The 115343-nt window shown below is 66.9% G+C and carries 90 protein-coding genes, 1 tRNA gene and 2 pseudogenes (2 of these 93 only partly in view); 48 read left to right on the top strand and 45 right to left on the bottom strand.

The window, feature by feature from the left end; all coding sequences use genetic code 11:
- The 4 genes from KY501_RS02385 to KY501_RS02370 all read right to left on the bottom strand — a co-directional run.
- Nucleotides 1-530, bottom strand: the start of a protein-coding gene (locus tag KY501_RS02385; RefSeq protein WP_224360760.1) for a GH1 family beta-glucosidase. 814 nt of this gene lie to the left of the window's left edge; only the first 530 of its 1344 coding nucleotides appear in the window; the start codon lies at nt 528-530; its stop codon lies beyond the left edge, outside the window.
- Between the two features lie 99 nt (nt 531-629).
- Nucleotides 630-1649: a LacI family DNA-binding transcriptional regulator gene (locus KY501_RS02380; RefSeq protein WP_224360758.1), complete on the bottom strand. Its 1020-nt coding sequence runs from the start codon at nt 1647-1649 to the stop codon at nt 630-632.
- Between the two features lie 90 nt (nt 1650-1739).
- The gene (locus KY501_RS02375; protein WP_224360756.1) at nt 1740-2225 is read right to left on the bottom strand and encodes an FBP domain-containing protein; all 486 of its coding nucleotides are present in this window, start codon (nt 2223-2225) and stop codon (nt 1740-1742) included.
- A gap of 99 nt (nt 2226-2324) precedes the next feature.
- Nucleotides 2325-3506, bottom strand: a complete 1182-nt coding sequence (locus tag KY501_RS02370; RefSeq protein ID WP_224360754.1) for an SRPBCC family protein — start codon at nt 3504-3506, stop codon at nt 2325-2327.
- 211 nt (nt 3507-3717) lie between these two features.
- Here KY501_RS02370 and KY501_RS02365 point away from each other — a divergent pair, with 211 nt between their 5' ends.
- Both KY501_RS02365 and KY501_RS02360 read left to right on the top strand, forming a co-directional pair.
- A complete protein-coding gene (locus KY501_RS02365; protein WP_224360752.1) occupies nt 3718-3963 on the top strand; it encodes a ribbon-helix-helix domain-containing protein in 246 nt (81 codons plus the stop codon).
- Nucleotides 3960-4118 carry a hypothetical protein gene (locus KY501_RS02360; protein WP_224360750.1) on the top strand — a complete coding sequence of 53 codons (159 nt, stop codon included), beginning with the start codon at nt 3960-3962 and terminating at the stop codon, nt 4116-4118. Before KY501_RS02365 ends, KY501_RS02360 begins: the two co-directional genes overlap by 4 nt.
- A 21-nt stretch (nt 4119-4139) precedes the next feature.
- Here the strand turns inward: KY501_RS02360 and KY501_RS02355 are convergent, their stop codons facing one another.
- From KY501_RS02355 to KY501_RS02345, 3 genes are read right to left on the bottom strand one after another with little or no spacing between them, the layout of a single operon-like run.
- On the bottom strand, nt 4140-5198 hold the full coding sequence (locus KY501_RS02355) for a lysylphosphatidylglycerol synthase transmembrane domain-containing protein (protein WP_309242943.1): 1059 nt from the start codon (nt 5196-5198) through the stop codon (nt 4140-4142).
- Nucleotides 5199-5215: 17 nt separating this feature from the next.
- Nucleotides 5216-5947, bottom strand: a complete 732-nt coding sequence (locus tag KY501_RS02350) for a tyrosine-protein phosphatase (protein WP_224360747.1) — start codon at nt 5945-5947, stop codon at nt 5216-5218.
- Nucleotides 5944-6147: a DNA gyrase inhibitor YacG gene (locus KY501_RS02345; RefSeq protein ID WP_224360746.1), complete on the bottom strand. Its 204-nt coding sequence runs from the start codon at nt 6145-6147 to the stop codon at nt 5944-5946. The genes KY501_RS02350 and KY501_RS02345 overlap by 4 nt, the downstream gene beginning before the upstream one ends.
- Nucleotides 6148-6277: 130 nt before the next feature.
- Here KY501_RS02345 and KY501_RS02340 point away from each other — a divergent pair, with 130 nt between their 5' ends.
- The 10 genes from KY501_RS02340 (at nt 6278) to KY501_RS02295 (ending at nt 19551) form a co-directional block, all read left to right on the top strand.
- Nucleotides 6278-8506, top strand: a complete 2229-nt coding sequence (locus tag KY501_RS02340) for a COG1361 family protein (RefSeq protein ID WP_224360744.1) — start codon at nt 6278-6280, stop codon at nt 8504-8506.
- A 5-nt stretch (nt 8507-8511) separates the two neighbouring features.
- Nucleotides 8512-9954 (top strand): hypothetical protein, encoded by a 1443-nt coding sequence (locus tag KY501_RS02335; protein WP_224360742.1) that lies wholly within the window; start codon nt 8512-8514, stop codon nt 9952-9954.
- Entirely contained in the window at nt 9951-10778 is an 828-nt protein-coding gene (locus tag KY501_RS02330) for a carboxypeptidase regulatory-like domain-containing protein (protein ID WP_224360740.1), read from the top strand. Before KY501_RS02335 ends, KY501_RS02330 begins: the two co-directional genes overlap by 4 nt.
- A 3-nt stretch (nt 10779-10781) precedes the next feature.
- Nucleotides 10782-12719, top strand: a complete 1938-nt coding sequence (locus tag KY501_RS02325) for a FecR family protein (protein WP_224360738.1) — start codon at nt 10782-10784, stop codon at nt 12717-12719.
- Nucleotides 12720-12742: 23 nt separating this feature from the next.
- Nucleotides 12743-14515, top strand: a complete 1773-nt coding sequence (locus KY501_RS02320) for a serine/threonine protein kinase (RefSeq protein ID WP_224360737.1) — start codon at nt 12743-12745, stop codon at nt 14513-14515.
- 283 nt (nt 14516-14798) lie between these two features.
- Complete coding sequence (locus KY501_RS02315; RefSeq protein WP_224361069.1) at nt 14799-15365, top strand: acyltransferase; 567 nt, start codon at nt 14799-14801, stop codon at nt 15363-15365.
- A 23-nt stretch (nt 15366-15388) separates the two neighbouring features.
- On the top strand, nt 15389-16321 hold the full coding sequence (locus KY501_RS02310) for a fatty acid desaturase family protein (protein ID WP_224360736.1): 933 nt from the start codon (nt 15389-15391) through the stop codon (nt 16319-16321).
- Complete coding sequence (locus tag KY501_RS02305; protein ID WP_224360735.1) at nt 16318-17445, top strand: ATP-grasp domain-containing protein; 1128 nt, start codon at nt 16318-16320, stop codon at nt 17443-17445. The genes KY501_RS02310 and KY501_RS02305 overlap by 4 nt, the downstream gene beginning before the upstream one ends.
- 23 nt (nt 17446-17468) lie before the next feature.
- Nucleotides 17469-18458 (top strand): NAD(P)H-quinone oxidoreductase, encoded by a 990-nt coding sequence (locus tag KY501_RS02300; RefSeq protein ID WP_224360734.1) that lies wholly within the window; start codon nt 17469-17471, stop codon nt 18456-18458.
- Between the two features lie 55 nt (nt 18459-18513).
- Complete coding sequence (locus KY501_RS02295; RefSeq protein WP_224360733.1) at nt 18514-19551, top strand: agmatinase family protein; 1038 nt, start codon at nt 18514-18516, stop codon at nt 19549-19551.
- Here the strand turns inward: KY501_RS02295 and KY501_RS02290 are convergent, their stop codons facing one another.
- Nucleotides 19552-20574, bottom strand: a complete 1023-nt coding sequence (locus tag KY501_RS02290) for an ATP-binding response regulator (protein ID WP_224360732.1) — start codon at nt 20572-20574, stop codon at nt 19552-19554.
- A gap of 191 nt (nt 20575-20765) precedes the next feature.
- Between KY501_RS02290 and KY501_RS02285 the strand changes: the two genes are divergently transcribed.
- Nucleotides 20766-22082: a trypsin-like peptidase domain-containing protein gene (locus KY501_RS02285; protein ID WP_373691540.1), complete on the top strand. Its 1317-nt coding sequence runs from the start codon at nt 20766-20768 to the stop codon at nt 22080-22082.
- 12 nt (nt 22083-22094) lie between these two features.
- On the top strand, nt 22095-24131 hold the full coding sequence (locus tag KY501_RS02280; RefSeq protein ID WP_224360729.1) for a protein kinase domain-containing protein: 2037 nt from the start codon (nt 22095-22097) through the stop codon (nt 24129-24131).
- A gap of 4 nt (nt 24132-24135) precedes the next feature.
- Here KY501_RS02280 and KY501_RS53600 read toward each other — a convergent pair whose 3' ends face one another.
- Together KY501_RS53600 and KY501_RS02270 are read right to left on the bottom strand one after the other, a co-directional pair.
- Nucleotides 24136-26247, bottom strand: coding sequence for a cyclic di-GMP-binding domain-containing protein, MshE-related (locus tag KY501_RS53600; RefSeq protein ID WP_304608589.1), 2112 nt, complete (start codon nt 26245-26247; stop codon nt 24136-24138).
- A 63-nt stretch (nt 26248-26310) separates the two neighbouring features.
- On the bottom strand, nt 26311-26697 hold the full coding sequence (locus KY501_RS02270) for a VOC family protein (protein WP_224360728.1): 387 nt from the start codon (nt 26695-26697) through the stop codon (nt 26311-26313).
- A gap of 28 nt (nt 26698-26725) precedes the next feature.
- On the opposite strand from KY501_RS02270, the gene KY501_RS02265 reads away from it, so the two are divergent.
- On the top strand, nt 26726-28369 hold the full coding sequence (locus KY501_RS02265; protein ID WP_224360727.1) for a response regulator: 1644 nt from the start codon (nt 26726-26728) through the stop codon (nt 28367-28369).
- Nucleotides 28370-28384: 15 nt separating this feature from the next.
- On the opposite strand, the gene KY501_RS02260 is transcribed toward KY501_RS02265, so the two are convergent.
- From KY501_RS02260 to KY501_RS02235, 6 genes are all read right to left on the bottom strand, one after another.
- Nucleotides 28385-31405 (bottom strand): MYXO-CTERM sorting domain-containing protein, encoded by a 3021-nt coding sequence (locus KY501_RS02260; RefSeq protein ID WP_224360726.1) that lies wholly within the window; start codon nt 31403-31405, stop codon nt 28385-28387.
- 52 nt (nt 31406-31457) lie between these two features.
- On the bottom strand, nt 31458-35141 hold the full coding sequence (locus KY501_RS02255) for a flagellar motor protein (protein WP_224360725.1): 3684 nt from the start codon (nt 35139-35141) through the stop codon (nt 31458-31460).
- Nucleotides 35138-37069, bottom strand: coding sequence for a hypothetical protein (locus KY501_RS02250; protein WP_224361068.1), 1932 nt, complete (start codon nt 37067-37069; stop codon nt 35138-35140). Before KY501_RS02250 ends, KY501_RS02255 begins: the two co-directional genes overlap by 4 nt.
- Before the next feature lie 88 nt (nt 37070-37157).
- A complete protein-coding gene (locus tag KY501_RS02245; protein WP_224360724.1) occupies nt 37158-38048 on the bottom strand; it encodes a FecR domain-containing protein in 891 nt (296 codons plus the stop codon).
- A gap of 128 nt (nt 38049-38176) precedes the next feature.
- The gene (locus tag KY501_RS02240; RefSeq protein ID WP_224360723.1) at nt 38177-40015 is read right to left on the bottom strand and encodes a sensor histidine kinase; all 1839 of its coding nucleotides are present in this window, start codon (nt 40013-40015) and stop codon (nt 38177-38179) included.
- Nucleotides 40012-43353, bottom strand: coding sequence for a response regulator (locus KY501_RS02235; RefSeq protein WP_224360722.1), 3342 nt, complete (start codon nt 43351-43353; stop codon nt 40012-40014). The genes KY501_RS02240 and KY501_RS02235 overlap by 4 nt, the downstream gene beginning before the upstream one ends.
- 206 nt (nt 43354-43559) lie before the next feature.
- Between KY501_RS02235 and lexA the strand changes: the two genes are divergently transcribed.
- Nucleotides 43560-44222 (top strand): transcriptional repressor LexA, encoded by a 663-nt coding sequence (lexA, locus tag KY501_RS02230; RefSeq protein ID WP_224360720.1) that lies wholly within the window; start codon nt 43560-43562, stop codon nt 44220-44222.
- Between the two features lie 13 nt (nt 44223-44235).
- Here the strand turns inward: lexA and KY501_RS02225 are convergent, their stop codons facing one another.
- The 7 genes from KY501_RS02225 to eno form a co-directional block, all read right to left on the bottom strand.
- On the bottom strand, nt 44236-44901 hold the full coding sequence (locus KY501_RS02225; protein ID WP_224360718.1) for a hypothetical protein: 666 nt from the start codon (nt 44899-44901) through the stop codon (nt 44236-44238).
- A gap of 104 nt (nt 44902-45005) precedes the next feature.
- On the bottom strand, nt 45006-46043 hold the full coding sequence (locus KY501_RS54615; protein ID WP_507236544.1) for an ATP-binding protein: 1038 nt from the start codon (nt 46041-46043) through the stop codon (nt 45006-45008).
- Between the two features lie 104 nt (nt 46044-46147).
- Entirely contained in the window at nt 46148-47287 is a 1140-nt protein-coding gene (locus KY501_RS02210) for a tetratricopeptide repeat protein (RefSeq protein ID WP_224360716.1), read from the bottom strand.
- 20 nt (nt 47288-47307) lie between these two features.
- Nucleotides 47308-48459, bottom strand: coding sequence for a hypothetical protein (locus KY501_RS02205; protein ID WP_224360715.1), 1152 nt, complete (start codon nt 48457-48459; stop codon nt 47308-47310).
- Between the two features lie 57 nt (nt 48460-48516).
- Nucleotides 48517-49509: a peptidoglycan DD-metalloendopeptidase family protein gene (locus KY501_RS02200; RefSeq protein ID WP_373691545.1), complete on the bottom strand. Its 993-nt coding sequence runs from the start codon at nt 49507-49509 to the stop codon at nt 48517-48519.
- A 2-nt stretch (nt 49510-49511) separates the two neighbouring features.
- Nucleotides 49512-50300: a 5'/3'-nucleotidase SurE gene (surE, locus tag KY501_RS02195; protein ID WP_224360714.1), complete on the bottom strand. Its 789-nt coding sequence runs from the start codon at nt 50298-50300 to the stop codon at nt 49512-49514.
- A gap of 6 nt (nt 50301-50306) precedes the next feature.
- The gene (eno, locus tag KY501_RS02190; RefSeq protein ID WP_224360712.1) at nt 50307-51602 is read right to left on the bottom strand and encodes a phosphopyruvate hydratase; all 1296 of its coding nucleotides are present in this window, start codon (nt 51600-51602) and stop codon (nt 50307-50309) included.
- A 99-nt stretch (nt 51603-51701) separates the two neighbouring features.
- On the opposite strand from eno, the gene KY501_RS02185 reads away from it, so the two are divergent.
- Nucleotides 51702-52871 (top strand): ADP-ribosylglycohydrolase family protein, encoded by a 1170-nt coding sequence (locus KY501_RS02185; protein WP_224360710.1) that lies wholly within the window; start codon nt 51702-51704, stop codon nt 52869-52871.
- A gap of 109 nt (nt 52872-52980) precedes the next feature.
- On the opposite strand, the gene KY501_RS02180 is transcribed toward KY501_RS02185, so the two are convergent.
- The 4 genes from KY501_RS02180 to KY501_RS02165 all read right to left on the bottom strand — a co-directional run bounded on the left by KY501_RS02180 (nt 52981) and on the right by KY501_RS02165 (nt 55395).
- Nucleotides 52981-53157 carry a hypothetical protein gene (locus tag KY501_RS02180; RefSeq protein WP_224360709.1) on the bottom strand — a complete coding sequence of 59 codons (177 nt, stop codon included), beginning with the start codon at nt 53155-53157 and terminating at the stop codon, nt 52981-52983.
- 373 nt (nt 53158-53530) lie between these two features.
- Nucleotides 53531-53956 (bottom strand): type II toxin-antitoxin system RatA family toxin, encoded by a 426-nt coding sequence (locus tag KY501_RS02175; RefSeq protein ID WP_224360708.1) that lies wholly within the window; start codon nt 53954-53956, stop codon nt 53531-53533.
- A 40-nt stretch (nt 53957-53996) separates the two neighbouring features.
- Nucleotides 53997-54962, bottom strand: coding sequence for a class II fructose-bisphosphatase (glpX, locus tag KY501_RS02170; protein ID WP_224360706.1), 966 nt, complete (start codon nt 54960-54962; stop codon nt 53997-53999).
- A gap of 31 nt (nt 54963-54993) precedes the next feature.
- A complete protein-coding gene (locus KY501_RS02165; RefSeq protein WP_224360704.1) occupies nt 54994-55395 on the bottom strand; it encodes an acyl-CoA thioesterase in 402 nt (133 codons plus the stop codon).
- Nucleotides 55396-55492: 97 nt separating this feature from the next.
- On the opposite strand from KY501_RS02165, the gene KY501_RS02160 reads away from it, so the two are divergent.
- On the top strand, nt 55493-57121 hold the full coding sequence (locus KY501_RS02160) for an alkaline phosphatase family protein (protein ID WP_224360703.1): 1629 nt from the start codon (nt 55493-55495) through the stop codon (nt 57119-57121).
- A 99-nt stretch (nt 57122-57220) separates the two neighbouring features.
- Here KY501_RS02160 and nadC read toward each other — a convergent pair whose 3' ends face one another.
- From nadC to KY501_RS02140, 4 genes are all read right to left on the bottom strand, one after another.
- Nucleotides 57221-58102 (bottom strand): carboxylating nicotinate-nucleotide diphosphorylase, encoded by an 882-nt coding sequence (gene nadC / locus KY501_RS02155; protein ID WP_224360702.1) that lies wholly within the window; start codon nt 58100-58102, stop codon nt 57221-57223.
- A gap of 12 nt (nt 58103-58114) precedes the next feature.
- Nucleotides 58115-61672: a valine--tRNA ligase gene (locus KY501_RS02150; RefSeq protein WP_224360700.1), complete on the bottom strand. Its 3558-nt coding sequence runs from the start codon at nt 61670-61672 to the stop codon at nt 58115-58117.
- A gap of 47 nt (nt 61673-61719) precedes the next feature.
- Complete coding sequence (locus KY501_RS02145; protein WP_224360699.1) at nt 61720-63066, bottom strand: response regulator; 1347 nt, start codon at nt 63064-63066, stop codon at nt 61720-61722.
- A gap of 114 nt (nt 63067-63180) precedes the next feature.
- Nucleotides 63181-63993 (bottom strand): chemotaxis protein CheW, encoded by an 813-nt coding sequence (locus tag KY501_RS02140; RefSeq protein ID WP_224360698.1) that lies wholly within the window; start codon nt 63991-63993, stop codon nt 63181-63183.
- A gap of 48 nt (nt 63994-64041) precedes the next feature.
- On the opposite strand from KY501_RS02140, the gene KY501_RS02135 reads away from it, so the two are divergent.
- Nucleotides 64042-65403, top strand: a complete 1362-nt coding sequence (locus tag KY501_RS02135) for a GGDEF domain-containing protein (RefSeq protein ID WP_224360697.1) — start codon at nt 64042-64044, stop codon at nt 65401-65403.
- A 15-nt stretch (nt 65404-65418) separates the two neighbouring features.
- Here the strand turns inward: KY501_RS02135 and KY501_RS02130 are convergent, their stop codons facing one another.
- A complete protein-coding gene (locus tag KY501_RS02130; protein ID WP_224360696.1) occupies nt 65419-65817 on the bottom strand; it encodes a demethoxyubiquinone hydroxylase family protein in 399 nt (132 codons plus the stop codon).
- A gap of 129 nt (nt 65818-65946) precedes the next feature.
- On the opposite strand from KY501_RS02130, the gene sinK reads away from it, so the two are divergent.
- Entirely contained in the window at nt 65947-67458 is a 1512-nt protein-coding gene (gene sinK, locus KY501_RS02125) for a hybrid histidine protein kinase/response regulator SinK (RefSeq protein WP_224360695.1), read from the top strand.
- Nucleotides 67459-67549: 91 nt separating this feature from the next.
- On the opposite strand, the gene groL is transcribed toward sinK, so the two are convergent.
- Nucleotides 67550-69199 (bottom strand): chaperonin GroEL, encoded by a 1650-nt coding sequence (groL, locus tag KY501_RS02120; protein WP_224360694.1) that lies wholly within the window; start codon nt 69197-69199, stop codon nt 67550-67552.
- Nucleotides 69200-69344: 145 nt separating this feature from the next.
- A complete protein-coding gene (locus tag KY501_RS02115) occupies nt 69345-69701 on the bottom strand; it encodes a response regulator (protein WP_224360692.1) in 357 nt (118 codons plus the stop codon).
- Between the two features lie 102 nt (nt 69702-69803).
- Here KY501_RS02115 and KY501_RS02110 point away from each other — a divergent pair, with 102 nt between their 5' ends.
- The gene (locus KY501_RS02110) at nt 69804-70877 is read left to right on the top strand and encodes a metallopeptidase family protein (RefSeq protein WP_224361065.1); all 1074 of its coding nucleotides are present in this window, start codon (nt 69804-69806) and stop codon (nt 70875-70877) included.
- 12 nt (nt 70878-70889) lie between these two features.
- Here the strand turns inward: KY501_RS02110 and KY501_RS02105 are convergent, their stop codons facing one another.
- Both KY501_RS02105 and KY501_RS02100 read right to left on the bottom strand, forming a co-directional pair.
- Entirely contained in the window at nt 70890-71483 is a 594-nt protein-coding gene (locus tag KY501_RS02105; RefSeq protein WP_224360690.1) for a hypothetical protein, read from the bottom strand.
- Complete coding sequence (locus KY501_RS02100; RefSeq protein WP_224360689.1) at nt 71480-72247, bottom strand: hypothetical protein; 768 nt, start codon at nt 72245-72247, stop codon at nt 71480-71482. The genes KY501_RS02105 and KY501_RS02100 overlap by 4 nt, the downstream gene beginning before the upstream one ends.
- 240 nt (nt 72248-72487) lie before the next feature.
- On the opposite strand from KY501_RS02100, the gene KY501_RS02095 reads away from it, so the two are divergent.
- Nucleotides 72488-72586: transfer RNA gene (locus KY501_RS02095), tRNA-Sec, on the top strand.
- Nucleotides 72587-73039: 453 nt separating this feature from the next.
- Nucleotides 73040-73807: a hypothetical protein gene (locus tag KY501_RS02090; protein WP_224360687.1), complete on the top strand. Its 768-nt coding sequence runs from the start codon at nt 73040-73042 to the stop codon at nt 73805-73807.
- Between the two features lie 264 nt (nt 73808-74071).
- Here KY501_RS02090 and KY501_RS02085 read toward each other — a convergent pair whose 3' ends face one another.
- From KY501_RS02085 to KY501_RS02075, 3 genes are all read right to left on the bottom strand, one after another.
- Nucleotides 74072-75691, bottom strand: coding sequence for a hypothetical protein (locus KY501_RS02085; RefSeq protein ID WP_224360686.1), 1620 nt, complete (start codon nt 75689-75691; stop codon nt 74072-74074).
- Nucleotides 75692-75913: 222 nt separating this feature from the next.
- Nucleotides 75914-78256, bottom strand: coding sequence for a hypothetical protein (locus tag KY501_RS02080; protein WP_224360685.1), 2343 nt, complete (start codon nt 78254-78256; stop codon nt 75914-75916).
- An 11-nt stretch (nt 78257-78267) separates the two neighbouring features.
- Nucleotides 78268-79119 (bottom strand): S1 family peptidase, encoded by an 852-nt coding sequence (locus KY501_RS02075; RefSeq protein WP_224360684.1) that lies wholly within the window; start codon nt 79117-79119, stop codon nt 78268-78270.
- Nucleotides 79120-79756: 637 nt separating this feature from the next.
- On the opposite strand from KY501_RS02075, the gene tnpB reads away from it, so the two are divergent.
- Entirely contained in the window at nt 79757-80104 is a 348-nt protein-coding gene (gene tnpB / locus KY501_RS02070; protein WP_224360683.1) for an IS66 family insertion sequence element accessory protein TnpB, read from the top strand.
- A 68-nt stretch (nt 80105-80172) separates the two neighbouring features.
- Complete coding sequence (locus KY501_RS02065) at nt 80173-80502, top strand: hypothetical protein (RefSeq protein ID WP_224360682.1); 330 nt, start codon at nt 80173-80175, stop codon at nt 80500-80502.
- Between the two features lie 21 nt (nt 80503-80523).
- On the opposite strand, the pseudogene KY501_RS54545 reads toward KY501_RS02065, so the two are convergent.
- The 4 genes and pseudogenes from KY501_RS54545 to sitA5 form a co-directional block, all read right to left on the bottom strand.
- Nucleotides 80524-80718: pseudogene (locus KY501_RS54545) on the bottom strand (AHH domain-containing protein); the annotation flags it as partial.
- A 705-nt stretch (nt 80719-81423) separates the two neighbouring features.
- The gene (locus KY501_RS02060) at nt 81424-82122 is read right to left on the bottom strand and encodes a hypothetical protein (protein WP_224360681.1); all 699 of its coding nucleotides are present in this window, start codon (nt 82120-82122) and stop codon (nt 81424-81426) included.
- Between the two features lie 240 nt (nt 82123-82362).
- On the bottom strand, nt 82363-82989 hold the full coding sequence (locus KY501_RS02055; RefSeq protein WP_224360680.1) for a pentapeptide repeat-containing protein: 627 nt from the start codon (nt 82987-82989) through the stop codon (nt 82363-82365).
- Between the two features lie 12 nt (nt 82990-83001).
- Nucleotides 83002-84240 (bottom strand): annotated as a pseudogene (gene sitA5 / locus KY501_RS02045) (SitA5 family polymorphic toxin); the annotation flags it as partial.
- A 337-nt stretch (nt 84241-84577) separates the two neighbouring features.
- Between sitA5 and KY501_RS02040 the strand changes: the two are divergent.
- From KY501_RS02040 to KY501_RS01960, 17 genes are all read left to right on the top strand, one after another.
- The gene (locus KY501_RS02040; protein WP_224360676.1) at nt 84578-85321 is read left to right on the top strand and encodes an ABC transporter ATP-binding protein; all 744 of its coding nucleotides are present in this window, start codon (nt 84578-84580) and stop codon (nt 85319-85321) included.
- A complete protein-coding gene (locus KY501_RS02035; protein ID WP_224360675.1) occupies nt 85318-86706 on the top strand; it encodes an ABC transporter permease in 1389 nt (462 codons plus the stop codon). Before KY501_RS02040 ends, KY501_RS02035 begins: the two co-directional genes overlap by 4 nt.
- Entirely contained in the window at nt 86699-87535 is an 837-nt protein-coding gene (locus KY501_RS02030) for an outer membrane lipoprotein-sorting protein (protein ID WP_224360673.1), read from the top strand. The genes KY501_RS02035 and KY501_RS02030 overlap by 8 nt, the downstream gene beginning before the upstream one ends.
- Before the next feature lie 11 nt (nt 87536-87546).
- On the top strand, nt 87547-88983 hold the full coding sequence (locus KY501_RS02025) for a hypothetical protein (RefSeq protein ID WP_224360672.1): 1437 nt from the start codon (nt 87547-87549) through the stop codon (nt 88981-88983).
- A gap of 33 nt (nt 88984-89016) precedes the next feature.
- Entirely contained in the window at nt 89017-89967 is a 951-nt protein-coding gene (locus KY501_RS02020) for a 3-oxoacyl-[acyl-carrier-protein] synthase III C-terminal domain-containing protein (RefSeq protein ID WP_224360670.1), read from the top strand.
- The gene (locus tag KY501_RS02015; protein ID WP_224360669.1) at nt 89964-90614 is read left to right on the top strand and encodes a GNAT family N-acetyltransferase; all 651 of its coding nucleotides are present in this window, start codon (nt 89964-89966) and stop codon (nt 90612-90614) included. The genes KY501_RS02020 and KY501_RS02015 overlap by 4 nt, the downstream gene beginning before the upstream one ends.
- A complete protein-coding gene (locus KY501_RS02010; protein ID WP_224360668.1) occupies nt 90607-91620 on the top strand; it encodes a beta-ketoacyl-[acyl-carrier-protein] synthase family protein in 1014 nt (337 codons plus the stop codon). Before KY501_RS02015 ends, KY501_RS02010 begins: the two co-directional genes overlap by 8 nt.
- Nucleotides 91611-92699: a hypothetical protein gene (locus KY501_RS02005; protein ID WP_224360667.1), complete on the top strand. Its 1089-nt coding sequence runs from the start codon at nt 91611-91613 to the stop codon at nt 92697-92699. Before KY501_RS02010 ends, KY501_RS02005 begins: the two co-directional genes overlap by 10 nt.
- Nucleotides 92692-93906 (top strand): ATP-grasp domain-containing protein, encoded by a 1215-nt coding sequence (locus tag KY501_RS02000; protein ID WP_224360665.1) that lies wholly within the window; start codon nt 92692-92694, stop codon nt 93904-93906. Before KY501_RS02005 ends, KY501_RS02000 begins: the two co-directional genes overlap by 8 nt.
- 60 nt (nt 93907-93966) lie before the next feature.
- Nucleotides 93967-94254 carry a phosphopantetheine-binding protein gene (locus KY501_RS01995; RefSeq protein ID WP_224360664.1) on the top strand — a complete coding sequence of 96 codons (288 nt, stop codon included), beginning with the start codon at nt 93967-93969 and terminating at the stop codon, nt 94252-94254.
- Entirely contained in the window at nt 94241-95392 is a 1152-nt protein-coding gene (locus KY501_RS01990; protein WP_224360662.1) for a hypothetical protein, read from the top strand. Before KY501_RS01995 ends, KY501_RS01990 begins: the two co-directional genes overlap by 14 nt.
- Nucleotides 95389-96825 carry an MATE family efflux transporter gene (locus tag KY501_RS01985; RefSeq protein WP_224360661.1) on the top strand — a complete coding sequence of 479 codons (1437 nt, stop codon included), beginning with the start codon at nt 95389-95391 and terminating at the stop codon, nt 96823-96825. The genes KY501_RS01990 and KY501_RS01985 overlap by 4 nt, the downstream gene beginning before the upstream one ends.
- Nucleotide 96826: 1 nt before the next feature.
- Complete coding sequence (locus tag KY501_RS01980) at nt 96827-97129, top strand: pentapeptide repeat-containing protein (protein ID WP_224360660.1); 303 nt, start codon at nt 96827-96829, stop codon at nt 97127-97129.
- Nucleotides 97126-98307, top strand: a complete 1182-nt coding sequence (locus KY501_RS01975; RefSeq protein ID WP_224360658.1) for an acyl-CoA dehydrogenase family protein — start codon at nt 97126-97128, stop codon at nt 98305-98307. Before KY501_RS01980 ends, KY501_RS01975 begins: the two co-directional genes overlap by 4 nt.
- A 77-nt stretch (nt 98308-98384) precedes the next feature.
- On the top strand, nt 98385-99404 hold the full coding sequence (locus tag KY501_RS01970) for an acyl-CoA dehydrogenase family protein (RefSeq protein WP_224360657.1): 1020 nt from the start codon (nt 98385-98387) through the stop codon (nt 99402-99404).
- A 24-nt stretch (nt 99405-99428) separates the two neighbouring features.
- A complete protein-coding gene (locus KY501_RS01965; RefSeq protein ID WP_224360655.1) occupies nt 99429-101018 on the top strand; it encodes an acyl-CoA ligase (AMP-forming), exosortase A system-associated in 1590 nt (529 codons plus the stop codon).
- Nucleotides 101019-101040: 22 nt separating this feature from the next.
- Nucleotides 101041-102291: a pyridoxal-dependent decarboxylase, exosortase A system-associated gene (locus KY501_RS01960; protein ID WP_224360653.1), complete on the top strand. Its 1251-nt coding sequence runs from the start codon at nt 101041-101043 to the stop codon at nt 102289-102291.
- A 4-nt stretch (nt 102292-102295) separates the two neighbouring features.
- Here the strand turns inward: KY501_RS01960 and KY501_RS01955 are convergent, their stop codons facing one another.
- Nucleotides 102296-103093, bottom strand: a complete 798-nt coding sequence (locus KY501_RS01955) for a thioesterase II family protein (protein ID WP_224360651.1) — start codon at nt 103091-103093, stop codon at nt 102296-102298.
- Nucleotides 103090-103308: an MbtH family protein gene (locus KY501_RS01950; protein ID WP_224360649.1), complete on the bottom strand. Its 219-nt coding sequence runs from the start codon at nt 103306-103308 to the stop codon at nt 103090-103092. The genes KY501_RS01955 and KY501_RS01950 overlap by 4 nt, the downstream gene beginning before the upstream one ends.
- Before the next feature lie 187 nt (nt 103309-103495).
- On the opposite strand from KY501_RS01950, the gene KY501_RS01945 reads away from it, so the two are divergent.
- The 6 genes from KY501_RS01945 to KY501_RS01920 form a co-directional block, all read left to right on the top strand.
- A complete protein-coding gene (locus KY501_RS01945; RefSeq protein ID WP_224360647.1) occupies nt 103496-104698 on the top strand; it encodes an ArsA family ATPase in 1203 nt (400 codons plus the stop codon).
- Between the two features lie 98 nt (nt 104699-104796).
- A complete protein-coding gene (locus KY501_RS01940; RefSeq protein WP_224360645.1) occupies nt 104797-105000 on the top strand; it encodes a hypothetical protein in 204 nt (67 codons plus the stop codon).
- A 36-nt stretch (nt 105001-105036) separates the two neighbouring features.
- Nucleotides 105037-106305, top strand: coding sequence for a crotonyl-CoA carboxylase/reductase (gene ccrA / locus KY501_RS01935; RefSeq protein WP_224360643.1), 1269 nt, complete (start codon nt 105037-105039; stop codon nt 106303-106305).
- A 41-nt stretch (nt 106306-106346) separates the two neighbouring features.
- Nucleotides 106347-107693, top strand: coding sequence for a 2-oxo acid dehydrogenase subunit E2 (locus KY501_RS01930; RefSeq protein WP_224360641.1), 1347 nt, complete (start codon nt 106347-106349; stop codon nt 107691-107693).
- Nucleotides 107690-113248: a type I polyketide synthase gene (locus KY501_RS01925; protein ID WP_224360639.1), complete on the top strand. Its 5559-nt coding sequence runs from the start codon at nt 107690-107692 to the stop codon at nt 113246-113248. The genes KY501_RS01930 and KY501_RS01925 overlap by 4 nt, the downstream gene beginning before the upstream one ends.
- Nucleotides 113245-115343: the 5' portion of a non-ribosomal peptide synthetase gene (locus tag KY501_RS01920; RefSeq protein WP_224360638.1), read on the top strand. The gene runs 4405 nt beyond the window's last position; the window shows 2099 of its 6504 coding nt (coding positions 1-2099); it begins with the start codon at nt 113245-113247; its stop codon lies beyond the right edge, outside the window. Before KY501_RS01925 ends, KY501_RS01920 begins: the two co-directional genes overlap by 4 nt.

The raw sequence follows: 115343 nt of genomic DNA, 5'->3' as shown, positions 1-115343 counted from the left end.
TTCTCATGGCCTAGCGTCGCCACCACCCAGGGCTCATTGAACGTGCAGAGGCTCTCGACGCGATCCCCCAGCCGGCGAGCCACCACCTCCGAGAAGTCGGCGAAGCGCCGGGCCGTGTCCGGGTTCCCCCACCCGCCCTCGTCCTGCAGCGCCTGCGGCAGATCCCAGTGGTACAGCGTCAGGTGCGGCTTGATGCCTCGCGCCCGAAGGCCATCCACCATCCGATCGTAGAAGTCGAGTCCCTTGGGATTCGTCGCCCCTCGTCCCGTGGGCTGGATCCGCGGCCAGGCCACCGAGAACCGGTAGGCGTTGACTCCCAACGTCACCAGCAGATCGAGGTCCTCCTCCAGGCGATGGTAGTGATCACACGCCACATCGCCCGTGTCCCCGTCTGCGGTGTTCCCGGGCACGCGACTGAAGGTGTCCCAGATGGACGGGCCGCGCCCATCCTCGAAGGCCGCGCCCTCAATCTGATAGGCGCTTGCAGCAACACCCCACTGAAACTCACCGGGAAGCAGATTCGTCGGCATCGTAACTCCTTGTCCCCTCCAGGGGTTTTCCAAGGATGTCACGTTTGTCGCAAATTGAAAGCGCTTTCCCTTCCTCGGGCCCGACGAAGGCCGGGCGCCTCAGGGCCCGCGCCGACGCAGGGTCGACTCGCGAACAATCACCTGCAGCGGGATGTGAGGAATGGAGACGGGCTCGCCCTGGATCAATCCCAGCATCGCGTCCCCGGCGATCTTCCCGAGATCGTACGCCGGCTGGCGCACGGTGGTGAGCGGCGGCGTGGTGTAGAGCGAGGACGGCAGATCATCGAAGCCGATGATGGACACATCCTCCGGCACGCGGATGCCCTTGCGGTACAGCGCGAGCCGAGCGCCGTAGGCCATTTGATCATTGGCCACGAACAGCGCCGTGAAGTTGAGGCGGCTCTCCAACAGCTGGTTCACCGCCAGCAGGCCGCTGGTCTCATGGAAGTCGCCATAGGTGATCAGCCGCTCTTCCACCGGCAGCCCGGCTTCCGTCAGCGCCCGGCGGTAGCCCGCGAGCCGATCCTGAGCATCGACGTTCACCTCGGGGCCGGAGATATGGGCGATGCGGGTGTGCCCCAGATCCAGCAGGTGGCGGGTGGCATCGTAGCCAGCCTGCTCGTTGTTGGCCTGGATGCTGACCACGTTGGTCCCCTGCAGGTTGCGCCCGGTGATCACCAGCGGCAGCCGCGCCGCGTAGCTCAGCAGCGCGGCGTCGTCGATCATGCCCGTCAGCACGATCACCCCGTCCACGCGGCGCGCCGCCAGCAGCGACATGCACTCGGTTTCCTTCTCCTTCTTCCAGTGGCCGCTCACGAACAGAGGCGCGTAGCCCGCCTTGGCCAGGCTGTCCTCGATGCCCTTGAGGGATTCGTTGAAGAAGGGGCTGGCGATGTCCTGGGTGATCACCCCCACGGACATCGAGCTGCCGCGCGCCAGGCCCTGGGCCATGACGTTCGGGCGATAGTCGAGATCCGCGATGGCCCGCTCCACGGCCTGACGCTTGCTCTCCCGCACCCGGGCGGTCCCATTGAGAATCCGCGACACCGTACTCGGGGAGACTCCGGCACGACGTGCAACTTCCTCCAACGTCACAGGCGATGAACCACGGCCATCCATGGGCAGACTCCATAACACAACGTGAGCGTGAGAGCGCTCTCAAAGCAGGACAGCCCGGAGGCTAACCTGACAGGTGAAGGCTCTGCCAGCCTACCCGCTCACCTGGGCCGCGGGCTGGGCCTCGATCCCCAGCGCCTCGTGCGCGAAGCGGAACATGCGCTCCTTGAGCTGCTCGAGGGCCTCGCGAGGCTGGCGCCCTGCACGGTCCGCCGCGTCCTCCAGCTTCTCTTTACAGCGCAGGTCCACACAGAGGCACACCCCCACCCGGCGCTTGTTGTTCACGTCCGTGGTGAGCAGGCCCACTTCGCTCGCCGAGCCGTAACTGTGGCACCAGTCGCAGATCCGAGAGGACATCGCCCCGCTGTCCGTGGTGTCGCGACGGAAGATGATTCCAATGGGCTTGCGGCTGCCCGGCGCGGTGAACACCAGGTACACCCGCGCCCCAGACGTCTCCGTCCACGCCAGGTAATCGCGCACGAAGAGCGGGAAGGTCACCTCCGCAGGCATCTCGATGACCCTGCGGTCACGCGGCCGGAAGGACTCGATCAGCACGCGGTCGGTTTCGAGTCGGAACACAGCGGCTCCTTGGCAGTAGAGACTGTCCCTAACAGGCGGACCGGCTCGATTCCACCTCGGCATCCAGGAAGCCGAGCCCTCGTCGGCTCACTCACTCCCTCAGTAAACCCAGGTCTCCACTCCGCGCCCGGGTACCAGCTCGTCCCGCTTCACGTGCTCGTGCCCCGTCGCCTTGCCCAGCTCCAGCAGCGACTTGAGGCGCAGCAGATCGTCGTCCATCTGCTTCTTGGGATCGGCGCCCAGCAGCTTCGCGAACGCGTGCCCGATGACGCCCGCGGGCGGGTTGTACGAGAGCCGGATGTCCAGCCGCGTCCGCCCCTCCCCCGCGTCCTCGAAGCGGATGATGCCCTCGTTCTCCACCATCGCGCCCTCCACGCTCCTCCATGCCAACAGGCGCCCGGACTCGATGCGGGTGATGACCGCGTCCCACTCGAAGATGATCCCCGCCGGGCCGCGCACCTTCCAGTGCGAGTGGCCATCCTTGAACATCCGCACGTCCTCCACGTGGCTCATGAAGCGCGGGAAGTTGTGCATCGCCTGCCAGAAGGCGAACACCTCGTTCACCGGCGCGTTCACGCAGATGTCCTTCTGGAACGACAGCGCCATGGGCCCCACTCCCACGCCCATGAGACGCTTGAGCTCCAGGTTCATCACGCCGCGCAACCCCAGCAGCAGCCCCGCCCCTGCCAGCAGCGGCCTCAGACCCCCTCGCCGTGACAGCCCATAGCCCAGCAGCCCCACCCCACCGAGCCCCGCGATGAACCGCGCCGTCGGTGACCAATGGTGCTGCAGCAACTCCGGGCGATCGCCCAGCCGGCTCACCCCGCCTTGAAGATCCGGATGACTCCCCGCCTCGGTATGGGCCTCCAGGGCGTCATCGATCTCCAGCACACCCCGCACCTTCCGGATGCGCGCGAGCACCAGCTTCACCTCGCTGGCCAGGATGGGCCCCGCCATCGCTACCGTCCCATGGTCGCAAGCCACCCGGATGGCACCGGGATGCGAGCAGACACGCCCCAGCGCGGATCGAACCCGCGCCTCCAGCGTCACGTCGTCCACGTCCTCCGCTTGCAGCCGGCCCCGGAGCTCGAAGAACAAGCCTCGCGAGCGGTGCGCCATGTCCCGCGCCACCACCTCCAGCCCATCCCCCACCCCACAGAGAACGTGCCAGGCCTTCTCCCGAACCAGGGCCCGGCGCCACCTGCCGTTCCTCGGATCCGCCCAGTACATCAGCCCTGCCCCAAGCCCCACGCCACCGAGTGCCCACGCTGCCCTGGTCATCGCCTGGCCTCCTTTGTGTCCGCCTACTCAACGTGAAGGCGACATGGCCCCCGAGCAGCAGCCGAGGGAGGAACGCCTCCAACGCCCGCTTCTGTCCGAAGGCCTGGTTGCCCACCAGCCAACTGTTTTTTTGACGGGACGCCGGGTCGACCTCCTAATGCCAGCCCACAGGCCAGTAGCGGTCTGTAGCAGCTCGCCCAGGAGGCCCCTGATGCAGGATGGCAACATGAGCCCGCTGAGCAGCGCCGACACCACTTCGGCGGCTCCGCTCGATTCCGGTGAACGCCGCGCTGGCCCCGAGGCCGACGTCGTCTCCACCCACGTCCTCGTCTCAGAGGAGCAGGTGCACAAGCTGCGCGAGCTGTCCCGCCGCAGCCGCATCGCGCAGAGCGAGTACCTGCGCGAGGCCGTGGAGGATCTGCTCGCCAAGTACGGCCGCAACGGGACCGAGCCGTGAACACCGTCCCGGACACGCGCCCCGCCCGCGAGATGCTGCCTCCCGGGCTCTTCCGGGAGCTGCCGGGCATGAGCGCCACGCTGCCCCCGGCGCCCGCCGAGCCGCCCTCGTCCATCCGAGCCGCGATCGTCCGCTGGCTCAACGAGGAGCTGTAGTTCCGCGAGTCACGGCTCCCCTCACGCGGTGGGAGCCGAGGCCTCGCCTTCCTTGTCCAGCTTCGTGGCGATGTCCTTGAAGGACATGTGCCCGATGGACAGGAGGATGAGGCCGAACGCAATCTGCTGCACCGTCTGGCACAGCCACAGCACGTTGGCGTAGGCCAGCCCGCTCTGGTCGACGACCGCCGCGGGCAGGAAGAGGCCCAGACCCACCTTCATCGCCGCCTGGAAGGTGCCCATCATCCCAGGCGCCGCCGGGATCATCAGCCCCACCACCAGCACGGTCATCACCACATAGGCCTGGAACAGGCTGAGGCTCATGGGCTGGCAGCTCGCATCCGCGCCCACGCAGCCGAAGGCCCGCGTGAGCAGCGCCATGCCCGCGCCATTCAGCCCCCAGTACAGCAGCGTGAGCAGGAAGAAGAACGTGAGCTGCTTCGCGTCCGGGAGCTGGCGCATCGCGCCCACGAAGCCATCCACGACGTCCGCCATCTTGTGGGCCAGCCCCGGCGAGATGCGGCCCACCGTGACTCGCACCAGCCCTACCGCCTGATCATGCCGCCAGCGCGCGAAGAGCAGGAAGGCCAGGCCGCCTCCGAAGATGGCGAACATCAGCGTGGAGCCCAGCTTCACGTACCGGAGCCCAGCGGACTCCCCGGGGATGAAGAAGAGCAACACCCGCAACAGTGTCGCCACCAGGAGCCCATCGGTGATGCGCTCCAGCACCACGGAGGTCATCGCCGCGCTCCGACGGATGGAGCTGCGCTGGGCGATGAGGAAGGGGCGCGCGAACTCGCCCAACCGGAACGGCAGCACCAGCAGCATCATGAAGCCGATGCCCGAGGCCTCGTTGAGCGGCTTGAACGGCACCCGCTCCAGGCCTGACAGCAGGCAGCCCCACCTCAGCGTCCGGCAGATGTGGATGAGGGTCAGGACCCCCAAGTACGGCAGCACGTAGGAGTAGTCCGCCGAACGCAGGCTGGCCCATTGGGCCTTGAGATCCGTGTTCCGGAACGTCCACCACGTGAACAGGAGGGTGACCAGCAGGCTGGCCACGAGCTTGAGGGCACGCTTCACAGCGGGTGGGTATACCGTCACTCCCCCTCGGACTCCAGCGCCTCTCCCACCAGCAGACGTGTCGGGTTGCCTCGCATGAGCCGCTCGAACGCCTGCTCGCCTGCCCGGCTTCTCAGCTCGGCCAGCGCCCGCCCTACCCAGTCCCTCGCCCCCACGGGGGCGTGCAGATCCGTGGCCCCCAGCGCGTACAGCCCGTCCTCCAGGAAGGCCCGCGCCAGCTTCTTCGCCGTGCCCCCGTAGCGCCCGGTGAGTGCGCCCACGTCCAACTGCAGCAAGGCCCCGGACCGAACCGCCTCCGCCGCGCGCCCCTTGCGCTCGAACTCCAGGCATCGCTCCGGGTGGGCGATGACGGGCCTCACGCCCTTGGTGCGGATGCGGAAGAGCACATCCAGCAACGCCGGCACGGGCGTCGTGTACGGCAGCTCCACGAGTACATACGGGCCCGTGCCCAGCATCCGTGCCGCAGGCGTGCCCAGGCTCCGCAGGAAGACGTCATCCAGCACGTTCTCCGCGTTGCGCCCGAGCGTCAGCGGGATGCGCTCGCGCTCCAAGGCCTCGCGCAACTCCATGAGCCGGGACTCGACGAGCTCCGGCGCCGCGTACTCGGGGCGAGCATGCGGACTGGGCGCCACCGTGGCGAAGCCCAGGTCGACCAGCGCCCGCGCCATCTCCAGGCTGTCCTCCAGCGTCTTCGCCCCATCATCCACGCCCGGCAGCAAGTGGCAGTGCAGATCCACCCAACCGCTCACGCGTCGCTCCGGCGCTCCGGGTGATCGGAGGGGAGCTCGTCCTCCCGCTCATCCCCCTGAGGCTCGGGCACGCGGTACTCCTCTCCCAACCACCGGCCGAGATCCACCGCCCGGCAGCGACGAGAGCAGAAGGGATACGAGACGTTCTCGGCGCGAGGCGCCACGGGCTTCTGGCAAATCGGGCACATGGGGAGAGGCATGGTATCTCCACTTGTCACACCCACACCGCATTATTGCAACATCCATGCAGCTCTCCCTACGATGGTCGAGAACTGCCCCAGCAGCCCCCATGCTGTTCGGCCAGCCCCGGAGCGAACGATGAACCAGGCAATGAGCCGTCGCCTCCGCCCCTGTGGCCTGCTGCTGCTCCTCCCCGTGCTGATGGCGAACACGCCCCCGAGCCTCGCTGGCGCCAGCAGCCCGCTCGCGGCGACAACCGCGCCCGATCACATCGTTCTCGAGGGCCTCCCGAATGAGCTGTTGCTGTACCAGTGCGTGAAGCTCACGGCGGCCCTGCGCGATAGCAGTGGGAACCCCGCAACGACTTCGGGAGCAGTCCAGGTCCAGCTCTACTCGACCCTCATGGGAGGCGCCTTCTACCCCTCGGAGTACTGCTCCGCGGGCACGGAGATCGCGGGCGTGACCATCGCCGCCGGCACCTCGAGCCAGTTCTTCTGGTACCGGGCCACGGTGCCCGGAGCCGTGACGATCTCGGCGTCGGATGGAGCGGGCGGCCTGAGCGACGCCCTCTCCCGGCTGCTCTCCGTGGTGGCACTGCCCACGCTCGAGTTCCGGCTCGAGATGTCGGCCGCCCCGCAAGTGGGCGTTCCCATCGAACTCACTGTGAGCGCGAAGAACGCGTCCGGTGTCGCCACGGGGTACTCCGGCACCATCCAGTTCTACACCAAGGCCACGGGTGTGACGCTCCCGGCGAACTACACGTTCACCCCCAACGACGCAGGCGTGAAGAAGTTCACCCTCACGTTCATGAAGAAGGGCGTCTACGAGCTGACGGTCACGGACACCGCCAACACCCAACTCCTGGGAAGGATCTCCAGCTTCGAGGTACTGACCGGTCCCGCAGTGGCCTTCACGATGAACCTGCCCACCGACGTGACGGCCGGAGAGCCCGTCGAGTTCAAGGTGGTCCCGGTGGACGCGGACAACAACCCGACCACCTATCTCGGCGCGGTGCACTTCACGACGACGGTGCCCAAGGCGGAACTCCCGATCGATACACCCAACGATGCTCCGCTGCCGGTAGAGCTCACCGTGACGTTCTTCACCGCCAGCTCCATGCCCCAGGAATTCCGGATCACGGATCTCTCCTCGGGCCGCGGCAGCACGGGGACGTCTCAAGTCGTGGTCCATCCCGCCGCGCTCAAGAAGGTGGAGCTGACCCCATCCCCTGATGACGAAGTGCCGGCCTGCGGCCCCGTGACGATCACCCTGACGCCCAAGGACGAGTACGACAACGTCGTGGACGAGACCCTCTCTGGGGCCAGCCTCTGCAAGGCCCAGGACAGCTCGGCGACCTTCGACAGCACCACCCTCAAGGCCCACGTGGTCTCGGGTGACTGCGTCACCGGTGTGCTCACGGGCAGCGCGCAGGTGGTCTGGAAGGACATGAAGGAGGAAAACGTAGAGTTCAAGTTCTCCGGCGCCAACGTGGACGGGCCGCTGGTGATCCACTGGAAGGCGGGGCTGCCCAGCATCGAGACCTCGACCTTCCGGTTCCTTCAGACCTCTGAGCTCCGCCCCGAGCTGCGGACCTACACGGGAGAGCTCAAGCTGGAGCTCGCCCGGAGGGATCTGTGTGGAACCCTCGTGCCGCTGGCCGCGGGAAGCCGCCTCTCGTTCGCAGGCGACGAGCCTCTGGCCCTGGGCAATCCTGCCACGGAGGTAGAGCCGGGCCGGTGGCTGCTCCCTGTCCGGCTGCCCCAGTGTCCGGCGGACCCGTCGGTCCCCCTGGCCATCTGGCCGCTCATCAACGACCACGAGCTATACCTGCCTGACGGCAAGCGGGCGGAGCGATTCGTCACGCCGCTGTGCCTCCCCCCTCTCGTGCAGCTCCAATTGCTGAATGAGGGGGCGAAGCGGTTCGCGGCGCCCGGCACGGTGGTGGAGTTCGAGGTGACGGTGTCGAACTCGGGCGACGCCCCCATCACCGATGGCGTGCTGATGCTTTCGGGCAATGGCCTGATGTCCCTCGAGCCGATCATCGATGACAAGCCCCTGACTCCGAGCGGAGAGGGCTTCACTCTCCCAGAGCTGAGCAAGGGCTCACCCGTGACGGTGAAGATCACCGCCCAGGCCTCCACGCAGTCCCGCGAAACACTGGAGGCGCTCGTCTGGTGCGTCAACGCGAGCGGGGACAGGCTCACCGAGCAACAGACCGTGAGCTTCGCTCCGGACGACTCCAAAGTGGACGTGGGGTGTGGCTGCCATGCTGCTGCGCTGCCGAGCCAGCTGTTCCCCTGGCTCGCCCTGCTCATGGCGGCATCGCGCCCCTGGAAGCGATTGCGTAGACTGCGCCGAGGCGAAAGGAACGGCCTCTAGGCACCATGGCAGCAGCGACTCTCACTCTCATGGTCCTGACCCTCACGGGTCAGACGGTCGCGCTGCGCTCCGACAAGCCCTTCGTCACCACCGAGGACAGCGCGAGGATCGAGCTCACGGTGCTCGATGACGCAGGCCGTCCCGTGCGAGACGCCCAGGTTTCGCTCACCGCCAACGTCGGCTCCGTCACCGAGCCCACTCCTGCCCAGGAGGGCACGTTCAGCGCCACCTACCGGCCTGCCTCTCAGGACGGCGCGCAGGTGGCCCTGCTCCATGCCACGGTGAAGCGAGGCGCTTCGAGTTCCGGGGCCTGGCTCGCGCTGCCCGTCCATGGACCCTACCGGCTGCGCGTCCAGGCGCCTGCCCGCTCGCGGGTGCAGGTGTCGATAGGTGCCGCCTCGTATGGGCCGGTGACGGCCACGGCCAGCAAAGAAGCCCTGGTTCCCGTGAACCTCCCCCCGGGTGCCGAGAGCGCCCAGGTGACGATCATCGAGCGCTCGGGCAAGCGCCGCACGCAGGCCGTGCCCCTACCCCCTCCCCGGTTCGCCCGCGTCCAGCTCGTGGCCCTGGAGTCTCCCATCCAGGGCAGGGCCGTCCGGCTGCAGGGGTTCGTCGTGGACGACAGCGGCAACCCCGCCGTGGCGCTCCCGGCCCTCACCGTGAGCGCGGAACAAGGGGCGCTCGGGCCCATTGAACCGAAGGAGGGCGGCGTCTTCGAGGTCCCCTACACTGCCTCAGCGGCAGGCGGAGCGCCGGTGAGCCTCTCTGCCTCAACTGCCGAGGAGCCCGAGCGCGCCTCCACGCTCCAAGTCGAGCCCCTATCAGCCCCTCCGGGTTCTCAGGCAGGCCCAGGCCAGACAGGCCCCGGTAACTCGGTGGCGAACACGGCCCCGCTCTCCACGCACTCGCAGCGGCCCGTGTGGCAACCCACGCTCGGACTCCTCTTGTTCGTGCACTCCAACACCGCCTCGGCGAACGGGCTCGGTTTGCAGCTGGAGGGTTCTTTGCGGCTCGGCCAGCTGCCGCTGGAGTTGCTGGGAGTGCTCGAGGCTCGGGGGAACGGCGAGGTCGAGGACACCATCGATGGACCCATCCAGGTGAAACGGAAGTTCACCCTCACCGGTGGAGGCGCCCGGATCGGGGCGCGCTGGCTCCATCTCTTCCTGAGCCGAGGCACCCTCTTCGCGAGCGCGAGCGCCGGCATCCTGTCCATGGGCGGGAAGCTGAAGCTGGAGAGCACCGAGGGCAAGTTCGACAGGGATGTGCGCTCGAACGGGCCCGCAGCCTCCCTGGGCGCGGGGCTCGCGTGGCCGTTGGGCCCGGGCCGCGTGTGCGGGCAGCTCCAGTGGACCTTTGCTCCAGGACGCGGACAGGTGAGCGGGAACCTCGGCGGTATGTCGCTGGGCGCCGGATATCAGCTCAGCTTCGGCGGAGGGCAGACGCCATGAGCCGGTGCGCGGTGATGCTCGTGCTCGGGCTCCTGGGCTTCAGTGCCCTGGCCCAACCCGCGGCTCCCACGCCATCCGGGACGGTGTGGATCACGCTGCGGCCCCAGGCCTCGCTTCCGCTGAAGAGCCCTCGGGTCCAGGCCGGCGGCAAGGACGCCGTCGCCACGGGTGGGGCGTTCCGTGTGGACGGACTGGGCTCCGGGCCCGTGATCATCACCGCCTCGGCCGAGGGCTATCAGGCCGTGGAGAAGAAAGTGCTCCTGCCCGCAGGCGGACAGGCCAGCGTCTTCCTACCGCTCGAGCGCATTCCCGGTCCTGGCACAGTGAAGGGCCGCGTCCTCCGCGAGGAGGGCCGTGAGGGCAAGAAGGTGCCACTCGCCGACATCGAGGTGCAGCTCGGCGGGAAGGTGGTGGCTCGAAGCGATGCGGAGGGCCTCTTCGTGGTGCCCGAAGCGGGCCCGGGGCCCGTCACGCTGAAGCTCGCCGGCTCGGGAGTCCGGCCCCAAGAGGAGGTAGTCGTAGTCCCCCCCCATGGCGAGGCCTCCGTCGAGGTCGTCCTGCAGAAGGGCGAGGAGATCCGGGCCTGGATGCGTGGGCGCGTCCGCTCGACGCAGGGACGCCCCGTGGTGGCCACCCTGAAGATCGAGGAGGCCCGGATCAAGGCGCGAACCCGCGCCGCGGGGGACTTCGAGTTCCGCCTGCCAGCGGGGCGCTACCACGTGACCTTCGAGGCGCGAGGCTTTGTCTCGCAAACCAAGGTCGTCGACGTGGCCGCCGGAGACCAGGCGCTGTTCTACGTGGATCTTTCACCTCTGGAGAATTGAGTCTTGCGCGTCCTGTCCCTCACGCTCCCTCTGTTCCTGCTCCTTTGGGGATGCGAGGGGTGTGACCCGAAGACTCCCACCCCGACCGCCGCGGCCACCGTGGCGCAGCTGGCGAAGCTCACCCAGGTCCAGGGCCAGGTCACCGTGCTGCACGAGACCACCTCTCGTCCCGCCCGCACGGACGACCCCCTCTACCCCGGCGAGACGGTGGTGACTGGCGCTGGGAGTTCGGCGCGCGTGCAGTACGTCAACGGCGCCGAGGTGGAGGTGGCCGAGAACAGCCGCTTCCGCGTCAACGGCGCTCCCGGTGCGCTCACTCTCGAGCTGGAGGAGGGGCGGATCATCTCGACCTCGGCCAAGACTTCGGGCGGCGGACTCACAGTGACGGGCCGCTTCGGCAAGGCGGAGCTGGTGACGGCCGCGGAGATGGTGTTCGACCTGCGCGACAAGGAGCCCAAGCTGACGCTCGAGTACGGAGAGATCCGCGTGATCGACTCGGCCGGGCAAGCGGTCCCCGTCGTGGAGGGCAAGGAGATGGTGCTCTCCCTTGGCAAGCCGGGGCAGCCGGCCTCGCCCATGCCGGTGGTGGTCGCGGAGGAGATCGTCTTCACCCTCAAGCCGCAGGGGGGCAAGGCCCGCGTGCGCGGAGCCCAGGACACCGCCTTCACGGACGTGACTCCGGATCAGACGCGCGAGCTCGGCCGTGGTGCGGCATTCGAGATCCCCGCCAACGCCAGCGCTCGCCTCTCCTCCCCCGGGCTGCAGGTGAACCTCTCCGGCGACACCGCTGGAACGCTCACTTCGGCTTCCCGACAGGGACAACAGAGTTCCTATGCACTGCAGCTCAGCCGCGGGAAGGCGCGGCTCCAGTTCGCCTCCGGGCAACACTCCTTGAAGCTGACGGATGCCCAAGGCGAGGTCGAACTCAAGGTCTCCGAGCAGAGCACGCTCGCCGTGAGCAATCCCCAGACAGGCGCCACCGTGACCGTCCTCACCGGACAGGCCGAGTTGGTCGCCGATGGCAAGACCACCGTCCTCAAGGCGGGCGAGGAGGTGCAGCATGCCTCGACTTCGCCCCAGGCCGCGCGGGACACCGCACCAGCGCTCGTGCTGCCTCCGGATGCGAAGGCGGCACGGGTGTTTACCGACGGGCTGACGAAAGCGGGCATCCAGGTGCCCTCCGAGTCTGGAGGTCCGCTCCGGGTGGAGGTGGCCGATGAGCCCTCCTTCCGCGAGCCCCTGCTTGCTGGCCGTCCCGGAACAGACTGGGTGCGCGTCGATCCTCCCAGCCGAGGCGAGCTGCACTGGCGCTTCCTGGGCGAGGACGGGAGCGTGCGCACGCAGGGCTCGGCCCGCTTCCAGCCGGATCGGGGCCGCTCCTCGCTGGCCAGCACAAGCCCCAAGGCCGAGGTGCTCGAGACCGGCCTCAAGGCCACCGTCTATTTCCAGAGTGCCGTGCCCTCGCTGCACTTCAGCTTCGATCCCCGGCCGGGCGCCCGCTCGTACCAGGTGCGGATCTACCGTGCCTCGGACGTGAAGAAGCCCCTCCTCCAGCGCGTGACGAAGGAGAACCAGTACAGCCTGGAGCCCGGTGCGCTCGCCGAGGGCAGCTACCTCTGGTACGTGGCGGCGCTGGGCGCGGGTGGCGATGAGCTCGCCGGAGGCCGGATGAACAAGCTGGATCTGGTTTACGACAATGAGCGCCGGGGCCTTGCGCTCAGCCGCCCGCGTCCCGGTGAGCGCATCGGCAAGGGCAACGTGCCGGTGGAGGGCGTGGTCCCGCTCGGCTCCCGGCTCTTCATCAATGGCCAGGCCGTGGCGCTGGATGCCAAGGGCCGCTTCTCCCAGCGCCTGCCCTCCACCGAGGTGTTGGTGTTCCGTCTCGTCTCGGGTCAGGGCGAGGCATACTGGGTCCGCACGCTCCGGAGCGACCGGCCATGACGTCCTCACCCTCAGTGATCCCCTTGACCCGGTCTCTCACGACGCCCCGCCGCTTCGGCAAGTACATCCTCATCCGCAAGCTCGCCGAGGGCGGCATGGCGGAGATCTACCTCGCCAAGCAGGTCGGCGCGGAGGGCTTCGAACGAGACGTCGTGATCAAGTGCATGCTCGATCACTTCACCCAGTACCGGGAGTTCATCGCGATGTTCCTGGATGAGGCGCGGCTCGCGGCGCGCCTGCACCATCCGAACATCGTGCAGATCACCGACCTGGGCGTGGCGGACAACCGGTACTTCATCTGCATGGAGTACCTGGCGGGAGAGGATCTGGACGCGGTGATCGCCGCCGCCCACTACAAGGGCCAGGCCGTCCCCATCCCCATCGCCGCTCGCATCATGCTCTCGGCACTCGAGGGTCTCGAGTTCGCCCACAAGTACGAGGAAGAGGGCCAGCCCACGGGCCTCGTCCACCGGGACATCTCTCCGTCGAACATCTTCGTCACCTACCAGGGCACGGTGAAGGTGCTCGACTTCGGGATCGCCAAGGCGTCCTCGCGGATGACGCAGACGCAGCCCGGGCTGTTGAAGGGCAAGTGGGGCTACATGTCCCCCGAGCAGGCCCGAGGCGAGCCGATCGATGCGCGCAGCGATCTGTTCTCCCTGGGCGTCACCTTCCATGAGCTGCTCACCGCGCGCCGCGTCTTCCAGCGGGATACGGAGATCGGCGTGCTGTTGGCGCTGATGGCACAGCCCATCCCCACGCCCAGCAGCCTGCGCCCGGAGATCCCTCCGGCCCTCGATCAAATCGTGATGAGAGCCCTCTCCCAAAATCGGGATGACCGCTACGCGAGCGCCGCCGAGATGCGGGCCGAGTTGGAGGAGTTCCTGCGCGAGACACCGTCCATGCCCGGCGTGAGCCAGCTCGCCCAGTACATGCAGGGCCTTTTCGGCGCGGCCGACGTGGAGCGGAAGACGAAGATCCCTTCCCTCTCCCAGATTGAAGTCCCGCCCCAGGTCCAGCTGCAAGAGGACCCCGTCGCGTACGAGAAGACGTTCATCCGCCCGTCGGATCCCAACGGGGTTCCCGCAGTGTCTCCGCAGGGGACTGCTGTGACTACCGGCGTGGCTCCCGGGCCTGCACCGATCGTCACGCCGGTGGCAGTGCCGGCCAGTGCGCCTCCCGCGAGGAGCGCGGGGCTGTCCATGGCCATCGGAGCCCTGGGAGCGGTAGCGCTGCTGGCGTTGGGAGGCGGCGCGGTCTGGTACTTCATGCGTTCGGAGACACCTCAGCCGGTCGTGGTGGCTCCCCCCGTAGTCGTCACCCCGGCGCCTGTCGTGGTGCCCGCGCCTGTGCCGACGCCCACGCCCCCTGCACCGTCAGTCACGCCCACGCCGACCCCGGCGCCCACGCCAGCTCCGACCGAGACCGCGGAACAGCAGCCCGAGGTCCCGTCGCCTCCTGCTTCCACGACGACGAAGCCCCGCCCCGGGAAGAAGCCGAAGCCAGCGACTGTGTCGTCTGGAGGCGCGGACGCGGACACGCAGAAGGTCATGGAGTCGTACAAGCCCAAGCTCCTCGCTTGCGCCGAGAAGTTTCGCGACGTGGTGCCTCCTCGGATCGTCCTCCTGATCACGGTGGCCGCCTCGGGGAAGGTGGACGATGTCACCATCTCCACGCCGCCCTCGGTGGCTCCCGGGCTGGCCAGCTGCATGACCGGTATCGTCCGCGGCGTCGTCTTCCCGAACAAGAAGCAGGCCCCGTTCCAGCTGCAGCAACCCCTGCGGTTCGGCAGCTGACGTGCGGCCCCAGAGGCCCGGCTCGGGCGCGGAGCTGGAGCGAACTGGTATGACAGGCATACCACCTGGCTCGAACCGCCCCCGGGAGGGACTCCTCTTGGAGAGGCGCGGCCCGGCTCGGGCGCGGAGTTGAGCCGAACCTGTCCAACAAGCACACAAGTTGGAGCGAAGCGCGCCCAGAGGGGCCTCCTCCTGGCATGCCAAGCCCGAGCCGGGTAAGTCACGGCCCGTGGATGACCTCGACGCGCGCCGCCGTGAGCAACACAAGCAGCGGCTCTCCTGGATGCCCTGGCTCTACTTCTCGCTCAAGCCTCGCCACCGGAAGTGGGCCGAGGAGTGGCAGCGCGAAGTGCAGGCGAGATTCATGGAGTTGGAGACTGTCCAGATCGCCGAGGGCTGCTTCGTGGCCCCTGAAGCCCGCCTGTTCGCCGAGCCCGGGCGCACCATCGTCATCGGTCCGGGTTCGAGCATCGCGGCGGACGCCTTCGTTCACGGGCCGGTCGTCCTCGGCCGCGAGGTCAGCATCAACGCGCGCGCCAGCCTCGATGGAGGGGCGGCAGGCATCCACATCGGGGACGGCACGCGCATCGCCACGGGTGCCACGCTCTACGCCTTCAACCACGGCCTGGATCCGGACCGCACGTTGCGCGACCAGCCGGTGACGTCGCGAGGCATCCGGGTGGGCGCTGACGTGTGGATCGGAGCCAACGCGGGCGTCACCGACGGCGTCACCATCGGAGCCCATGCCGTCATCGCCATGGGCGCGGTCGTCACCCGAGACATCCCCGAGTGGGCCATCGTCGGCGGAGTGCCCGCGAAGATCATCGGGGACCGGCGCGAGCGGCGCTGATTTGAAGGATACTGGGGCTGTCCATGAGCCGCACGCCGCGCGACTTCCGCAGCATCCCTCACCGCCTGAACACGCTCCTGACGCTGGGCATCGTCTCGGCGCTGGTGGGCCTGCTGTTCCTCGGGGCGCGCGTGGAGAGCCGCCCGGCGCTGGCCCTGTGCGTGATCGCGTTCGCCCTGCTCTTCCAGACCCAGTTCGCCCTGCTCCATGAGGCCTCGCACCTCAAGCTCCACCCGGATCCGGCGTGGAATCGCTGGCTGGGCGTGCTGTGCGGACTGCTGTTCCCCATGTCCGCGTCGATGCTCTCCATCACGCACTGGAGCCACCACCTGAAGAACCGCAGCGACCACGAGATGTTCGACCTCTACTACCCGCACCAGTCTCGGGTGGGCCGCACGGTGGCGTGGTACCTGATGCTCGTGGGCTTCTGGTACTGGATCATCCCTCCGTTCCTGCTGCTGCTGCTCGTGGCGCCAGGCCTGTTCCGCCGCATGTCCGAGCGGCTCCACATCGCCGAGGCCATCTTCCGCCACCCGACGATCTCGCTCGGGCGCATCCGGCTGGAGCTGCTGCTGTGCGCGGTGGCGCTCACGGGCGTGTTCGTGCTGTCCGGCCTGTCCGTGGGGAGGATGGCGCTCTTCTACGTGGCGGCGGCGGTGATCTGGTCCGGCACCAACTACCTGGAGCACTCGTACTCGCCGAGAGATGTGCTCGTAGGGGCGTTCAACCTGCGGGCGCCCTGGCCCTATGGCTGGCTCAACCTGCACCGGGAGCTGGACCTCAACCACCACCTGTACCCGGATGTGTCGTGGATCCACCTGCCCGCACTCTCACCGTCGAATGAGCCGCAGCGCTCGTATCTCCTCCACTATGCCCGGCAGTGGGCTACTGGACCGATGCTCACCCGCGAGCCCGGCCCGGAGCCTCTGAAGGACATTCCCCGCCAGTACCCGTGAGAGTCCTCCTGACTGGAGCCCGTGGGCTCCCCGCGCTCGTGGCCGCCAGGCAGCTCCACCGGGCCGGCCATGCGGTGCTCGTGTGCGACACGTTCCCGACCCACGCCACCCGGCACTCGCGCGAGATCGAGCGCTCGTTCCAGGTGCCCGCACCTCGCTTCGAGGAGGAAGCTTTCATCCAGCGTCTGCTCTCGATCATCGAGGAGCACCGGGTTGATGTGCTCATGCCCACGGGAGAGGAGATCCTCTATGTGGCACGGCACTCGGAGCGGCTGAAGGCTCTCTGCGAGGTGGTGGCGGCTACCTTCGAGCAGCTCACCGCCCTGCATGACAAGGGGGCCTTCAACCAGCGCGTCGCGGCGCTCGGGCTCCCGGCTCCGAAGACGTGGCGGCTGGAGGGACAGGAACACCTGGAGACACTGCTGCTCGAGCACTCCCGGCTCATCGTCAAGCCCGCCTTCTCTCGCTTCGGACAGAAGACAAGGCTCGTGCAGGCGGGGACGCCCCTGCCGCCGCTCGGCTTCACCCGGACGCTCCTGGCGCAGGAGTTCATCGAGGGCACCGAGCTGTGCTCCTCCAGCGTCGTCTGGGAGGGAGCGCTCACCGCCCATGTCTGCTACCGGCCGCGGTACCGGTTCCCCTCGGGACCGGGCTACTACTACGAGCCGCTCGGGCACCCCGGCGTGCGCGAGTGGGTCCTTCGATTCCTCGAAGGCACCCGCTTCACCGGCAGCCTGGGATTCGACTTCATCGAGACGGATCGCGGCGAGCTGTTCGCGCTCGAGTGCAACCCTCGGATGACGAGCGGCTTCATCCTGTTCCCGGAGGATGGAAGGCTCGGGCGAGCCATGCTGGGTCAGGCCATCGCCGAGCCCGACCTGGAGACACCCGCGATGGTCGGGTTCCCGATGCTCACCGCGGCGCTCCTTCGCATCCGGAGCTGGCAGGGGCTGCGCGAGTGGCGACGAGCGTTCGGCGCCGCACGAGACGCGTTCTGGAGGCGGGAGGATCCCAAACCCTTCTGGTATCAGCTCGCCGCATTCCCGCACCTGTTCCAGCTCTCCCGGCGTCATGGGCTGGCAATGGGCGAGGCCACGACGCATTACACCGAGTGGAATGGCTGAGCCCATCGAACAGCGAGGTTCCCATGCACGTCTTCCGCACCACCGGCCCTGGCGGTCCTGAAGTCCTCTCCTATGAGGAGCGCCCGGATCTCACTCCTGGTCCCTCGGAACTGCTCGTCCGCGTCCGAGCCACCGCGCTCAACCGTGCGGACCTGCTCCAACTCCGAGGCCACTACGCCCCTCCCCAGGATGCGCCGCCAGACATCCCGGGCCTGGAATACGCAGGTGAGGTGATCGCGGTGGGCCCGAAGGCTCGGCGCTTCAAGCCAGGAGATCGGGTGATGGGACTGGTCGGTGGAGGCGCCTGGGCCGAGCAGGTCACTGTCCATGAACGCGAGGCCCTGCCCATCCCCGAGGGAATGAGCTTCACGGACGCCGCCGCGTTGCCCGAGGTGTACCTGACGGCATTCGATGCGCTCGTGCTCCAAGGAGGAATGCGGCCAGGAGAGACCGTGCTGATTCACGCCGTGGCCAGCGGCGTGGGCTCGGCAGCAGCCCTGCTGTGCCGGGCCACGGGCGTGCGCGTGGTGGGAACCGGGCGCAACGCCTCGAAGCTGGAGCGGGCACGAGAATGGGGCGTGGAGCGCACGGTGCTCGTGGATGGCACACCCCCGCGCTTCGCCGATGCGGTACGAGAAGCCACAGGCGGCAGGGGCGCGGACCTCGCACTGGACCTGGTGGGCGGGGACTACGCCGCGGAGACTCTGGAGGCACTCGCGCCCCAGGGCCGGGTGTTGCTGGTGGGGCTGGTGGCAGGAAACAAGACCCAGGTCAACCTGGGCACCCTCCTGGTGAAGCGGCTGCGGATGATTGGCACCGTGCTGCGCAGCCGCCCGCTAGAGGAGAAGATCGTCCTGGCCCAGAGCGCGGAGCGGCACCTGTTGCCGCTGTTCCGCTCGGGAGCGCTGAAGCCCGTGATCGATGCCGTGGTACCCATCCAGGACATCCGTGCCGCGCTCACCCGCATGGCGAGCAACGAGACTGTGGGCAAAGTCGTCCTGCGTTGGGATTGAAGTGGGGCGGTCGCTGTAGCAACTCGTCGCCCTCCTCCATATCCTGCGCCGCCTCATGGCTACCCACTTCGATCCCAGCGCTGCCGCGTCGCCCGACTCCGGCGTCTTCGGCCTGCCTCACTCGCCCGAGGAGGCTCACGTCGTCCTCGTCCCCGTCCCCTTCGAGGCCACCACCAGCTACGGCGGCGGCACCTCCGAGGGCCCCAGCGCCATCCTCCACGCCAGCCGCCAGGTGGATCTCTTCGACGTGGAGACCGGCCGCCCCTATGAGCGCGGAATCGCCCTCCTCCCCGAGTCCGAGGACCTCCGCTCCTGGAACACCCGCGCCAAGGAGCGCGCCCAGGTCGTCATCGAGGCCGGCGGCGTGCACTCCGGCGAGCCCGAACTCCAGGCCGCCGCCGATGAGGTCAACGCCCTCTGCGAGAAGATGAATGACGCCGTCTATCGCACCACGAAGCACTGGATCGATCAGGGCAAGCGCGTGGCCGCCGTGGGCGGAGACCACTCCATCTCCTTCGGCAGCATCCAGGCCCATGCCGAGAAGTATCCAGGCCTCGGAGTCCTCCACCTCGACGCGCACGCCGACCTGCGCAACGCCTACGAGGGCTTCATCTGGTCCCACGCCTCCATCATGTACAACGTGATCCAGCGCCTGCCCGGCGTGAAGACGCTCGTCCAGGTGGCCCTCCGTGACATGAGCCAGGAGGAGCATCAGGTCATCGAGGGCTCCAACGGCCGCGTCCGCGCCTTCTTCGACTCCACGCTCCAGCAGAAGCACTTCGACGGAGTGCCCTGGAACCGGCAGGTGGACGAGATCGTCTCGTGCCTCCCGGAGAACGTGTACCTCTCCTTCGACATCGATGGGCTGGATCCCGTCCTCTGCCCCCACACCGGCACGCCCGTGCCCGGAGGCCTGTCCTTCCCCCAGGCCACGGCCCTCATCGCGGGCGTCGTCCGCTCCGGGCGCACCATCGTCGGCTTCGATCTCACCGAGGTCGCCCCCGATCCCGAGGGCAGCGAGTGGGACGGCAACGTCGGCGCGCGCCTGCTCTACAAGATGATCGGCTGGATGCTGAAGTCCCAGCGCTCCTGATCAGCCCCGCGGCAGCACCAGACTGAACGTCGAGCCCTTCTCCAGCCGGGACTCGACGGACAGCGAGCCTCCGTGCAGGCGTGCCAGCTCCGAGGCGACGTACAGCCCCAACCCCGTCCCGCCATCCGTCGGACGGGCCTGGAACGGAGTGAAGAGGCGCGGCAACTCCTGCTCCGAGAAGCCAGGGCCCGCGTCCTTCACTCGCACCGTCACCAGCGCATCCGAGGCTGTCAGCTCCACTTGCACCTCGCCGCGCCCCTTCCCGTGGTGCACGGCGTTGGCCAGCAGCGAGTCGAACACCTGGCGGATCCGCTCGGGATCGAACCGCAGGCCCACCGGCTCGGCGGGCACATCCATGCGGATCGACACCTCGGGCGCCTGAGATACCCAGGTCTCCACCACGCGGCGCAGGTGCGGGGTGAGATCCTCCGCCACCGGTTGCAGCGTCACGCTCCCCGCTGCCAGCCTCGCCGCCTCCTGGAGGCTCCGGCTGAGGAATTCCATCGAGCGCAGCTGCGCGCCCAGCACTTCCAGCGCCTGCCTATCCCCCACAGGCACCACCTGCAACCGCTGCAGCTGCTCGCGCGCCGCGGAAAGCGGCCCCTGGAGCGTCTGCGCCACCCAGTGCCCCAGCGCCTCCACCGGAGACACATTCGCCGCCGAGGCCTGCTCCGGCGCCTGCGCCAGCGATTGCCGGATCAGCGACTCGAAGTCGGTGATCTCGAACGGCTTGTGCAGGAAGGCCGAGGCCTCCGGAGCGCCCTGCGGCAGCACCGCGCTCAAGAGGATGATCGGCACGTTCTTGAGGATCGCGTCGCCACGCAGCCGGCGGCACAGCTCCACGCCGCTCAGCCGAGGCATCACGTGGTCCGTCACCACCAACTGGGGACGCCGGGCGCGTGCCAGCCCCAACGCCTCCTCTCCATCCCGAGCCTGAAGCACGTCGTGCCCCAGGTCCTCCACCACCTGACTCAGAACCTCGAGCACCGCCGGTTCATCGTCCGCCACCAGGACGAGACTCATTCCGCCACTCCTCACGACCCAGGCCGCAGCGCGTGGGACTTCCACACACTGCTGACCGGTCTCTTGATCTATTAAAGGGCACCACATCGCTTCCAGACAGGGCGGGGAATGCTGCGTGGTTCCCGACAGTCCTGCCGTCGCTCGCTCGACACCTCGGGTGTCACGGGAGGTACGAAATGAGGGTCATAGGTATGAAATGGTGGGTGCTGACGGGAATCTTGCTGACCACGGGTGCCCAGGCGGACCTGGCTCGCCGCAGGGACGCAGTCGTCGAGGTGGTGCAGCGGGTCTCTCCGGCCGTCGTCTATATCGGCACCGAGCAGGAGGTGGAGTCGCGCTTCCGCGGGGGCGGCCGCTCCTTCCTCGAGGACTTCTTTGGCGGCCAGCAGGCGGAGCGCCGCAAGGTCCAAGGCCTGGGCAGCGGGGTGATCATCGACGCGGCGGGCACCATCGTCACCAATGATCACGTGATCCGTGGGGCCTCGGCCATCCACGTGGTGCTGGCGGATGGGCGCACGCTGGAGGCCGAGGTGCTCGGCAGCGACTCGACGAACGATCTGGCGGTGCTGCGCGTGACCGCCAAGGAGCCGCTGCCCACGGCGAAGCTGGGCACCAGCTCCGATCTGATGATTGGCGAGACGGTAATCGCCATCGGCAGCCCGTTCGGCCTGTCCAAGACGGTGACGGCGGGCGTGGTGTCCGCCACGGGCCGCACATTCCGCGCCGAGGACGGCTCCATCTACAACGACTTCGTCCAGACGGACGCGGCCATCAACCCGGGCAACTCGGGCGGCCCGCTGCTCAACGTGGATGGGGAGGTCATCGGCATCAACACGGCGATCTTCGCCAGCGCGCAGGGAATCGGCTTCGCGATCCCCGCGGACAAGGTGCGGCGCATCGTCGAAGAGCTGACGCGCTTCGGGAAGGTGCGCCCCTCGTGGGTGGGCATCGACGCGGTGGACCTGCCCAGCAACGTTGCCGCGCAGCTCGGGTGGGATCGCTCGTACGGAGCGCTCGTGGCCAGCGTGGAGCCCGGCAGCCCGGCGGAGCAGGCCGGCGTGCGCCGGGGAGATGTCGTGGCGGAGATGGGCGGCTCGCGCATCTCGGACGCCGAGGACTTCGACACCCGCGTGCGCGGCTACCCGGCCAAATCCGCCTTCCCCCTCGTGCTCTTCCGGGAGGGCGGCATGCGCACGCTCCAGGTGACCGCGGCCGAGTTCCCCTCCCGACTCGTCGAGTCCCTCGCCTGGGAACGACTGGGACTGAGAGTGAAAGACAACCGAGGCGTCCTGGCAGTCTCAGGCGTGCGGCCAGGCTCGGCGGCCCAGGAGATCGGCCTGGAACCGGGGGACGTCATCTTGAGAGTAAACAACCAGCCAGTCCCCAACTCGGATGCCTTCCGAGAGGCCCTGCTGACCGCGAGACGGGGACGTAGCGTATTGTTGCTCGTCCGCCGGGGGCGGTATGGCTACCACATCACCCTCCCGTTCCAAGGCCAACGCCTCTAGCATGATCACCACATGAGTCAGGTCCGTTATCAGCCGCTCGGCCCTCTACTGTCGGGAGAGGGTTCCCGCGCCTTCCTGGGGCTCGCCCTCGAGGATGGTGCACCGCCTCAACCCGTCGTGCTGATCTGGGCACCTCAAGAGGTCGCCCAGGATCCGGACCTGACTGATCGGTTGCGTCGAGAGACCAACCGAGCCGTCGTCTTCGAGCACCCCAACATCCTGCGTGTACATGGACTGGTGACGCTGGAGCAGGGCCTGGCCCGCGTCACCGAGTACGCCGACGGCGAGACGCTGCGCCGGGTGATGGAGGTGACGCCGAGGATCCCCCCTCCGCTGGCCGCGAAGATCGTCGCGGACGCGGCCATGGGCATCCACTACGCGCACATGGCTGGCAATGATGACGGCTCGCCGCTGGTGCACGGCGACGTGCGCCCGGAGACGCTGATCATCTCCTTCACGGGCATGGTCAAGGTGACTGGCTATGGCGCGCTGGGTGTGGCGCCTCGCGAGCGTGGCGGCCGGCGCGTGCGCAACCGGCGCAAGTACAGCGCGCCCGAGCAGTTGCTGGGGGGACGCGACGCCGTCAACCTGCAGACGGATGTGTTCCTGCTGGGGCTCACGCTCTATGAGCTGCTCACCGGGAAGATCCCCTTCAAGGATGCGAAGGACGCGGACACCGCCACGCTCACCGAGGCGCTCCCGCCGCTGCCGCTGACGATCCCTCGCGCGCTGGATGCGGTGGTGCACAAGGCCACCGCCAAGCGCGCCAACGAGCGCTACCCCACCGCGCTCGCCCTGCGCGAGGCCATCGTCGAGGCCATGGGGGACCTGCCTCCGCAGGACATCCTCCAGACGTTCATGAACCGGCTGTTCCCGGTGAGCGATGAGGCTCGGTCGGCGCGGATCAAGGTTCTCGACTTCGGCATCTCGGAGGCGCGCAAGCACGCGGGCGTCTCGAAGCCCACGACGGGGAGTACGCCGACCGTGGCGCCCGCGGCTCCGGCTCCGGCCGCACCGCGAGTCTCCGCACCGGCCACGACCTCCTCGCCGCCCGCTCCGGCCGCCAGGGGTCCGGCATCGGCTTCGACTCCCGTAGTGGCCCGTCCGACGGCTCCGGCGCCTGCTCCGGCTCCGACTCCGAGCCCGACGGGCAGCCACCCCGTGGCTCCGGCTCCGACTCCGAGCCCAACGGGCAGCCACCCCGTGGCTCCGGCTTCGACTCCGAGCCCGACGGGCAGCCACCCCGTGGCTCCGGCTCCGACTCCGAGCCCAACGGGTAGCCACCCCGTAGCTCCGGTGGCAGCGCCCGCGCCTGCGCCTGCGCCCATGCAGCCGGCCGCTGTGGCTCCGGCCCCGGTGCCACCTGTCGCGCCCCCTGCCCCTTCCCGCTCCCGGATCCCGCTGATCATTGGCGCGCTGGCCCTGGTCTCCGTGGGCGCCGCCGTCGTGGTGTCTCGCGGGAAGCTGCCGGGGAACATCCCAGGCCTCGATGAGCTCCTGAACGGAGGGAACAGCTCGAGTTCCATCACTCCGATCGATCCCCTGGATCTGGTCGACGCCGGAGTGGCCGCCGATGCCGGCCTCGTTGCCGACGCTGGAGCCGATGCGGGCACGGATGGCGGCGTGGACGCCGGTACCGAGCTCGAGCTGATCGTGGATCCCCGCGTGGATGCCCTGCTGTCCGATGGTGGAGTGATCGGACGCACGCCGGTGACGGTGCCGCTACCCGCCGGCCGCCACGTGATCTCCTTCAGCAGCCCATCGCTCGGCATCAACACGGCGCGCTCGGTGACCGTAAATCCCCTGGGCCGCACCACGGCCCGCTTCTACCTCAACAAGGGCTACGTGAACGTGCGCGCCCCCGAGGGCGGTGTCGTCCAGGTCGACGGCCGCAACGTGGGCACCACTCCCGTCGACGAGCTGGATCTCTACGAGGGCCAGCACCGGCTCACCGTCACGGTGAACGGCGCTCGCTGGCAGAAGATTTTCTCGCTGGAAGCCAGCCAGCGCCTCACCTTCACGGTCGACTTCGAGGACCAGGACGAGTAGCGGATCAGGCGCTCTTGCGGCGCCGGATCATCGCCTCGTACGAGCGCGCCACGCTCTGGGCGAGGATGAGCAGCTCGCCCACGTCTGGCGTGGTGAGCTGCTCCGGGCCGTTGTCCACGTACAGCAGGTGGACGACCTTGCCGCGCACGAGCAGAGGGAGGATCACCGCCGTCTTCGGGAAGGGCGGCTCGGGCCGCTTGTCCGCGCCCAGCAGCCGATAGAAGACGTTCATCGCCGTGTCCCGGCGCACCGGACCGATGTAGTGCGAGCGCGTGTCCCGCACCAGCCGGAACGTGTTCTGCTCGCGCAGCGCGACACCGATGCGGCGGATCGCCGCGTCCCGCACACCTCGGCCCATGCCGTGCCAGCCCGTCACCAGGCTGCCCTGCACGGACAGCAGCAGACACCGGCGCCACTTGCCCACCGCGAAGCGCAGCACCGTGGTGGCCACGTCCTCGCGATCCAGGCTCTTGGCGAGCTGCGCCTGCGCATCGGCGAAGGACAGCGGCTTGGGAGCCGGCTGGCGCGTGGAAGCGGTCCCGGGCTTCCGAGGCGCGGCCTTGCCGGGAACGGGGGTGGTCTTGACGGCGGGAATCCGCGTGCTGACGGCCACCTGCTGAGGCAGGGGCACCGGCGGCACCGTGGGGATCACCGGTGCCACAATGGGGGCCACGGGAGGCAACGCCGCCCACGGGACGGAGGGCTGCGAGGCCTCGTTGTCCGAGGGAACCGGAATGAAGCCCGCGGGAGGCCGCTGCGCCGGCGCCTCCGTGGGGGCCGGGATGAACGGCAGGGTCGGAGGGCCCTGCTTCTGCCCCGAGGGCGCTGGCCTGGCCCGAGCCACCGGAGGCGCCGCGGGAGGCATGGCGTAATCCGGAACCGGGGGGCCGCTGTCGGCGAGAGCGGGCAGCTCCGAGGCGGGAGCCACCGATGGCACCGTCCACATCGGCAGGGTCGGCCGCTCCACCGGGTCCTGAGTCGGAGCCTGCACCGCCCACATCGGCTGGGTCGGACGCTCCACCGGCTCCGGAGCCGGCACCGCCCACATCGGCTGGGTCGGATGCTCGACAGGATCGGGAGTCGGGGCCGGCATCGGCCACATGGGGAGCGTGGGCGTCTCCGCCGCGGGTGCGGGAGGCTCGGCCGGCATCGGCCACATGGGGAGCGTGGGCGTCTCCACGGGCGCGGGAGGCGCCTCCGGCTGCACCGTGAACATCGGCATCGTCGGCCGCTCCGGTGGCTGAGCAGCCACGGGCGGCGGGGCGTACGCGGGCGGCGGGGCGTACGCGGGCGGAGGGGCGTACGCGGGCGGCGGGGCATACGCGGGCGGCGGGGCGTACGTGGGCGGCGAGGCACGCACGGGCGGCTGGGTCGCCACGGGCGGTGGGGCGTACACGGGCGGCGGGGCGTACACAGTCGGAGGCGGTGCCACCTCCTCGACCACCTCGCCGGTGATGACCTCCTCCTCCTCGGTGGCGACCTCCTCGCCGGTGATGACCTCTTCCTCTTCCTCGAGCAGCTCGCTGATGAAGTCGGACCGGGCGCCACCGGTGAGCGCCTGGGCGTAGACGGACTGAAACTCCTCCTCGCTGATCAGCTCCGAGCCCTTCGGCTGCTTCACCAGCGGCCCCGTGGGCTCCGGGGCCGGAGGGGGCTTGGGCCGCTCCACGGCATTCATGTCGATGGCTCGCAGCGGCCGGAACGCCTTGCAGTAGCGGCGCAGCAGCTGGGCCATCCGGAACTCGGGGACGATGACCGGCACCACCCGCTTGCCCGTCGCGAACGCCACCGCGTCCAGCATGGGGTAGTCCCGCGGGTTGATGACCGCCAGGCTCAGACGCGTCGCGTCGACGCGCATGGGCAGGTAGTCCTTGTCGTCCGCGTCCTTGCGATCCACCAGCGCCAGCGCTTGGGGCTCCGGCGTCATCTCGCCCGAGGCGAACGCGCACCCGTGGAGCTGCCCCAGCATCCGGGCCAGGTCCTTCTCGGCGATCATCCCGAGTTCGAGCAGGTTGGTCCCCAGCCGCCCGCCGTGGACGACTTGCGCCTCCAAGGCCTCCTCGAGCGCCTGGGGCGTAATCAGCTTCTCCTGAATGAGCAGTTCCCCGAGGCGCATGTCGTCGCTTGATACCCAGGGGGATCGCCTTTCGCAAGGCAAGCCCCCTCTCCAGGCACCCGGTCAGTCCTCCGGGTGGTGACTGAGTGCCACCCGGTTGCCCTCCGGGTCACGCACATAAAGGGTCCACTTCGTCTCGTTCTCCAGGGGTACCCCGGCCCGGGAGAACGCCTCCACCGCGGCGGCCCGGGAGGATTTGGGGATGCGGAAGGCCAGCAGCAGCAGCCCCGGGCGCTCGTGGCGGAAGGGGGCCTGCTCCGGCTCCCCCGTCACCGCCTCGATGGCCAGGAAGCCCCCTCCAGGGACGCCTACCCAGATGCTCCTCAGGGAGCCGTCCGGACGGTGATGTCGGGTCAACTCGGGAAACCTCAGCAGGTCCCGGTAGAAGGCGGTGACCCGCTCGACATCCCTTACTTGGATGGCCACATGGTGGAAGCCCTGAACGTCCATGACGCGAATGCTATGGTGACCGGCCCCCATGGCGCGACTGCTCATCGTCGAAGACAACCTAGAACTCGCCTCGTTGATGGTCGCGGCCGCGCAGAGCCGTGGACACCTCGCCCAAGCTGCCCACACGGGCGAGGAGGCGCTGGCCCTGCTGCGCCCTCGGGCCTTTGACGCGGCCGTGGTGGACCTGCTCCTGCCCGACATGCGAGGCACCGAGCTGCTCACCGCCCTGGTGCCCCACGGCATCCCCGCCATCGCCATCAGCGGGGTGTTCAAGGGGGACAAGCTCGCCCGGGAGGCCACCAGCGTCTACGGCGCCCGGGAGTTCTTCGCCAAGCCCTTCGAGCTGGACACCCTCCTGGATGCGCTGGAGCAGAAGTGCGGGGTCCCTCGCCCGGTGGCGCCTCCCCCGCCCCCTCCCGAGGCCCAGGAGGAGGAGGACGCCATCCTCGAACTCATGGAGCTGGTCGCCACGGAAGAAGACGTGGTGAAGACTCCCGAGGACGAAGAGGTCACCAAGCCCGCCACTTCGGCGCTCAGCCCGGAGGATTACCCGGACGAAGAGGAGGAGTCCTCCCCGCAACCCGTCGCCGAGCCTGCCTCGGAGCCTGCCTCGGAGCCTGCCTCGGAGCCCACGGCGGAGCCTGCCTCGGAGCTTGCCGCTGGGCCCGCCTCGGAGCCTCCCTCGAAGCCAGCGGCCGAGCCCGCCTCGGAGCTCGTCCTGAGCTCGAGCGATTCGCTCATGGGGCTGGCCGACCTGGCCGAGGCGGCCGAGATTCCCCAGGCCGAACTCCCCGCGCCGCCGGTGCCCGACGAGCCGGAGATCTTCCTGCCCTTCGGCCAGCGCGAGAAGGTGTGGGCCAAGGACAAGAAGACGCCCTCGGCGGAAGCCCCTCCTGCCCCGGCCCGCGTGGGGCGACGAGCCCTGCCGGAGTGGTCGCTCGAGGGAGAGATCAAGGAGGGCACCATCCCCCGGCTCCTCAACGCGTATTACGAGTCGCGCCACCACGGGGAGCTCAAGCTCAAGCAGGGCCAGGTGCTCAAGGTCGTCTACTTCGAGGCGGGCCAATTGGTGTACGCCGCCTCCAACCTGGCCCACGAGCGCTTCGTGCGCTTCTGCGTGCGCCGGGGCGTGCTGTCCGAGAGCGATCTCCAGGCCGTGGCGGCGCTGTCCAAGGAGGAAGGCACTCGCACCGGCGAGGCGATGATCCGCCTGGGCCTGCTCACCCCGGAGAAGCGCCGCACGCTCATCGAAGAGCAGGTGAAGGAGCTCCTCTGGTCCACGTTCGCCTGGACCACGGGAGGCTACGGCTTCAGCCCCATGCGGCTGCAGCGCGCGGGGCTCGTCAAGCTGTCCATCTTCCCCGGCGATCTCATCCTCGAGGGAGTGCTCAAGCTGGAGACGCTCGTGGCGCTGCGGCAGAAGATGCCGCGCACGCGCCGGCTCTCCCCGACGGCCGATCCGCCCTATGCGCTGCACGAGCTGAAGCTGACGGGCCCCCAGGCCCTGCTGCTGGCATACGCGGATGGGACGAAGACGGTGGAGGATCTGCTCACGCTCACGGATCTCTCGGAGCGAGAGACGCTCGCCACGCTGCGAGGGCTGGAGCTGATGGGCATCCTCCGGGAGCGGCGCGAGGAGTCCAACCAGCGCCGCATCACCTTCGGACTCTGAGCCGCGGCAGGCGGCTCAGCAGCGCGCTCGACGGCGGCGCAGCGCCACGGCCAGCCCCACCAGCCCGAGCACCGCGAACCCCGAACCACCGCCCTCGCAGCTGCACCCGGAGACGGGCACCACCAGCGGCTTCGATACGGGGACGCCTCGAACGAAGGACTGGCCCTCGATGTTCGTCTTGCCGAGCAACCGCGGGCGCACCACATACGTGAGCCGGCCCACGGAGTTGCCCTCCAGGGAGAGGCCTCGAACCGTGAGCCAATCGTCCTCCATCTGGGCCTCCACGGGAGCGTCATTGAAGCGCGCACTGCCAGCCACATAGGCCGCACCCTCCATGTGCTCCATGTGGTCCACCTGGTGCACGCCGCAGCTCGTCAGGTTGTTCAGCTCGACCGAGACGCCGATGAGATCGGTATCGGCACCCACGGCATTCTCGACGCGGCGCTGCACCGAGACGAAGGGCTCGGCGGTGATGGGGATGGTCTGGTCGATCGAGGTCGCCTTGCCCGTGTTCGCGGTGATGCGCATCACCACGTCCTGGCCGATGAGATCTCCGAACTCCGCCTCCTTCGAGGTGACTTCGATCTGCGAGCCAGTGTTGGAGGACAAGGTCAGCTCGGGCCCACTGCGCTGCTCCCAGGTCACGGGCGAGTCCGCGCACGGCCCATCGAGGATCTGCTGCTCCAGGGTGCCGCTGGCCGCAGAGCCACAGCTGACCGTCAGGGGGCGCGGCTGGGCGGGCAGCCACTGCACCTCAGCCGGGGGCACGGGCACCTCGTCTTCAACGATCCCAGAGCGGCCCAGTAGCTCCGCCTGGAGGTGGTAGCTCTGACCCTGGCACACGGGGCGGAGCGGCAACTGCCACGGGCGCTCTCCCGAGTCGGGAATGGGGAAGTCCCCTTGGATCGTGCTCCCATCGTCGCTCGTCAGGAGGACGCGCACCGTCACGTTTCCGCGCGCACCGATGCAGTTGAGCTGGGACACCTTCAGCGTTCCCGAGGCCGTCTCCGGCGTGACGGTGCCGAGAGAGACATCCAGCACAGCCTGGTCCAGCGGGCTCAGATCGGGATCCACGCTCACGGTGACCGGCGAAGAGGGTCCCGAAACGCCGGAGCCATCATGGGTGTAGTGCTTCACGGTGAGCTTCACCTGCCCTGTGGCGCATGCATCCGTCTCGACGAGGAGCGCGGTGGTGAAGACTTCGGTGTTCGTCACGAGCTTCCGGTCCTCGGTGAGCAGCCGGACACCCGCGAGAGGTACCGACTCCAGCTTCCAGTACGTGTCGACACCCGGGAAGTTCGGATTGGACTCGCAGGCGTGGACGGACCAATCGGGTCTCAGCCTCACACTCCCCTGCACACTGTCACCCGCGAGAAGCACCATGTTCTGGGGCGCGCTGAAGGGAGCATTGGGCTTGCCCCATGGCAACAACTGGACGGAGAAGTCCCTGGGATCGGAGGGCAGCCCGCCTTCGTCCAGCGTCTGGACCCGGTAGCGATACGTCGCTCCATCCCGCTGGCAGAGGGTGTCCGGGGTATTGAACGTCGCGGTGCTCCCTTGGTTGTTCGCCAGCGCAGGAGCGTTCATCGGGCTCACCACGGACCAGGCGTACGTCAAGGGCGGGCATGGAGGGTTCTGAGCGGGAGTGGCCGTAATGGTCAGGGGCTCCTCTCCGGCCCAAACGACAAAGTTGGAGGAGGAGAGATCAGGCCGCCCCGCCTTGCGGGTGTGGACCACATTGAAAGGCACCGTCAGGAACTCATCATGGGACGCGAGCCCGTCGGAGGCGACGACTGTCAAAGGAACGGTGCTGCTCTTGCAGACGGCTCCAGCGGACACCTTGAGGTCCGCGCCTCCCTCTACATCGGTCCGGGTGAACGTCAGCTCCGGCGCGTTTGAAGGGAACGACGCGGTCACACGAACTGCATCCCCATCTGGATCCGATGCGCGGATGGCGAACAGCACGTCCTGCGTGCCCTCGTTCAGCGTCACGCCCGCATCCGCGCTGGGGACGGTGCTGATCGTAGGCCCGGCGTCATTGGTGTAGACCAGGAGGTTGCCTCCGCCAGAGTCCTTCTGGGCAATGACACAGGTCGTCGCCCCCTGGCAGCTCACGTATTGGGGCGCTACGCCCGCGTCCAGCAATGGGTTGACCTTCCACTGCCGCCCGATCTCCTCGGGCGACGCGGCGGGAACGGCGCTCAGCACCGTCGATCCCCCATCGTGCTGGACGACCAGCATCCCAAAGCCGTCCCCGTACTGGCTGCCCGCCCCGGTGTTCACATCCACGCCCGTCACAGTGCCAGCAGGGGTGGGGAGGGGTACCTTGACGAAGGAGGGCTGGGTGCCGTTCACCAACGGTCCGCGGTAGAGATCACTCCCCCAGCTGAACAGCGCCGTCGGAGTGGTTCCTCCCGCCGGGAACAAATCGATCGCCTGCACAGCTGGGAGAAGACCCGCGTCGGGAGGGCCGGCGTCCGGGACCATGCCATAGACGGCCCGCTGCCCTCCGTCCACGAACCAGTAGAGATCCACCTGCTCCCCCGACACCGCGCCCAGCGCCACCAGGGCGTGCTCAGCGCCTCCCTGGCTCACGGCGCCCAGGGCCATCGGGTTCCCTGTGAGTTCCGGCTTGGGCTGCGGTCCCCAGGCCAGGAGATCGCCAGGGGAGAAGGCGACCAGGGCCGTCGAGGGGAACATCGACGACTTCCCCAGAGCGTAGGCCGCACCCGACCCCGAGGACTTCACCCGAGCGAGATCCGCGTTCTGATCGACGAAGATATTGAGGCGCAAGCAACCGTTCGGCTTGCTCTGCGTCGGGTCCCGTCTGGAGTAGGAATCGAAGCACCCGTTGCCCTTGAGGCGAGTCCCCATCACCGAGCTGGCAACAGGGTCCGTGTTCGAGACACCGCCCCCCTGGAACAGGTAGCCACCCGAGGTCGTCGCCACGGAGTACACCCCGGGCGCCCACACCTGCACGTCATTGGGCGTGCCCTGGACGGTCTTCACTTCCCAGTCGGCATGTGCCGCGGTCATCGTCGCCAGCAATACGCTGGCAACCAGGGCGAGCCGCAGCCGTGGACCCCATCTAATAGGCCACCTCCGCGCGAAGGTAGAGCCGGTCTGAATCATCTGTCGTCTCTCCAGACAGCCCCAGCCCACTGAACCCCAACACCGTGTAGCCTGCGGCGAACCGTACCCCTTCGTCCACCCGGTACCCCACTTCCCCGCGCACCGAACTCAACGACTCGCCCTCGCGAGCGGAGGTGCGGCGTGCGACCTCCACCGCGGTTTCCAGACCCCCGACCACCCTCACCGAGGGCCGAAGCGTGAAGGTCCCCGTCCACGTTCCCTCCCCTCCCAGGCCCGAGCGCCCCAGGTGCGCCCCCGCCGCCACCGCCAGCCGATCGCCCAGGCGGACCGCTGGCAGCAGCGAGAAGGTCTGAAGCGCCCGATCGCCAAATGCCGCTCGAGTGCCCGGCAGCAGCTCGCGGGTGACACTGTAGCGCGCCACGAGGAGAAACGGGCCCGGACGCCAGGCCACGCCCGCCGAGCCCTCGAGCAACCGCTCCTCCAGCTTCTCGGTGTTCACGGTCCGGGCGAAGTTCAAGCGCCCCGACAGGCTCAGGTCCTCGCGCAACGCGGCCTCGGAGGCCAGCGTCACCACCGCCTGCAACCGGTCCACGGGGGTCGGGTCTCCGCGCACGGGAACGCCGCTCTCCTTCCGCAGCTCCGCCCGTGCGCTCACGCGCAGACGCTCCAGCACGAGCTGACCGAACAGGCCTCCACTGTCGCGCTTCAGCGAGGACAGGAGCTCCAGCGGGTTGCGCACTCCCCGCTCGTAGCGCGCCCCCACCTCCAGCCCATCGAAGAGCGTCTTCTGGAGGCCCACCGCCCGCCCGAGGCGCACCTCGTTCGCGTTCTGTACGGCGACTTCCTCGGTGAAGACACTCGTCCGGTCGCCGGCGTCGATCCGGGCGCCCATCATCGCGCGGCCCGCGCCAAAGTCTGGCCCATCCACATCCACCGAGTAGCCGCCGTAGTAGGTCTCGGGCCCGCGGCGCACGGAAGCGTTCGCCCAGACGCGGGGCCCCAGATCCGGTCCCCAGCCGCCGCGCAGGCCCAAGGTGGAGTCTGCTCCCACGGGCACGTCCACGCCCAACCAACTGAACGAGTCGTTCACGCGGCCCGGGCCCTCGCCGCGAAGCGCGAGCGCCTGACGGTGTCCCGCGGTGAGCTTCACATAGGGGCTCAGATTGAGCACGGACGCCTGAAGCTCCGCCGAGATCCTGCCTCCTTCCAGAACGGGCCCCTCCCCCGCCACCTCGGAGGCTCGCAGCCAGGCGTCCCTCACGGAGAGGCGGAAGCGCCAGTCCCGCAGATTGCCTTGGCCCCCTCGGAGCCAGTACTCCACTCCCGCGCCGAGCGTCCGCGCGGCGATGGAACTCGAGGAGAACGGCTCACGGGGATCGGCCGACCGGAGGTCATCCCCCAGCAGCGACAACTCCACAGGCCCCACCCACTTCTGGGCCCGAAGGGAGAACTGCCGGTAGAACGCGGACTCCGTATGCGCGCTGTCGGAGTACCCCCGCTCCCGCCACCGGTACGAGACGTCCACAGGCATGCGGAAGGGCCCGTCGCCGTGAAGCCGGAGGCCGACAGCGTTCCCCTCCGTCCCCAAGCCCAGCGAAGGCCGCAGGAACGAGAACCCGCCATCATCCGAGACGCCGAATCCCCGCGAGCCAATGGCCAGCCCGGAGCTGCGAGCCACCTCGGCCTCCCAGCGATAGCCGAGGAGCTGTCCCTGTCCCCGTCCAGCCAGGAGCTGGTAGGTGTCCGTCCCACGACTCTCCCGCGCTCCGGAGAGCACACCGCGCAGGTCATGCCACTCCGCCCAGGCCTCACCTCCCACCGTGTCATGGGAACCGGCGAGCTCGGCCACGGCGTAGTCCGCCACCAGCACCTGCTCCGGCGCTGAGATCAGCGCATCTCCAGCGAGCGAGGGCTGTGGCGTCGCGGGAAGATCGGGCGACCACTGGGAGCCCGTGAGGAACGACAGCGGGCGCGCCAGGAGGATGCGCCCGGAGATGTAATCGATCTCGTAGTCCTGGCCGCGCACCAGGCGCTGGTCGGCGAGCGGAGCCCCCGTAAACGAGTTCCGCAGTTCGACGCGCAGCGACTCGGAGCCCTCCACGATGGCGGAAACGCCCAGGAAGTAGAGGCTGCCGCCCGTGCTCCGCAGCTCCTCATGGGCCGGCCGCGTGGACACGCCACGGACCGGATCCGTGAGGCTCCCGGCGAAGGCGTTCACGCCCACTCGGAAGGGGTTGGGCGGTGCAGATTCCGCGATCGCCGGGTCAGTCCACCAGTCACCGTAGCGACCAACGCCAGGCTTGCTCTGCAGCTCCAGGAAGGGTCCGAAGATCGGCTGGTGGTAGCGGCCGATCTCCCCCTCATCCCACAGAGCGCGGTACGTCCCGAGCCCCGCGCGCCCGTACCGGTCATGCTCGGCCGACAGGCGCAGCCGGCCCTGGGCCGCATTGGGAGTCAACGTGACGGAGTCATCTCCCCACTCGTTGATGGCACGCTCTGGATCCAGACTCCGCTCGAAGCGCTCGGGCAGGCGCGGGCGAAGCCAGGCCGACGCCTCTTCATGCGGCAGCGTCCGCAGATCCGTATCGCGCAGATCCACCTCGCCCAGGAGCCGAAGTGCGCCCAGCCGCACCTCGCCGTGGGCCGCGCCCCGCCCGTGGAGCTGGAAGGCCCCATCTCCCAGCGAGTACGCCCCCTCCAGATCCAGCAACCCCACCACGAAGGGCCGCGCCTCGGCGAGGATCTCCAACTTCAGCGCCACGCCCGACAGCTTCACATCAATCGCGTTGCGCCCCGGCTCGAGCGTGACGGACAGATCGGCGGGGGCCTCGGGCCCGACGCGAATGGTGCGCTCACCCACCGTCGCCACCGTCTCCCGAGGGACCTCGATTCGCAGCAGGGCCGCACCGCTGGGCACGGCCTCCCCTCGCCTTCCAGGAAGCTGCACGGAGCCCAGCAACTGGATGGCGCGGGGAGCGATGAGCCAGCTCTCCTTCCTGCGCATCACGTCGATCCGCTGGGTGAAGAAGCGCACCCGGCCAGCGGGGGAACTCGCGACGATGTGGAGTTCCTGCGCCCCCGGATGGAGCAGCACGGACGCGCGATAGACGCCCGCGGCATCCACCTGGGCCTCGGCGCCCTCGACCTGCACGGTGTCTCCGGGCGAGGCCTGCCCCGAGACGGAGAAGGCGACGCTCGCGCCCTGCACCTCCGCCTCGGGAGCCGCCTGCGAAGGCGCGCTCGGCAGAACAGGCGAGGAAGCCGCCTCGGGGATGCGAACCGCGAAGTCCTGGAGGACCACAGCCGCCCAGGACACCTCCACGGTGGCGGCCTTGGGATTCACCTGCCCGTAAGGCGGCAGCGTGCGAGGATCCACCCGCAGGCGGTGACGGCCAGGGCGCAGATGGAGTCCTCCCGTGGCATCCGGAGTCCGCGAGTCCACGCCCGTGAGGTGGTAGCGCCCGTGCTCGTCGGTGCGCACCTCGCTCCCCGTGGCGAGGACGAGCCTCACGTTCTTGATGCCGGGCTCATCCGGTGAGCAGAGCCCATCCCCATTCCGATCCTCGCACACCCGGCCCGCGATGGTGGCTGATAGGGCGGGAGGATCCTCCGCGGACTGCTGCGCGTGGACGGCCCAGGGAACGAGCAAGGCCGCGAGAATGAGAGCCGAGATCCTCAAGGCTTCACCTCGGCGGCTGCCGTCACTCCGGTCTGCGCGTCCGCCACGGACACGCTCGCCCGGCCAGGCTGTGCACCCACGACGGTGAAGCGGGTCCGTCCGTCACGCGTCTCGACCGCCTCCTGGTGTCCCGAGGAGAGCGCCACATGAACCGGGCGATCCGGGAGAACACGGCCCTGGAGATCCTCGACCCAGTAGGTCACCCGGGTCCCCTCCACCTGGAGCCGCACGTTCACGGGGATGAACGGGAAGACCTGGACCTCCAACTGCACCGGAGCCGGTACCAACGGAGGATCCAGCGGGTAGATCAGCTGCGGCGCCACGAGGTGGATGACCTTGCGCAGGCCGGACCAGACACCGTGAACCACCTCGATCCGGCCCGAGCCGTTGCTGGCATCCAGCCGCAACGTCCCATCCGCGCCGGTGACCTCCTGCTTGCCGTTGATCGTCAACGGCTGGGCCGGAATCGGCAGGCCCGCCAGATCCGACACTCCGACATAGAGCTGCGAGTCCCGCTGCCATGCGGTGATGCGCGCGGGCTCGGTCCCCGTCGGACCGAACGCGGAGACCTGGAGCTTCGCCTGAGCCTCGGAGCCATCCGCCTGGGAACCCGCATCCTGCGGAGAGCGGTCCTGCTCCGCGGGCAGCGTCCACGTGGTGCGGAAGAAGGCAGGGCGCTCCTCGACGAGCGGAGCGCCGGACGACACCGCGGCCTTCGCCCCGGGTCTGGGCCGGCCAAAGGCATCCTCCACCGTCACGGAGACTCCCACCGAGCCCCCGGCATGAACCTCTGTATCATCCAGCGCCGCGGAGACCTTCGCCACGGGCCCCTGAACGAGTTGGAGCGACAGCGCCTCGCGCGAGTTCTTTCCTCCTTGAGGCCAGGCCGCCTGGATCTGATCGGGCTGGGAAGGCAGCTCCCGAGGGGCGGTGTAGATCCACTCGAGCAGACCGCCCTCCGCGCGCTGAGGCCCCACGAGCGTGCCGGAACGCGCCTTCGCGGTGACCCGTGCGTCCGGCACGGGCCGGCCCAGGGGATCGCTGGCCGCGCACAGCATCCGAGCGCGTGCCACTCCATCCGCGGGCAGCCGGGGCGGGTTGAAGACGCAAGCCAGGCCGTCCGTGGGAGGCAACCCCAGGTTGATGGGCTTGCGCTCGACGTTACCCGCCCGGTCCACCACCCGCCCCTGCCCGAAGGGATGTCCGGGCGCTACGACGACGGGCAGGCGGAAGCTGCCATCACTGCCCGACTGCGTGGGGCCATACGTCTGCCCGGCGATGGTGATGGAGATCTGCGAGTTGGGCTCCGTCTCGCCCGGCAGCTCTACCGCGGCCGCCAGGGGCACGAGCATCTTCCCGTACGCGCCGTAGATGGACTGGGGATGCGGCCACGCCGAGAGCGCCACGAGGATGGCCACCTCGGGATAGGTCGTGGTGGGCAGTACGTAACGGGCCCGATACGTGCCCGGCCCGGAGCGGGTCAGCGCCTCCACACGGCCGACGTTCACCCGCACCACGGGCGGCGAGCCCGAGTCATCCGGAGTGCCATCCGGCCGCAGCAATTGGACGGTGAGCGCAGCCTCGGTGTCGCGTCCCTTCACGGGCTCGGGAGGCTCCAGCGCGAGCGTCACCCGGGAGGCCGGAGGCCCCACCGCGTACCGGGCCTCCGCCTGCAGCGAGCCCGCTTGCGCCCTCAGCACCACGGTCCGAGCCCCGGGCTTGGGAATGACGAGGAAGGTGCTCAGCGGAGGCTGAGGCGCTCCGGCCCGTACGTCGGCGCCTTCGGCGGACAACGTGGGGGACTCGGGAGCCAAGGGACGACCCGACCCATCGCGGCGCACGAGCGCAACGGAAAAGCTCTCCGGCGGCACGGCTTCGGAAGGCCCGAGGATGTCGAGCGTATCCGCCAGCGCTGCCGACGGGAGCAGCAGAAGCAGGATGAGAGCGAGCCGGTTCAGATGGGCCCTGACTCTACAAGGCTCTCCAGGTTCCCTGAAATCTTATCGGAGGGGGGACCTACTCCTGACCTTGAGCGGGTGTGCCCTGACCCCCTGAGTCCTGCCAGGGGGTCTTGATCTTCAGCTTCGGAGGCTTGGTATCCACGGTGATCTTCTGGCTGGACTCTTCCTTGTGTCCGCCCACCGAGGAGGCCTTGAGCTTCACCTCGTTCTCCCCTTCCTTGAGGGAGACGGTGCGGGTGAACGTCCCGTCCTTGCCCGGAGAGAAGCTCTGGCCGGCGATCTCCAGCCGGCTACCGGGCTCGGCCTCGCCCTGGACTGTGACTTCGCGCTTGTTCTGCCTGCCGTTGGGCCACTGCACCTTGCGCAGCAGGCTGGAGGGAATGTGCGTGGGCTCGGAGGGGCCTACGGTGCCCGGGCGGATCACCGACTGCTGCCCGGCGCGGACGATGACGACCTTGCCGTTACCGAGGAACGACACCTCGCCCTGGCGCGTGCCGACGGCCACGGTGCCGGCGCCGTCATTGCTCATGGTGAAGGTACCCTCGGTGGAGCGCGCCACCGCGTCACTGCCTGCGGCCTTCACCTCGATGGTGTGCCGTTTGCCCGGGCGGACGGTGGTCGTCGCCATGCCGCTCTCGAGCAGGATCCGAGACACCTCGGACGACAGCTCCTGGACGGACACCTCGGTGCCGGGATCCATGTTGATGACCACGGCCTCGCCGCCGATGAGCACGGCGTACGAACCGTCCTTGGTGCGCACCGCATCCGACGAGTGCAGGGACTCGCCGGGCTTGGCCAGCTCCCAGTTGCCGCCCTCGCGCCGCACCTCGACGGTGCCCGTCACCTCGCTGAGCTCCATCTTCACCGGCTTCTCCGGAGCCTTCACCTCGACAGGAGGCGGGAGTGGCGCGGGCGGAGGAGGCGGCGGTGCGGGCGGCTGACGCAAGAAAAGGAAATACCCCAGCGGTAGAGCCGCGAGGATCAGGATCAGGCTGAGAATGAAAGGCGCCTGGCGCCTGGGGGGTGACGTTTCAGCCATGCTCGGGGAAGGCTATCGCACAACCGACGAAGCGCTCACGCCTTCATCAACCACACGGTGAAGCACGATCCCTTGCCCACCTCGCTGCGCATCTCGATCGTCCCTCCCGCCTCGCTGACGATGCGGTAGGCCACCGACAGTCCGAGCCCCACATTCGACCACACATCCTTGGTGGTGAAGAAGGGCTCGAAGACGCGGGTGCGGTGCTCGGGGAGGATGCCCTTTCCGGTGTCCTCGACTTCGAGGAAGCCGCGGCCCTCGCGTTCGCCGGTGCGAAGGGTGAGCACCTTGGTGCCCGTCTTGAGCATGGCGGTGCGCGAGTTGGACACCAGGGCCAGCAGCACCTGCGAGGCGTGGCCGGGATCGGCCAGCACGCGAACCTGGGGCTCGGCCAGCTCCAGCTTGAGGGTGATGCCCTCGGACTTCATCTGGAGTTCGGTGAGGCTGAGCGCGTCGCGGATGACGGCGTTGAGGTCCACCGAGCGCAGGTCCGCGCGGGCGCGCTGCTGGGAGAAGCGCAGCAGGTTCTGGGTGATCTCCTTGCAGCGCTTGGCGCTCTGCTCGATCTTGCGCAGCGTGTCGAGATCGTCATCGGTCTCGCTGCGGCTCATGAGCATGAGCTGCACGTAGCCGAGGATGCCGGCCAGGGGGTTGTTGAGCTCATGGGCCACGCCGGCGCCAAGCTGTCCCACGGCGGCCAGCTTCTGGGCCTCGAGCAGCTGGGCCTGGGCGGCCTTCAATTCGGCCATGGCCTCGTCGACCTTGGCGCGCAGATCGTCGTTCCAGCGCAGCAGCCGCGCACGAGCCTGTTCCAGCTCGGCGCCCATCTGGTTGAAGGTGGAGGCCAGGGCGCTGATCTCATCGTACCCGTCGATCTTCACGCGCTTGTCGAGCTCGCCGCGGCCGAAGGCCTCCACGGTGGAGGACACCAGCGAGAGCCGGGCGGTGATGCGACGGGTGAAGAGGGCGCCCAGGGCCAGCAGCACCACCAGGGCCGCGCCGATGGACACCAGCACGGTGCGGCGCATGGAGCGCACGGGGGCGAGCGCGGTCGCCTCGTCCACGGCCACCAGCACCTCGAAGTCCAGCTTCTCCGGCACCCGCGCGGCGCTCACCCGGAGCGGCGGAGCCCCCACCCGGAAGCTGCGCACCGGCTCAGTGCTCTCCACGGCCAGTTGGGCTCGGAGTGCATCCTCCACGGTCCCGAGCCGTCGCTCGGAATCGGAGCTGGCAAGGATGCGGCCGCCGCTGTCCACCAACTCGACGCGCTCGCCGGTGTCCTGGGCCTTGCGGGCCAGGAGGTCCTCCAGATCCTTGAAGACGATCTCCGCCAGCACGAAGGAGGCGCCCTCGCCTGCTCCCAGCTTGATGGCCACGGCGACGGCGGCCTTGCCACTGCGCGAGTGCGCATACACGCGCCCCAGGGCGGCCTCCCCCTTCTCGCCGCGCTTGAGCGGCTGGACGGGCACGGATCGCGTGAGCACCTCGATGGAGCCGGGATCAAAGCTGGGATGCCCCTCCTCCTCCCGGGTGTAGAAGACGGGCTTCCCCAGGGGGTGGCCGGCGGAGTCCAGCCGCATCACCGCGCTCACAGCGGTGGACTGGCGGAACACGAGCGTCAGCGCGCCTCGAGCCTCTTCCTCATTGAGGCCTTCCCAGTCGATGGACTCGGCCACCAGGGCCATGGCGTCCACGGTCTTCATGAGCGTGCTGGCCACGGTCTCGGCGGTGGCGGCGGCCAGGGTGCGCTGCTCGACGGCGATGCGACTGGCCAGCTCCGCCTCGGCCCGCGACAGGAGCAGGAAGCCGACGATAGCCAGCGGCAACACGGTCGCCGCGAGCATGAAGAGGATGAGCTGCTGGTAGAGCTTCATCCGGTGACGGTCCGGGTCTCCCGCTCTCGATCACTGCGCAGGTAGACGGACCCCTGGACTGCCTTCGCCCGCTTCTTCATGTCCGCCGCGCGACGTGCCAGCTCGGCATGATCATGGGTCACGCCATCGCTCATCACCGCGACGATGGAGACACTCATGATGGGGAACTTGCGCTTCTCTCCGAACCGGTCCTCCGCCTCGATGTGTCCCCGCTCCCGGTCCTGCCGATCGTAGTAGAGCGGGATGATGCGATCGAAGGCCTCGATGGCCCGCTGGCAGATGCGATCCACGGAGTCCGGGGCGGTGATGAAGACGAAGTCATCCCCGGCCACGTGCCCCAGGAAGTCTCCGGCGGAGCCCTCCTGCGCGAAGATCTCCCGGAGCAGATCTCCCGTCTGGCGGACGACGCCATCGGCCTTCGCGAAGCCGTAGTAGTCGTTGTAGGCCTTGAGGTTGTCGAGATCGAGGTAGCAGAAGGCGAAGGGCCTGCGCCCCATGAGCCGGCGCTGCACCTCGCGCTCGATGGCGTTGGAGCCCGGGAGCTGCGTGGTGGGCGAGGCGCTGAGCTCCTGCTCCTTGCGCCGCAGCACGCTCTCCACGCGCGCGCCCAGCTCCAGCGCGTCGAAGGGCTTGGTGATGTAATCGTCCCCACCCAGCTTGAGCGCGCGGATCTTCGAGGCCGTCTCGGCGCGGGCCGACAGGAAGATGACGGAGATGTGGCCGCTGGCACGCTCGGCCTTGATCTCCTCGATGAAGACGAAGCCGTCGCCATCCGGCAGGCCTACGTCCAGGAGGATGACATCCGGCCGGCGCTCGCGCAGGGAGCGGCGGGCTTCGTCCAGCGAGCCCACCACGGCCACCTCGAAGCCGAGACTGGCCAGGACCTCGCTGCAGATGCTGCCGATCTTCGCATCGTCGTCCACCACGAGCACGCGGCCGTGCTGCTGGCCGGTGCGGCCGCGGACCAGGGAGTCCACGGTGGCCAGCAGCTTGTCCACCATCAGCGGGCGCAGGAGGAAGGCATCCGCGCCCGAGCGGAAGGCGCGCTGGCGCTCATCGAACGAGGAGTTGAGCAGCAGCGGCGTGCGGCGGGTGTCCGGATCGTGCCGGAGGATCTCAGCCAGCCGCAGTCCGTCCACGTCCGGCAGGCGCACGGCGACGAGGATGGCGTCCGGGTGATGGCGGCGGGCGGCGCTGATGCCCTCTTCCGCCGAGCCGGCGATCCGCACGTCATACCCACGCCCCAGCAGCAGGCCCTTGATGACGTAGGCCAGCTCCAGCTCGCCGTCGATGACGAGCACCCGGCCGCGCGGCTCGGGCTTCCGAGCGAGGGCCGAGGTGGAGGCCGTGGTCTCAGCGGCCTCGGGCTTGAGCAGCTCTTGAGGAGGCTCGGTGGGCAGCACGGTAACGAAGCGCACGCCCTGGGAGCTGGGCTCGCACCAGATGCGGCCGCCATGGGCCTCGACGATGTGGCGACAGATGGCGAGCCCCAGGCCGGTGCCGCGCACGGTGCGGTTGGACGGGGTGCGCGCCTGCTCGAAGCGGTCGAAGATGCGCTCGAGGTTCTCCTCGGCGATGGGATCTCCGCTGTTCCAGCACGTGAGCGCCACGAAGCCCGGCAGCGCGGAGGTGGCGCGCAGCTCCAGCGTCACGTCGCCACCCTCGGGGGAGAACTTGGCCGCGTTGGTGAGCAGGTTGTTGAGCACCTGGTTGACGCGGTTGGGATCGGCCAGCACGCGCAGCCCGTGCTGGGGCAGCGCGGTGGTCACCCTCACCTTCCGCTCCTGGAAGGCGGGCCCGTACTTCTCCACCGCGCGGCGAACGAGCTCGTCCAAGTAGGTGAGCTCGAAGTTCATCCGCAGCCGGCCCTTGGCGAACTTCGCCAGGTCCAGCAGATCATCCACGAGCCCGTTGAGCTTCTCCGTGGAGTCCCGGGCCATGGCCAGGTAGCGCTGCTGCTTCTCGTTGATGGGCCCGGCCAGGACGTTGAGCACCAGGTCCAGCGCGCCGGAGATCGACGTCAGCGGCGTGCGCAGCTCGTGGCTCACCATGGAGACGAACTCGTCCTTGCGCTCCTCGAGCATCTTCTGCTCGGTGACATCGCGCAGCACCACGCACACGCCGCGCACGGTGCCGCGCGCGTCGTTCACGGGCGTCACGGTGCACTGGATGTGGCGCTCGTAGAGTTCGACTTCCTCCTTGAGCACCTGCGAGCCGCTGTACTCCCAGCCGCGGATGAGCTCGGAGGGCTCGAAGCCCAAACGCTGCTCCAGCATGCGCCCGGTGAGGTTCTCCATGTCCTCGGCCAGCCGCAGAAGCCGCCGGGCCGCGGGGTTGATGACGACGATGGCGTCCTGCTCGTCGGTGAGCAGCACGCCGTCCGCCATGGACTCCACCATGCGCTCGATGCGGCGGCGGGCCTCTTCCTCCACCGTGCGCAGGGACTGGATGGCATCCGCCGTCTGGTTGGCGAGCGTATCCAGCAGCACGCCGTCGTCCTCGCTGAACGCCTGGGCGCTCTGGGAGAACAGGGACAGCATGCCCACGGGCTTGCCACCCGCCACGAGGGACACGGTGAGCTGGCTCGGGTAGACGGCCGGAGCGCTGGCGTCCTGGGTGATGGTGCCGGTGACGCGGGTGGTGAGCCGATCCTCGGGCAGCAACTGCCCGGAGCTGCGGCGGTAGGCGCCGAGCATGGACTCCTTGACGCCCAGCAGGGCCTTCTCGCCCACCGTGCCCATGCACCGCAGGCGGAGAATGGCGCTGCGTGCATCATCCGGGGCGATCAGGGCGGCACCGCAGTCGTACGGCAGCACGCGCGCCACGGCGCTGAGCACGCGGTCGATGATGGCCTCGTAGCTCGGAGGATCCGAGGCGCTGGCGCGGCTCACCTCGTAGAGGACGAAGAGGGCCTCGACGCGCTGGTTGAGCTGACGCAGCAGGCGCTCCTTGTCGCGCCGCAACTGCGTGTACTCCACCGCGTTCTTCACGGTGATGAGCAGATCGTTCACGTCCCAGGGCTTGGTGATGTAGCGGTACACCTGGCCCTGGTTGATGGCAGCGATGATGTCTTCCGGATCCGTGTAGCCGGTGAGCAACAGCGCGGTGATGTCGATGCCCTCGGCTCGGGCAGCGGTGACGAGCTCGATGCCCGTCATCTCGGGCATTCGCTGGTCGGTGATGAGGACGTCGACGGACTGGGTCCGGAGGATCGACAGCGCCTCCTGACCGGAGGTGGCGGTGAGGACGCGATACTGCCGCTGGAACATCCGGACGAGGATGTCCAGAACGTCCGCTTCGTCATCGACGAGAAGCAGGGTGTGTCGGAGCTCGGACAAGACGGTCGAAATTGTACGCCCAGATCAGCTCGGAACCTCAAGATATCTCGGGTTCCCTGGTGGGTAGGAAGCAACCCGAACGGTCGGATCGCCTGGCCGCTTGAAAGCGTTGACTCTACACGCCTGTTCAGGGAGCATAGACACTGAAAGCCTGTTGCCCTCAGGGGGACGCTTCCTCTCCCCCTGTCCGAGGGAGGGAGCGTGGCATGGAAGAATTGACGGAGCGCCAGCGCGAGATTCTCACCTTCATCGTGAAGGAGACGGAGGCGCGGGGATTCCCGCCCACCATCCGCGAGATTGGCGAGCAGATGGACATTCGTTCGACCAACGGTGTGAACGATCACCTGAAGGCCCTGGAGCGCAAGGGGTACCTGAACCGGGGCGAGCAGCAGAGCCGCTCGCTGGTGCCCACCAAGCGGGCGAGGATGCTGCTGGGGTTGGGGGCGAAGAAGGACTCGGGGCTGGTGGAGGTGCCGATCCTGGGCAAGGTGGCGGCGGGAGCGCCGGCGCTGGCTCAGGAGAACGTGGAGGACTCGGTCAAGATCGACAGCTTCCTCATCGGCGGTGCGGGCCGCGAGGTGTTCGCCCTACGGGTGAAGGGGCAGTCGATGATCGAGGACGGCATCCACGACGGGGACTACCTGTTCGTGAGGAAGACGCCGGCGGCGCAGCCTGGGGACATCGTCGTGGCGCTCATCGAGGATGAGGCGACGGTGAAGCGCTACTACCCCGAGGGTGAGCGGATCCGGTTCCAGCCTGCGAACGCGACGATGTCACCCATCTACGTGAACAAGGCGGACTTCCGCTCGACGATGCTGTTGGGGATCGTCGTGGGCGTGTACCGGAAGCTGCCCGGCGGGCGAGTCTGAAGCCCAACGGGCTTCATGCAGCGACATGTTCAGCGATGCGCCATGCTCCTGTCTTCACGAGCCGTGACTGAAGCTCAGTGACGACCTGAGGGTCACTCCAAAGCGCGGAGAAGAATGCCTCGCAGCCCTTCTCCGCAGCCCAGCCCGCCATGTTGGACCAGATGTATTCTTTGGGACCTGCGGGTCCAGTCGCCGGGCGACTTTGGAGCCACTGCTCGACGGCCTGAGCTCTTCCTGGGAAGGTCGCGTTGAGCGAGGCACACACGAGACGCTCCAGCGTGTGCTTCCAAGGCAGTCCGGCCGCTTGTGCATCGGGTGCCCACCAGACGAGGACAGAGACCACGGTGTTGCCACCGTCGAGCAGATAGTCTCCTTCGGGACTCGTGGTGAAGGCAGGATCAACGTCCTTCAGGATTTCCTTGACGGAGTTATGTACCGACTCGACTCCCGCTCTAGCGTCTGGCTCGGTCCTCGCGTCGGCATCCGCGTCATAGTTGACCACGAGATGCCGGACGGCCTGGGTGGTCCTTCCGGCCAGCCGAGTTCTCAACGCGGCCGGGATGAAGCCTTCGCCACCGCATGGAATGACCCGGACGAAGTTGCCCGTGGAAGAATGGTATCCGAACTGACCACCACTCACGGTTCTTCCCCAAGGATCCTTGATGATCTTGGTCGACACCGCCTTGCTGGGCGCCTGAGGCACGCTGCACTTCAGGAATCTCAGCCAGCCGTCCCAGAACGCGCGATCGTGATATCCCTCACAGAGGATGACCGACTCCTGTGTCATCGCAGATCATCCTCGATTTGCCCACGGGCAAAGGCCATCTGCTCCCCATCGAGCCGACTGTTCTCCAGCACCCCATCCGTCAGATTCAGCCGGTAGGTCGACAAACGATGGAGATCATCCTGGGTTGATTCGAGCATCAACGCATCAATCAACTCCAGACTGTGGGTTGCGAGCACAACTTGAAGCCCTCGACGAACACCCGCGAGTAATACCTTGGCGCTCTGTTGAAGAGCCTTCGGATGTTGATGAACCTCGGGTTCCTCGATGAGCACGATACCTCCGCGCCTCGAGGCCAGTTCCAAGCTGAGTCGCAACATCGAGCGAACACCATCACCCATCAGCGTGACCGGCACGCTGTGATCCGAGAAGACGAGGTGCAGTACGGGCTCTCTGCGGTGATTGACGAGCATCTCGATGCTGCGCAGATCTGGGACAATGACGCTGAGGAGTTCACGTACTTCATCCCGGCGCCCCTGCGTCACCGATTCTGTATAGAGATCAACGAGCGGTGTTCCGAGCCCCACCCCTCTCATGTCGAGGAATCGGACCGCAGGTTCAAGCTTCAGGCCCTGGGGCATGACGTCTGGATCTTGGCTGAACTCGTAGCTGTTATCAGCCGCAAAGGCCGTCCATGTGGCGACAGCCACGTCATCCTCGATGTTGGAGAGAGTCTCAACACAAGAATATGGAGTCTCACGAGCACGCTCGCGCAAGCGTGCGACCAGCGAACTCGGAACCTCTGTGCTCCAGGAAAGGGTACTGTCGCGCGAGGATTTTCCCTGGTGGGCCTTCACACTCAAGGCAGTGGAACCTTCGTTTCCCTGGCGCCACAACAGCCACCGAGCGTCAGCATCTCGCGTGGTCCTTCTGCTGACAGCTCGACCTACGGCATCCCCAGGCGAAAGGCTCGCTCCGATGAGAAGAGCATCGAGCACCGTACTCTTCCCACTGCTGTTGGGGCCTACCAGCACTGTCAACGCCGTGAGTTCGCTGAGCGCCCCCTCTCGGACACCGCGCAGATTCTTGATCTCCACTGACTCGATCACGTCGGTCAGTGTAGGAGGATCCGTGGTGGAACGGGAAGTTTCGTTCCAAGACCTTCCGGAAACGCGTACTTCCTCACGGGGCCTGGGCCCTCTCACGGGCAGGTGGCGACACCGCCCCCGTCGTTTCCTGTCACCCGGCCGCAAGCGGCCTTGACGGTGGCTTCGTCCTTGAGCGAGCGCGCCAACTTCGCGGTGCGCAGCTGCAGCTCCGCGTTCTTGGCGTTGTCCGGCTCCGAGGCGAGGTTGGCGAGGATCTTCAGCGCGTCCGCCTTGCGCCCGAACGTCACGAGCAGATCCGAGAGCTCGAGCAGCTCGCGCACATCCGAGCCCGACACGCTCTCGAACGCCTTGCCCAGCTCTTCCTCGGCGGCCTTGCGGTCCTGCTGGGCCAGGTAGAGCTGCGCGATCGCCACGTGGACGATGGCCCGATCCTTCACCTTGAGCGACTCACGGAAGGCAGCCAACGCATCCGCCTGTTTCCCCTGGCTGGCGTAGATCCGCCCGACGAGCTCCCAGAGAGACGGATCCTTGGGTGCCTTGCCCGCCGCTTCGCGGTAGGAGGCCGCGGCATCGTCCATCTTTCCGGCGCGCACCTGCTCGTCACCCAGCGCGGTGAGCACCTCGGGCGCCCGGACGCCCTGCCCCGCGAACTTCAGCAGCAACTCCAGGGTCTCCGCGTGGCGGTTCTCCTGCTGGAGGATCTCCGCCGCGCGCACCACGAAGTCAGGCTTGAGCCGATCCGGGCTGGCCAGGGCCGCGAGCACGAAGTGGCTGACGGCCTCGTCCTTCTCGCCGCGCTTGAAGTGGATCTCTCCCAACTGCTCCAGCGCGTTGAAGTCATTCGGGTAGAGGCCAATGGCCTTGCGCAGCGAGGCCAGCGCCTCGTCCGTCTTCCCCGTCTGCGCCTGGATGAAGCCGATCCGGCTCCACGTCGTGGAGCGCTTGGGATCCAGGACCAGCGCGGTCTGGAACTCGGCGAGGGCCTCGTCGAACTTGCCCATGGAGAGGTACACCTCGCCGACGGCGGCGGGCAGGCGCGGATCATTCGGGACGATCTGCTTCATCTCGTTGAACGACGCGAGCGCCTGATCGAAGTCCCCGTGGAGGTACTCGGTGTTGCCTTTGATGTAGAGCCCCTCGGCCCGATCCTTGGGATTGATCTTGGGGGTGTCGTCACAGGCTGCGGCGGCAAGCAGGGCGAGCAGCGGGAGAGCGCGCAGGCGCAAGGGCATGGACCAGACTCCGGATTCCATCAGAAGTGATACGAGATACCGGCGCTGAGATCGAGATTGATCCCATCGCCCAACCCGCCCTTGGTGATGCCCAGCGTGGCCTGAGCGATGTTGGTGCCGGCCTCGAGCTGCAGGCCGACCTTGCCGGCGATGAGGTACTCGGCGCCAAAGAAGCCGATCACCGTGGGCAGCGCGCCGGTGGACTGGAAGATGCCGAACTCTCCGAAGGAGAGCTGCACGCCCAGCCCCAACCCCCAGTAGGGATGGAGCGAGTGCTCCAGCCGATAGTAGTGCCGTGCGCCCACCAGACTCGGCAGCACCCGGAGACTCCCCTTCTTGCCCTCCTCATTGGAGCGGACGAAGGAGAAGCCCACCTGGAGGAAACCGACCCACTCTGGATGGAAGGCATAGCCCACCTCCAGATCGCCACCGGGATTGAGGGCCTCCAGGTCGGAGATGAAGCTGTTGTTGAAGCGCAGCCCCAACACCAGCCCACCGCCCGGCGTCTCGCGAGCGCTGCCCAGGAGCGGCCGGGCCGCAGCGGTCTTCCCCTCGGGAGCCAGCTCGACGAGCAATTGCTCGCCGACGGCCTCGGCGATCTGCAGGAGATCCTCGCTGCTGTCCGCCTCGGCTCGAGGCCGGGCCAGGCTGCGGCCGGAGTACGTGTCCAGCAGGCTGACCGTGAGCAGGTACTTGCTGCCGAACTGGTCCAATCGCCCAGTGACCACGTAGCGGGCGCCCACGGCGTTGGACAGCTCCTCCAGACATGCTCCCTGCGAGGAGCACGAACCGGAGCCGAGCAACTGCCGCTGGCGCTCGGTGCTCAACATGGTCTCGATGTCCCGCTGGGTAAGGACCTTGAGCTTGGGAGACTCGGCGAGTCGGCTCGCGAGGAGCGAGGCGATGGCCGGCGCGGACTCCTGGGCAGCCTTGTTGGCCTCCAGCGAGAGGACAGCCACGGTGGGGAGGTTCGAGTCCTTCTGTGTCTTCGCGGTGCCTGAAGCCTCGGCAGGAGCCGCCTCGGTGGGAGAAGGCGTGGTGGAAGCAGGCGCGGCGTCTGAGGGAGCGGGAGCGGGCGTCGCGGCAGGAGCCTCGGCAGGAACCGGTGCCTGAGCACGGCTCACCGTCGAGAGCAGCAGCGTAGCGAGAAACAAGGGGTTGAGGCGCTTCACCGGCGACACTCTAGGAGAATCAGCGCCGCAGGCCATCCCCCTCCCTGCCTGCCTGCTTCACGAGGCTGGGAGAGGCCCAAGGTAGTCCCCTGGGTCCACGGGCTTGCCGTCCACGCGGACTTCGAAGTGCAGGTGGGGTCCAGAGGTACGCCCGGACTCCCCCACGGTGGCGATGACCTGGGAGCGGCGCACCGTCTGCCCCGTCTTCACCCGCAGATCTCGGTTGTGGGCATACAGGGTGATGATGCCGTTGGGGTGCTGGACGATGACGATGAGCCCGTAGCCGCGCTGCTCGCCCGCGTAGAGGACCGTGCCCTCCTGCGCCGTCTTCACGGGAGTCCCTGCAGGGGCCGCCAGATCGATGCCGTCATGAGGCTCGCGCCCCTTCTTGCCGAAGCGGCCATACAGCACGCCTCGCAGCGGCCAGTCGAGCATCCCCTTGGTCGCAGGCTCGGGGCGTGAAGCAGTGCGTCCCGTACGAGGGCTCGGAGGCTGAGTCTGAGGCTTGGGTCTCGGGGGCAGTTCCTCTCGACCCGCCACGGGCCGGGACCCCTCTCCTCCCGACGCGGGCCGATTGGCCTCGGCTCCCCCCGCTGGAGCGGGTGCCACATCCCACTCCAGGTGGGGCTCCGAAGGCTCGGTATCGGGCTCGATCGTGGGGATGAGCAACTCCTGGCCCACGATGAGGCTGCGCGGATCCTTGATGCCATTGGCCGCGGACAGATCCTCCACGGAGATGTTGTAGGTGCGCGCGATGCGGAACACCGTCTCACCGGGAGCCACGCGGTGCCGCACGGTGATGAGCTCCGGCTCGGGGTGCGCGGCCCGCAGCGTGATGGGCAGCGCCGCCGGAGCACCAGACGCCCCAGACGCCGAAGCCTTGGGCGCCGAGGAGACAGGACGTGCCCCCTCAGCCGCCGAGACCTCCGAGGGTGCGGGGGGAGCGTCCTGCTCGGGAGGCCGGGATGCCGCCCGAGAGCTGGCGCATCCCGCGGCCCCGAGCACCAGGAGGAGCGCCAGGCACGCTCGGCTGAAGCGCCCCCCCTCCAACCTCACCCACCCGACCCGGCGCGCTGGAAGCCCTCGAGCGTCCAGGTCGCCACATCGGCCATCCGGCTGCGATCCGTCAGATCCAGGTGCAGCGGCGTCACCGAGATACGCTTGTCCAGGTGAACGGCGTTGCAGTCGCTGCCGGGGATGTCCTCGTGCTCGTACTCGCTGCCCCCGATCCAGTAGTACTTCCGGCCGCGGGGATCGACGTTCTCCACCACTTCATAGCCGTACGTGTGCTTTCCCAACCGGGTGACGACGTAGCCATCCGGATCCGCGCCCCCGGGGATGTTCACGTTCAGGAGCATCCGCGGAGGCAGGGGCCGCGAGAGCGCCGCCTCCACGATCGACCGGGCGAAGCGCGCCGCCGGCTCGAAGTTGAACGGCGGGCGGGACGCGAGGCTGAAGGCGATGGCGGGCACGCCCAGGAGGGCTCCCTCCATCGCCGCGGCCACCGTCCCCGAGTAGGTGACGTCATCCGCCAGGTTCGCGCCGTGGTTGATCCCAGAGACCATGATCTGGGGGCGATCATCCTTGAGGAGGTGGTTGATCGCCAGATAAGCGCTGTCGGTGGGGGTACCATCCACCGCGAACCAGCGCTCGCGGATCTCCTTGATGCGCAGGGGGCGGTGCAGGGAGATGGCGTGCGAGGCCGCGCTCTGCTCGCGGTCCGGGGCCACCACCCACACCTCCCCCAGCGGGCTGACAGCTTCCACGAGGGCCTGAAGGCCCTCGGAGAAGTACCCGTCATCATTGGAGACCAGAATGCGAGGGCGTCGTGCGGAAGTCACCGCGCCTCACTTCGCCTGGGTGGCCTTGATCGCGGTGCGGCCCGCGTAGCGCGCGCCGGCGCCCAGCTCCTGCTCGATGCGCAGCAGCTGGTTGTACTTGGCCACGCGATCCGAGCGGGACGCCGAGCCCGTCTTGATCTGCCCGCAGTCGAGCGCCACCGCCAGGTCGGCGATGGTGGTGTCCTCGGTCTCGCCCGAGCGGTGGCTCATGATGGAGGTGTAGCCCGCGCGGTGCGCCATGCGCACGGCATCGAACGTCTCGGTCAGCGAACCGATCTGGTTCACCTTCACGAGGATGGAGTTGGCCGTACTGCTCTGGATGCCGCGGCTGAGGCGCTCCACGTTGGTGACGAAGAGATCATCACCCACGAGCTGGATCTTGCTACCCAGCGTCTCGGTGATCTTCTTCCAGCCCTCCCAGTCGTCCTCGGCCATGCCGTCCTCGATGGAGACGATGGGGTAGCGCTCGGTGAGGCCGCGGTAGTACTCGATGAGCCCGGCCGAGTCGTAGTCCTTGCCCTCGCCCTTGAGCTTGTACTTCTTGCTGGCCTTGTCGAAGAACTCGCTCGCCGCCACATCCATCGCCAGGTAGATCTGCTCGCCCGCCTTGAAACCGGCGCTGCCGATGGCCTCCATGATGAGCTTGAGAGCCTCCTCGTTGGCCGGAAGATCCGGGGCGTAGCCGCCCTCGTCGCCCACGCCGGTGGCGAACTTGCGGCCCTTGAGGATCTTCTTCAGCGCGTGGAACACCTCGGCGCCCCAGCGCAGGCCCTCGGCGAACGACGAGGCGCCCGCCGGGACCACCATGAACTCCTGCACGTCCACGCGCGTGTCCGCGTGCGCGCCGCCGTTGAGGATGTTCATCAGCGGCACCGGCAGGGTGCGCGCCTGCAGGCCGCCCACGTAGCGGTAGAGCGGCAGGCCGAACGCATCCGCCGCCGCGCGCGCGGTGGCCATGGACACCGCGAGGATGGAGTTGGCGCCCAGCTTGCCCTTGTTGGGAGTGCCGTCCAGCTCGCGCATGCGCATGTCCACGGACACCTGGTCGGTGGCATCCATGCCCATGAGCTCGGGGGCGATCGTCTCCATGACGTTCGCCACGGCCTTCTTCACGCCCTTGCCCAGGTAACGGTTCTTGTCCCCGTCCCGCAGCTCGAGCACCTCGTGTTCACCGGTCGAAGCACCGGAGGGAACGGCCGCACGGCCACGGGCCCCGCCGGACAGATGGACTTCGGCCTCCACGGTGGGGTTGCCACGGGAGTCGAGCACTTCACGAGCCAGAATCTGAGCAATCTCGGTCATGGCGCGGGTTCTAGAGGACGCTCCCCAGGCTCGCAAGCTTGCACCGCGATCTCGCTGCTACAGTGTCCACCGTGAAGCCCCTCCCCACCCCCACCTGCCATGCCCCCGCCCCCTCGCCGAGGTAAAGAACCGCAGGGGCCCGACCCCCTCCCCGGCCTGCGTGCCCGAGGTGCCTTGCTCGGGCTGGCCATCGGGGACGCCCTGGGCGCGCCGTTGCGGGGCCGTAACCTCCTGGCCCCCCTCTTCCCCCAGCTCGCGGAGGGCATGCGCCGCATGCCCACGGCCAGCATCATCAAGCCCCGGCTCCCCAAGCCGGAGGAGCTGCCCCTGCCGCCGCCGGGGGAGTTCCTGGAAGAGGGCATTCCCGCGAACGCCCCCCTGGAACCTCCCGTGATGGAGCTGCGCAAGGGCCAGGTGACGGACGAGACCCACATGGCCTGCTGCCTCGCGGCGAGCCTGCGCGAGGTGAAGAGTTACAGTGCGGCGGATGCGGCCCGCCGCTACCGCGCCTGGAAGCCCCACGCCTTCGACATGAGCGATTCGCTCCGGGAGGTGCTGGACGAGATGGACTCGGGGCTGGCGGCGGTCAGTGCCGGGCGCCGGCTCTGGGTGCGCAACTTCCGCCGCTCGTGCACCAACGGCAGCCTCGCCCGCACGGCCCCCATCGGCGTCTTCTTCGCCCGGGACGAGCAGGCCTTGCTGCGAGCCTCCTTCGAGGACTCCGCCCTCACCCACTACGATCCGCGTTGCCAGCTTGCCTGCGCGGCCCTGAACGCGGCCATCGCCAAGGCCCTCACGGGCGGCTCGAAGCTGGAGCCCAAGGACCTCATCACCGCGGCGCAGACAGGGCTGTCCGTGGGCGCCCCGCTCCTCGCCCGCTCCCTCAACGAGCACGTCGAAGAGGTGTCGTTCGCCAAAGCGCTCTTGATGGCGGACCTGGACGCGGCGCAGCAACCCAACCCGATGCTCTACGGACCAGAGCTGCACCTGCACCGGCAATACGGCCATGTGCGCACGGCCTTCCGGCTCGCCTTCTGGGAGCTGCTCCACGCGCCCACGCTCGAGGCCGGGCTGGTGGATGTGGTGAATCGCGGCGGTGATGCAGATGCCCACGGCGCCATCACCGGCGCACTGCTGGGCGCATTCCACGGCGAGGAGGCCATCCCCGCTGAGTGGAAACGTGTGGTGATGGAATCCATGAACACGACTCGCGGGCCACTGTGGAACCTGTACCACCCGCGGCACCTGCTCCTGCTGGTGCAGGACTAGCGGGGCCTTCCCCGCCCGAAAACACGAAGCCCGCGAGAGGCGGTCCCTTTCAAAGGGGACACACCTGCCGCGGGCTCAGGGCCACACTCGAGGCCGGATGGACTCGGCCTCAGAGATCGATGACGACGACGCCGCGCTGCGGCTTCTCCTCGTCGTCCGTCTCCGTACTGCGACGGTGGGGACGATCCGGAGGCAACGGCAACGGAAGTTCAACCACGGGGCGTTCGCGATCCTCGCGATGACGCTCGCGGCGTTTGATTTCTTCGATGATGAAGGCGTCCAGCATGGGTTCGCTCTCCCTCAGCCTACATACCCCGGTGTACGCCCGCCACCCCAACCCGGTTCCAGTCTTCATCCCCTTCAGATGCAAGTTAAGGTCCCCCGTTCCATTGGGAGCCCAGTCCTTGCTGACTGGTCCTTTGCTCGTTTACCGCCCGACATCAAAGCCACACCCCTGCGCCAGGGATGTCATGGTTGGCGCCCGACCTACCGCCACTGGGTACGTTGATTGTAATGCAGTCGCGGCGGCCCGCAAGCCGTCCAACCGGCACCCATGGCCACGGCCATCCCGCCTCGCAACCCCTGCAGCCAGGCTCGAATGCCCGCTCGGCCTTGGGAAAATCCTGAAGCGGGCATCATGACGCGGCGAGTCACGACGATCAGGGGGCTTCTGCCCGGCGCTTGAAGGCCTCGAGCATCTTCGGGAGCGAGGTGTCCACGAGGGCATTGACGATCGTCTTGGGGACGAGGGCGCCGAGCGCCATCTCGACAGTGTAGGTGGCCTTGGTCTTCCCCTCGCCGGCGGGCTCGAGCACCCAGCTGCCCTTGTTGTCCTTCATGAACTCGCCCTCGACGAAGGTCCAGGACACGCGGTGGGGGCGCTCCTCCTTGGAGCGGATGGTGTACTTGACGGTCTTCACCACATCGACCTTGTAGTGGACGTTGACCTCGTTGCCCTGGCGGTTGGAGGTGCGGATCTCCTTCACCTCGGAGAGGAACTCCGCGTACTTGTCGTATTGGATGATGGTGTCGAAGACTTTCTCGACGGGGGCATTGATGACGATCGAGCGGGTGGCGCCAGGCATGGTGTGACTCTCCGGAGCGATGGGAAACGCGGACGAGAGATTACAGAGCGTATCCCGGCTTCTTGTCGAACTTGTGGACGGATTGCACGAAGCGGACGGTGCCCGTCTTGCTGCGCATGACGACCGAGTGGGTCTCACAGCCTCCACCGAAGAAGCGCACGCCCTTGAGAAAGTCCCCCGAGGTGACGCCGGTGGCGGCGAACATGACCTCGCCGCGGGCGAGCTCCTCGGCCGTGTAGATCTTGCCGATGTCGGTGATGCCCATCGTCTTGGCGCGATCGATCTCTTCCTGGCTGCGAGGCTTGAGCCGACCCTGCATGTCGCCCCCCACGCAGCGGATGGCCGCCGCGGTGATGACGCCCTCGGGCGCGCCACCGATTCCCATCAGCACGTCCACACCGGTCTCCTCGAAACAGGTGGAGATGGCACCTGCCACGTCCCCGTCCTCGATGAGGCGGATGCGCGCGCCGGCGGCGCGGACCTCTTTGATGAGCTCCACGTGCCGCTCGCGATCGAGGATGACCACCGTGAGGTCCTCCACGTAGACCTTCTTCCTCTCGGCGATGGCGCGGAGGTTATCCGTGGGAGAGCGGCGCAGATCGATGGCTCCCCGAGCGCGCGGGCCCACCGCGAGCTTCTCCATATAGGTGTCTGGGGCGTTGAGCAGGTTGCCCTTGCCGGCCATGGCAACCACGGAGATGGCGCCGGGGCGGCCATAGGCGGCCAGGTTGGTGCCCTCGAGCGGATCCAGGGCGATGTCCACCTCGGGGACGCCCTCGGAGCGGCGGCCCACCTTCTCGCCGATGTAGAGCATGGGGGCCTCGTCGCGCTCGCCCTCACCGATGACGACGGTGCCGTCGATGTAGAGCGCGTCGAAGGCACGACGCATGGCGTCCACGGCGGCCTGATCCGACTCGTTCTTGGTGCCGCGGCCCATCAGACGGGCGGAGGCGATGGCCGCCATCTCGGTGACGCGCACGGCCTCCATTGCCAGGTTGCGATCCATTCTCGGACTCCTTGGGACAACAGTGGAACCTTCAGGGAGACTTCTCGACCATGCGAACGAACGCTTCTGGGAAGCGCCGGGGCTTGCCGTCGCGGCCCACGCAGGCGTGGAGGGTGCTGCCCGTGCAGAGCACGGTGGAGGACGCGTCCTCGCGCACCACTTCATAGGTGAAGAGAATCGACGCGCGGCGCAACTCGCTCACCGTGGGGCGGATGAGGAGCACGTCGTCGTACCGAGCGGGGGTGCGGTACTGGCAGGTGGCCTCGACGACGGGGAGCATGAAGCCCTCGCGCTCCATGTCGCGATAGCTGCCTCCGCGGAGGCGGAAGAACTCCATGCGGGAGAACTCGAAATAGCGGAAGTAGTTGGCGTGATAGACGACGCCCATCTGATCTGTATCGCCGTAGATGACTCGGACCCGCGCTTCCACCATGCGTGCGCGGACCGTAACAGGGGGACGGGGGGGCTCCAAGCCACAGGGATGGCGAGTTGGTTGCTTCTGACCATCTGACGGCGAAGATGCACCCCCTATGGTGCGCCCTCTCGCCCTGGCCCTGGTCCTTGCCGCCGTTCCCGCGCTCGCGAAGCCCCCGAGGCTGACGCTCTTCATCACCGTGGATGCGCTCGGGTCGGACCTGCTGCTGCGCACGCGCCCGAAGCTCAAGAGCGGGATGCGTCAACTGCTCGACGGAGGGGCCTTCTTCCCGTACGGGCGGTATGACTACGCCAAGCCTCGCACCGCGCCTGGGCACACGACGCTGATGACCGGCGCCGACCCCTGGAGGCATGGGATCGTCGACAACCGGATCATCGACCGGGCTACTGGTGCTCCGGTGGGCGTCTTCAAGGACGAGTCGCACCCGGTGCTGGAGGTGCCTCTGGCCCAGGCTGCTGGCGGAGACACCAGTCCCCTGAACCTGATGGCCGAGACGCTCGGGGATCGGCTCCGGATGACCTCGCGAGGACGAGGCAAGGTGGTGGCGCTGTCCGGCAAGGGGCGAGCCGCCATCGCGCTGGGGGGAAGGCTCGGGCAGGCCTACTGGTTCGACGAGACGGTGGGAAAGTTCGTCACGGGGACCTGGTACACGAAGGAGTTCCCCACATGGCTGAAGACGTTCAACGCTCGGGGGCTGGCGGACAAGTACTTCTCGCAGCAGTGGACGCTGCTGCTGCCGAAGACCGAGTACCTGGGCGAAGACGATCGTGCTTATGAGGAGGAAGGCCCCGGACTGGGCCAATCCTTCCCCCACCCGCTCAACGGGGGGCTGCAGGCGCCCGGACCTCGCTCGTACGCGGCGCTGGCCGCCTCGGCCTTCTCGAATGATCTGCTCGTGCAGGCGGCGAAGGCGGCTCTCGAGGGCGAGGCGCTGGGCAAGGACGACGTGCCGGACATCCTCGCGGTGAGCTTCAGCGGCACGGACTACGTCTTCCACGCCTATGGCCCGTACTCCTGGGAGATGCAGGACACGCTGTATCGGTTGGATCGCGCGGTGGCGGAGCTCGTCACGGCGGCCGAGCGCGCTGCCGGGGGCCGAGCCAACCTGGTCATCGTGCTCACGGCGGATCACGGAGGCGCGGCGGTACCCGAGCACTGGGCCTCCGAGGGTGTCCCAGCCAAGCGCTTGAACCCGAAGGAGCTGGTGCAGGGGCTCACGCAGGAACTGAAGCGCCGCTTTCCGCAGGCGGACCTCACAGTTGCCCAGGAAGAATCAGACGTCTATCTGGCCGGGAAGGCGCTGGACGAGAACAAGGTGGATGGAGCGGCGGTGCGACGGGCGGCGGCGGAATGGCTCGCGCGGCAGCCCGGCATCGCGGCGGCGGTGGCGAAGGACGACCTCTACACGGCACCGGACGTGGCGGGACTTATCTCTCCGGTGCGTCGCGGCTACTACGCCGGGCGCAGCGGGGACGTGCTCATCGTCCCGCAACCCTTCCAGGTGATCAGCACCGGGATGGCGGGCACCAATCACGGCACCCCCTACAGCTACGACCAGCAGATCCCGATCGTCTTCGCCGGAAAGGGCGTGAAGCCGGGGACCTACTTGCAGGACATCAACGCCATGGACGTGGCACCCACGGTCGCGGCGATGATGGAGATAGGAGTTCCCGCCTCCTCCGAAGGCCGCGCGCGGACCGAGTTCCTGGCGAACGGCCGCTAACGCGGTGGCAGGCAGCCCCCGTCGGCCGCGGTCTGGACCAACCTGTCTGCTAAGCATACAGGTTCGGCCAAACCGCGCACCGAGGGTACCTCCCGAACGTCAGGCTCGGCGCTTCCGGCTGGCTCGGGCACGCCCGGAGGTTCGGGTCGTCGCGATCTCCAGCGACAAATCCATGGCCCGTGCCGAGTGCGTCAACGAGCCCATGGAGACGTAGTCCACGCCCAGCTTGGCCAGGCGGGGGAGCCGCTCCAGCGCCACGCCGCCGGAGACCTCGAGCGGGACACGGCCCGCCGTGATCTCCACGGCCTTGCGGATCTGTTCGTCATCCATGTTGTCGAGCATCACCACGTCCGCGCCGCCGTCGATGGCCTCGACGAGCTGCTGGAGGTTGGTGACCTCGATCTCGATCTTCACCAGCCGAGGAGCGTTGGCCTGGGCCCGACGCAGGGCTTCCTTGATGGAGCCGCCCACCGCCGCGATGTGGTTGTCCTTGATGAGGATCCCATCGAAGAGGCCGAACCGGTGGTTGGAAGCGCCCCCGAGCCGGACCGCCTCCTTGGAGAGGGAGCGCATCCCCGGAGACGTCTTCCGCGTATCGAGCACCTTGAGCTTGGAGCCACGCACAGCCGTCAGGGCCTGCTGAGAGAGCGTGGCGATGCCCGACATCCGCTGGACAATATTGAGTGCAGTGCGTTCAGCGGCCAGCAACGAGCGCAGCCGGCCAGCGACCTTGGCCACCACGGTCTTGGTCTTGAGTTCCTGCCCATCACGCTGGAGGAACTCGACCTGGACCTCCGGATCCACGAAGTGGAACACGCGGGCGAACGCCTCGACCCCGGCGAGCACCAACTGCTCCTTGGCGACCAGCTCTCCCGCGCCCATGGCGTCGGGAGGAACGAGGGCGTTGGAGGTCACATCCCCCGCCGCCCCGAGATCTTCATCCAACGCGAGCTCGATGAGCCGGTCGACGTAGTCCTTCAAGTCTCGCCTCCTCTAGCGCCGGCTCTTCTTGGCCGGGGCCTTCTTGGCTGGAGCCTTCTTGGAGGCAACGTTCTTGGCCGGAGCCTTCTTGGCAGCCACCTTCTTGGCCGGAGCCTTCTTCGCAGCCGCCTTGGCCGGAGCCTTCCTGCCAGCCGCCTTCTTGGCCGGAGCCTTCTTAGCCGCCGCCTTCTTGGCAGCAGTCTTGGCCGGAGCCTTCTTGGCCGGTGCCTTCTTCGCAGCAGCCTTGGCCGGTGCCTTCTTCGCAGCAGCCTTGGTAGCAGCCGCCTTCTTGGCCGGGACCTTCTTGGCGGGAGCCTTCTTGGAAGCAGCCGCCTCCGTCGCAGGGCTCTTAGGCGCCGCGGCCTTCTTGGCAGCCGCCTTCTTCGCGGGAGCCTTGGCCGCCGCTTCCTTCTTCTCCGCGGCCTTCGCGGGCTCAGCAGCGCTCTCTTCGCCCTGCTTGGCCTGCTCGAACTCGCGCTGTGCATCGTCCACGAGCCCCATGCTCATGTACGCGACGCCGAGATCCTCGTGGTCCTTGGCGGACAGCCCCTCCTTGGTGCTCTCACGAAGCTTGGCGAGCGCATCCGTGATCTGCGGATTGACGATCTCCGGGCTCGACTCGAGCTCGCCCTTCAGTTCCTTGCTGAGATCCACGGCCCCTTCCGCTGGGGTCGTGGGCGGAGCCACCTTCACCTGCCCCGTCTGGGGAGGGGTGGGCGTGGTCTCCGCTGCTTCAGGCTGCGTCTCCTCAGACTCGGGCATGGGTGCCTCCGGGGCCAACCGATCCAGATTCTCCTGCAACTTCACCTTCCGAGCCTTCAACTCCTCGACCCGGGCCCGATCCTTCTCGACCACTTCCGGCGGAGCCTTGGCGACGAAGTTCGGGTTCTCCAGCTTGCGCAGCACGCTGGCCAGCTCTTGGTCCGCGCGAGTGAGCTCCTTACCCAGGCGCTCACGCTCGGCATCCACATCGATGAGCCCGGCCAGCGGCACGTAGATCTCCAGCTCCGAGCCCACGTAGGCGGCGGCCTGAGGCGGCTTGCGCCCAGGAGCCGACACGTGCATCTCGGACAGACCGGCCAGCGGCAGCAGATAGCCGCGGCACCGCTCGATGGTGGCGCGCAGGTTCGCGTTGGCGCACTGCACGTACGCCACCAGCTTCGCGGAGGGCGGCAGGTTGCTCTCGCCGCGGATGGCGCGGATGCCCTCGATGGCGGCCACCACGGGAGCCATCTCCGTCTCGGCCGCGAAGTCCGCCAGCCGCGAGTCCGGCTCCGGATACGGCGAGATCATGATCGATTCCGCCGTGCGAGGGATGGGCAGCTTCTGCCAGATCTCCTCGGTGATGAACGGCATGAACGGGTGGAGCAGCCGCAGGATGCGCTCCAGGCAGAACACGAGCACCGCGCGGGTGTTGTCCTTGGAGCGGGCGTCCTCGCCATAGAGCGAGCCCTTGGAAAGCTCGATGTACCAGTCACAGAACTCGGACCAGAGGAACTGGTACAGCGTGGAGGCGGCATCCGCGAAGGAGAACGTCTCCAGCGCCAGACGCGTGTCCACGATGGCGCGCTGCAGGCGGGCGAGGATCCACCGGTCCGCCAGCGTCAGCTCGCGCTCCTTGATGGGACGCGTGTCCAGGCGGAAACCGCCCAGGTTCATCAGCACGAAGCGGCTGGCGTTCCACAGCTTGTTGCTGAAGGCCTTGTAGCCAGCGACGCGATCCATCGACAGCTTGATGTCGCGGCCCTGCTGCGTGAGCGAGGCCAGGGTGAAGCGCAGCGCATCCGCGCCGAACGCCGGCATGCCCTGGGGGAATTTGTTGCGCAGCGCGGGCGGGAGTTTGTCCGCCTGAGCGCCCAGGACGATGTCGAGGGGATCGATGACGTTCCCCTTCGTCTTCGACATCTTCTCGCCCTTCTCGTCGCGCACCATCGCGTGCAGGTAGACGGTGCGGAAGGGCACATCGCCCATGAAGTGCAGGCCCATCATCATCATCCGGGCGACCCAGAAGAAGATGATGTCGTGGCCCGTCTCCATGACGGAGTTCGGATAGAAGGTCTTCAGCTCGGGCGTCTTCTCCGGCCAACCCAGCGTGGAGAAGGGCCAGAGCGCGGAGCTGAACCACGTGTCCAGCACGTCCGGGTCCTGCGTGAAGTTCGTGCCGTTGCACTTGGGACAGTGCGCGGGCTGCTGGCGCGAGACGATCGGATCGGCCCGCGAGAAGTCCACGCCGCCCACCCTCACCGTGGGAGCGCCCTCGGGCAGATCCGTGTCATCCCCGATCCGCGGGCTGCACGCCGTGCAGTAGTAGGCGGGGATCTGGTGGCCCCACCACAGCTGGCGGCTGATGCACCAGTCGTGGATGTTGCGCATCCAGTGGAAGAACGTCTCCGTCCACGTCTCCGGGACGAACTTCGTGCGGCCCTGCTCCACCGCCTCGATGGCCGGCTTGGCCAGCGGCTCGATCTTCACGAACCACTGCGGAGACAGCCGCGGCTCCACCACCGTGTTGCACCGCTGACAGTGCCCCACGGAGAGGTTGTGCGGCTCCTCCTTCTCCAGCAGCCCCTGCAGCGTCAGATCCTCGAGGACCTTCTTGCGCGCCTCGTAGCGATCCAGCCCCGCGTACGAGCCGGTCTCCTTGTTGGTGCGCGCGCTCTCGTCGAAGATCGAGATCATCGGCAGGTTGTGCCGAAGCCCCGTCTGGTAGTCGTTGAAGTCGTGCGCAGGCGTCACCTTCACCACGCCCGTGCCGAACTCCATGTTGACCAGCTCGGCATCCGCGACGATGGGGATCTCGCGGCCCACCAGCGGCAGCACCACGGTGCCGCCCGCCAGGCCCTTGTAGCGCTCGTCATCCGGGTGGATGGCCACCGCCGTGTCGCCCAGCATCGTCTCCGGACGCGTGGTGGCCACCACGAGCGCCCGGTCCGTGCCCTTCACCGGGTAGCGCAGGTGCCAGAGCGAGCCCTTCTGCTCCTCGTGCTCGACCTCCAGATCGCTCAGCGCCGTGTGGCACGAGGGGCACCAGTTGATGAGCTTGTGGGCCCGGTAGATGAGCCCTTCCTCGTGCAGCCGGACGAACACCTCGCGCACCGCGGCCGAGGACTTCTCGTCCATGGTGAAGCGCTCGCGATCCCAGTCCAGCGAGGCGCCCAGGTACTGGTGCTGCTCGCCAATGCGCTTGCCGTACTTGTCCTTCCACTCCCAGACGCGCTTGAGGAACTCCTGGCGGCCCAGATCGTGACGGCTCTTCTTCTCCGTCTTCTTCAGCTCCTTCTCCACCACCATCTGGGTGGCGATGCCGGCGTGATCCGTGCCGGGCATCCAGAGCGCGTTGTAGCCGCTCATCCGCTTCCACCGGATGAGGGTGTCCTCGATCGTGGCCGTCAGAGCGTGGCCCAGGTGCAAGCTGCCCGTCACGTTGGGCGGCGGCAGTGTGATGCTGAAGGGAGGTTGGTCGGAGGTGGCCTCGGCGTGGAAGTACTTCCGCTCCAGCCAGAACTTCGACCAGCGGCTCTCGACCTCGGTGGGTTCGTAAGCCTTGGACAGCTCGATTGTGTCGGTCATCGCAGGGGGCCGGCCCTGCGGGCCGGCATCAGATCAGGGTAGGCAACTCAGTGCTGCGTCTCTCGGTCCTTGATCAGCCGATCCAACTCCTCGCGGATGATGGTCTCGGCGAGCTGCGGTACTACCTCCCAGGCGATCTTCTCGATGACCTCACGCGAGGCCTTCGAGAGCGCCTCGCGCAACTGGGCCTCTCCTCCATCGGAGGCGGCCGCGCGACCGGCCGCGGGAGCACGGCTCGGAGCTCTGGCATCAAGCGCGATCTCGGCGGCACCACCCGGCTCGGGCAGCGCGTCCTCGAGCGAGAGGGCCACAGCGGCCTGGGCCGCCTGGGGCGCGCCCTGAGGCGCGGGAGCCCCAAGTCCAAATGGATCCCGTCCACGAGGCACGGGCTGAGCCCCCGCTGGAGCGGTCGGCAGCCCTGCCCCACCCGGCGGACGCGGAATTCCACCCGGCGCGCCCGGGGCGGGAGGTGCACCCGGCCCCGGCGGACGAGCCATCCCCGGCCCAGGAGGAACCCCAGGCCCGGGAGGACGCGCACCTGGCTGCGTTCCCTGGGGAATCCCCGGCCCCGGAGCGCGCGGAATGCCTCCCGGCGGCACTCCAGGCCCCGGCGGCATCCCAGGCCCCGGAGGACGCGCACCTGGCTGCGTTCCCAACGGAATCCCAGGTCCCGGAGGACGCGCCATTCCCGGCCCCGGCGGCATCCCAGGCCCCGGCGGCATCCCTGGTCCCGGAGGACGCGCACCTGGCTGCGTTCCCGGAGGAATCCCAGGTCCCGGAGGACGAGCCATGCCCGGCCCCGGCGGCATCCCAGGCCCCGGCGGCATCCCAGGTCCCGGAGGACGTGCACCCGGAGGCATCCCAGGGCCCGGCACTCCAGGCCCGGGAGGACGCGGCACGCCCGCGGGGCCCGGCGGACGCGGAGCGCCCGGAGCAGCCGCTGCAGGAGCAGGGCCCGCGGGAGGCCGAGGAGCAGCAGCCTGAGGCGTCACCTGCGTGGCGGCCGATGCGGGCATGGTGTTCGACTTCTGCCCCACCATGGCCTTCACCTTGTCGAGCATCACCTGGCTCTCGAAGGGCTTGGTGATGTGATCATCCGCGCGGGCGGCGCGAGCGCGGTTCTCGTCGAAGGCCTCGAACGTCCCGGCCAGCAGGAGCACGGGAATGTGCTGGGTATTCGGATCGCTCTTGAGCGCCTCACACACCTCGTACCCGCTCTTGCCAGGCATCATCACATCGGCGAGCACCACATCCGGGCGCAGCTCGCGGCAACGGGCAATCGCATCCAACCCGTTGTCCACCGCGGTCACCTGGAAGTCCTCCGTCGCGAAGATCATCCCGATGACCTTGCGGATGGTGAGGGAGTCGTCGGCGACCAGCAGATTCTTCGGCATCGGTGTCGGGCCTCGGGGGCATCAACCCCCAGAATTCGTTGGGGAAACAGGCGTCCACAGGCGGGGGACACCCGCTGTCAATCCGGGCAGCTTAGGGTTTGCGCTCCGGGGCAATCAAGAAAACATGTGCTGCAGATCCAGGAAGAGCACGGGCCCGGGCAGTCCGGAGGCGGTGTACTCGCCGCGCTCGCCTGTCGACTCGAAGCGCTGCAACACACCGAGCACCCGAGTGGCACACAGCCCCACGTTCTGACCCGCCATCTCGGTGAGGACGAAGAAGGCTTCCGTCTCGGCCGAGGCGCCCAGCATCGCCGGCACCGAGAAGATGGGCCAGAGCACCTGGGCGTGGGGGAACACGCCGGCTACGGCCCCACTCTGCACGGGTAACATACTGAACGCTTCACCCCGAGTGACGACCTGGGAGACCAGGCCCAGCGGCAGACCGAACAGGCGCCCCTGGGACTCGAAGACGAGCGAGCGATCAGGCGGGCTCTCGAGCAGATGCACGGGCCTGGCAAGCGGCTGGGGCGTGCGCACCCCGCGCTGGGGCAGCGACTCGGCGATGAGCTCCAGGTAGAGCCGCCCCTTGTGAAGGATGGCGCCCCGGGTGAGTGGGGCCAGCGTCTCTCCGAGGCCGGCGGGCAGGAGGAAGAAGGGAGTGTGGGCCACGTCCGCCACCTCCACGACGGCACGTACCCGAACGGCCAGGGTGGGGCTCACATCCAACACCACCACCATGCCCGTGCCGCTCTCGGGGGCGCCGCCGAGCAGCACGGACAGATCCTTCACCTCGAGCATGCCGCGCAGGCTGGTGCCGTCACTGCCTGGGAGGGCCACCTCCATGACGGAGGTCGCTTCGATGGCGTAGCGCGTCTCACCCGCCTCCACGAGCAGGCATAGCCGACGTCCGCTTTCGAAAGGAGCCACGGGCCGGAGGCTAGCAGCCTCCCCGCCATTAATGGTAAGCGAGAGGTGATGGCGCGCATCCTCCTCGTCGACGACGAAAAGATGGCCCAAACCCTCTACGGGGACTACCTGCGCGCGGCCGGACACACGGTCACCGCGGTGAGCCGGTTCGAGGAGGTTCGTGAGGCCCTCGAGTCCACCCACTATGACGCGGTGGTGACGGACCTGATCCTTCCGGGCGTCGATGGCATGGAGGTGCTCCGCTATACGAAAGAGCGCTACCCGGGCGTCGAGGTGGTGGTGATCACCGGCCTGGACAAGGTGGAACCGGCCGTGCGAGCCATCAAGAGCGGCGCGGCCGAGTACCTCGTCAAGCCGGTGGCTCCCGAGGCGCTCCAGCACGCCGTGCGCCGGGCGCTGGCCACGCGGGACATGCTCCAGGAGAACGCTTCGCTGCGCCACTACGTCTCCCTGCTGGAGATGGGGCAGCGCATCGCCACGATCCTGGATCGGGAGCGGCTGTCCAACGCCGTCTCCAGCGCGCTCGAGGCGCAGACTCTGGCCGGCGGCGTGGTGTTGCTGCTGCGAGACGGCGGCCCTCTGCAGCTCCACGGCTCAGCGGGCCTGGAGCGCGATCAGGTGGCTCGGCTCGAGCCCCTGCTGTCCGCCCAGCTGCAGGGCGTGCGGTCGCCCCGGACGCTGGAGGGACTACCGGTGTCCCACTCGCACGTACTCTCCTTCCCTGCGAGCGACGGCGAGCTGCTGCTGGGCCAGATGGTCCTCTTCTTCTCCGATACGCCGCCGGACAACGTGTCCGAGGTGGTCGGCTACCTGTCGCGCTACTACGCGCTGGCGCTGCGCAACCTGGGTCGCTTCTCCGAGGTGGAAGATCTCGCCTACATGGACGATCTCACCCACCTCTACAACATGCGGTACCTGCACCTGGTGCTCGACCGCGAGGTGAAGAACGCGCAGCAGACGGAAGGCACCTTCAGTCTGCTCTTCATGGACCTGGACCACTTCAAGGCCGTGAACGACACGCACGGCCACCTGGTGGGCTCGCGGTTGCTGGTGGAGGTGGGGCGGGTGCTCAAGGGCTGCGTGCGCGAGCGGGACGTCGTCGTGCGCTACGGCGGCGACGAGTACGTCGTGCTGCTGCGCAGCAGCGACTCGGGCGGGGCGCTCAAGGTGGCCGAGCGCATCCGGCGCACCATGGAGAACCACCACTTCGTGCCTCGAGAGGGAATCTCCCTGTCGCTCACCACGTGCGTGGGCGTGGCCAGCTTCCCCGAGCACGCGCGGGACAAGGCCACGCTGTTGGACATGGCGGACCGCGCCATGTACCGGGGCAAGCGCGGCACCCGCAACGTCATCTACATGGCGGCGGTGGACCTGGAAGCCACGCCCGCCGAGCGCAAGGTGGCGGGCTAGCCTCTCTCGAGCACCTCAGCGCCGCAGGTTGCCGACGGTGAGCTGCTTGGGCAGCGTCGGCTCGGTGTTCGCGCCTCCGCCCTCCCCTCTCCCCTCGCTCACGGCCTCGACGTCCTCGTGCGAGGCGCCGGTGACGATGAGCTGATACTTGCGCGAGGCCTCGAGGTCGTGCTGGGCCTGGGCCGGATCCAGGCGGGCAATCAGTTGCCAGAAGAGGGCGGCGTGCTCTCGCTCCTCGTCCATGATGTGGCGGAGGATGGCCTTGGCCTCCTCATTGTCAGTGGCATCGATGTGCGCGGCATAGAGGTTGATGGCGTCCAGCTCCGCCTCGATGTTCAGTCGGATGGAGCGAGCCAGCTCACTGTCCGTGAGCTTGCGGGGCACCAGCGAGTGGAACGGGTTGGTCTGCGGCATGTCAGCCTCCGGCGACCCGGGCGAAGGGCTCGGGCGGGGGCGGAAGCATCCGCAGGGGCGGGCCTCCGGTCAACGGATTCCGCGACTGTGCGTTGCGCAAGGACACAGGCTCCGCCATGCTCCGGGGGCATGGAGACTCCCGCCCCGCTCGCGCATCTCCTGGAGGCCCTGGAGGTCGGCGACCTGGCAGCAGCGAAGGCCGCGGCCGCGGCGCTCCAGCGTTCCGCCACGGGCGCCACGCAACTGGCCGCGGAGGTCCTACATGAGCTGCGCCAGCCCTTGCTGGGAGTGAAGGCGTACGCCCAGTTGCTGGCCGAGGAGACGGGGCCGGTGGGCCCGCTCAAGCTGCTGCTGGCGCAGGTGGAGCGGATGGAGCAGATCATCGCCGACTTCGTCCGGCTCTCCAGCGACCGGGCCGCGCCCCAGCAGAAGCTGTCGCTGGCCAGCGCGGTGTGGGCGGCGGCCAAGCTCTTCGCCCTGAACACGGACTCCTCGCGCATCTCGCTGGAGGTGGTGGCGCCGGAGAGCATCTCCGTTCAGGGCAACTCGCGGCTGCTGGAGCAACTCACGCTCAACCTGCTCAACAACGCGCGGGACGCCATGTCCGGCCGGGGCCGCATCAAGGTGATGCTGACCACGGAGAAGTCGGCGCCGGTGATGTACGTGGCGGACTGGGGTCCGGGCATCCCGAAGGACATGCGGGACAAGATCTTCGAGCCCTACGTCTCGACCAGCAAGCGGGGCACGGGCCTGGGGCTGGCGGTGTGCAAGAGGATCGCCCACGAGCACCACGCGGAGATCAGCCTGGCGCCCACGGACTCGCTGACGGACCAGCCCCCGCCCTCCACGGTGTTCCGCGTCGTCTTCCCCGCGACCGCCACGGAGCCGCCCGCCGAGCGCAAGCGGGTGCTCATCGTGGATGACGAGAGCATCATCCGCATGGTCTTCCGGGACCTGATGGGCAAGGAGTGCGAGGTCATCGAGGCGGGCACGGCCGAAGAGGCGCTCGAGATCCTGCGCAACCAGCAGATCGATCTCATCGTCACGGACAAGAACCTGCCGGGGCTCTCGGGACTGGCGCTGGCCCAGCAGGCGCGGACGATCAATCCGCAGGCACGCATCCTGTTGATGACGGGCTACCCCTCGCTGGGCACGACGCAGGAGGCGCTGGAGCTGGGGGTGATGGACTACCTGCTCAAGCCCTTCGACGACATCCGCCAGGTGCGGGCCCTCATCCGCGCCGCACTCGCCGCGCCTCCAATGCAGCCGCGGACGTCCACCAGCAAGCGGGTGGACGTCATCGACGACAACCCCACCTCTTCGCGCATCGTCACCGAGGCGCTGGTACGGCTGGGACTGGAGCCGCGCCTCATCTCCACGACGGAGGTGGTGGCCATGGAGCCGCCCATGGCGGTGCTGGTGAGCTGGGACTTCACCGCTGCCTATGGACGCAAGGCACTGGAGCTGGGCAAGGCGCTGGCCCAGGGAGCGCCCTTCATCGTCCTGGTGGAGCACCTCACCATGGAGACGACGCTGGACTCGCTCCGAGCCGGCGCCATCGCCTGCCTGCCTCGGCTCTTCTTCGACGGTCCTGCGCTGAGCCGCGAGCTGGCCCGCGCACTGAAGCTGAGCACCTCCTGAAAAGCAGAAGCCCCGGGGCCTCTCTCGAGGCATCCCGGGGCTCACCGAGGACGGCCAGGACTTCAGCCGCCCTCGGACCGCTCAGCGCGGCTCAGTAGTCCATGTCGTCGCCGCCGTAGTCCGGCATGCCGCCGCCGGCGCCAGCGCCGCCGCCCTTGGCCTTCTTCTTGGGCTTGTCGGCCACCATGGCCTCGGTGGTCAGCAGCAGCGAGGCGACGGAGGCCGCGTTCTGCAGCGCGGTGCGCTCCACCTTCGTGGGATCGATCACGCCGGCCTTCTCCAGGTCCTCGTAGACCTCGGTGCGAGCGTTGAAGCCGAACGCGCCGGAGCCCTCCTTGACCTTGTTGATGACCACGGCGCCCTCGAGGCCCGCGTTGGAGGCGATCTTCCACAGCGGCTGGGCGAGGGCCTTCTTGATGATCTCCACGCCGAAGTCCTGCTCGCCGCCGAGCTTCAGCTTGTCCAGGGCGCCCAGGGTGCGCAGGTAGGCCACGCCGCCGCCGGGGACGATGCCCTCCTCCACGGCCGCGCGGGTGGCGTGCAGGGCGTCCTCCACGCGAGCCTTCTTCTCCTTCATCTCGGTCTCGGTGGCAGCGCCCACGTTGATGACGGCCACGCCGCCCACGAGCTTGGCCAAGCGCTCCTGGAGCTTCTCGCGGTCGTAGTCGCTGGTGACGGTCTCGATCTGCGAGCGGATGAGCTTGATGCGGCCCTCGATGTCCGCCTTCTTGCCGGCGCCGTCGACGATCGTGGTGTTGTCCTTGTCCACGGTGATGCGCTTGGAGCGGCCCAGATCATTGAGGGTGAGGGCCTCGTACTTGTGGCCCAGCTCCTCGCTGACGACCATGCCGCCCGTGAGGGTGGCGATGTCCTTGAGCATGTCCTTGCGACGGTCACCGAAGCCCGGCGCCTTCACGGCGGCCACGTTCAGCACGCCGCGGATCTTGTTGACCACCAGGGTGGCCAGGGCCTCGCCCTCGATCTCATCGGCGATGATGAGCAGGGGCTTCCCGGAGCGAGCCACCTGCTCGAGGATGGGGATCATGTCCTGCATCGACGAGACCTTCTTCTCGCTGATGAGGATGTAGGGGTCGTCCATGACGACCTCCATGCGCTCGCGGTTCGTCACGAAGTACGGAGAGACGTAGCCGCGGTCGAACTGCATGCCCTCCACGACGTCGAGGGTGGTCTCCAGGCCCTTGGCCTCCTCGACGGTGATGACGCCCTCCTTGCCTACCTTCTCCATCGCGTCGGCGATGATGGTGCCGATGTTCTCATCCCCGTTGGCGGAGATGGTACCGACCTGGGCAATGGCCTTCTTGTCGGAGGTGGGCTTGGAGAGCTTCTTGAGCTCCTCGACGACGACCTCGACGGCCTTGTCGATGCCGCGCTTGAGGTCCATGGGGCTGTGGCCGGCGGCGACGAGCTTGAGACCCTCCTCATAGATGGCGCGGGCCAGGACGGTGGCGGTGGTGGTGCCATCGCCGGCCTTGTCGGAGGTCTTGCTGGCGACCTCCTTCACCATCTGGGCGCCCATGTTCTCGAACTTGTTCTCGAGATCGATCTCCTTGGCGACGGTGACGCCGTCCTTGGTGACCGTGGGGGAACCGAAGCTCTTCTCGATGACCACGTTGCGGCCCTTGGGGCCCAGCGTGACGGCCACCGCGTCGGATAGGATCCGCACGCCGCGAAGAATGGCCTCGCGGGCGGACTGGTGGAAGAAGATTTCCTTGGCTGCCATCGTAACCTCCTGGAACTACTGGGAAATGGAACTTTCCGGCCGTTAGCACTCGGCCTTGGCGAGCGCCAAAATAAGGGCCGGGGCGGGGTTGTCAACACGGAAGGTGGAGGGTGTGGCCCGTAGGACGCCTGGAGGGTCGGCGAGGCTACTCAGCGAAGCGGACGAGGTTGAGCAGTTGGCCCATGTCCACGGGCTTCTGGAGCGTCATGGCGACGCCCTTGCGCATGCCCCTGTCGGAGATGGAGTCGTCCACCGAGGCGGTGATGAGGAGCACGGGGATGGACTGGAAGCGGGGGTCTGCCTTGAGCATCTCGGTGAAGCGGATGCCGTCCACGTGAGGCATGAGGTAGTCGGTGATGATGAGCTCGACGCGCTCGCGCTCCAGGACATCCAGGGCCTGGAGGGCATCTCCGGCCGAATAGACCGTGAAGCCGTGCCCCTCCAGGAAGTGGGAGAGGCTGGAGCAGAGATTCAGGTCATCATCGACGACGAGGATGTTCACGGGGGCACACCCGGACGCGGCGGCGCCTGGGAGGAACCGAAGGTAACAACCGCTCTCCGCGTTGACAACGCACTGTGGGGCCTGGATATGAGGCCGTTCATGATGGGGAAGCGGACGGCGAAGCGCGCGGGACCGGGGGACGTGGAGGCGCGGCTGGAGGGGGTGGCGCGTGCGTTCGAGACAGAGGAGTTCGAGGACGCCCTGACGCAGGCGGATGCGCTGCTGGCGCAGGCGCCGGGGCAGCCCGAGGCGTTGCATTATCGTGCCGCGGCGCTAGCGGAGCTGGGACGCGCCGAAGAAGCGGCGCAGGCCTATCACCGGGCGTTGAAGGCAAATCCGGAGGACCTGGAGATCATCCTGGGCGCGGCGGATTTCCTGATCTGTCGGAGGGGAGAGGACCGGGAGGCGGTGGAGGACGGCCTGGCGCTGTGTGGGCGAGGCCGGGGGCTGGCCGAGCACGCGGACGATGTGGAGTTGGTGTACGAGTTCCTGCTCTTGGAAGGGATGGGGTTGAACCAGGTGGGCGAGAGTGCACGAGCGCTCGCGCGTCTGGACGAGGCGTTGGAGCACATGCCGCGCTCGGTGGACGCGATGGTGGAGCGAGGCATTGCGCTGTTCGAGTTGTGCCGCTTCAAGGAGGCGAACGGGGCGTTCGAGCGGGTGTTGAAGGAAGCCTCGGACGAGCCCTGGGCGCACCACTACCTGGGGCTGATCGCGGAGCGGCGTGGGGACATGAAGGAGGCGAAGAAGCGCTTCGTGAAGGCGCAGGCGCTGATGCCGGAGGAGTTCCCGCCGCCGGTGGAGTTGTCGGAGGAGGAGTTCGACGGGGCGCTGGAGTCGGCGGTGACGGCGCTTCCGGAGCAGGTGAAGGGGTACCTGGACAACGTGACGATCTCGGTGGAGGACATTCCGTCGGACGACGATCTCACGGGCCAGTCCCCTCCCCTCTCGCCGTGCATCCTGGGCGTGTTCCGGGGCACGCCGGTGGGAGCGCGGAGCGTGACGAACGCATATGATCACTTCCCGGCATCGATCGTGCTGTACCAGAGGAACCTGGAGCGCTTCGCGAAGACGCGTGAGGAGCTGATCGAGCAGATCGGCATCACGGTGATGCACGAAGTCGGTCACCTGGTGGGATTGGACGAGGATGACCTGTGGGAGCGCGGGCTGGACTGAGGATGTTTGGGGTTACTGCCTTCCCCCATCGAACTCACCACCCGCATCAAGTCCACTGCCTCCATCCTTCCACCCCGGAGGCAGGTGACGTTCGGTGTCGAAGCCAGGGGACTTGAGAACGGTAGAGAGTCCCGGCTCCTGGAAGAGCTTGCCCGGCCCTGCATCGGAAGCCGCTGAGTCAGCAGGCGTCCCGGACTCGCCGTCACGCACGCGCCGCAGGATGCGTCCCTCCTTGTTGATGGCGTACTTCACGCCGGAGTCGAGGCTCAGGAAAGGATGTCCGCAACGCGCGAGGTCCGCGTGAACGGAGACAAAAATAAGGTCTCCCTGGCGGACGACCTGGAAGCCGAGGGCCTCCAGTGTTTCCGAACAGGGCTTCGTCTCATCTGTGAACGGAATGAGATCACTGGCAGCAACCATCAGCGCGCGAAGCACCACCCCATCAAGTTCATAGGCCTTGCCACTCTCCCCCACGATGATGGAGGCACTCCCATGAAAATCCGGGAACACGATGGACTCATCGTCGTACGAGGGCAGCGCAGCGGAGTTCGGGCTCCGCACACAGCTCAACAAGAATATAAGCGTGAACAAGGAGCTGTATCTCACGGTGCCTCCATGTCGGAGAAATCCGGGCACGAGGCATCCACCTTCTGCAAGGTGTAGTGTTCCATGTTTTGCCACTTGATGACACCTGTCTTCCTGCACGCCCAGGCTCCATCCACCTGCTTCCACCGATACATACTGCCTGCGGCTGGAACGTACTGATAGAACCCATCACAGGAAGGCTTCGTGGGATCATTCGAGACAAACGCAACGATGGACAGCAGCACGGTGCCATCCTTCGTCTCAGCTTCAAAACCGTGAATAAACCCCTGCGAGACAATGGATCGGATATCATCCTCTGACAAACTGTCACCATAGGGATGATTATGAATGGCGCAGATGTATTTGATGGCATGCGCTGGATACCGCGGATCTTCCACGGACGTCGGCAACGCACATCTCTTGAATCGATAGGAGGGATCCACTCGCGACTGATCGGTCAACCTGCTGATCTCGTATCGGTTCTCAGGCGTGTAGTAGATCCAGGCGCAGTACTCAGTAGAGAGCCTCCACTGGGTGATGAAATCCTGGTACCGCAGATGGACGACGGAGGCTCCCGGCTTCGCGAGGATCTTCCGACAAGAAGCAATCAGCGCCTGGGAGAATGAGTCGTATGGCCCCCCTGCCGCTGGGCCGGGCAATCGAGGCAGAAACGGTTCACCTGGCGAAGGCCGTACCACTTCCGGGTCATTGGGCGCACAGGCCCCCCCGATCCAGAAAGCCCAAGAAATCAGGAGACCTTGAAGCCATCGTTCCGCCGAATTCATCAGGTCTTCCTCGCTCCGGGGGAGTCCGAGTTCCTCGACTCGACATGCGAAGCCTTCTTCCTGGCTGCTCCCAAGCATCTACTGGAGGCAAACCCGTGGAGCAAGAACGCCCACGGCCTCTGCACGTCGGTAGGGTCTCGATCGGTTGCGGTGTGACATGGGCGCAGCATTGGGATATGGACCACCCTCTTGAGTTTGAGCCGCTCGTCTGAGCCTGCAGCGCTGATGGCGAATGAATGAGGTAGGGCCTCCGGATCTGGTGGCCGGCCCGGTCTTCAAAACCGGTGAGGGGTCGCGAGAGCGGTCCCTGGTGAGTTCGATTCTCATGCCCTACCGCCACCTTTTTCCCCCTGAAATCGGGCGGTTGCAGCTGATACTGGGCGGGGACCGCAGTGTTCGGACGGGTACGCAGGCGTTCAGTCGGTTACGTCCCTTTTACGTCCCTATAATCCCCCCCGAACTGTTGGCATGGTGATCTGGCAGGCTCCCGCTCACTGTCGGCACATGACTACAGCCCTGGTGCCTACCACAGGAGGTCCAACATCCGCCGCAGCCCCTCACGGATGGCGGCAAGGTCATGCACAGCCCCAAGGGGCTCCACAGCCTCTACACCGGCCCGCGCACGGCCCTTTGACCACCGGCAGCCTCCCTCCCTCAATTGCCTCTCAGTACCCGGCCGCCGCCCGCAGCAGGGTTCTCATCCATCCAGGCGCTCGCACATCTGCAATGCAGGCGTGATAGTAGCGACCGAGGTTCAAGGATTGGCACTGCGCCGCCTCATGGAGCGTGTTCATGAAGGGATTCATCTTTGCCGCCGGGCTCCTGCTGGGTGCAGCGTGCACGACGAGCGTCCTCCACCAGAGCACCCGGCGAGCGGACGCCCCACCGCTTACAGTCGAAGCTTCGCCGGAGAGAACTGCGCGCCTCATTGCCGCCTTCGACGAGATCCAGGCGATTCTCGAGGACCCGACCTTCGCCGAGGCCATCAAGGCGTTCGACCACCAACCACTCGCCACGTCAGCCGACGAATCCTGCCGGACAACGAAGGCGTCCGACGTCCTCGCGGCCATGAAGACCCGCCTGCCCAGCCATGTCCTGGGAAGTCGGTGCTCGCTGCTGCATCCATTGTCGACGGCGGCAACGACGGCCTGCGTAGGATCCTGGATCAACACGAGGCGAATCGATCGGTGGGAGGACGCAACAAAGGAGCAGCGCGGCACGCTCATCAACACCCTCGCCCACGAGATGACGCACGTACTGCCGGAGGAAGGAGCGGTCTGCTCGAGTTCGTCAGATGGCGCCTACACCGATGAAGGCCACATTGAGTGCAAGGGCGACCAACCGCAGTGCAACGACGCCTTTCTCGTTTCCTATGTCTGGGGCGATCTCGTCGAGTGTGCCTACCGCGTGAAGCACGAGGGTATCCCGAAAGCGGCGTTTCGTGAATGCGTCATGGGCTTGGTGAACTCCGGCCAAGTCACACGAGCGACGCTCGTGCCGCAGTTCAAAAACACGTCGAGCGAGTGCCAGAGCATCACACCTTGGAAGGCGGTCGAGTAAATCCGCGAGTGCGGCTTGGCTATTGCAACGGCGCAGGGCTGCGCCGAGCCCGTGCAACGTCGCTTTGGAGGCAAGAAGACTCCAATCGTGTGCTACCGGGAGTTGTGCCGCTACAGAAAAAAGGGCCAAGCCACTGCCCCCCTGAGTCACCCGTGCTGGGAAGGCGGCCAAGTCCGATGTGTCACCCTCCTCCTGGAGGCACGCACACACCTTTAGCAGCAAGGTGCGGGTGTAGCGTCGCCCTCCGCTCGTGGAGACGACAAGTCAGCGCGTAAAGGCCAGTCCGTGTGTCTGGTCCATGAATTCGTCGAATGCGCTCTTGAGAAGAGCAGGCATGACGCTGGCAACCGCAGGGGACTTTCCCAACAAGAAGTCGCCAATGCCTGATTTCACTCTGTCGTGAGAGATCCTGAGTCCAGGCGAGTTCCATTGTTGAAGCCACTCACCTAGTAAAGAATGGATGCTACCTGGGCGTCCCTCATCCTTCAGCCACTGCAAGGTACAAAGGATGATCTCAAGATCTCGAATAGACATAAAAATCGTCCGCGCATCGAGTTCCCGTGCGCCCGGCTCAAGGGACGGACGCCAGAGCTGCGCCCGAAACTCCGACCAATGCGTGACAAAGGGCGGATCCTCCGGAGACACGATGACATAGTAGAAAGGACTGGAGGGGTCCCATGCACCGAGTCTTGAGACAATCTCCGTAGAGGAGGATTTCCAGAGTGAAAGAAAGCGGGCCCCCTGTTCGAGCGCGCCTCTGCTGCCAGGGCGCTCACCAGCTATCTTTCGCAGCCAACTCAAGAAGTCACTCAGCCCACCATGGGCATCGAACGGACGCATGAACCGCGTGGTCTTTGCCTCAAAAATAGTGAGCACGGGCCCTTTGGCAAACGCCTCTGGAGAGTCCCTGCCGGCGCCCACTTCGAATTCCTCGATGTACTCCTCATCCGTCGAGAACGCGCAGCACGCTGCAACAAGGTCTTGCACATACGACTCAAAGACGTAGCCGAGCATGGTCCTGGCAATCTCCTCACGCTTGGCCCCCTCCTCGACAAAGTTTCTCAGGGCACGCCGCACCATCCGGTCTTCGAGATCGGCCAGCAGCAAGCTTGGATCCGGGGCAATCAAAGCCTTCCCAATGCGGACGATGGGATTCTCGCTGAACACGCTCGATAGACCTACCCCTGGAAAACTCTCGATATCGCTCCAGTCACCCACAACGGCGTCTGCGGGCGGCACATACCAATCCAGCAATGAATCGAGCTGCGCCGCGAAAGAGACTTGCTCGAATGCACGGCCCACATCGGAAACTAAACCACTTCCATGGTAAAGCGCAAAATTCAGAACCAAGCCATGCTCGAGCGAGTCGAACGCCACGCTCAAGGGGATTTGAATCTTGGCGTCGTACATCGACAGGATGGATTCCCGCTTCTCTTTCCACTTCCTCCTGAGGAGGATCCAGGCGCGAGCAATCTCAAACTTTGGAGATCGGCTCCGGCCTCGATGCCGAAGGGTGAGCCTCCATGCCTTCTCAACCATGTCCGCGACCGACGGTGAAGCCGAAGACTCGGTATTGGCCTTGTCGTTGAGTTGCTTCAACACAGACAAGAAAACCCGCTTTTCAGCATCTGAAAGTAGCGCTACCGGCTGCGCGAGGTCCAGATTCCCATCGATGATCTGCCGGAGTAGCACGCGGACGACGATTGCGTGATTGATGAAGTTATGGACCGCATCTCCCACGAACACGCCCTGGTTGGCACGCATGTGATGATGAACCATCTCCAGCAGGATGCGTAGAACGCGGGCTGGCCCGAGTTGCTTGAGCTGCCCACGCACCTGCATCCACGAAGTAAATGGCTCTGAACTGAAAGTGATTCGATTCATAGCTAGTTCCTTGCCAACGCAGACAGGAGGAGAGGGGCGTTGCGCGAGACACGCCGAAGGTGACGGCCCCTGAGCAGCACTGCCTGCCAAGCAACGTCGTAGCCCACACCTGCGCTCTGCCTGTGGGTGGAGTCCGTGTCCCGACCCCTGTGGTCCTTATCGGCGTAACAGTTCTCCCAGGACTACGGATGCAATCCATCCATCGTGGGCTACCATGTGGGCTCAATTGAAGTCGAAGAAAGGGACGTAGTACGCGACCATGATTCCGGCCCGGAAGGCACCACCGCCGGAGTCCTGCTTCGGCTCGGTGAAGAGCGTCGGCGAGTAGCGCACGTCCGCAGCGATGAGGAACTGGTCTCGCGTGTCGCCGAAGAGAACACCTGCCTGGAGCCCCAGCGTCAGGGCCGTATCCCAGCGCGCCGACGTCACGTCGCCGTCCTTGTCATAGGCCACGTACTGCCCCAAGTCCGCGAACGAGAACTGGAGGTGCCAACCCGACCAGTTCTCGCAGCCGGAAGCGCGGGTATCGGGCAGGCGCTGCAAGGCGATTCCCACGGGAAGCGACAACTGGGGGGTCAGCCACTGCGCATTCCCGTCCACCGTTTGGAGCCCGCCCACCGAGGCGCCCACCGCAGTCCCCAGCGAGACGATGCGCTCGCCATCTCGCTGCGTGCGGTCCGTCGTCGCCAGGATGAGTGAGCGGATAGCGTTCTTGCGCGCCTCACGCGCGGCTTCCAACTGGCGCGCATCCGCCTTCACACTGTCGGAGTAGGTCCGGACATAGGAGGTCACCGCCGCTATTAGGTGGGTGGCCCGGGTGAGATCTTCCGGGAGCTGGCCATTGCAAACCAGTCCCCGCTCGTTCTTGTTCTTGTCGGTCTCGGCCTGGGCGCAGAAGTCCACCCTGGCACGGCGGATAAGCCGTCCCACGCCCACCAGCACTGGCTGCACGTCCTGATCCACGATTCCCAATGCGACAAGTCGCATGTCCTTGAGGAGCGCCGCCAGCGTGGCATCCTGGCTGCTGGCCGCGCCGCGCTCGACCAGTTCCAGCCCCAGCTCCACGGTGAGGCGCAGGTGCTCGCGGGCAGGGGTCCGACTCGACGGCTGAAGCACTTGGAGCCCCCGCTCGATCATTTGCTCCAAGTCAGGCCATACCGCGCGCAGCTCATCGAAGTGCTGCTCCCCCAGGAAGCGATCGCAGCCACTCGCGGATAAGTTGAAGTAGCGTTCCGGATAGCGAACCAGTTCTACGATCTGCCGTGCGTCACAGCTGCCGGATGCATGGCACTGCGCCATCGCTGCGAACGCCACCTGCACACCGCAGGTGTAGGCGCTAGCCTCTTCTTTCTTCCACCCATGTCGGCTGGCCTCCAGCAGAAGCAACTGCGACTGCCGGAGTTCCAGCGTGCGGTGGTTCACAAGCTGGTTCCCGAGCATGATAGCCAGTTGCTTGAGGAACCGGCTCGTGTAGCGCTGCTCCGGGGTCTGGGCCGGTGCGGGTTGTCCCGGTGCCGGTGCCACTGGCGTAAGGCTGGGGAGAAGCGCGCTGGAGGTGACCCACAGCACGTCACGCGCCAACGCATCCAGGAGTGTGCTGCCCGCAGTGGCGAGTTCCTCCATGCGGAGGCCCTTCACCGCCGAACATGTATTGGGAAGCAGCAGGTCCTTGGTGAATTCATCGCCCGCAGTCGGCTCGTCCGGGGGGCGCAGCACGAACCGCGTCACGTCATTCTTGGGAACGCCGCTCAGCAACGTGCTCATGCGAAGCTTCGAGCAGGTCAGGGTGGTCAACCGGTCCGAGAGAACCTGGAAGGCCCGGGCGCTGGCCTGCTCGAAGGCCAACTCGGCGAGGATGGAGAACAGCTCGTTCACCGCCTGGCTCGCCGTGACGTCGAGGCTCCTTCCACCGATGGCACCGCCCTCGGTCGCGGACAGCCCGCCCACCGTTTCCTCCAGCGAGGGCAGGTCCAGCACCTGAAAGGTCACCTCCACAGGTGCATAGGCCCCGGCGCTCTTGTCGAGTGCGTCGACACTGATGGTTCGTTGCTCCGCTTCCGCTGGGCTGGAGGGCTTCTTCACCCGCTCCGCAAGATAGTGGAAGGTTCCCTTGAAGGTCTTCTGCATGCGAATGGCCGGGTCGGAGGTTTCCTCAAAGCTAGCGGACAGGTACACGGGCAGCCGCTGCGGGTCCGAGGAGGACAGCGGCAGAGGCTCCATAGTGAACGAGATGGACCACTGTCCTGGCCCCAGGTTCACAGTCCTGGGAACCCGTGTGGACTGGAGAGGGTCCCATTCCAACTCCACATGCTGGCCAGCAGGCCCCATCCAGTCCGGTTTGTCTTCTGGCGCCACAGCCTTGTCGTCTGGCACCACCTCGCTGTCGAAGCTGACGCGCAGCCGTGTCGGCAACAGCCTCTTGGGCATCACCAGGACGCGCTTGAATTCGCCCGTCTTGAGGCACAGCCGCTCTTTGGGGCAGTTAGGGGATACCGCCGCTGCTCGCCCCGCCACCAGCAGTGCCACTACCACGGGCCCCCACTTCCAGGACACCCACTGCCTCATCGAAGAGCCTCCTACCGTGACAAGGATTCCGCGAGCTGCGCCTCCAGCCAGTCCGCCAGCCGGTCCACGCGCACGTAAACGCCACCTTCACCGCAGCGTGTGCGGGTGGCGGCGATGGGGCGTGAAACAAGCGCCAGCAACTGCCAAGTGCCCTCGTGGGGCTCGAAGACCGGGCCCCCGCTGTCTCCATCGCAGGTGTCGCGACCGCGGCTGCCTGGGATTACCATCTCCTGGCGCGGGTCGCAGCCGCTCCAGCGTACCCGGCTGCCCTCGCAGCCCCAGCCAGCCACGGGCACGAGCGCCTTGCGCTTGCGTCCCGCTCCGCTCTGGCCGGACGGCTCGTTCGAGCCGAAACCCATGAGCATGACAAACGCACGTGGTGGCGCGGCATCCGTGCTTCGCCGCCAGCTCCTGGGTGTCACCGCATCGATAGGCTGAGCTAAGTGCAGGACGGCCGCGTCCAAGGTGTCGTCCTCCGGAATTGCCTCGCGCGCAACCTCTACTTCAGCTAGGGGGCGTTCCACCTCCACGCCGAAAAGCACCCGCTCTGCGGGCAGGCAGTGACGCGCCGTCAGCACCAGCGCCGGGCCCACCAGGACTCCCGTGCAATGGAAACCTCCGTCCCGCCCGACGGCCACGACGTCTAGGAACGAGTGGTCGTCCTCCTTGCGTATCAGGGAAGCCCCCGCGCCGGCCTCGTTCCCGGGATCGGGCTCCGGCACCTGGGAATCAGACGTCTCCGGCACGATGAGCTGTGCGCCGTCGAAGACGGGAACTTCTCGCAGCGTTGGGAGGGGGACGTCGTCTCCGATGAGCATCAGCTTGGCGGGCTCGAACCCGAAGAGATCCTCTAGATCAATCATGGGGGGCTTCTCCTGCTGCCCCCTCACGAGCACGCGCTGGGCCTCCTCAATGCTTTCCTGGGAGGGTTCCCGGGGCGTGGGGACTTCCACCCATTGGGGCTGGGGGGATAAGACATTCCCCGAGGGAAGCCCGGCCGCCTTCGGAGCGGTCGCCGGTTCCGCCCCAAGCAGCCATGCACACGCGATGGCCCATGCCCGGTGAATCAGCGCAGCCCCCTCATACTTAACCGAGTCACTGGATACGCGGCAATATCGAATCCCGCGTGCGGAAGTCAACGGGGCATTCCTGATCCTCGGCGACTGCCGCGAGCCTCTGGCTCGGCGGTGTGGGTGCTCAGAGGCTTCCCTCAAGCGGGGTCAGAGCCGAAACCGGAAGAGACGAGTCTGCCACATGAGGCAGCAGCGAAGTAGGAGCCGAAGAAGAAGCGCAAGCCTCGGCTGGATTGGGCTGAGCTGGCGTGACGAACCTTCGAGTTGGACGTCTTCGAATGTTGCCAGTGTGGGAGCAGCAGGCGAGATCTGGCGTACGTGACGCCACCGTCATTGGCTCCCTCCCACCCCTGCGCCCTCGCTGGCGCGCATCACGCGCGCTACGTGGGCTCCATGCCCTCTGTGCGTGCGCCGCATGGAGGACACCTTGAAGAAGATCATCTGCGTCGTCCGGAGCTGCCGCCTGCTCCGGCCGATGACGCTCGAAGAGGCCAAGGCACTCTGCTTGGTCCTCACGGAGGCCATGATCCTCGAGCAGGAGCGGACCAGGAAGGCGACCAAGCACCTGGTCCCGATGCCCAGGAGCCCCCAGAGAATCCTCCTGAGCTGGGATGCCAATGGTTTCTGCGTGGTGAGCAAACGGCTGGAGGCGAGGCGCTTCCGCGTGCCGCCCGTGGTCGAGGGGCAAGCCTCGGTGAGCCTGGAGGCCAAGCAGTTGGTGGAACTGCTGTCGCTGGTGGAGGCAGCGCGAACGCGTCGGCGTGCCGTGCACTGAGAGGCCACAGGACGCCCTACGGCTTTTGAGTTGCGTCCTACTCCCTGGGTTGGCATACCTGCGCGGGCATGACGACGCCCGCGACAGAGGCAGACGAGGCCGGGGAACTCAAACAGGAGCAGCAGCGGCCCCCCAAGTCCGAGGACATGGAGGGTGTGCGCGCCTACGTGCTGGGGCTGTTGGAGGCGGGCCAGGGGGACAAGGCCATTGAGCTGTTGATGGACTTGCTGGCCCGGCTGCGCGAGGCGCACGACTCGACGGCGCAGCGACTCAAGCAGGCACTGCGCCAGCTCTACGGGCGGCGCAGCGAGAAGACGTCGGCTCACGAGCTACAACTCAGGGGGTATCCCCCCACGGCACTCGCGCGACCTGGGCAGGACCGGGGGTTTACGGAGTGAGACTCTTGAATTGTGCTGCCTTCATGGGATGACTCCAAATTGCCTCAGGGTCTTCAGTCCAGACTCTCTTTGTTCCTCATATGATTTTGTGCGCAGCCGTTCACGCACGACCATGCCGCCCGTGAACTTCTGCTTCGAGGAGTAATACGCACTGATCTTCGCGTAGGTGTCGGCATCGACCGCAATCATGTTCTCGGTGTTGTGCAGAGCCTCGGGGGCCCCCAAACCTCTCTGTAGTGAAGCCCGGCTCTCGAAAAGCCACTACCCTGCATCAGGACTCAAAGGCGCGCCGCCATCACCAGGGGATGGCGGGGTTGGTGGTGTTTCCTTCTCGGGGCTCACACCCCCATCGTGCGACTTGAGGAGGAATGTTGGCGTGTTCATCCGCGCAGGGTCAAACGAAGGCGAGACTCCTGGCGGCGCTGGTGCTCCAACGATGCCTCGACCCGAGCTTGTATATACTTCGGTGCCATCGATCACTCGCCTCAGGATCCTGCCGTCAGTGCCGATCGCGTAGTGGGCACCCGAGTCCAGGCGCGGATGCTTTCTGCCGCAGTATGCAGGGTTCTCGTCAATCCGAACGAAGATAAGGTCTCCTCGGCGAACGATCCGGTACACGTGGGATTCCTGCTTGTCCACACACGGAAGATTGTCCCTGACAGGGAGAAGATCATTCGCGGCCACTGCAAGAGCACGCATCGTCGGGCCGTCCAACTCAAACATATCCTCGTTCCCACCCACAGCGACGGGCGCTTGATCAAAAAACTCCGGGAAAGTGATGGACAGGTCATCCCCTACCGAGGCCGCTGGGTGCCACAGGCTTCGAATGCAGCCAGCAACGAAAACGGTCAGGCCAAGGAGCAGAGTTCGTTTCCTCATCTCATCACCCACTCATGCGGAGCCTGGAGAAAAGGCATCCAATTACTTGTAGTCGATCCGGTATATCCCGGGGGCTGTCCATGTGATGGTACCAATCTGCTCAGGACTCCAGTGTCCTTGATCGGGGGTCCACTTCATCAATTCTCCTGTCCCTGGCACATATTGAAAGAATCCATCGCAGGTTGGACGCTCAGGGTCGGCGGAGTGCGAATAGAATGCAATGATTGATATCGGGATCGCTCCTGAACGTGTCTTGACAACCACTTCGTGCTCGGCAGCCATCGAGACAATGAAGCGGATATCCGACTTGGAAAGGGCATTCTCATAGGGGTGGTTGTGAAGAACAAAGACGTAACCTAGTTTCTCCGGTGCATAACGGCGATCGTCGACTGCAGAGGGTAGGTCGCAGGTGCGGAGGGTCGGGTCCGGTTGCATGGTCGCGGCAACCAGCATGCTCATCTCGTAGTTGTCGTCAGGCGTGTAGTACAGCCAGGCACAGTATTCCTGCGATAGCTTCCACCGGAGCCTGAAGTTCTCATCTGTTGGGCGTCCAGCCATCGCGTGAGGCTTCCCCAGGATTAGCGGGCAAGCGGCAAGGAGCGCGTCCGAAAAGTTGGAGAAGGGGCCGAAACCCGGCATGGGACCAGGAACACTGCTCAGCGTTTCTCCAGGTCCAAGGTGGAGAACCCCGGGACTCACCTTGGGCGGTGAGCAGTCAAGTCCCAGCACTGCCACGATCATGAACGAACCTAGCCGCATATGCTCCTCTCGACCGGCGCGTTGCCCGGATATCGAGGCTACCCAAGTGTGGGACTTTCGGCACCTCTCGACGGTCGCCGTCCAATGATGCTGGAACACGTACGGGCTTCAAAACCGGTGAGGGATCGTGAGAGCGGTCCCTGGTGAGTTCGATTCTCATGCCCTACCGCCACCTCTCGCCCGCGTTTGTCAGGATTGGGAGTTCAAGCGCAGCCGGTTCAATCAATAGATGATGCAGTCGAAATTCTCGATGACAGCCCGGAGTTCTCCCTGGGTGGTGTCCAACTGTTTTGCAATGGTGAGGGAGTGTTCGGTCAACGCCTTGGTGCAAGCTGGTTGGGTGTGAAGCTCGTCCACGACCACAGAGCCGAACCGGCCCGGCCACTTGACGCTGCGAAGCTCGGAGGCGCGGCCAATGGGGTCCAAGATGGTGAAGCAGGGCCACTTCGGAAAGCGAATGGTGGCAGGATCAGCGCCCATGATCCGGCAGCCATCCAAGCGGGCCTCGGTGAAGTCGCAGTCCTTGATGCCCCCGTGCTCCCAACCTGTGCCGTAGTTGGGCCAGTGCCCGAAGTCGCACCCGGTCAGCCGCCCCTTGAAGCGGCACCCATTGAGAGACGCCTTCACCCATTGCTGGTGATTTTTTAGCTCCTGCTTCACCTCGAAGGTGCAGTCAATAAACCGTGCCCCAACGATGATCAGGTTCCTGGCTGAGACCTTCAGGATGACGGTGTAATTTCTGAGCGACAGGTTGGGGCCAAGGAAATAGGGCGAATTCTTGTCCGTCAACTCCAGCCGCTCGTTTGCAATCTCCTTGTCCTCAATGAGGACGTTCTCGAGCCACCCCATGGTTGCTCCTTATCAGAAGGTGAGCATCCTGAAGAACTCACCCGCCATGCGCCTGCCATGACGCGCGAGATTCGACTCCGAGCCGGAGAGAATCTCGTACTTGCGGCCCGACTTCAGGTCAACCACGTCCACTCCCTGGTGTGTGTACCGAAGGCTCCCTCGTAACTGGGCTTTGACTTCTTCGTGCACGAACCGCCCCTGGGCTTCGCGCTCCAGCAACTGCGCCAACCAATATTCGCCCGTCTTCTTGGCATCATCGATGGCTCTTCGCTCGTTCTGGCTGAGCTTGTGGGGTCCCCATTCCTTCGCGGCCTTGGTGACAGCCTCCTGGAGCATATCGCCCACCTTGTCCTCGGCGGGAATTTCGGCTACCGACCTGCCTCAAGGCAGGTGCCAGCGCTGGCCGTTGCTGAGTTCCACCTGCTGGTTGCCGCCTCGGTGACGCATGGTGGTTTTGGCAGAGCGGCCTCCTGGAGCCTGTCCCGCCCCATTCCCCTGCCCCTTCTTGAGCATCACAACGGCCATGGGTCCCCGCGGAGAGGTGGCTACCGTGTCCGCCGCCGCTACGGCCTTGGCCAGAGCCCTCTCCGTCGTGAGCGCCGCCCCCGTGACCTCAAGGCGCCTCATGACGGCGGCGCCGCCCTGAGCCTCGAACTGCGCCCCCACGAGGTTGAATCGCGGCAACAGCTTCACCCGCGCCGCCACCTGTCCCAGCGTGTGCCCACTAAGGGTGGCCACAGCGAGGATCATGGCCCGTGCCGCGTCCTCACCCAGCACCTTGCCGAATTCATCACCCGCCGCGCGCAACTCCTCGAAGGTGGTGGCGTGGTGCGCCGTGTCGGCCATGCGGGCCCACCCGTCCATCAGCCCGTACACCGTCTCGAGGCCCAGGTAGCCCATCAGGAGAAGGGTCATGCCGGCGGCGATGGCCTTGGTCGTCGGCTCGGGCACTACCCACAGCATGCAGTAGAGCGCCACCGTCCAGACGACCATGGAGACGAGTGCCCGCACGTCCAGCAACTCGCGCACCAGGGCCGCCTGCGTCTCGTCGAGCACGGTGCCGAAGGCGAGGGCCAAGGCCAGGGTGCGCCGGTCGTCCGTGCGCAGGTAGGGCCCGTCGTCCAGCAGGCCCAGGCAGTCGCCTCCTCCCCGTAGCTCGCACCACTGGAGATACTTCGCCTTCAGGTCTTCATCCGCCTCAGGGGCGAGGCGAACCGGACCCTCCTGGCGCTCGGGCACGAGGGTGTAGGCCTACGTCTCTTCGCACGCCGGTCACGCGGGCACTCCCTCCTGAGCCTGCCACCCCCACGACCAGGCGAGCCGCTCCGATCCAATCCCTGCACGACTCGGGGGGACTCCGCGGCCACCGTCACAGCCCGCGACCAGGCACTCCATCCAGATGCGTCCACTTTTGAGATGCGCCATGACTCCAGGAGGCTGTTGCACTGGAGCAAGCGAGTCCTGAACTTGGAGACCGTCAGGTAGGCGGGCGAACTCTCCAAACCAGTCACTCGAGCACTCGCATGAGCGGACAAGTCGAAACATCAGCGCCCTTGCGGTCAGGGGAATCCGTTCAAAGGTGCAACCTGTGGACCATCCATTTCTTTCAAATGACGGTTTCGCCGCGCGGCTCGAGCATGTGACGAAGGAATATCGTCTCGGCAACACCACCGTCCAAGCGCTTCGCGGTATCGACCTCGCGGTCTCCGTTGGTTCATACACCGTGCTCTGCGGCCCTTCGGGCAGCGGCAAGAGTACAGGCCTCCACCTGCTCGGAGCCTTGGACCTGCCAACAACCGGGCATGTCGAGATCGCCGGCCAGGATGTCGCGGCCCTGAGCGACAAGAAGCGCACCGCGTTCCGCGCAAGACACATCGGTTTCGTGTTCCAGAACTTCAACCTGGTGCCAGTGCTGACCGCGCTGGAGAACGTGGAATATCCACTGCGGCTCACCATCCGCGACGCCACCGAGCGCCGTGCGCGCGCCCAGGAGATGCTCGAGGCCGTCGGATTGGGACCGATGCTGCATCGGCGCCCCGCGGAACTCTCGGGGGGACAGCGCCAGCGCGTGGCCGTTGCACGCGCGATGGTCAAGCGGCCAGCGTTGGTCCTCGCGGACGAACCCACCGCCAATCTGGATCGCCGCACAGGCGCGGAGCTGATGGCCCTGATGCGCACCATGCAACGCGAGCACCACACCACCTTCATCCTCTCCTCGCATGACCCGCAGATGATCGAAGACGCGGATGAGTGGCTTCGCATCGAAGACGGCCGGGTGGTCGATGGTGCTCGGCGACACTCCCCCGCCCTGTCCGCCCGGAGTGAGCCATGAACGTCATCGCACTCGCCTCGCGCAACGTGCTGCGCAACGCTCGGCGCTCAGCGCTCACCGCGGTGGCGTTGGTCGTTGGAACCCTCGCCATCCTGGTGTTCGGGGGCTACGTCAACGACAACATCCATGGGCTCCAGACCATCACGGTGCGCCAAGTCGGCCATCTGCAGGTCGTTCGCAAGGACTACCTGGACTTTGGCCGAGGCGACCCGGGACGCTTCTCGATTCGCGATTACGAAGCGCTGATGCGCAGGATCCAGACCGACGAAGTGCTCGCTCCGATGCTCGCGGTCGTCACCCCCGTGCTCCAGGTCGAGGGCGCAGCAGGGAACTTCGCCGCGGGCGCCTCCAGCAACTTCTCGGGTATCGGCGTGGAGCCCTCGGGGCATGCGAAGATGCTCGCATGGGACGGATTCGGTGCGGGGATTCCGCCAGGCAAGACGGCGCTGAGGGCTGACGCACCGGATGGCGGCATCGTCGGCTTCCAGATGGCACAGCTGCTCGCCCTCTGCGGCCCTTTGAAGCTGACGGGCTGCAAGGAGCTGCCCACGCGGACGGTCGCGGATCCAAAGGCCGCCACGCTCCCGGAAGACATCTCCGCACTCGGGCAGGCCGAGCAATCGCAGCAGGCTGGGACAGGCAAGGCGGCGTCCATCGAACTCCTGGCCGCATCCCCCAGCGGACTCCCGAACGTCGTGCGAATGAACGTGCTCGAGGCAGAGCGCCAGGTCGTCCGTGACATCGACGCGCTCTACGTCGCCATGCCCCTACCGCTCGCGCAGCGACTCGTGTTCGGCCCGGACGAGCGCGCCGTCTCGGCAGTCGTCATCCAGCTGCGGCACAGCGACATGCTGCCAGCGGCGCAGGCCCGGCTGAACCAGCTCGTCAAGGAGTCGGGCCAGTTGGAGGTGCTGACCTTCCACGAGGTGAGCCCTGTATACGACCAGATCGTCTCCAGCTACACGTCCGTCTTCACATTCATCGCTGCCCTCATGGGCCTCATCGCGCTCTTCTCGATCGCCAATGCAGTCAACATGGCCGTGGGCGAGCGCATCGGCGAGATTGGCACGCTTCGCTCCTTGGGGTTCCAACGCACCTCCATCCGCTCGATCTTCATCCTCGAGGGCGCGCTCCTGGGGGTGTTCGGCACCATCGTTGGCGCAGTGCTGGCACTCCTCTTCCAGTATGGCCTCGATCTGAGCGGCTTCGCATGGACGCCCCCTGGCCGCTCGACCAGCATTCCCCTGCGCATCGACGTGCTTGGCAGTCCCTCGATGATTGCCGCGACGGTGCTTGGACTCTCGGCGGTGGCCTGCCTGTCAGCGCTGTGGCCCGCGAACCGAGCCGCTCGAATGGAAGTAACGGAGGCGCTACAACATGTATGAGTTCACCCCGTCTGACTTCGCGAACACGCTCGCCCGTCATTCCCGGCGCCTTCGCGTAGGACCCCTCGCCCTGGCGCTGGCCTGTGTCGTCTCGCTCGCGGCGCCTGCACAGGCGGCCGAGGATGCGCAAGCGCTGCTGGTGCGCGCCGACAGCATGCGCAATCCGGACGGCGATTTCTCGGTCACCACCACCCTTGCGGAGTATCGCTCGGGCAAGCTGGTCGACTCCTCGACGCTGGTCGTCTATTCGAAGCTCGTTCCCGAGTCCGCGCAGTACAACAATCTCATCCGCTTCGTCAGCCCGCGCCGCGATGCCGGCAAGCTCATCCTGCGCAACGGGATGGAAGTCTGGTTCTTCGACCCCGCCAGCAAGGCGAGCATCCGCATCTCGCCGCAGGCGCGCCTCCTTGGGCAAGCCTCGAACGGTGACGTGATGAGCACGAATCTGGCGAAGGTCTACACCGCCAGCATCGTCGGGCACGAGCCGATTGAAGATGAAGCGAAGCAGCAGCGGCCCAGCGTCAAGCTGCACCTCGTCTCGCAGCGCAACGACGCACCCTATTCGATGGTCGACTACTGGGTAGACGAGGAGAACGGCCGCCCCCTCAAGGCGCAGTTCTTCACCAGCGAAGGCCGGCTGCTGAAGACTGCGTACTTCCGGAAGTTCCAAACCATCCTGGGCCGTGAGCGCCCGACCGAAACCGTCATCATCGATGGGCTCGACCCGGCATGGATCACCGTCATCCGGGCGTCGAAGTTCCAGTCGCGAGAGATCCCCAAGACCTGGCTCCAGCGTGACTATCTGCCGCACTTCCGTGGCGAGACCTAGGGAGTCGAGCCATGCACAGCGCCACGAGGATCCTGGCGCGGCGAACGCGCTCGCCGATCGCGCTGGCCGGTCTGGCGATCTTCGCGTCGGCCGCCCCCGGCTGGGCAGAGGACGTGTCTCGCGCAGCCCCTGCATCGCAAGCACCGCCCCTCTCTGGGGAGCCACCTGGAGCCGAGGCCCCTCCCGAGCTGCCCCCGGGCCTCGACCCGGACCAGGTCGAAGCGCAAGACAAGGCCGTCCCCGAGGAGGGCGATACCTCCTGGGGCCTGGAGTTCCAACTCTGGCTGCAGCACATCTACGAGCGCCCCCCTCCGGCTCAGGAGCACGGGGCTCACGCGGATGTCGGGCGTCTGGTCCTCGACTTCCGCCATGAGTGGTCGCTGGGGAAGAGATGGACCTTGGGGTTCTCGAACCAGTGGCAGGGCGCGCTCGATCTCCTGCGAACCCAGGATGCCTCCTCGTACTCCGGCGCTTTGAACAACCCGCGCGAGTTGTGGGTCCGCTGGCAGGCGGGGAGCGAGGAACGGCCCCTCTACCTGGATGTGGGGCGCATCAACATCCGCAACGGAGTGGGCAGTGGTTACAGCCCCACGGACTTCTTCAAGGAGGGAGCGGTTCGCCAACCGCTCCTGCTGGATCCAAACGCCTTCCGGTTGAACCGGCTGGGCACCGTGGTGGCAATGATTCAGTACATCCACGAGAGCGGCGCCTATACCCTCGCGCTGGTGCCCCCGCTGAGCAGCCAGGACCCGATGGAGATCGGACCGTGGTATTCGCCAGGGCTGAATCGGACGAACAGCCAGGGCGCCCTCTACGCCAAGTGGGCCCCCCAGATCCGGGAATGGCTCTCCGTGGATGTGCTCTTCCTCGCCCGCGAAAGCGAGCGGCCGAAGCTCGGCCTCGATCTGTCGCTCCTGCTCGGGCAAGCCCTCGTGTTCAACGTCGACTGGGCGGTCGGTGGCTGCCGACCGCTCGGAGGACCCGACGAACCGGTGCCCGGATACACCTGGTGCAACCGGATAGCCGCCAACCTGACGTGGACGACGCCTGTCGGCATTGAGCTGACGGTGGAGCAGCAATTCGCCAGTGATGCGCTCGGTGCGGAGGCCTGGCGCCAGTGGCGAGGCATCACAAACGAAAAGCAGCTGACTCTGTTGGACATGAGCGATCGGCGAGCCTTCGAGTCCGAGCCGCTCCTGAAACATGGGTCCTTTGCTCGCGCCGGGTGGCGAGATGCCTTTGCTGTCCGGGGACTGGATCTCTCGAGCTTCGTTCAAGTCAACAACATCGACTGGAGCGGGCTCACGCAACAGATGGTCACGTGGCATTTGAAAAATGACTGGTCGGTGGGTGGGCAATTCTTGCAATTCTTTGGCGGGCCAGACAGCCAGTATGGATCGTCGCCGACTGCTCTCCGATTCGACCTGTTCGTGAGCAAGCGCTACTGAGACCAGCACCGCAGAGCGGTCTGGGGATGTGAGATGATGGGTATTGCTTCAACAGCCTATGTCCTGGCGAAAACGTCATGCACAGTCAGCGAGTGGTGCACCGCCCAAGCGCTCGCCGAGGATCGGCTCCAGGCCCTGTCGCGCAACGGTGCCGCCCGCTTCCACCGGGCACAGGAGGAGGGGCTCATCGCGCTGGGGAGCGAGGCCATCTCCAAGGTCCTCGAGACGGGTGCCGTCGCGGCGGATGAACTCGACGCGCTGGTCATCTGCCACACCTCACCCCTGAGCGCCCTGCCCATGCCGTACACCCTGGCGGGCGCGCTGCGGCGGGCCTGCGGGCTGGCTCACGCCTACGCGCTGGGCATCACCCAGCAGCAATGCGTCTCATCGCTGCACGCGCTGCGTGTCTTGGATGCGCTCTTCACCCGGCACCGCGCGTGGCGCTCCGCTGTGATCGTCACCCTCGACACGATCATCCGAGAGAACTACCGCCTGATCGGCGACTCCGGCGTCCACTCGGATGCGGCTTCGGCCGTGCTCCTCCAGAGGAACGCTCCCGGACGCGTTCACGGCCTGCAGACGTACAACGACCCGCGCGCGGTGCAAGGCGTCATGCCGGACACGCTCTACGGAACGAGCCCCCACTACGTCTGGACGCTGGTCTCCGTGATACGGCGCGTGCTCAGGGCGGCGGGGATCGCGCCAGGAGACCTGTCCACCATCCTCCCGCACAACGTAAACCTGCAGGCGTGGCACCAGGTGCTGGCGTCGCTGGCCATCCCCGAGGAGCGCCTCTTCCACGACAACTTCGCGCGGGTGGGCCACGCCTTCGGCTCGGATGTCGCCATCAACATCGCTGACTCCGGTGCTTTGAGCAGTCCTGGGTACCACCTGGTGTTCTCGAGCGGCATCGGCGGCTGCTTCGGCGGCTTCATCCTGAACACAGCGACGACTCCACCCCTGCATCCCGAGAAGACCCCATGAGAATCAATGAACTGCCGAGGTTGCCGGGCACGACGTGGCCGAGAGTCGAACTCCTCCCATTCGGCCCGCAGCACCTCGACATGGTCTGGGAATGGATGAACCCACCCCAGGTGCGCTGCTGGCTGGATTTCGGAGGTGGCCGACAGGATTTGTCGAAGCGCCAGCTCTATCTGATGCTGAGCAACTCCCACGTGTGCGCGCGCTTGTTCCAACTTCCTGGCGACAGCCGGCCGCTGGGACTCGTCTGCATGAACAACATCGATGACCTGATGGGCTCGATGGATGTGTGGATCGTTCGGGATCTCTCGGTGATGCGCCCCATCCGCAACAGTGTCACGAGCGCCGGCGCCCGCATCCTGGCCACGGGGTTCCTGGATTTTGGGAGGCAGATCGCCACCACCTGGGTGGTGGCGTCGAATCGCGCGTCAATCTACCTGCACGACATCATTGGCATGCGCCACTCGGGCACCCAGCGCTCGCGGCACGTGATCGATGGCCGTCGCCATGACCGCTGGCTCTACGACATGACGCTCGCCGAGTTCGGGCAGCTCTACCCAGATGTCCCCTCAGAGCAGGGGCGGACGTTCCGCACCCACTTCATGAGGACGCTGCCCGACGACGGAGGACTGGAGGTCACCCATGGCTGAACACTCCACACATCACGAGGTCGGGATCGCGGATGCCGCGTACAACCTCCCAGGACCCGCTGTCGACATCGTGGAATGGGCGGCCTCTCAGAAGGTCTCGCCGCAGTTGGTGGAGGAACTGCTCGCGCATGGGTGCCGCTATTTCTACGAAGGGTCCGAGCACTCCGACGCGGAGCTCATCTTCGGAGCGATCGACACGCTCGTGGCGCGGCACGGAGCTCTCCTCTCCGAGGTCCGCTACCTCGTCCACGCGCACACCCAGGCCTTCAGCATGCCGCCGCCCCCCAGCTCGCTCCTCACGGAGATCCTCCAGCGGTATGACCTTGCCCCGCAGCTGTGTTTCTCGATCGAGCACATCGGGTGCGCGGGGGTGGTCGCCGCCGTCGATCGGGCCGCGCGCCTGCTCGCCGAGGATGGTGATGCCCGGTATGCCCTGGTCGTCACCTCGGACCGTGTCTTCGGCAATGCGAAGCACCGCATCCGGCAGAACGCAGGCCTCCAGAGCGATGGCGCGACGGCCATCCTCCTCTCGAAGGAGAACATGCGCTGCCGCCTGGCGAGCATCAGCTACAAGAACTTCGCAGGGCTGCACGAAGGCCCCAGCGATCCCAAGACGATCTCGATGATCGCGCGCTACACCTGGCTGCATACGAAGCTGCTCTTCGCCGAGCACAGTCAGGCCACCGGCATTCCCCTGCGCCAGTACGGCCAGCTCATGCCAATCAACGCTGACCGCCACTATTGGGTTCAGATCGCCCATGCGCTCGACCTGCCCGAGAGTGCCTTCTTCCTCGAGAACATCCGCATGCGGGGGCACGCGTGCTCCGCGGACTTCGCGGTGAATCTGGTGGACCGGGGCTTCGCGCTCCTGGACCAGGGGCAAGCGGTCGCCTCCTGCGGGCAGTCGAACGTGGGCGCCTACACGGTGGTGACCTTGCTTCCCATTCTCCACGGGCCTCGGAGCATGGCCCTGGCGCCTCGAAGGGAGGACTCCCCATGCGTCTAGCGCTTCGCATCGCCGCTGTCGGCGTTCGCCTCCCCGCGAGCACCCATCACACGAATCGGCTCGGGACGGTCATTCACACAGCCTATGGGCACTTGTTCGAACCGGCTGGCACGCGCTCGCATCCACCGACCGTCCGACGTGGCGGTGTGCTGGTCTTGTCGGACAAGTACTCGACTCCGACCGCCGCCGACGCGGAGCGCACCAGTGACATGGCGTCGGCGGCCGTGGCCGACGTGCTCAGCGCGGCATCCACGGCGGCGCCGCACATCCGCTCCATCATTCACGCGCAATGCACGCTCGATCAGCAGATCCTCGGCTCCGCCTGCATGCGCATCGGGTACGACCACTTCCGCCATGCCAGCACGGCGATAACCGTCGGGCAGCTCGGGACCGCGGGAATCCCAGCGGTCCTCCGTCTCGCCGCGATGGATACGGCCCAGGGGGGGCTCGCGTGCATCTCCGCATCCGACAAATGGCTCGCGCCCTTCTTCCGTCGCGTCCCGGGGCTCGTCACCCATGCCGATGCCGCCGCCGCCTGCCTCGTGGCCTCGAGCGACCTGATCTCCGCTCCCATTGCCGAGATCGAATCCGTCGTCGCCTCGAGCCAACCGCCTGATCACGACCTCTGGACGGCTCCCGCCGAGCGACAACTCGCGTCCGTGCGCGCCCTCGCCGAGCGCTGCATCACCCGGCTGCTTCAGGAGAACCCGGACGTGGATCGGGCATCGCTCTGCCTGGCGGGTGATGACTACGAGACGGGGCTGAACTCCTGGCTCGCTCAGGTCACGGGCATCGGAGGTGAATGCCTCGACGGTCCGCTCCCGGGCGTGCACCTCTCCAGCCCCTCTCCGCTGGCGGGGCTCCGGACCGCCGTGGCCGCGGCGGTGCGCATGGGCAGGCCGGTGAGGGCCGTCATCTGGACCGCCTCGCCCGCGGGCCACGCAGGCGCGCTCCTCGTGCGCTGCGCTCCCGACGCCATCGCCACACCGACCGGCTGGACCAGCCGCCATCCCTTCCCTCCAACAATCCACGGCGGTGTCAGGCACACACGCCCACAGCAAGGAGCGCGTCATGAGTAAGATGTTGATCTTCGCACGCGGCGATGGCCGCGCGTTCACGGCGCTAGATGGCAGCTCGATCCTCGCCAACCTGCCCTTCCCGGTCGCGGTCTTCGTCGACAAAGCCAACGCGAAGTACTTCGAGACAGCCGACATCGAGATCGTCCGGTGGAGAGACCCCGACGACGTGTGTCAGCGGGCGATGCGACGTCACGCGGAACATGGCGTGTTCGCTGTCGCCACCCTGGACGAGTTGCTGGTCGACGTGGCCGCTCGCGTTCGCAACGAACTGAAGTTGCCTGGAGCAAGGCCCGAGGATGCCCAGCGCTTCCGGAACAAGATGTTGATGAAAAAGCTCCTGCGCGCAGCCGGCGTCCGCGTGCCCGAGCACGTGAGCTGCGAGAACCGCGCGGGTGTCGAGGCACTGCTCGCAAAATATCACCGGCTCGTCATCAAACCCGTGGACGGCCAGGGCTCCCGCGATGTCTCGTTCATCGACTCACGCGATGAGCTCAATCACTGGTACGGCCAGGGCCATGCAGCGAAGTCCTTCGAGGCAGAGGAGTTCATCGAGGGGACGCTCTATCACGTGAATGCGGTCGTCCGTGACGGCAAGCCCATTCACACATCGAGCGCGCCGTATCTGCCAGGAATGGCAAACATCGATTTCACGGCCGGCACGCCATTCGTGAGCGTCATGCTCACCGAGGGGGAGCTCAAGGAGCGGCTCGAAGCCTTCTCCACGCGCATGCTGAGCGTGTTGAAGCTCGAGAATGGCGTCACCCACATGGAGTGCTTCGTCACATCGCAGAACGAGATTGTCTTCCTGGAGGTAGCAGCGCGGCCGGGCGGTGGAGGCATCGTTCTCATGATGGAAGGACAGTGCGGTATCAACTTCTCGCGAGCGGTCCTGCTCCTCGAAGCAGGACGCGGAGACCTCATTCCTTCCGGCCAGCAAAAGACCGGACAGACATTCGCGCTCATGGGCTTCCGTCAGGCGTTCGCGGGTTTCGTGCAGCGCGCCGCGACACCCGACATGTTCTCCGAGTCGTGGATCCGTTACGTGAAGATCGATCTCAAACCCGGCCAGTTCCTGGCCGCGGCCTCGCACTGCACGGACTTCACGGGGCTGCTCGTGTTCTCGTCCCCGGATCGCACGGAGTTCGATACGAGGCGGAGCGCGCTGTACGAGCGGTTCTATTCGTCCCTGGAGATACAGCGCCTGTAGTCCTTCGCTGAAGCCGCGCAAGGGCGCAAAACAGCAACCATCAACGTGGGGATGAACACCATGGAAATGCAGGCAGGTCATACCGCTGGCGCTACTTCGAATGTCGCCGATCAACTCCGTCAGATCCTCCTCGAGACCCTGAAGTTGGACATCTCACCACGAGATCTCACGGATGACGCCAACCTTTACGAGCTCGGCCTTGAGTCGCTGAATGTGATCGCGCTCCTTTCCGCCATCGAGAAGGTGTTCGACATCGCCATCGATGTGGAGGACCTGTCCGCGGACCTGTTCAGCCGCTGGGGGAACCTCGTCTCATTCGTGGAGAAGAAGGTCGATGAACGCCGCTGAAGCTCCACTGACCCTCGCCTGGGCCCGGGTCGCGAGACCACCAGACTTCCTCGACCTGCCGGGTTGGACCGCCGCGGTCACCGCCGAGTACGCCACGACAGAAGTCTCGCTGGAGCGCGGCATCGCGGAGTTCCTCCACGCACAGATCGGTCATGACTCGCGAGAGCTGTGCGGGCTGGGGGCTGAAATGACCGCGCCCCCGGAGGGGCTACGGTTCCGCATCTCCCGCACGCGCACGCAGGCGGAGCTGGCTGGTCAGGCGGTCGCCGCGCTCGCCGAAGTGCTCCCGATGAAGGAGTTGGCCGCGCGATGTGAGCTCGTCGTGTGCTCCGCAACGTCGCTCGATGAGAGTGGCATCTTCCATTCGATGATCGGCGGGATCGTGGGAACGGTGGGCCTCTCCCACGTGCCACACTTCGCGGTGTCCCAGCTCCAGGGGGCTTCGCTGCCGGGCGCGGTGGACATCATCGATTCGATGCTGACGAAGCCTGGCCGCGGCGCCCTCTTCATCGCCGCTGAGCGGTGGCCCGTCGCGTTCCCTCGACGCTGGGACTCATCCACGGTGCTCGGCGATGGCGCTGTCGCCGCCTGGTTCACGCGTGAGGAGCAGCCCGGCCTGCGCTACGTGGGCGGGACAGTTCGCAGCTTCAATCCGTTCATCCGCGAGCCGCCGCTCGAGGTGCGGCCCCTGCCGTCGTTCGAGGTTCGAGGTCTCCCGCCATTGCGAGGCGACAGCACGGGCGCGAACAAGACACCCGCCCCGCGCGCGCGACGGTCTCTGACGCTCGACACCCCCGCCATGCTCGACGCGGCGGAGTCTGTGATCGCGGACTGTCTGCGCGAACATGGCGTAACCCCGATGGGCCTGTCGGGCTGGATCTCTTCCGGCCTGCACCCCGACGTGGACCTCCGGCTCAGGGAGCGCCTCGGCGTGCGGGCTCCTGTCTTCGCGCCTCGCGAGGACGATGGCTATTGGTGCGCGGCCGCCGCACCCGCGCTGCTCGCGGAGCTCTCCGACGGTGTGAGAACGGGCCGCGTGAGGAATGACGGATCGTTTCTCTCGTGGGGAATGTCGTACGGCGGATCGGTGGGCGCCCAGCTCTGGTGTTCCGTGAGCGGAAAGGAAGCACAGAGATGAAGGCATCCTCGCTACAGGAGACGCGGGCCGCTCCCAGAGGTACCTCCGCTGTCGTCTGGGCTCTCTCCGTGCTCGCGATGAAGACGGTCGCGACCCAGGTGGCTCCGCTGCTCGCGAGCCTCTACGTCGCGAGCCTCGTCGCGAAAGAGGCCGCGATGACCTTCTCCAGCTACTCGCTGGTGACGTCCGTCAATCTGACCATCTTCCTCGCCGCCTCTGGCAGCTTGCAGGCGCTCTACTTCGTCGCGGGGCAGGCGCTCGGGCGCAAGGATCAGAGCGCGTACGACGCGGCCATCGTCGCCGGGCTCCTGTTGGCGCTTGCGCTCGGAGTGGGCTCGATGATGCTCAGCTTCGCCATTGGCGCCATCTTGAGAATGCTCGGGATGAACTCGGACGTCGTAGCGCTGGCACCTCCGCAGGGTGCGGTGGCCGCCATCGGTATCATTCCCGCGCTCTGGATGGCTGTGTACCGCGTCCACGCGTCACTGCGGGAAAAGCCCGGCATCGTGACGCTGGTGTATGCGACCGGTGCCGCGAGCGCGGCCATCATCGCCACCGCCACCACAGGCCTGTGGCCAGCCGTGTTGGGGAGTACGGCCGTGAGGGTCCTGCTCAGCGTCTCCGCCTCGAACTGGCTGATGCTGCTGCTCGCTGCCTTGTCACTGCGCGCCTTCCCCGATCTGCGGCCCCGTCCCGGCACCCTCACCGAGGTGAAGGCGAAGCTGCGAGCGGCGAGCGCGATCGTCGCTTCGGTGGGCTGGCCGATCGGCGTCGTCATCCTCCTCGACAGCCTCGCCCCACTGATCAGCTCGCTCATCATCGGACGCTACTGGACGTCCGCGATCCCCGTGCACTCGATCGTGTTGCTGTGGGTGAGTTTGTGTCAGGTCGTCCCCGTCGGCCTCGGGCACGCCGCCGTGCAACGGATCGCCGTGCTGCACTCGAAGGGAGATGTGATCAATCGCAACCGGGTCGCGGTGGTGTCGTTGATGCTCGGCGCCGTGTTCGGAGTGCTGGTCATCGCGGTGTTCGCGGCGATTCCCGTGCAGCTCGGGGCGGTGTTTCTCGGCAAGGCCGCCTTCGCGCCCGAGGCGCAGACGCTTCTCCGACAGCTCATGCTCCCGGGCGGCATCCTGCTCACCATCCAAGGCCTCATCATCATCGGCGCGGCGATCCTTCGCGGCGTGGGCCAGACCCGAGCCCCGCTCATGCAATCCTTCCTGGGGTACTGCGTGATCGCCGCAGGCAGCCAGTTCCTCCTGGGCCCGGTGCTCGGCCACGGCGTGCGCGGTGTCTGGTGGGGACTGCTCATCGGGTTTGGCGTCACCGCCGTGGCGGTGACGCGGCGCTGCTACAGCGAGCTCCGCCCGAACCTGGCGACGCCCTTCTCAAGACAACTGACGGCTCTTCATTCACAGGAGAGGAGAACCTGACATGAGTACGATCAACCTCAACGACGTCATCCACAAGATCGAAGCCACTGATTCCGACCTCGCGTGCAGCAAGTTCGACGACGTGCGTCTGGCTGGCAGCACGTTCTCGGAGGTCTCGCTCGCCCAGTCGAGCTTCAAGGATGTCCTCCTCGACGGGAGCTCCTTCACCCGGGCCAGCTTCATTGGCGTGAGCATCAGCAACTGCGAGTACGAGGGCATGACCATCGAGGGCATCGATGTGAAGCTCCTGCTCGACACCTACCAGGCCGCGCAACGGGACTCCGGGAAGGGAGACTCGCCGTGAGGGTCGACCCCGACGAGGTGCTGAGGGAGAGCCGCCGCGCGGATCCGGAGACCTGGCAGCTCTTCGAAGCCTTGGAGACGCACCTGGCTCCGCTCGCTGCACGAGCCGATGCGGAGGCGGACATCCCGAGCGAGCTCTGGTCGCTGATGCCCGTCGACCTGCTGAACCGCGTGAACATGCCCGTCTCGTATGGTGGCATCGCGCTCACGTCGACGGCTGTCCGGCGGGCGGTGGTCTTCGAGCGCATCGGACGCATCTGCCCAGCACTTCCGATCGGCCTGCCCGGCCCAGGGCTGTCGTGCCCGCCTGTGCTCGCGCTGGGAACGGAAGAACAGAAGGTCGCCTACTTCCAGCGGTTCCTCGGGCAGACGAGGCCGGTGTGGGGAGCCTTTGCCATCACCGAACCCCAGGGCGGCTCGGATGCCGCCGCCATGCGCACGGTGGCCACACGCGCCGGGGATGACTACGTGCTCAACGGTACCAAGTGCTTCATCACCAGCGGAGGAAGGGCGGACGTCGTCGTCGTGTTCGCCTCGATCGACCCGAGCAAGGGGCGCTTCGCCATTCGCGCGTTCGTCGTGCCGCGCGACACGCCAGGGTTCTCGGTGGACCGCTGCGAGGACATGATGGGGCTCAGGGCGAGCCAGCTCGCGTCCCTCTCCTTCTCCGACTGCCGGGTGCCAGCGACGAACATGCTGGGGCACACCGGCAAACGTGGCCCCCTGATGGACGCCTTCACGGGCGCGCAGGCCGCGTGGGACTACATGCGACCCGTGCTCTCCTCGCTCATCAACGGCGGCTGCCTCGGCATGGTGGACCATGCCGAGCGATGCCTCGACAGCGGCGAGGCGGAGCTGTCACGCACCACGACCGAGCAGGCACGCGAAGAGCTCAACATGTTCCGTGCCCGGATCTGCTCATCGCAGCTCCTGGCGCTCCGTGCCGCATGGAAGTTCGACGCGGGGCAACACGCTTCGACCGATGCGTCGCTGGCCAAGGCGTTCGCGTCCACCGTCTCCATGGAGCTGGCACACCGGCTGTCGACGCTATTCCCGGCCAAGGCCGTCACGGTGGGGGACCGGATCGAACAGTTCTATCGCGATGCCAAGGCCTTCGACATCCTGGAGGGAACCGGTGACATGCAGCGCCTGATGATCGCCAGGGCATACTTGCACTGAGCACCCCGGGCACGCGGGACTCCCCACCCTCCGTTCCCCACTCCGGCATTCGATCAATGCCATTCACGGAGACATCCATGACTCCTCATGAAGATCCTTCTGCTCCGATCGATTTCCGGTGTTCGCCGGTCGCCGAACCCTATGTGAGCGCGGCCCGAGCCGTCGCCAGCGCCATCCGCGATCTTTCCTCGACAGAGCGCGCACACCTGTGGGCGGCGGTCGCGCTCGTGCGGGAACTCGAACTCGAGAGCGTGCTGCCCGAACTCGAGAGCCGCGAAGACGTGCCGGTGCTGCTCTTCCACATGGCCGAGCTGCTCGGACACGCCAACCTGCCGGCTGCATGGCGAGGACTGTCCAGTGCACCGGCCAGGGCCGCGGAGCTTCCTCCATTGGCGGATCTCGTCGCCATTCCGAACGCCAGCGCTACGCAGTGGACGTCGTGGCAGCCCATGGTCGATCCGGCCTGTCCACCGACGATCGCCCTCTTCGACCCGAACGGACCGACCCTGGCTGTTCCTGTCAGCAGGGGGATCTGCGTGTCTGGGCTCACCTGCTCACGGAAGGGCGGCCTGCTCGGCTTTCCCTTCGGCGAGGTGCTCACCTGTTCGCTCCAGCCAGGAGTCACTCGTAGCGACATCGGCATGAGGCCACTGGCGGCGGGAGCCTGGGATACCTACGTCCGCGCGCAGATGGCCCTTCTGTGCGGGCTGATCGTCGGAGCGACGCGGCGGCTCGTCGATGAGGCGTATGCCTATGCCAGAACGCGGCAGTCCGCTGGGAAGCCCATCACTCAGCACCAGGCCGTCGCCGTGCGCCTTGCGGATCTGGCGTTGAACCAGGAAGCGCTCTCGCTCTATCTGACCGCGAGCATCGAGCAGTGCGAACCGCCCGGGATGAAGGGAGGCATCGCGGAGTTCAGCGTCGGCCACGTCGGCGACCTCTCCTTCCGGATCGCGCGCGACGCAGTGCAGACCGCTGCGGGGCACGGATATGTCGAGGGCCTGCCCTTCCGGCGGCTGTTCGAACAGGTCCGGACCCTCACTGTCATGATCAACGCAGTGAAAGCGGGCGCCTTGATGACAGCCGCCCCTTGCTGAGCCCAATGCTTCCGAGGTGTATCGATGACCGCCCCATACCTCCTCCACCACCTGATCGATCGCGCCGCTGAGCGAGCCCCCACCGCCCAGAGCTTGAGGAGCAAGGGGCACATGCTCACGTACGCGCAGCTGGCCACGCTTCAGGACCGCGTCGCGGGCGGGCTGAAAGCCGCCGGGCTGGAGCGCTTTGCGCGCGTCGGGATCTATCTCTCGAAGTCGCACGAAGCAGTCGCGGCCGCGTTCGGGGCCACGAAAGCCGGCTGCTGCTTCGTTCCGATCAACCCCGTCCTCAAGTCCCTGCAGGTCGAGCACATCCTCCTCGATGGAGACGTGGAGATCCTGTTCACGTCCCGGGAGCGTTACCTGTCGCTCCGCGACACACTCTCGCGCTGCCCGATGCTGCGGATGGTCGTGCTGACCTCGGAGAGCTGTCCGCTGGCCGAAGAGGAAACACGGTATGCCCTCCACACGTGGGAGGAGTTCATCTCCACCGGGGCACCCGCGCCGGTCCGGCTCGCCGACATCGACATGGCCGCGATCCTCTACACCTCGGGGAGCACCGGGAAACCGAAGGGGGTGGTGATCAGCCACCGCAACCTTGTGTCCGGAGCGGCGAGCGTTGCGAGCTATCTCGAGAATCGCGCCGACGACCGGCTGCTGGCGGTGCTCCCTCTCTCCTTCGACGCCGGGTTCTCGCAGCTGACGACGACGTTCTATGCGGGGGGCCGCGCCGTCCTCCTGGACTACACGATGCCCACGGAGGTCCTGAAGACGTTGGCTCGCGAGCGCATCACGGGCCTTACCGCCGTACCGCCGCTCTACGTCCAGCTCTCCGAGCTCGAGTGGCCCCGGGAGATCAACGAGCACCTGCGCTACTTCGCCAATACCGGTGGAAAGATGCCTCGTGAGACACTCGCCCGGCTGCGGGCGCGTGTCCCCTCGGCAAAGCCATACCTCATGTATGGACTGACCGAGGCGTTTCGTTCCAGCTACCTGCCTCCGGAAGAGGTCGACCGTCGTCCCGATTCGATTGGACGCGCCATTCCCAATCAGGAGTTGTTGGTGTTGCGTCCGGATGGCACCCCCTGCGCGCCGAACGAACCGGGCGAACTCGTTCACCGCGGCTCCACCGTCGCCCTTGGCTATTGGAAGGACTCCCAGCGGACCGCCGAGCGGTTCCGCCTGCTCCCGAGGAGCCTCAACGGGCTCGTGCTGCCCGAGATCGCCGTGTTCTCCGGAGATAGCGTGCAAATGGACGAGGAGGGCTTCCTCTACTTCATCGGGCGGAACGACGAGATGCTCAAGTCGTCGGGATACCGGATCAGCCCCGTTGAGATCGAGGAGGCGATCTATTCGACCGGGCTCGTGGCCGAGGCTGCCGCGGTCGGCCTTCCCGACGAGCGCCTCGGGCATCGCATCGCCGTGCTCCTCCTGCCCAGGACGCCCTCCGAGTTCAGCGCCGATGGCCTCCTGCGCGCGCTGCAGAAGATGCTGCCTCCCTACATGGTTCCCCACCATGTCGAGGTTCGCGACGAGAGCCTGCCTCGCAATGGGAACGGCAAGATTGATCGCAAGAAGCTCCAGCGGGAGCTCATCGGCGAAGAGACTCATTGACGCATGCTCAGGGAGAAAGGAAATGGAAGCAGCTGAAGCAGCATGGCTCGAGCCCCACGAGAGCGGCACCTGGAGTGGCTGGCCACGGAACGAAACAGGTGAGTTCCTCGTCGGTGGACAACCCCTGTCGCAAGTGGTCGACGCGGTGGGCGGCACCCCCTGTTACCTCTATGATCGGCGGCGGATCACCGAGCGCGTCCAGGGGCTCAGACGTGCACTCTCTCCCATTGTGCGGATCCACTACGCCATCAAAGCCAATCCGATGCCCGCCCTGGTCTGCCACTTCGCGGGGCTGGCGGATGGATTGGACGTGGCATCGGCGGGAGAGCTGCGTGTCGCGCTCGACACCGGCAAGTCCCCCAAGCACATCAGCTTCGCCGGCCCCGGTAAGAGCGAGCGAGAGCTGAAGCAGGCGCACGCGGCTGGCATCCTCATCAACGTCGAGTCGTTTCGCGATGTGCGGCTCCTGGCGGAGATCTCCGACTCAACGGGCCAGCCTGCGAGGGTTTCCGTCAGGGTGAACCTGCCGTTCACGCTCCGCGCTTCAGGCATGAAGATGAGTGGAGGCGCGCAACAATTCGGCGTCGACGCCGAGCTGTTGCCAGAGCTCATCGGGGAGATCAAACACGCCGGGCTCGACTTCGAGGGGTTCCACCTGTTCGCTGGGTCGCAGAATCTCCGTGCGGATGCCATCATCGAGGCGCAATCGCGAAGCTGCGAGCTCGCGCTTCACTGGGCGGAGAAGCTGAACGTACCGCTGCGCTCCCTCAACCTGGGCGGTGGATTCGGCATCCCCTATACGCCGAGCGACAAGCCGCTGGAGGTGCACGCCGTGATCGAGCACCTGAACACGCTCGCCGAGCACGCCCGCGCGCAGCGTCCGGAGATGGAAGTCGTCATCGAGCTCGGACGCTACCTGGTGGGCGAGGCGGGCCTCTACGTGTGCCGCGTGATCGAGCGGAAGGTCTCGCGGGGGCAGGTGTTCCTCGTGACGGACGGGGGAATGCACCATCACCTCGCCGCCTCCGGCAACTTCGGTCAGGTGATCCGCAAGAACTACCCTGTCGCGATCAATGGGAGACAGGGACCAACGGAGGTAGCGAGCGTCGTCGGTCCGCTGTGCACCCCGCTCGACCTGCTGGCCGACAAGGCCCAACTCGCCACCGCGACCGAGGGGGACCTCGTCGTCGTTCTCCAATCGGGTGCATACGGCCGGTCCGCCAGCCCTCGTGGGTTCCTCGGGCACCCGGATGCACTCGAGGCACTCGTCTGATTGCCTAGCCTCCCTGGGCAGACCACTGCTGCAACGTCCGCTGCACGCTCTCTCGAAGCACGTCCCCGCTGGAAGAGAACATGAAGAAGTGGCCCCCAGGGAGCACCTGCAGCGTGCAGGGGCCCGTGGTGTATTCGCGCCACCCTTCCAGAGCCTGTGGCGAGGGTGAGGTGTCCTCCTGGCCGCCCCACACGTTGAAGGGCAGCGAGAGTCCAGGCTCCATCCGCCTGCGATACTCTTCCGCCATCTCGAAATCCGCGCGCAGCACCGGCAGCAGCACCTCCATCAACTCCCGATCTTCGAGAACCTGGGGCGGCGTGCCACCGTACTTCCCGAGCTCCGCGAGGAGCTCGCCGTCTCGCAGCGTGTACAGCTTCCGGCCCTGCATCTGGTGAGGAGAAGCGCCTGCCGCCAGCATCAGCCCGAGTGGCGCCGGAGCTGCCTCCTGCTGCAGCCAGTGAGCCAGCTCCAAGGCGACATAGGTCCCCAGGCTGTAGCCCAAGAAGGCAAAGGGACGATCCAGCAATGGCCGAAGCACGGGCCCCAGCGCTTGGACAAGCTCGGGCACATGACGGCACAGGGGCTCTCGAATGCGCGTTTCCCGCCCGGGATATTGCACCGCGATGACGTCCGCAGACGCCAGCCCCGCTTGGGCCCAGCGCTGGAACACCGATGCAGAGCCCCCAGCGAACGGAAAGCAGAACAGCCGCGCACGTGCGTCAGGCTTTGGGCGCCAGTAGGGGAACCACAATCGGGTAGGTGAACCCGCGGCAGGCGCCCCGCCTGAGGGAAGCGCACTCATGGGGTGTTCTGCCGTTCATCCATGCGCTTGCGCAGACTCAGCGGGCGCATGTCCGTCCAGACACGCTTGATGTACTCGAGGCACTCGGCCTGGGAGCCTTGCGTGCCCGCGTCCCTCCACCCCGGAGCGTTCTCCCGGTCCGCCGGCCAGAGGGAGTACTGCTCCTCATGGTTCACGACCACCTTATAGACAATCCCGCCATCCTGCTCGCTCATGACGACCCTCTTGAAGCTTGCTCAGCAGAAGAAAGGCGAGCCCTCATAGCAGCCACCCTCCATGCCGTCCAGACCTGGGCGCTCATGACGACCCACCGCAGTAGGTTGCGTAGAGATTATTTCCCAGAGTGGATCGTACGATTGATCACTTGACAACCAGGGAAACCTCATGGGTAATGTAGCTCATATGGCTCGAATCATTCTCGTCTCTGGCAAGGGCGGGGTCGGCAAAACAACCGTCGCCGCCGCCACGGGGCTGGCCTCTGCTCAAAAGGGTCACCGCACGCTGGTGCTGTCCTTTGATCTGGCTCACAGCCTGAGTGATTCTTTCGATGTCAGTGAGGAGCTGTTCACCCGCTCCAAGGGGCAGCCCGTCCGGGTGAGAGACAACCTGGACATCCAAGAGATTGATGTCCAGGAAGAGCTGGAACGGAGCTGGAAGGATATCTACCGTTACAGCGCGGCCATCATGATGGGAGGCGGGCTGGAAGGCATTGTGGCGGAGGAGGTCGCCATCATGCCTGGCATGGAGGACGTGGTGGCGCTCATGGAGCTCAACCGCTACGTGTCCGAGCACCGCTATGACGTCATCGTGCTGGATTGCCCTCCCACGAGCGAGGCGCTCCGGTTCGTCAGCATCACGACGACGCTGGACTGGTACGCCCGCAAACGCTTGAACGCGGATCGCAAGCTCGCGCAGGTGATCCGGCCCATGGCCAAGGTGATCGGCGCGGCCGCGCAACAGTACCTGGAGTTCCTCCCGGACGAGCGCTACTTCTCCGCGCTGCAGGGGCTGTTCAAGCGGCTCGAGGGCGTGGAAGCGCTGCTGCGCGATCCGAAGGTCACCACCGTACGACTCGTCACCAACCCGGAGAAGATGGTGGTGCGCGAGACCCAACGTGCCTTCATGTACTTCTGCCTGTACGGGGTGACCATCGACTCGGTCGTCATCAACCGGTTGCTCCCCACGGGCGAGGGCTACTTCGAGGCCTGGGCCAAATCCCAGGCGAAGTACTCCACGGACATCCAGAACTACTTCGACCCGGTTCCCGTCTCCCGGTTGCCCTTCCTCTCCGCGGAAGTGGTGGGCCAGGAGCAGTTGGAGACCTTCGCGCGGATGCTCTACGCCGAGCGCGATCCCGCGGGCTTCTTCGTCAACCTGCCGGCCTATGGCTTCGCCAAGGAGTCCGAGGGCCATTACCGGCTCGAACTCAAGCTGCCCTTCGTGATGAAGGATCAGATTGACGTCTCCCGGCACCATGAGGATCTCGTGGTGCGCATCGGCACCTTCAAGCGCAACATCCTCCTGCCACGCTCCGTCGTGAACCTGGACGTCATCAGCGCCCGAATGAATGAAGACCGGCTGACGGTCCGCTTCGCTCGCGCCTGATCCCAGCGCTACCTCGCATTGCACTCCAAACGCAGTTCATTCAGGGAGAACCCCGTATGTCCTACGAGCGGCCGTCTGCGAAGAAAACGGGTACCATCTTGAGCAGCATTGGTGAGCAGGCCTCGAGCCCATTGACCTCGGGCAGTCGTGCGCTCGGGATCTTGCGCAAGTATGTGCTGAGAGCCAACGCGGAGTTGCTCACGGGCTGCCTGGAAATCGTTCAAGGGGAACTCCAAGACATCGAGGAGGGCGAGGCCAAGGCCAAGGTGCGAGCCGCCCCCTCGAAGATCACCGTGGACTGACCCTCCAGCTCACGCTGCCCACCATCGACCGGCTCCATGACTCGACCCGATCTCGTACCCGTGGGGGAGTTGCCTCCCCTGGGTGTCGTTCCCCGGCGAATGCATGCTCAGGTGATCCGGCGCGAGCGCTTCGGCGCTCCGTCCTCCGCGTTCCAATTCGAGATCGTGGATGTTCCCGAGCCCGGACCCGACGAGGTGCTGGTGGCCGTGATGGCGGCGGGGGTCAATTACAACAATGTCTGGGCGGCCCGGGGCTACCCGGTGGACGTGATCGCGCAACGCCGGCTCCAGGGTGGAGAGGACGAGCCTTTTCACATTGGAGGCTCGGATGCCTCCGGGATCGTCTACCAGGTGGGCTCCGCGGTCCGTCATGTCCGTGTCGGAGACGAGGTCATCCTCCACTGCGTGCAGTGGAAACAGGATGATCCGTGGATCGCCGCTGGCAGAGATCCACTCGGAGCATCCTCGAGCCGGATCTGGGGTTTCGAGAGCAATTGGGGCTCGTTCGCCCAGTTCACCAAGGTCCAGGCCCGCCAGTGCCAGCCACGTCCCCGCCATCTTTCGTGGGCACAGGCGGCCTCGTACCTGCTGTGCGGAACGACCGTCTACCGCATGCTCCATCATTGGCAGGGGAATACCCTGCACAAGGGGGACGTGGTGCTGGTGTGGGGAGGGGCCGGAGGGCTCGGGGTGCTGGCGATCCAACTCGTGCGGCTCGGAGGGGGCATCCCCATCGCCGTGGTGAGCAGCGAGGAGCGGGGCCAGTTCTGTGTGTCCCTGGGTGCCGCGGGCTACATCAACCGCAAACACTTCTCGCACTGGGGCGCGCTCACCCACGAGATCAATACCCCGGAGGCCTTCTCGGCTTGGGCGAAGGAAGCGCGCAAGTTCGGCCGCGCCATCTGGGAGATCTCCGGGCGCAACAACAACCCCCGCATCGTCATCGAGCATCCAGGCGAAGAGACGCTCCCCACCTCCCTGTTCGTCTGTGACACGGGCGGCATGGTGGCCATCTGCGCGGGGACCTCGGGCTACAACGCCACCCTGGATCTGCGTTACCTGTGGATGAGGCAGAAGCGGCTCCAGGGCTCCCATGCGGGCAATGATCACGACGCCGAGCGCTTCAACGCGCTGGTGCAAGACCGCAAGGTGGACCCTGTGCTCTCGCACGTCTTCTCCTTCGAACAGACGGGCGAGTGCCATCAACTCATGGCCGACAACCGCGCGCCGGTGGGGAACATGGCGATCGTGATCGGGGCCTCGCACCTGGAGCCCACGGGGCCCCGCTCCCCTGCCTGGCAGTGAGAGCCGTTTCTTCGTGACGCTGCCCCTCAGGAGTCCTGTCCATGAGCATCGTGGAGTTGACAGTTCCGCGTCTCGGCGAAGGAGTTCTCGTGGTGCGCGTGCGCCGGTTCTTCAAGAGCCAGGGCGAGACCGTGCGCCAGGATGACAAGCTCTACGAGATCGAGACGGACAAGGCCGGGATCGAGATCGAGAGCCCGCACGAGGGCCGGCTCGTGGAGTGGCTGGTGGACGCCGACGCGTTCGTCGAGGTGGGGGCTCCCCTGGGCCGGATGGAGGTGGTGGAGAGGCCGCAAGACGCTCCGGAGCCTGGGAGCGCGTTCACACTGCGGCCCCTCTCGGAGCGCCAGCAGCGGCTCAACCACCACCTGAGGCGCAGCGCCGAGGAAGCCATCCCCGCCACCATGGCGCGCGAGCTGGACTGGGGCCGGTTGCGCCAGGGCATGCGGGCGCTCGTGGAGAAGCACCCGGGACTGGCGTTCTCCGAGTTCCAGGTGCTCGCGTACTGCCTCGCCCAGGCCGCGCGCTCCCATCCCCGGTTCCGCTCGACGCTCGCCGATCCACGGACACTCCGGGAGTTCTCCCACCTCAACCTGGGGATCGCCGTGGAACTCCCGGAGGACGGACTCACGACGGCCGTGCTCCGCGAGGCGGACACCCTCGCCTTCCCTGACCTGGTTCAGGCATCGAGCGAAGCCATCCAGCGCGCCCGCTCCGGCGAACTCCAGATCACCGCCTCCACGCAGGTGCTGGTCACGTACCTGGGGGATCTCGGCGTCCACCAGGCAACCCCGCTGCTGATGACTCCGGCCGTGGGCGTGCTCTTTATCGGAGCGCCCTTCCGGCGCGGTGACGAGCAGTTGGCGAACATCGCGCTGACGTTCGATCACCGGGTGATCAACGGCGTGGGGGCCGCTCGCTACCTGGAGGACGTGGCCGCGCAGATCGAGCGGCTCGCGCCGGACCGCGCCGCCGTGGTCCGGCTGAGCACCGCCGTGCCAGCACAGTCCCCGGAGGTGGGCACTGGGTTCGAGGCCCGGCTGCGTGCGTGTCTGGCGCCCCTGTTGGAGGTGCCCGCGGAGCAGATCCCCTCCGATGCGCCCCTTGGCACGTTGGGAGTCACCTCCCGAGGGATGATCGCGCTCCAGAAGCGGCTCGAGGAGGAGTTCGGACAGGCGGTGCCCCTGGTTGCCCTCTGGGACCACCCCAACGTTCATGCGCTCGCCCAGTATCTGGGCTCGCATCGCGCTCCCGAGCCCACTCCTGCTGCTGTCGCGGAGCCCTCCGGGAAGTTCCAGGAGGCGCTGGAGCGGGTGGAGCAGCTCTCGGATGAACAGATCGAGGCCCTGCTCGCCCAGCGGACCGGCTCTCCGGGAAGGAGCGAGCCATGAACGAGCAGGAGCGAGTCGAACGACTGACGCCGCTGCAGCGCGCCTTCCTCGCACTGGAGCAGGCGCAGGCACGCATTGCGCGGCTGGAGCAGGCCCAGCACGAGCCCATCGCCGTGGTGGGGATCGGCTGCCGGCTTCCCGGGGGCGTGCACTCCCCCGCGGAGTTCTGGGAGTTGTTGGCCCAGGGGCGCGACGCCATTGGCGATCAGCCTGGGGACCGCTGGGACATCGACGCCTTCTACGATCCGGACCGCGGCGCGTCCGGAAAGATCTATGTCCGCCAGGGCGGATTCCTCGACAGCGTCGATACGTTCGACAGCCTCTTCTTCGGCATCGCGCCGCGCGAGGCCATCCAGATGGATCCCCAGCAGCGGCTCGCTCTGGAGCTGGCCTGGGAGGCCCTGGAGGACTCGGGCGTGCGTCCGGAGACGCTGCGGGGCTCGATGACGGGCGTCTTCCTGAGCGCGTGCTGGAACGACTACGCCACGCTCAAGCACAAGGCCGGAACACGCATCATCGAGCAGCACACCGCCACGGGCGAGCACTTCAGCATCATCTCCAACCGCATCTCGTTCGTGCTCGGGCTGAACGGACCGAGCATGACGGTGGACACCGCCTGCTCCTCCTCGCTCACCACCGTGCATCTGGCCTGCCAGAGCCTGCGCAGCGGGGAGAGCACTCTCGCCCTCGCCGGGGGCGTCAACCTCATCCTCGCCCCGGACAGCAGCGTGGCCATGGCACGCCTGGGAGCGATGGCCCCGGATGCGCGCTGCAAGGCCTTTGACCACCGGGCCAACGGCTATATCCGGGGCGAGGGGGGCGGAATCGTGGTCCTCAAGCCCCTTGCGGCCGCCCTGCGCGACAGCGATCGCATCTACGCCACCGTCCGCGCGAGCCATGTGAACCAGGATGGGGCGAGCAGCTTCCTCACCGCCCCGAGTGGCACAGCCCAGCGGCAGTTGCTGCGTTCGGTCCTCGCACACGCCCGCGTCAAGCCGGCCGACATCGACTACGTGGAGGCCCATGGGACGGGCACCGAGGTGGGAGATCCCATCGAGGCCCAGGCCCTGGGAGAGGTGCTGTCCGAGGGCCGCCCCGCCGAGCGGCCCTGCCTCATCGGCTCCGTGAAGACGAACATCGGCCACCTCGAGTCCGCCGCGGGTATCTCGGGCCTCATCAAGGTGGCGCTCTCCCTCGCCCACCAGCAGATCCCCGCCAGCCTTCACTTCGAGAAGCCCAATCCCGCCATCGACCTCGAGCAACTGAAGCTCTCGGTCCCGGTGTCGCTCACCCCTTGGCCCCAGCGGCAGGGGCCTCGGCTGGCGGGAGTGAGCGCTTTCGGGTTCGGCGGCACCAACGCCCATGTCGTACTCGAGGAGGCACCGGCCCCGCCCGAGGCGCCGCAGGCGATCGGGGGAGCGGAGCGCTCGCATCAGATCGTGTGCCTCTCCGCCAAGAGCGAGGAGGCGCTGGGACAGCTCGCCGACAAATGGGTGCGCGCCCTGGAGCGACCCTCCCCGGTGGCGCTGGCGGACCTGGCCTACAGCGCCAATACGGGACGGCAGCACTTCGAGCACCGGCTCGCCGTGGTGGCACAAGACACCGGGGAGTTGAAGGCCAGGCTGAAGCAGTACGCGAAGGAAGGCGCAGCGCCAGATGTCTGGAACGGCCGGGCCCGCATGAACGCGCGCCCGCGAATCGCCTTCCTGTTCACTGGCCAGGGCTCGCAGTACCCGGGCATGGCCCGGCAGCTCTACGCCAGCTCGCCCGTGTTCCGGGAGTCGATGGATCGCTGTGAGGCCATCCTTCGGCCGCTGTTGGGCACCTCGCTGCTCGACACCACGACTCGGCTGGACGAGACGGCTTTCACCCAGCCGGCGCTGTTCGCCCTCGAGTACAGCCTGGCCGTCCTCTGGCGCTCCTGGGGAATCGAGCCCGACTACGTGCTGGGCCACAGCCTGGGTGAGTACGCGGCCGCCTGTGTCGCCGGTGCGTTCAGCCTGGAGGAGGGACTGCGGCTGGTGAGCCAGCGCGGCCGGTGGATGCAGGAGCGCGTGGAACCGGGCGAGATGGCCATGGTCTATGGCGAAGAGGCGCGGGTGAGGGAGGCGCTCACCCCCTTCGCCGGACGCATCTCCATCGCCGCCATCAACGGACCGGAGAGCATCGTCATCTCGGGCCGAGCCGGTCAGGTGAAGGACGTCCTGGAGACGCTCAACCAGCGGGGACTGGAGACCCGGCTGTTGCGGATCGCCTATCCGGGCCACTCGCACTTGATGGATCCCATGCTCGGCGCGTTCGAGCAGGCGGCGCTGCAGGTGAGGTTCACGCCCATGAAGCTGGGGCTCGTCTCCAACGTGACGGGGGACGTGCTCGGCCCCGAGGCCTTGAGCGCCGAGTACTTCTGCCGCCATCTCCGGGAGACGGTCCGCTTCGCGGATGGGATGCGCAGCCTGGGCCGGCGGGGCGTGGAGATCTTCCTCGAGGTGGGGCCCAAGCCCACGCTGGTGGGGATGGGGCCGCAAACCCTGTCCGCCCCGGAGCTGAGCTGGTTGCCCAGCCTGCGTCCAGATCAGCCCGACTGGGCCCAGCTCTTGACGAGCCTCGCGCAGTTGGAGGTGCGCGGGGTACCCGTGGATTGGTCTCGCTTCGATCGGCCCCACGCGAGGCGCCGGGTGTCAGTGCCCACAGTGGCGTTCCAGCGCCGCCGCTATTGGCTCAGCCCGCCTGCCCCTGAGGCCCCCGCTCCTCGACTCGAGCCCGGCGCACACCCCCTATTGGGGCGGCGCATGGTCTTGGCGGGCTCCCAGGAGCTGCGGTTCGAAGCCCGGCTCGATGAGCCCACGGTGGCACTGCTCGCCCAGCACCGTCTGTTGGAGACGTCCCTCATGCCCGGGGCGGCGTTCCTCGATGCAGCGCTTGCCGCCGGGCGCGCGGCCCTGGGGACTCCCCGGTGTGGCCTGCGAGATGTCTCGTACGTCCAGCCCCTGTTCCTGTCCGGGAATGAAGTGCCCTGGCTCCAGATCGTCGTCGGGCCTGTGGAGCATCAGGCGGCGGCTTTCAAGCTCTACGGCCGCACCGGGTCCGAGGGAGACCAGGCTGCGTGGGTGCTGCACTGCGAGGGCACGCTCGTCGCGGACCCGACGCCCGGAGGAACACCCGACCCTGCGTTCGCGGAGTGTCAGAAGCGGTGTCCAGCGCCCGTAGCGAGCGAGGAGTTCGAGCGGTGGCTGGGCCAGCGGGGAATCCAACCCGGTCCAGCGTTCCGCAACATGCACCGCCTCTGGCGGGGAGAGGGAGAGGCTCTCGGCGAGGTGGTGCTCCCACAGGAGCTGGCCGAGGACTCACGCTGGGCAGGCTTTCACCCTGCCCTGCTCGATGCATGCATGCAGACCCTCGCCGCCGCGGCCACGTCCTCGCAGCCGCCGGCACCCGCGATGGCCCTCGGCCTGCAGGCCTTGTCCCTCCATGCGCCCATCGGCTCGCGCGTCTTCTGCCACACGCGGCTCCGCCCCCAGGGTGACGCCCACGCGGCCGTGCAGAGCTTCGATTTCCAGGTGTTCTCCGAGGCAGGCGAGCGCCTCGCCACGCTGAACGGGCTCCAGTTGCGACCCGTGTCCCTGGACACGCTGCGCGCGCGCCTGGAGGACAGCTCCTCCGAGTGGTTGTACGCCCCAGGGTGGCGAGCCGCTCGCGAGAGTGAGCCTCAGAGCGAGCAGACACGCACCTCGGGACGGTGGCTCCTGCTCGCTGACACGCGGGGGACAGCGCAAGGAGTCGCGAAGCTGCTGCGCGAGCAGGGCCAGGAGTGCATCTGGGTGCAGCGGCGCGACGAGTACCAGGAGGTGTCACCCGGCGTGTTCTCGGTCGATCCATCTCGGCGAGAGCACTTCGAACGATTGTTGGCGGTGTTGCGGCGTGACGGCTCGCCCCTCAAAGGGGTGGTCCACTTGTGGACGCTGGATGAAGAGACCTCTCCGGAACCCACCCTCGGAGCACTGCAGGATGCCACCCGGCTCGGGTGCCAGAGCACACTCCACCTCGTGCAGGCGCTGATCAGCGCGGCCCTTCCGACACCACCATCTCTCTGGTTGGTGACGCGCGGAGCCCAGGGGTTCGGCACAGAGGGTGCGCCCGTCACTCCCCTCCACGCGGCGCTCTGGGGACTGGGACAATCCATCGCCACCGAGCACCCCGAGTTCCGCACGGTCCGCGTGGACCTGGATCCCTCGGGTCCGGACACGGAGGCCTCGTTCCTCGTCCAGGAGCTGCTGCGGGTAGAGAGCCCCTCGGAGAGCGCCCTCGCCCTGCGCGGGGGACGGCGCTACGTCTCACGGCTCTCGCGGCTCCCCAAGCTGGCACCAGGCCAGCAGCTACCCATCCGCGCCGATGCTACCTATCTCATCACCGGAGGGCTCGGGGGCATCGGCCTGGAGACGGCTTCCCGGCTGGTGGAGTGGGGAGCGCGTCACCTCGTGCTCGTCGGCCGAGGAGCGGGCTCGGACGAGGCGCGAGCCCAGCTCGAGCAACTTCGAGCCCAGGGAGTGGAAGTACTCGCCTGGCGGGCCGACATCAGCGTGGAGGAACAGGCCGCCGCGATGCTCCAGCAGGTGGAGCGGACAATGCCGCCCCTGCACGGCATCATCCACGCAGCAGGCGTCTTCGCGGACCGGCTGCTGCACGATCACCAGTGGGCACTCTTCGAGACGGTGTTCGCACCCAAGCTGGCAGGGGCCTGGAACCTGCATCAGCTCACCCGGAAGCTGCCGCTGGATTTCTTCGTCCTCTACTCCTCCGTCGCGAGCGTGCTGGGGCTGACGGGGTTGGGCAACTACGTCGCGGCCAACGCATTCCTGGATGGACTGGCGCGCTACCGGCACCAGCTCGGACTGCCCGCGCTCAGCGTGAGTTGGGGGCTCTGGGCCGATACGGGGATGACGCGCCGGGTGGGAGGACACCGGACGTCCCAGTTGCAGGGCCACGGCCTGAGCGCCATGGAGCCCTCCCGAGCGTTGGACTGTCTGGCGCGCCTGCCAGCCCGTGAGCCCCACGTCTGCGTGGTGGACATGCACTGGGAGGACTACCTGCGGCAGTTTCCCGCTGGGCAGGCTCCGCTGTTGATCGAAGAGCTCGTCACGAAGACCGCCGCGAGCCCCCACCGCTCTCGCCAGCACCCTCCCACCAGCGGGATCGATCTGGCGGGTTATCTGCGCACACGCATCGCCCGGACCCTGCGCATGGCGGAGCATGAACTCGATGCCCGATCGCCGCTGATCCACTTTGGCCTCGACTCGCTCATGGCCGTGGAGCTGCGGAACAAGATCCGAGCAGAGCTGGGCACCGACATTCCCCTGCTGGCCTTCCTCGGAGGCTCGACGCTCGAGGAGCTCGTGGCGCGAATCACCACGGCCCGGAAGCCCCCTGCGCCTGCCGCGGCTCGTTCGCTGCGGCCCGAGGAAGCCCGGGGACTGCTGGCCAACCTGGAGCAGCTCAGTGAAGCCGAGGTGGAGCAGCTCATCGGGGACCTCTCGAGAGAGCGCAAGGTGCTCGAATGATGCCCGCCCCACCCTCCGACAGGCGCGCACTGCTCGCGGAGCTGTTGCGCCGGCGAGCCGAGTCACCCCAGGTCCCCTTCCCGCTGTCCCCAGGCCAACAGGGCCTTTGGTTCCTGTGCCGCAACACTCCGGAGGATCCGGCCTACAACGTGGCGTTCGCCGCCCGGAGCACCACGACGCTCGACATCGATGTCCTGCGCCGCTCCCTGGAAGCGCTCGTACGCCGGCACCCGAGCCTGCGCACCATCTTCCGCGAGCAGGAGGGCCAGCCCGTCCAGGAAGTACTCAGCACGCAGCCGCTGCACTTCGAGCAGGTTCCGGTCCAGGGACAGGATGAAGAGACGCTGCGGAGGTCCGCCACCGCAGCCTTGAAGCGGCCCTTTGATCTAGAGCGCGGGCCCCTGCTGCGCGTCACCCTCTTCAGCCGCAGTCCCTCCGAGCACATCCTGCTGCTCGCCATGCACCACCTCGTCTGCGACGGCTGGTCGTACTGGCTCATGCTCGACGAGCTGGTCCGCCTGTACGCAGCCGGGGGGGATGAACTGAGCGCGGGGCTCACGCCCCTCGCGCACACCTACGAGGACTTCGTCCGCTGGAAAGCCGGGCAGCTCGCGGGCCCCGAGGGGGAGCGCCTCTGGTCTTATTGGCGCCAGCAGCTCGCGCTCCCGCTGCCCGAGCTTCAGTTGCCCAGCGATCGGCCCCGGCGTCCAGACTCGCTCCGCGAAGGCGCCTCGATTGACTTCACGCTGTCACCCGAGCTGAGCCAGTCCCTGCGGGCATTGGCGCGGGCCGAGGGCACCACCCTCTACACGCTGCTGCTCGCGGCGTTCCAGGTTCTCCTCTCGCGATGGTCAGGCCAGCGGGATCTGCTCGTGGGCTCGCCGGTGACGGGTGAAGGCCGAGCCCGCGCTGAGCTCTCCAACGTCGTCGGCTTCATGATCGACACCCTGGTGCTGAGGTGCCAACTCGAGCCCGGACAGGACTTCCGCTCGCACCTGTCCCGCACTCGCGAGACCGTGCTGGGCGCGCTCGATCATCAGGGATTCCCCCTGCCGCTGCTCACCGAGCGCCTGCGGCCCCAGCGTGCGGGCACCCCCACCTCGCTGTTCCAGGTCCTCTTCCTGCTGCACCGGCCTCAACAGTTCGAGGAGGCCCTGTCCCTGCTCGCGCCTGGCGCTGCCGCGGCCCGCGTGGACGCGGCGGGGCTGGTGCTCGAGCCCTTCGAGATTCCCCAGCAGGAGAACCAGTTCGAGCTGTGCCTGGAGCTGTGGGACGCGCCCTCCGCCCTCTCAGGCACCTTCAAATACGACACGCGGTTGTTCGATCGCGCCACCCTCGATCGAATGATCGGCCACTTCCGGACCTTGCTGGAGTCGATCGTCGCCCAGCCCGGAACGTCCGTGGACGCCTTGGCGCTCCTGCCCCAGGAGGAGCGGCAGCGGCTGCTCACCGAATGGAACGCGGGAGGCGAACCGTTCCTGGGCACCGCGTGCCTGCACGAGCTGTTCGTGGCGCAGGCCCGGAGGACTCCCCAGGCCATCGCGGCCGTCTCGGGCCGGGAGCGCCTCACATATGCCGAGTTGGACAAGCGCTCCACCCAGCTCGCGGGCCGGCTCCGGGCACTCGGGGCGGGGCCCGAGGAGCGCATTGGCGTATGCCTGCGGCGTGATACGGGGCTCGTCACCGCACTCCTGGCCATCCTCAAGGCGGGCGCGGCGTACGTGCCGCTCGATCCCGCCTACCCCGCCGAGCGCCTGCGCTTCACCCTGGAGGATGCGGGCGCGCGCCTCACCCTGACTCAGTCCGCATATGCGTCCCTGCTGCGTGGCACGGCGTCGCGGCTCATCGAGCTCGACTCCGAGGACTGGGAGGCGGCAGGGCCCGACGCAACGCCTCTTCCGTCCGGGCTGTCTCCCTCCCACCTCGCCTATGTCATCTACACCTCCGGCTCCACCGGACGGCCCAAGGGCGTGGCCATCGAACACCGGAGCGTGGTGGCGTTCCTCGACTGGGCGGCGCGCGTCTTCCCGGCCGAGCAGCGGGCAGGGATCCTGGCCTCGACCTCCGTGTGCTTCGACCTGTCCGTCTTCGAGCT

This window comes from Hyalangium versicolor (assembly GCF_020103695.1).
In the GTDB taxonomy this organism is placed as follows: domain Bacteria; phylum Myxococcota; class Myxococcia; order Myxococcales; family Myxococcaceae; genus Hyalangium; species Hyalangium versicolor.
The sequence above is the reverse complement of the archived record's forward strand: the minus strand, read 5'-3'. Positions and strand labels throughout refer to the sequence as shown.

Bases quoted from the DNA above. Each gene is read 5' to 3' on its own strand.
- KY501_RS02380 (WP_224360758.1), bottom strand. From the start codon at position 1,649: ATGGATGGCCGTGGTTCATCGCCTGTGACGTTGGAGGAAGTTGCACGT.
- KY501_RS02370 (WP_224360754.1), bottom strand. From the start codon at position 3,506: ATGACCAGGGCAGCGTGGGCACTCGGTGGCGTGGGGCTTGGGGCAGGG.
- KY501_RS02365 (WP_224360752.1), top strand. From the start codon at position 3,718: ATGCAGGATGGCAACATGAGCCCGCTGAGCAGCGCCGACACCACTTCG.
- KY501_RS02345 (WP_224360746.1), bottom strand. From the start codon at position 6,147: ATGCCTCTCCCCATGTGCCCGATTTGCCAGAAGCCCGTGGCGCCTCGC.
- KY501_RS02340 (WP_224360744.1), top strand. From the start codon at position 6,278: ATGAGCCGTCGCCTCCGCCCCTGTGGCCTGCTGCTGCTCCTCCCCGTG.
- KY501_RS02335 (WP_224360742.1), top strand. From the start codon at position 8,512: ATGGCAGCAGCGACTCTCACTCTCATGGTCCTGACCCTCACGGGTCAG.
- KY501_RS02330 (WP_224360740.1), top strand. From the start codon at position 9,951: ATGAGCCGGTGCGCGGTGATGCTCGTGCTCGGGCTCCTGGGCTTCAGT.
- KY501_RS02315 (WP_224361069.1), top strand. From the start codon at position 14,799: ATGCCCTGGCTCTACTTCTCGCTCAAGCCTCGCCACCGGAAGTGGGCC.
- KY501_RS02310 (WP_224360736.1), top strand. From the start codon at position 15,389: ATGAGCCGCACGCCGCGCGACTTCCGCAGCATCCCTCACCGCCTGAAC.
- KY501_RS02300 (WP_224360734.1), top strand. From the start codon at position 17,469: ATGCACGTCTTCCGCACCACCGGCCCTGGCGGTCCTGAAGTCCTCTCC.
- KY501_RS02295 (WP_224360733.1), top strand. From the start codon at position 18,514: ATGGCTACCCACTTCGATCCCAGCGCTGCCGCGTCGCCCGACTCCGGC.
- KY501_RS02290 (WP_224360732.1), bottom strand. From the start codon at position 20,574: ATGAGTCTCGTCCTGGTGGCGGACGATGAACCGGCGGTGCTCGAGGTT.
- KY501_RS02285 (WP_373691540.1), top strand. From the start codon at position 20,766: ATGAAATGGTGGGTGCTGACGGGAATCTTGCTGACCACGGGTGCCCAG.
- KY501_RS02280 (WP_224360729.1), top strand. From the start codon at position 22,095: ATGAGTCAGGTCCGTTATCAGCCGCTCGGCCCTCTACTGTCGGGAGAG.
- KY501_RS53600 (WP_304608589.1), bottom strand. From the start codon at position 26,247: ATGCGCCTCGGGGAACTGCTCATTCAGGAGAAGCTGATTACGCCCCAG.
- KY501_RS02270 (WP_224360728.1), bottom strand. From the start codon at position 26,697: ATGGACGTTCAGGGCTTCCACCATGTGGCCATCCAAGTAAGGGATGTC.
- KY501_RS02265 (WP_224360727.1), top strand. From the start codon at position 26,726: ATGGCGCGACTGCTCATCGTCGAAGACAACCTAGAACTCGCCTCGTTG.
- KY501_RS02260 (WP_224360726.1), bottom strand. From the start codon at position 31,405: ATGACCGCGGCACATGCCGACTGGGAAGTGAAGACCGTCCAGGGCACG.
- KY501_RS02240 (WP_224360723.1), bottom strand. From the start codon at position 40,015: ATGAAGCTCTACCAGCAGCTCATCCTCTTCATGCTCGCGGCGACCGTG.
- lexA (WP_224360720.1), top strand. From the start codon at position 43,560: ATGGAAGAATTGACGGAGCGCCAGCGCGAGATTCTCACCTTCATCGTG.
- KY501_RS02210 (WP_224360716.1), bottom strand. From the start codon at position 47,287: ATGCCCTTGCGCCTGCGCGCTCTCCCGCTGCTCGCCCTGCTTGCCGCC.
- eno (WP_224360712.1), bottom strand. From the start codon at position 51,602: ATGACCGAGATTGCTCAGATTCTGGCTCGTGAAGTGCTCGACTCCCGT.
- KY501_RS02185 (WP_224360710.1), top strand. From the start codon at position 51,702: ATGCCCCCGCCCCCTCGCCGAGGTAAAGAACCGCAGGGGCCCGACCCC.
- KY501_RS02180 (WP_224360709.1), bottom strand. From the start codon at position 53,157: ATGCTGGACGCCTTCATCATCGAAGAAATCAAACGCCGCGAGCGTCAT.
- KY501_RS02175 (WP_224360708.1), bottom strand. From the start codon at position 53,956: ATGCCTGGCGCCACCCGCTCGATCGTCATCAATGCCCCCGTCGAGAAA.
- glpX (WP_224360706.1), bottom strand. From the start codon at position 54,962: ATGGATCGCAACCTGGCAATGGAGGCCGTGCGCGTCACCGAGATGGCG.
- KY501_RS02165 (WP_224360704.1), bottom strand. From the start codon at position 55,395: ATGGTGGAAGCGCGGGTCCGAGTCATCTACGGCGATACAGATCAGATG.
- KY501_RS02160 (WP_224360703.1), top strand. From the start codon at position 55,493: ATGGTGCGCCCTCTCGCCCTGGCCCTGGTCCTTGCCGCCGTTCCCGCG.
- KY501_RS02150 (WP_224360700.1), bottom strand. From the start codon at position 61,672: ATGACCGACACAATCGAGCTGTCCAAGGCTTACGAACCCACCGAGGTC.
- KY501_RS02145 (WP_224360699.1), bottom strand. From the start codon at position 63,066: ATGCCGAAGAATCTGCTGGTCGCCGACGACTCCCTCACCATCCGCAAG.
- KY501_RS02135 (WP_224360697.1), top strand. From the start codon at position 64,042: ATGGCGCGCATCCTCCTCGTCGACGACGAAAAGATGGCCCAAACCCTC.
- KY501_RS02130 (WP_224360696.1), bottom strand. From the start codon at position 65,817: ATGCCGCAGACCAACCCGTTCCACTCGCTGGTGCCCCGCAAGCTCACG.
- sinK (WP_224360695.1), top strand. From the start codon at position 65,947: ATGGAGACTCCCGCCCCGCTCGCGCATCTCCTGGAGGCCCTGGAGGTC.
- groL (WP_224360694.1), bottom strand. From the start codon at position 69,199: ATGGCAGCCAAGGAAATCTTCTTCCACCAGTCCGCCCGCGAGGCCATT.
- KY501_RS02110 (WP_224361065.1), top strand. From the start codon at position 69,804: ATGGGGAAGCGGACGGCGAAGCGCGCGGGACCGGGGGACGTGGAGGCG.
- KY501_RS02100 (WP_224360689.1), bottom strand. From the start codon at position 72,247: ATGAATTCGGCGGAACGATGGCTTCAAGGTCTCCTGATTTCTTGGGCT.
- KY501_RS02090 (WP_224360687.1), top strand. From the start codon at position 73,040: ATGAAGGGATTCATCTTTGCCGCCGGGCTCCTGCTGGGTGCAGCGTGC.
- KY501_RS02085 (WP_224360686.1), bottom strand. From the start codon at position 75,691: ATGAATCGAATCACTTTCAGTTCAGAGCCATTTACTTCGTGGATGCAG.
- KY501_RS02080 (WP_224360685.1), bottom strand. From the start codon at position 78,256: ATGAGGCAGTGGGTGTCCTGGAAGTGGGGGCCCGTGGTAGTGGCACTG.
- KY501_RS02075 (WP_224360684.1), bottom strand. From the start codon at position 79,119: ATGATTGATCTAGAGGATCTCTTCGGGTTCGAGCCCGCCAAGCTGATG.
- KY501_RS02065 (WP_224360682.1), top strand. From the start codon at position 80,173: ATGACGACGCCCGCGACAGAGGCAGACGAGGCCGGGGAACTCAAACAG.
- KY501_RS02060 (WP_224360681.1), bottom strand. From the start codon at position 82,122: ATGATCGTGGCAGTGCTGGGACTTGACTGCTCACCGCCCAAGGTGAGT.
- KY501_RS02055 (WP_224360680.1), bottom strand. From the start codon at position 82,989: ATGGGGTGGCTCGAGAACGTCCTCATTGAGGACAAGGAGATTGCAAAC.
- KY501_RS02035 (WP_224360675.1), top strand. From the start codon at position 85,318: ATGAACGTCATCGCACTCGCCTCGCGCAACGTGCTGCGCAACGCTCGG.
- KY501_RS02030 (WP_224360673.1), top strand. From the start codon at position 86,699: ATGTATGAGTTCACCCCGTCTGACTTCGCGAACACGCTCGCCCGTCAT.
- KY501_RS02025 (WP_224360672.1), top strand. From the start codon at position 87,547: ATGCACAGCGCCACGAGGATCCTGGCGCGGCGAACGCGCTCGCCGATC.
- KY501_RS02020 (WP_224360670.1), top strand. From the start codon at position 89,017: ATGATGGGTATTGCTTCAACAGCCTATGTCCTGGCGAAAACGTCATGC.
- KY501_RS02015 (WP_224360669.1), top strand. From the start codon at position 89,964: ATGAGAATCAATGAACTGCCGAGGTTGCCGGGCACGACGTGGCCGAGA.
- KY501_RS02010 (WP_224360668.1), top strand. From the start codon at position 90,607: ATGGCTGAACACTCCACACATCACGAGGTCGGGATCGCGGATGCCGCG.
- KY501_RS02005 (WP_224360667.1), top strand. From the start codon at position 91,611: ATGCGTCTAGCGCTTCGCATCGCCGCTGTCGGCGTTCGCCTCCCCGCG.
- KY501_RS02000 (WP_224360665.1), top strand. From the start codon at position 92,692: ATGAGTAAGATGTTGATCTTCGCACGCGGCGATGGCCGCGCGTTCACG.
- KY501_RS01995 (WP_224360664.1), top strand. From the start codon at position 93,967: ATGGAAATGCAGGCAGGTCATACCGCTGGCGCTACTTCGAATGTCGCC.
- KY501_RS01990 (WP_224360662.1), top strand. From the start codon at position 94,241: ATGAACGCCGCTGAAGCTCCACTGACCCTCGCCTGGGCCCGGGTCGCG.
- KY501_RS01985 (WP_224360661.1), top strand. From the start codon at position 95,389: ATGAAGGCATCCTCGCTACAGGAGACGCGGGCCGCTCCCAGAGGTACC.
- KY501_RS01980 (WP_224360660.1), top strand. From the start codon at position 96,827: ATGAGTACGATCAACCTCAACGACGTCATCCACAAGATCGAAGCCACT.
- KY501_RS01970 (WP_224360657.1), top strand. From the start codon at position 98,385: ATGACTCCTCATGAAGATCCTTCTGCTCCGATCGATTTCCGGTGTTCG.
- KY501_RS01965 (WP_224360655.1), top strand. From the start codon at position 99,429: ATGACCGCCCCATACCTCCTCCACCACCTGATCGATCGCGCCGCTGAG.
- KY501_RS01960 (WP_224360653.1), top strand. From the start codon at position 101,041: ATGGAAGCAGCTGAAGCAGCATGGCTCGAGCCCCACGAGAGCGGCACC.
- KY501_RS01955 (WP_224360651.1), bottom strand. From the start codon at position 103,093: ATGAGTGCGCTTCCCTCAGGCGGGGCGCCTGCCGCGGGTTCACCTACC.
- KY501_RS01950 (WP_224360649.1), bottom strand. From the start codon at position 103,308: ATGAGCGAGCAGGATGGCGGGATTGTCTATAAGGTGGTCGTGAACCAT.
- KY501_RS01945 (WP_224360647.1), top strand. From the start codon at position 103,496: ATGGCTCGAATCATTCTCGTCTCTGGCAAGGGCGGGGTCGGCAAAACA.
- ccrA (WP_224360643.1), top strand. From the start codon at position 105,037: ATGACTCGACCCGATCTCGTACCCGTGGGGGAGTTGCCTCCCCTGGGT.
- KY501_RS01930 (WP_224360641.1), top strand. From the start codon at position 106,347: ATGAGCATCGTGGAGTTGACAGTTCCGCGTCTCGGCGAAGGAGTTCTC.
- KY501_RS01925 (WP_224360639.1), top strand. From the start codon at position 107,690: ATGAACGAGCAGGAGCGAGTCGAACGACTGACGCCGCTGCAGCGCGCC.